104 protein-coding genes, 3 tRNA genes and 1 pseudogene (2 of these 108 cut by a window edge) are annotated in these 113,725 nt (G+C 66.2%); 31 read left to right on the top strand and 77 right to left on the bottom strand.

The window, feature by feature from the left end; all coding sequences use genetic code 11:
* The 3 genes from ppk1 to F624_RS0105330 all read right to left on the bottom strand — a co-directional run.
* Positions 1-680, bottom strand: the 5' portion of a protein-coding gene (ppk1, locus tag F624_RS0105340; RefSeq protein ID WP_043425524.1) for a polyphosphate kinase 1. It extends 1,393 nt beyond the left edge of the window; the window shows 680 of its 2,073 coding nt (coding positions 1-680); it begins with the start codon at positions 678-680; the stop codon falls past the left edge of the window.
* Between the two features lie 227 nt (positions 681-907).
* A complete protein-coding gene (locus tag F624_RS0105335; protein WP_019573238.1) occupies positions 908-1,771 on the bottom strand; it encodes a UDP-2,3-diacylglucosamine diphosphatase in 864 nt (287 codons plus the stop codon).
* On the bottom strand, positions 1,771-2,619 hold the full coding sequence (locus tag F624_RS0105330; RefSeq protein ID WP_031254182.1) for a GNAT family N-acetyltransferase: 849 nt from the start codon (positions 2,617-2,619) through the stop codon (positions 1,771-1,773). Before F624_RS0105330 ends, F624_RS0105335 begins: the two co-directional genes overlap by 1 nt.
* 317 nt (positions 2,620-2,936) lie before the next feature.
* On the opposite strand from F624_RS0105330, the gene F624_RS32160 reads away from it, so the two are divergent.
* Complete coding sequence (locus tag F624_RS32160; protein ID WP_019573236.1) at positions 2,937-5,882, top strand: bifunctional diguanylate cyclase/phosphodiesterase; 2,946 nt, start codon at positions 2,937-2,939, stop codon at positions 5,880-5,882.
* 39 nt (positions 5,883-5,921) lie between these two features.
* On the opposite strand, the gene glmM is transcribed toward F624_RS32160, so the two are convergent.
* The 4 genes from glmM to F624_RS0105305 form a co-directional block, all read right to left on the bottom strand.
* A complete protein-coding gene (glmM, locus tag F624_RS0105320) occupies positions 5,922-7,256 on the bottom strand; it encodes a phosphoglucosamine mutase (RefSeq protein ID WP_019573235.1) in 1,335 nt (444 codons plus the stop codon).
* Positions 7,257-7,284: 28 nt separating this feature from the next.
* A complete protein-coding gene (folP, locus tag F624_RS0105315; RefSeq protein ID WP_019573234.1) occupies positions 7,285-8,139 on the bottom strand; it encodes a dihydropteroate synthase in 855 nt (284 codons plus the stop codon).
* Positions 8,140-8,232: 93 nt separating this feature from the next.
* On the bottom strand, positions 8,233-10,158 hold the full coding sequence (gene ftsH, locus F624_RS0105310) for an ATP-dependent zinc metalloprotease FtsH (protein ID WP_031254178.1): 1,926 nt from the start codon (positions 10,156-10,158) through the stop codon (positions 8,233-8,235).
* A gap of 145 nt (positions 10,159-10,303) precedes the next feature.
* Complete coding sequence (locus F624_RS0105305; protein ID WP_019573232.1) at positions 10,304-10,972, bottom strand: RlmE family RNA methyltransferase; 669 nt, start codon at positions 10,970-10,972, stop codon at positions 10,304-10,306.
* Positions 10,973-11,042: 70 nt separating this feature from the next.
* Here F624_RS0105305 and F624_RS0105300 point away from each other — a divergent pair, with 70 nt between their 5' ends.
* Entirely contained in the window at positions 11,043-11,516 is a 474-nt protein-coding gene (locus tag F624_RS0105300; protein WP_031254176.1) for a YhbY family RNA-binding protein, read from the top strand.
* A 4-nt stretch (positions 11,517-11,520) separates the two neighbouring features.
* On the top strand, positions 11,521-12,282 hold the full coding sequence (locus tag F624_RS0105295) for a hypothetical protein (protein WP_031254175.1): 762 nt from the start codon (positions 11,521-11,523) through the stop codon (positions 12,280-12,282).
* Between the two features lie 42 nt (positions 12,283-12,324).
* Here F624_RS0105295 and F624_RS0105290 read toward each other — a convergent pair whose 3' ends face one another.
* From F624_RS0105290 to rpsB, 20 genes are all read right to left on the bottom strand, one after another.
* Positions 12,325-12,789, bottom strand: coding sequence for a DUF4149 domain-containing protein (locus F624_RS0105290; protein WP_043425521.1), 465 nt, complete (start codon positions 12,787-12,789; stop codon positions 12,325-12,327).
* Positions 12,786-13,262 (bottom strand): transcription elongation factor GreA, encoded by a 477-nt coding sequence (greA, locus tag F624_RS0105285; protein ID WP_019573227.1) that lies wholly within the window; start codon positions 13,260-13,262, stop codon positions 12,786-12,788. Before greA ends, F624_RS0105290 begins: the two co-directional genes overlap by 4 nt.
* A 139-nt stretch (positions 13,263-13,401) precedes the next feature.
* On the bottom strand, positions 13,402-16,650 hold the full coding sequence (gene carB / locus F624_RS0105280; protein ID WP_019573226.1) for a carbamoyl-phosphate synthase large subunit: 3,249 nt from the start codon (positions 16,648-16,650) through the stop codon (positions 13,402-13,404).
* Positions 16,643-17,815 (bottom strand): glutamine-hydrolyzing carbamoyl-phosphate synthase small subunit, encoded by a 1,173-nt coding sequence (gene carA / locus F624_RS0105275; RefSeq protein ID WP_019573225.1) that lies wholly within the window; start codon positions 17,813-17,815, stop codon positions 16,643-16,645. The genes carB and carA overlap by 8 nt, the downstream gene beginning before the upstream one ends.
* Positions 17,816-18,049: 234 nt before the next feature.
* Entirely contained in the window at positions 18,050-18,844 is a 795-nt protein-coding gene (locus F624_RS0105270; protein ID WP_019573224.1) for a TrmH family RNA methyltransferase, read from the bottom strand.
* On the bottom strand, positions 18,832-19,476 hold the full coding sequence (gene rnhB / locus F624_RS0105265; RefSeq protein ID WP_031254174.1) for a ribonuclease HII: 645 nt from the start codon (positions 19,474-19,476) through the stop codon (positions 18,832-18,834). Before rnhB ends, F624_RS0105270 begins: the two co-directional genes overlap by 13 nt.
* Complete coding sequence (gene lpxB / locus F624_RS0105260) at positions 19,448-20,578, bottom strand: lipid-A-disaccharide synthase (protein ID WP_019573222.1); 1,131 nt, start codon at positions 20,576-20,578, stop codon at positions 19,448-19,450. The genes rnhB and lpxB overlap by 29 nt, the downstream gene beginning before the upstream one ends.
* Positions 20,579-20,609: 31 nt before the next feature.
* On the bottom strand, positions 20,610-21,404 hold the full coding sequence (gene lpxA, locus F624_RS0105255; RefSeq protein WP_019573221.1) for an acyl-ACP--UDP-N-acetylglucosamine O-acyltransferase: 795 nt from the start codon (positions 21,402-21,404) through the stop codon (positions 20,610-20,612).
* Positions 21,405-21,423: 19 nt separating this feature from the next.
* Positions 21,424-21,864, bottom strand: coding sequence for a 3-hydroxyacyl-ACP dehydratase FabZ (fabZ, locus tag F624_RS0105250; protein WP_019573220.1), 441 nt, complete (start codon positions 21,862-21,864; stop codon positions 21,424-21,426).
* Between the two features lie 8 nt (positions 21,865-21,872).
* Complete coding sequence (gene lpxD, locus F624_RS0105245; protein WP_031254173.1) at positions 21,873-22,856, bottom strand: UDP-3-O-(3-hydroxymyristoyl)glucosamine N-acyltransferase; 984 nt, start codon at positions 22,854-22,856, stop codon at positions 21,873-21,875.
* Positions 22,857-22,870: 14 nt separating this feature from the next.
* On the bottom strand, positions 22,871-23,410 hold the full coding sequence (locus tag F624_RS0105240; protein WP_019573218.1) for an OmpH/Skp family outer membrane protein: 540 nt from the start codon (positions 23,408-23,410) through the stop codon (positions 22,871-22,873).
* Positions 23,410-25,704 (bottom strand): outer membrane protein assembly factor BamA, encoded by a 2,295-nt coding sequence (bamA, locus tag F624_RS0105235; RefSeq protein ID WP_031254172.1) that lies wholly within the window; start codon positions 25,702-25,704, stop codon positions 23,410-23,412. Before bamA ends, F624_RS0105240 begins: the two co-directional genes overlap by 1 nt.
* A 42-nt stretch (positions 25,705-25,746) precedes the next feature.
* Positions 25,747-27,114, bottom strand: a complete 1,368-nt coding sequence (rseP, locus tag F624_RS0105230; RefSeq protein ID WP_031254171.1) for an RIP metalloprotease RseP — start codon at positions 27,112-27,114, stop codon at positions 25,747-25,749.
* Positions 27,115-27,130: 16 nt separating this feature from the next.
* Positions 27,131-28,309 (bottom strand): 1-deoxy-D-xylulose-5-phosphate reductoisomerase, encoded by a 1,179-nt coding sequence (gene ispC, locus F624_RS0105225; RefSeq protein ID WP_019573215.1) that lies wholly within the window; start codon positions 28,307-28,309, stop codon positions 27,131-27,133.
* A 4-nt stretch (positions 28,310-28,313) separates the two neighbouring features.
* Complete coding sequence (locus F624_RS0105220; protein WP_019573214.1) at positions 28,314-29,162, bottom strand: phosphatidate cytidylyltransferase; 849 nt, start codon at positions 29,160-29,162, stop codon at positions 28,314-28,316.
* A 14-nt stretch (positions 29,163-29,176) separates the two neighbouring features.
* Complete coding sequence (gene uppS, locus F624_RS0105215; RefSeq protein WP_031254170.1) at positions 29,177-29,920, bottom strand: polyprenyl diphosphate synthase; 744 nt, start codon at positions 29,918-29,920, stop codon at positions 29,177-29,179.
* A 120-nt stretch (positions 29,921-30,040) separates the two neighbouring features.
* A complete protein-coding gene (frr, locus tag F624_RS0105210; protein WP_019573212.1) occupies positions 30,041-30,601 on the bottom strand; it encodes a ribosome recycling factor in 561 nt (186 codons plus the stop codon).
* A 64-nt stretch (positions 30,602-30,665) separates the two neighbouring features.
* Entirely contained in the window at positions 30,666-31,388 is a 723-nt protein-coding gene (gene pyrH / locus F624_RS0105205; RefSeq protein ID WP_019573211.1) for a UMP kinase, read from the bottom strand.
* Positions 31,389-31,446: 58 nt separating this feature from the next.
* Positions 31,447-32,370: a translation elongation factor Ts gene (tsf, locus tag F624_RS0105200; RefSeq protein ID WP_027478718.1), complete on the bottom strand. Its 924-nt coding sequence runs from the start codon at positions 32,368-32,370 to the stop codon at positions 31,447-31,449.
* Between the two features lie 111 nt (positions 32,371-32,481).
* Positions 32,482-33,234, bottom strand: coding sequence for a 30S ribosomal protein S2 (gene rpsB / locus F624_RS0105195; RefSeq protein WP_019573209.1), 753 nt, complete (start codon positions 33,232-33,234; stop codon positions 32,482-32,484).
* A 277-nt stretch (positions 33,235-33,511) separates the two neighbouring features.
* Between rpsB and F624_RS0105190 the strand changes: the two genes are divergently transcribed.
* A complete protein-coding gene (locus F624_RS0105190; RefSeq protein ID WP_019573208.1) occupies positions 33,512-34,765 on the top strand; it encodes an FAD-dependent oxidoreductase in 1,254 nt (417 codons plus the stop codon).
* A gap of 51 nt (positions 34,766-34,816) precedes the next feature.
* Positions 34,817-36,325 (top strand): bifunctional ADP-dependent NAD(P)H-hydrate dehydratase/NAD(P)H-hydrate epimerase, encoded by a 1,509-nt coding sequence (locus F624_RS0105185; RefSeq protein WP_019573207.1) that lies wholly within the window; start codon positions 34,817-34,819, stop codon positions 36,323-36,325.
* Positions 36,326-36,341: 16 nt separating this feature from the next.
* On the opposite strand, the gene F624_RS0105180 is transcribed toward F624_RS0105185, so the two are convergent.
* On the bottom strand, positions 36,342-37,118 hold the full coding sequence (locus F624_RS0105180; RefSeq protein WP_051107323.1) for an SDR family oxidoreductase: 777 nt from the start codon (positions 37,116-37,118) through the stop codon (positions 36,342-36,344).
* Between the two features lie 54 nt (positions 37,119-37,172).
* A complete protein-coding gene (rnr, locus tag F624_RS0105175) occupies positions 37,173-39,503 on the bottom strand; it encodes a ribonuclease R (protein ID WP_051107322.1) in 2,331 nt (776 codons plus the stop codon).
* A gap of 18 nt (positions 39,504-39,521) precedes the next feature.
* Between rnr and F624_RS0105170 the strand changes: the two genes are divergently transcribed.
* Positions 39,522-39,606, top strand: a tRNA-Leu gene (locus F624_RS0105170).
* 73 nt (positions 39,607-39,679) lie between these two features.
* Positions 39,680-39,764, top strand: a tRNA-Leu gene (locus tag F624_RS0105165).
* A gap of 147 nt (positions 39,765-39,911) precedes the next feature.
* On the opposite strand, the gene rimO is transcribed toward F624_RS0105165, so the two are convergent.
* The 5 genes from rimO to F624_RS0105140 form a co-directional block, all read right to left on the bottom strand.
* The gene (gene rimO / locus F624_RS0105160) at positions 39,912-41,324 is read right to left on the bottom strand and encodes a 30S ribosomal protein S12 methylthiotransferase RimO (RefSeq protein ID WP_031254167.1); all 1,413 of its coding nucleotides are present in this window, start codon (positions 41,322-41,324) and stop codon (positions 39,912-39,914) included.
* Between the two features lie 75 nt (positions 41,325-41,399).
* Entirely contained in the window at positions 41,400-41,930 is a 531-nt protein-coding gene (gene phaR, locus F624_RS0105155; RefSeq protein ID WP_019573202.1) for a polyhydroxyalkanoate synthesis repressor PhaR, read from the bottom strand.
* A gap of 310 nt (positions 41,931-42,240) precedes the next feature.
* Positions 42,241-42,317: transfer RNA gene (locus F624_RS0105150), tRNA-Val, on the bottom strand.
* 84 nt (positions 42,318-42,401) lie between these two features.
* Positions 42,402-44,615, bottom strand: coding sequence for a RelA/SpoT family protein (locus tag F624_RS0105145; protein ID WP_019573201.1), 2,214 nt, complete (start codon positions 44,613-44,615; stop codon positions 42,402-42,404).
* 5 nt (positions 44,616-44,620) lie between these two features.
* Positions 44,621-45,541 (bottom strand): alpha/beta fold hydrolase, encoded by a 921-nt coding sequence (locus tag F624_RS0105140; RefSeq protein WP_031254166.1) that lies wholly within the window; start codon positions 45,539-45,541, stop codon positions 44,621-44,623.
* A gap of 72 nt (positions 45,542-45,613) precedes the next feature.
* Between F624_RS0105140 and F624_RS0105135 the strand changes: the two genes are divergently transcribed.
* A complete protein-coding gene (locus F624_RS0105135) occupies positions 45,614-46,396 on the top strand; it encodes a 3-hydroxybutyrate dehydrogenase (protein ID WP_019573199.1) in 783 nt (260 codons plus the stop codon).
* A 33-nt stretch (positions 46,397-46,429) separates the two neighbouring features.
* On the opposite strand, the gene F624_RS0105130 is transcribed toward F624_RS0105135, so the two are convergent.
* Positions 46,430-47,104: an SIMPL domain-containing protein gene (locus tag F624_RS0105130; protein ID WP_420536254.1), complete on the bottom strand. Its 675-nt coding sequence runs from the start codon at positions 47,102-47,104 to the stop codon at positions 46,430-46,432.
* A gap of 304 nt (positions 47,105-47,408) precedes the next feature.
* Between F624_RS0105130 and ompR the strand changes: the two genes are divergently transcribed.
* Complete coding sequence (gene ompR, locus F624_RS0105125; protein ID WP_019573197.1) at positions 47,409-48,140, top strand: osmolarity response regulator transcription factor OmpR; 732 nt, start codon at positions 47,409-47,411, stop codon at positions 48,138-48,140.
* Between the two features lie 113 nt (positions 48,141-48,253).
* The gene (locus F624_RS0105120) at positions 48,254-49,642 is read left to right on the top strand and encodes an ATP-binding protein (RefSeq protein ID WP_051107321.1); all 1,389 of its coding nucleotides are present in this window, start codon (positions 48,254-48,256) and stop codon (positions 49,640-49,642) included.
* A 25-nt stretch (positions 49,643-49,667) separates the two neighbouring features.
* Here the strand turns inward: F624_RS0105120 and ispF are convergent, their stop codons facing one another.
* Entirely contained in the window at positions 49,668-50,144 is a 477-nt protein-coding gene (ispF, locus tag F624_RS0105115; RefSeq protein ID WP_019573195.1) for a 2-C-methyl-D-erythritol 2,4-cyclodiphosphate synthase, read from the bottom strand.
* The gene (ispD, locus tag F624_RS0105110) at positions 50,141-50,827 is read right to left on the bottom strand and encodes a 2-C-methyl-D-erythritol 4-phosphate cytidylyltransferase (protein WP_019573194.1); all 687 of its coding nucleotides are present in this window, start codon (positions 50,825-50,827) and stop codon (positions 50,141-50,143) included. Before ispD ends, ispF begins: the two co-directional genes overlap by 4 nt.
* 161 nt (positions 50,828-50,988) lie before the next feature.
* Here ispD and mfd point away from each other — a divergent pair, with 161 nt between their 5' ends.
* The 4 genes from mfd to F624_RS0105090 all read left to right on the top strand — a co-directional run bounded on the left by mfd (position 50,989) and on the right by F624_RS0105090 (position 57,314).
* Positions 50,989-54,498: a transcription-repair coupling factor gene (gene mfd / locus F624_RS0105105; protein WP_031254159.1), complete on the top strand. Its 3,510-nt coding sequence runs from the start codon at positions 50,989-50,991 to the stop codon at positions 54,496-54,498.
* Between the two features lie 15 nt (positions 54,499-54,513).
* Positions 54,514-55,155: a hypothetical protein gene (locus F624_RS0105100; protein ID WP_019573192.1), complete on the top strand. Its 642-nt coding sequence runs from the start codon at positions 54,514-54,516 to the stop codon at positions 55,153-55,155.
* Positions 55,156-55,233: 78 nt separating this feature from the next.
* On the top strand, positions 55,234-55,950 hold the full coding sequence (gene serB, locus F624_RS0105095; protein ID WP_019573191.1) for a phosphoserine phosphatase SerB: 717 nt from the start codon (positions 55,234-55,236) through the stop codon (positions 55,948-55,950).
* 77 nt (positions 55,951-56,027) lie between these two features.
* Entirely contained in the window at positions 56,028-57,314 is a 1,287-nt protein-coding gene (locus F624_RS0105090; protein ID WP_337955948.1) for an MFS transporter, read from the top strand.
* A 19-nt stretch (positions 57,315-57,333) separates the two neighbouring features.
* On the opposite strand, the gene trxC is transcribed toward F624_RS0105090, so the two are convergent.
* Positions 57,334-57,795: a thioredoxin TrxC gene (trxC, locus tag F624_RS0105085; RefSeq protein ID WP_031254153.1), complete on the bottom strand. Its 462-nt coding sequence runs from the start codon at positions 57,793-57,795 to the stop codon at positions 57,334-57,336.
* Positions 57,792-58,142: a hypothetical protein gene (locus F624_RS0105080; RefSeq protein WP_019573188.1), complete on the bottom strand. Its 351-nt coding sequence runs from the start codon at positions 58,140-58,142 to the stop codon at positions 57,792-57,794. Before F624_RS0105080 ends, trxC begins: the two co-directional genes overlap by 4 nt.
* 134 nt (positions 58,143-58,276) lie before the next feature.
* Here F624_RS0105080 and F624_RS0105075 point away from each other — a divergent pair, with 134 nt between their 5' ends.
* Positions 58,277-58,930, top strand: a complete 654-nt coding sequence (locus F624_RS0105075; protein ID WP_019573187.1) for a hypothetical protein — start codon at positions 58,277-58,279, stop codon at positions 58,928-58,930.
* On the opposite strand, the gene F624_RS32155 is transcribed toward F624_RS0105075, so the two are convergent.
* Complete coding sequence (locus tag F624_RS32155) at positions 58,914-59,774, bottom strand: helix-turn-helix transcriptional regulator (RefSeq protein ID WP_019573186.1); 861 nt, start codon at positions 59,772-59,774, stop codon at positions 58,914-58,916. The two genes, F624_RS0105075 and F624_RS32155, sit on opposite strands and share 17 nt — an antisense overlap.
* A 168-nt stretch (positions 59,775-59,942) precedes the next feature.
* Here F624_RS32155 and F624_RS0105065 point away from each other — a divergent pair, with 168 nt between their 5' ends.
* Complete coding sequence (locus F624_RS0105065) at positions 59,943-61,373, top strand: aldehyde dehydrogenase family protein (RefSeq protein ID WP_019573185.1); 1,431 nt, start codon at positions 59,943-59,945, stop codon at positions 61,371-61,373.
* A gap of 6 nt (positions 61,374-61,379) precedes the next feature.
* On the opposite strand, the gene F624_RS0105060 is transcribed toward F624_RS0105065, so the two are convergent.
* Positions 61,380-62,381: an aldo/keto reductase gene (locus F624_RS0105060; RefSeq protein WP_019573184.1), complete on the bottom strand. Its 1,002-nt coding sequence runs from the start codon at positions 62,379-62,381 to the stop codon at positions 61,380-61,382.
* 175 nt (positions 62,382-62,556) lie between these two features.
* Between F624_RS0105060 and F624_RS0105055 the strand changes: the two genes are divergently transcribed.
* Positions 62,557-63,834 (top strand): DEAD/DEAH box helicase, encoded by a 1,278-nt coding sequence (locus F624_RS0105055; protein WP_019573183.1) that lies wholly within the window; start codon positions 62,557-62,559, stop codon positions 63,832-63,834.
* Here the strand turns inward: F624_RS0105055 and F624_RS0105050 are convergent, their stop codons facing one another.
* Entirely contained in the window at positions 63,835-65,025 is a 1,191-nt protein-coding gene (locus F624_RS0105050; protein ID WP_031254145.1) for an aminotransferase-like domain-containing protein, read from the bottom strand.
* A gap of 198 nt (positions 65,026-65,223) precedes the next feature.
* On the opposite strand from F624_RS0105050, the gene F624_RS0105045 reads away from it, so the two are divergent.
* From F624_RS0105045 to F624_RS0105035, 3 genes are all read left to right on the top strand, one after another.
* Positions 65,224-66,051, top strand: a complete 828-nt coding sequence (locus F624_RS0105045) for an HDOD domain-containing protein (RefSeq protein ID WP_043425586.1) — start codon at positions 65,224-65,226, stop codon at positions 66,049-66,051.
* Positions 66,052-66,152: 101 nt separating this feature from the next.
* Positions 66,153-66,791 carry an endonuclease III gene (gene nth, locus F624_RS0105040; RefSeq protein WP_019573180.1) on the top strand — a complete coding sequence of 213 codons (639 nt, stop codon included), beginning with the start codon at positions 66,153-66,155 and terminating at the stop codon, positions 66,789-66,791.
* Between the two features lies 1 nt (position 66,792).
* Entirely contained in the window at positions 66,793-67,257 is a 465-nt protein-coding gene (locus F624_RS0105035; RefSeq protein WP_245573560.1) for a DUF1294 domain-containing protein, read from the top strand.
* Here the strand turns inward: F624_RS0105035 and F624_RS0105030 are convergent.
* The 9 genes from F624_RS0105030 to F624_RS0104990 form a co-directional block, all read right to left on the bottom strand.
* Positions 67,239-68,129, bottom strand: coding sequence for a transglutaminase-like domain-containing protein (locus F624_RS0105030; protein WP_019573178.1), 891 nt, complete (start codon positions 68,127-68,129; stop codon positions 67,239-67,241). The two genes, F624_RS0105035 and F624_RS0105030, sit on opposite strands and share 19 nt — an antisense overlap.
* A 279-nt stretch (positions 68,130-68,408) precedes the next feature.
* On the bottom strand, positions 68,409-69,371 hold the full coding sequence (locus F624_RS0105025) for a cation diffusion facilitator family transporter (protein WP_019573177.1): 963 nt from the start codon (positions 69,369-69,371) through the stop codon (positions 68,409-68,411).
* Between the two features lie 38 nt (positions 69,372-69,409).
* Positions 69,410-70,093: a class I SAM-dependent methyltransferase gene (locus tag F624_RS32150; RefSeq protein ID WP_019573176.1), complete on the bottom strand. Its 684-nt coding sequence runs from the start codon at positions 70,091-70,093 to the stop codon at positions 69,410-69,412.
* Between the two features lie 94 nt (positions 70,094-70,187).
* Complete coding sequence (locus F624_RS0105015; RefSeq protein ID WP_019573175.1) at positions 70,188-71,192, bottom strand: tripartite tricarboxylate transporter substrate binding protein BugD; 1,005 nt, start codon at positions 71,190-71,192, stop codon at positions 70,188-70,190.
* 193 nt (positions 71,193-71,385) lie between these two features.
* The gene (locus tag F624_RS0105010; protein ID WP_019573174.1) at positions 71,386-72,261 is read right to left on the bottom strand and encodes an HpcH/HpaI aldolase/citrate lyase family protein; all 876 of its coding nucleotides are present in this window, start codon (positions 72,259-72,261) and stop codon (positions 71,386-71,388) included.
* Positions 72,258-73,652: an MmgE/PrpD family protein gene (locus tag F624_RS0105005; RefSeq protein WP_019573173.1), complete on the bottom strand. Its 1,395-nt coding sequence runs from the start codon at positions 73,650-73,652 to the stop codon at positions 72,258-72,260. The genes F624_RS0105010 and F624_RS0105005 overlap by 4 nt, the downstream gene beginning before the upstream one ends.
* Positions 73,653-73,705: 53 nt before the next feature.
* The gene (locus tag F624_RS0105000; RefSeq protein WP_019573172.1) at positions 73,706-74,890 is read right to left on the bottom strand and encodes a CaiB/BaiF CoA transferase family protein; all 1,185 of its coding nucleotides are present in this window, start codon (positions 74,888-74,890) and stop codon (positions 73,706-73,708) included.
* 917 nt (positions 74,891-75,807) lie between these two features.
* Entirely contained in the window at positions 75,808-76,971 is a 1,164-nt protein-coding gene (locus F624_RS0104995) for an acyl-CoA dehydrogenase family protein (RefSeq protein WP_019573171.1), read from the bottom strand.
* 50 nt (positions 76,972-77,021) lie between these two features.
* On the bottom strand, positions 77,022-77,909 hold the full coding sequence (locus F624_RS0104990; protein ID WP_019573170.1) for an HTD2 family dehydratase: 888 nt from the start codon (positions 77,907-77,909) through the stop codon (positions 77,022-77,024).
* A gap of 172 nt (positions 77,910-78,081) precedes the next feature.
* Here F624_RS0104990 and F624_RS0104985 point away from each other — a divergent pair, with 172 nt between their 5' ends.
* From F624_RS0104985 to F624_RS32145, 6 genes are all read left to right on the top strand, one after another.
* Entirely contained in the window at positions 78,082-78,975 is an 894-nt protein-coding gene (locus F624_RS0104985) for a LysR family transcriptional regulator (RefSeq protein ID WP_019573169.1), read from the top strand.
* 139 nt (positions 78,976-79,114) lie between these two features.
* Positions 79,115-80,317: a multidrug effflux MFS transporter gene (locus tag F624_RS0104980; protein WP_019573168.1), complete on the top strand. Its 1,203-nt coding sequence runs from the start codon at positions 79,115-79,117 to the stop codon at positions 80,315-80,317.
* Between the two features lie 111 nt (positions 80,318-80,428).
* Complete coding sequence (locus tag F624_RS0104975; RefSeq protein WP_019573167.1) at positions 80,429-80,929, top strand: Spy/CpxP family protein refolding chaperone; 501 nt, start codon at positions 80,429-80,431, stop codon at positions 80,927-80,929.
* A 39-nt stretch (positions 80,930-80,968) separates the two neighbouring features.
* Positions 80,969-81,709, top strand: coding sequence for a response regulator transcription factor (locus F624_RS0104970; protein WP_019573166.1), 741 nt, complete (start codon positions 80,969-80,971; stop codon positions 81,707-81,709).
* Positions 81,702-83,051: a sensor histidine kinase gene (locus F624_RS0104965; RefSeq protein ID WP_019573165.1), complete on the top strand. Its 1,350-nt coding sequence runs from the start codon at positions 81,702-81,704 to the stop codon at positions 83,049-83,051. Before F624_RS0104970 ends, F624_RS0104965 begins: the two co-directional genes overlap by 8 nt.
* A 234-nt stretch (positions 83,052-83,285) precedes the next feature.
* Positions 83,286-83,855, top strand: coding sequence for an SOS response-associated peptidase (locus F624_RS32145; RefSeq protein ID WP_019573164.1), 570 nt, complete (start codon positions 83,286-83,288; stop codon positions 83,853-83,855).
* Between the two features lie 6 nt (positions 83,856-83,861).
* On the opposite strand, the gene F624_RS0104955 is transcribed toward F624_RS32145, so the two are convergent.
* The 4 genes from F624_RS0104955 to F624_RS0104940 all read right to left on the bottom strand — a co-directional run bounded on the left by F624_RS0104955 (position 83,862) and on the right by F624_RS0104940 (position 87,631).
* On the bottom strand, positions 83,862-84,890 hold the full coding sequence (locus tag F624_RS0104955) for a tRNA dihydrouridine synthase (RefSeq protein WP_084679414.1): 1,029 nt from the start codon (positions 84,888-84,890) through the stop codon (positions 83,862-83,864).
* Positions 84,891-85,048: 158 nt separating this feature from the next.
* On the bottom strand, positions 85,049-86,473 hold the full coding sequence (locus tag F624_RS0104950; RefSeq protein WP_051107320.1) for a Fic family protein: 1,425 nt from the start codon (positions 86,471-86,473) through the stop codon (positions 85,049-85,051).
* Between the two features lie 571 nt (positions 86,474-87,044).
* Positions 87,045-87,344: a type II toxin-antitoxin system RelE/ParE family toxin gene (locus tag F624_RS0104945; protein WP_019573161.1), complete on the bottom strand. Its 300-nt coding sequence runs from the start codon at positions 87,342-87,344 to the stop codon at positions 87,045-87,047.
* Between the two features lie 14 nt (positions 87,345-87,358).
* Positions 87,359-87,631, bottom strand: coding sequence for a hypothetical protein (locus F624_RS0104940; protein ID WP_019573160.1), 273 nt, complete (start codon positions 87,629-87,631; stop codon positions 87,359-87,361).
* Between the two features lie 138 nt (positions 87,632-87,769).
* Between F624_RS0104940 and F624_RS0104935 the strand changes: the two genes are divergently transcribed.
* On the top strand, positions 87,770-88,018 hold the full coding sequence (locus tag F624_RS0104935; protein ID WP_157443325.1) for a hypothetical protein: 249 nt from the start codon (positions 87,770-87,772) through the stop codon (positions 88,016-88,018).
* A 20-nt stretch (positions 88,019-88,038) separates the two neighbouring features.
* On the opposite strand, the gene F624_RS0104930 is transcribed toward F624_RS0104935, so the two are convergent.
* From F624_RS0104930 to F624_RS0104875, 13 genes and pseudogenes are all read right to left on the bottom strand, one after another.
* Positions 88,039-89,169: a zinc-dependent alcohol dehydrogenase family protein gene (locus F624_RS0104930; RefSeq protein WP_019573158.1), complete on the bottom strand. Its 1,131-nt coding sequence runs from the start codon at positions 89,167-89,169 to the stop codon at positions 88,039-88,041.
* Positions 89,166-89,387: a branched-chain amino acid ABC transporter substrate-binding protein gene (locus tag F624_RS36460; protein WP_420536255.1), complete on the bottom strand. Its 222-nt coding sequence runs from the start codon at positions 89,385-89,387 to the stop codon at positions 89,166-89,168. Before F624_RS36460 ends, F624_RS0104930 begins: the two co-directional genes overlap by 4 nt.
* 73 nt (positions 89,388-89,460) lie before the next feature.
* Positions 89,461-90,468, bottom strand: a complete 1,008-nt coding sequence (locus F624_RS0104920) for a tripartite tricarboxylate transporter substrate binding protein (protein ID WP_019573156.1) — start codon at positions 90,466-90,468, stop codon at positions 89,461-89,463.
* Positions 90,469-90,484: 16 nt separating this feature from the next.
* Positions 90,485-92,008: a class I adenylate-forming enzyme family protein gene (locus F624_RS0104915; RefSeq protein WP_019573155.1), complete on the bottom strand. Its 1,524-nt coding sequence runs from the start codon at positions 92,006-92,008 to the stop codon at positions 90,485-90,487.
* Positions 92,009-92,014: 6 nt separating this feature from the next.
* Entirely contained in the window at positions 92,015-92,995 is a 981-nt protein-coding gene (locus tag F624_RS0104910) for a Bug family tripartite tricarboxylate transporter substrate binding protein (protein WP_019573154.1), read from the bottom strand.
* A gap of 31 nt (positions 92,996-93,026) precedes the next feature.
* Complete coding sequence (locus F624_RS0104905) at positions 93,027-93,449, bottom strand: PaaI family thioesterase (RefSeq protein ID WP_019573153.1); 423 nt, start codon at positions 93,447-93,449, stop codon at positions 93,027-93,029.
* Positions 93,446-94,612, bottom strand: coding sequence for an acyl-CoA dehydrogenase family protein (locus F624_RS0104900; RefSeq protein WP_019573152.1), 1,167 nt, complete (start codon positions 94,610-94,612; stop codon positions 93,446-93,448). The genes F624_RS0104905 and F624_RS0104900 overlap by 4 nt, the downstream gene beginning before the upstream one ends.
* A gap of 22 nt (positions 94,613-94,634) precedes the next feature.
* Positions 94,635-95,819 (bottom strand): thiolase, encoded by a 1,185-nt coding sequence (locus tag F624_RS0104895; RefSeq protein ID WP_031254135.1) that lies wholly within the window; start codon positions 95,817-95,819, stop codon positions 94,635-94,637.
* 126 nt (positions 95,820-95,945) lie between these two features.
* A pseudogene (locus F624_RS36215) lies at positions 95,946-96,260 on the bottom strand (Zn-ribbon domain-containing OB-fold protein); the annotation flags it as partial.
* Between the two features lie 22 nt (positions 96,261-96,282).
* Entirely contained in the window at positions 96,283-97,188 is a 906-nt protein-coding gene (locus tag F624_RS0104890; RefSeq protein ID WP_031254132.1) for an SDR family NAD(P)-dependent oxidoreductase, read from the bottom strand.
* Positions 97,189-97,253: 65 nt separating this feature from the next.
* A complete protein-coding gene (locus tag F624_RS0104885) occupies positions 97,254-98,051 on the bottom strand; it encodes an enoyl-CoA hydratase/isomerase family protein (protein WP_019573149.1) in 798 nt (265 codons plus the stop codon).
* Positions 98,048-99,793: a long-chain-fatty-acid--CoA ligase gene (locus F624_RS0104880; protein WP_019573148.1), complete on the bottom strand. Its 1,746-nt coding sequence runs from the start codon at positions 99,791-99,793 to the stop codon at positions 98,048-98,050. Before F624_RS0104880 ends, F624_RS0104885 begins: the two co-directional genes overlap by 4 nt.
* A gap of 36 nt (positions 99,794-99,829) precedes the next feature.
* On the bottom strand, positions 99,830-101,371 hold the full coding sequence (locus F624_RS0104875) for an AMP-binding protein (protein ID WP_019573147.1): 1,542 nt from the start codon (positions 101,369-101,371) through the stop codon (positions 99,830-99,832).
* Between the two features lie 197 nt (positions 101,372-101,568).
* Here F624_RS0104875 and F624_RS0104870 point away from each other — a divergent pair, with 197 nt between their 5' ends.
* Positions 101,569-101,982: a DUF2306 domain-containing protein gene (locus F624_RS0104870; RefSeq protein ID WP_019573146.1), complete on the top strand. Its 414-nt coding sequence runs from the start codon at positions 101,569-101,571 to the stop codon at positions 101,980-101,982.
* A gap of 39 nt (positions 101,983-102,021) precedes the next feature.
* Here the strand turns inward: F624_RS0104870 and F624_RS0104865 are convergent, their stop codons facing one another.
* From F624_RS0104865 to F624_RS0104840, 6 genes are all read right to left on the bottom strand, one after another.
* Entirely contained in the window at positions 102,022-103,179 is a 1,158-nt protein-coding gene (locus F624_RS0104865) for an acyl-CoA dehydrogenase family protein (protein ID WP_031254130.1), read from the bottom strand.
* A 10-nt stretch (positions 103,180-103,189) separates the two neighbouring features.
* Positions 103,190-104,026, bottom strand: a complete 837-nt coding sequence (locus F624_RS0104860; protein ID WP_019573144.1) for an SDR family NAD(P)-dependent oxidoreductase — start codon at positions 104,024-104,026, stop codon at positions 103,190-103,192.
* Positions 104,027-104,052: 26 nt separating this feature from the next.
* Positions 104,053-104,475 (bottom strand): MaoC family dehydratase, encoded by a 423-nt coding sequence (locus F624_RS0104855; protein ID WP_019573143.1) that lies wholly within the window; start codon positions 104,473-104,475, stop codon positions 104,053-104,055.
* Position 104,476: 1 nt separating this feature from the next.
* A complete protein-coding gene (locus tag F624_RS0104850; protein ID WP_019573142.1) occupies positions 104,477-104,929 on the bottom strand; it encodes a MaoC family dehydratase N-terminal domain-containing protein in 453 nt (150 codons plus the stop codon).
* 13 nt (positions 104,930-104,942) lie between these two features.
* Complete coding sequence (locus F624_RS0104845; RefSeq protein ID WP_031254128.1) at positions 104,943-106,145, bottom strand: lipid-transfer protein; 1,203 nt, start codon at positions 106,143-106,145, stop codon at positions 104,943-104,945.
* A gap of 91 nt (positions 106,146-106,236) precedes the next feature.
* Positions 106,237-107,214: a tripartite tricarboxylate transporter substrate binding protein gene (locus F624_RS0104840; RefSeq protein ID WP_031254126.1), complete on the bottom strand. Its 978-nt coding sequence runs from the start codon at positions 107,212-107,214 to the stop codon at positions 106,237-106,239.
* A gap of 315 nt (positions 107,215-107,529) precedes the next feature.
* Between F624_RS0104840 and F624_RS0104835 the strand changes: the two genes are divergently transcribed.
* Both F624_RS0104835 and F624_RS0104830 read left to right on the top strand, forming a co-directional pair.
* Entirely contained in the window at positions 107,530-108,165 is a 636-nt protein-coding gene (locus F624_RS0104835; protein WP_019573139.1) for an NAD(P)H-dependent oxidoreductase, read from the top strand.
* Positions 108,166-108,425: 260 nt separating this feature from the next.
* A complete protein-coding gene (locus F624_RS0104830; protein ID WP_019573138.1) occupies positions 108,426-109,688 on the top strand; it encodes a serine hydrolase domain-containing protein in 1,263 nt (420 codons plus the stop codon).
* 25 nt (positions 109,689-109,713) lie between these two features.
* Here F624_RS0104830 and F624_RS0104825 read toward each other — a convergent pair whose 3' ends face one another.
* The 3 genes from F624_RS0104825 to F624_RS0104815 form a co-directional block, all read right to left on the bottom strand.
* Entirely contained in the window at positions 109,714-110,787 is a 1,074-nt protein-coding gene (locus F624_RS0104825; RefSeq protein WP_019573137.1) for an AraC family transcriptional regulator, read from the bottom strand.
* A complete protein-coding gene (locus tag F624_RS0104820) occupies positions 110,787-111,791 on the bottom strand; it encodes a tripartite tricarboxylate transporter substrate binding protein (RefSeq protein WP_019573136.1) in 1,005 nt (334 codons plus the stop codon). The genes F624_RS0104825 and F624_RS0104820 overlap by 1 nt, the downstream gene beginning before the upstream one ends.
* A gap of 69 nt (positions 111,792-111,860) precedes the next feature.
* Positions 111,861-113,051 carry a CaiB/BaiF CoA transferase family protein gene (locus tag F624_RS0104815; protein ID WP_051107317.1) on the bottom strand — a complete coding sequence of 397 codons (1,191 nt, stop codon included), beginning with the start codon at positions 113,049-113,051 and terminating at the stop codon, positions 111,861-111,863.
* A 241-nt stretch (positions 113,052-113,292) separates the two neighbouring features.
* Between F624_RS0104815 and F624_RS0104810 the strand changes: the two genes are divergently transcribed.
* Positions 113,293-113,725: the 5' end (the start) of a GGDEF domain-containing protein gene (locus F624_RS0104810; RefSeq protein WP_245573559.1), read on the top strand. 701 nt of this gene lie beyond the right edge of the window; the window shows 433 of its 1,134 coding nt (coding positions 1-433); it begins with the start codon at positions 113,293-113,295; its stop codon lies off the right edge, out of view.

The raw sequence follows: 113,725 nt of genomic DNA, 5'->3' as shown, positions 1-113,725 counted from the left end.
CGGAACTGCGAAAACTCGGTGACTTCGCGCCCGGCGAACAGGTCGTGCAGATGCGCCCGGATGACGCTGGACAGACTGACGAAGCTGACCCCCTTGCCCGACACCCGGGCCGGCATGCGGATGACGCGGGGCAACACCCGGGGCACCTTGACGATGGCCACCTCGTTCTCGCGACCAAAGGCATCCTGACCGCGCAGGCGCACGATGAAATTGAGCGACTTGTTGGCCACCTGGGGAAAGGGGTGGGCCGGGTCCAGCCCGACCGGCACCAGCAGGGGACGCACCTCGCGCTCGAAATAGTCGCGCACCCAGCGACGCTGCTCGGCATTGCGGTCGCCATGCGAGACGATGCGGATGCCCAGACGCGCCAGGGCGGGGATCAACTGGTCGTTGTAGAGCTTGTACTGCCGCTCGACCAGATCATGGGCGCGCACGGCCAAGGCTTCGAACGAGTTGCTGCTGTAGGTGCCACGGGGGTCACGCAATTGCAGGGCAATCAGGTGCGGGGCCACACGCACCTCGAAGAATTCGTCGAGGTTGGAGGAGACGATGCACAGAAAACGAAGCCGCTCCAGCAGCGGAACATCGCTGCGGCGGGCCCAGTCCATGACACGGTCATTGAAGGCCAGGATGCTGTGATCGCGATCCAGCAATGGGAAGGGCTGCGCCGAATCAGGCACGGCAGGTTCGGACGGGAGTGACGTAGCGGAGATGGACAAGCAAAAACCTCAGACAGGCATGCCGGCAGGCGCCGGGGGGCGGCACTCAGCCGGAAGGCAACCCGCCGACCCGGCAGGGCAGGAACAGGTCGCCAACATTATTCATACCGAAGCCAGCCTTTTGATGACAAATGCATGACAAGTCCATTTTCGACCGATGGGTTCCACTTTATCAATGGTTGATGAACTCAAGCGCTGAGCGCCTTGATCGCCGTACCGTGTGGCTGGCCCAGGCTGGGGTTCCAGTGCACCAACTCCAGTCGTCCGTCAAAGTGCTCAACCAGCGCGGTATGGCTTTCAACCCAGTCGCCATCGTTGCAATACAGCGTGCCCTGGATGGTGCGCATTTCGGCCCGATGGATATGCCCGCACACGACGCCATCCAGCCCGCGGCGGCGTGCCTCGGTGGCCACCGCCACCTCAAAGTCCATCACGTAGTTCAGCGCCTTCTTGACCTTGCCTTTGAGGTAGGCCGACAGCGACCAGTAAGGCAGGCCCAGGCGGCCCCGCAGGTTGTTGAGGTGCCGGTTCAGGCGCAGCAGCAACTCATAGAGGTTGTCGCCCAGGTAGGCGAGCCACTTGGCACACTGGATCACGCCATCGAAATGATCGCCATGGATGACCCAGAGGCGCCGCCCGTCCAGCGTGGTATGGATGGCCTGCTCAACCACCTCGATGCCACCGAAGGAATGCCCCACAAAGCCACGGGCAAACTCGTCGTGGTTGCCGGGAATGAAGATGATCTGACAGCCCTTGCGAGCGCGCCGCAGCAGTTTCTGCACCACATCATTGTGGGCCTGGGGCCAGAACCAGCGGCGCCGCAACTGCCAGCCATCGATGATGTCACCCACCAGGTACAGGGTGTCGCTCGGGTGGTGCTTGAGGAAGTCGAGCAGGGCCTCGGCCTGGCAGCCCGGGGTGCCCAGATGCAGGTCGGAGATGAACACGGCGCGCACCCGGTTGCGGCCCTCTTCCCCCCCCGGGTCGGCCTCGGCCTCCACGGGCGGGCCCTGGGTGGCCCACTGGTTCAGCGCCTCGAAGCTGGTTCTCATCAGACACCCAGGAAGTGCTTGCGGTAGCGGGAGGGCAGATCGGCGATGCGCATGAGCATGGGCAGATCGGCCGTGTTGAAGTCGGGGTCCCAGGCCGGCGCACCCAGCACCTTGGCGCCCAGGCGCAGGTAGCCCTTGATCAGCGCCGGCGGCTCGATCTGCAGGCTGTCATCGAGCTGTTCGACCGGCAGGGCCAGGCGGGGCAGCACGTGGTACTCGATGGGGGCCAGGTGCGTCTCGCGCAGCTGGCGCCAGATGCTGGCTGCCGCGTCGCCGCTGACCACGCCGTTGTGCAGCATCGGGATGCTGGCGCAGCCGATCATGGTGTCGAGTTGGTTGCGCACCATGAACTCGGCCAAGGCGCCCCACAAGGCCATGATCACCCCACCCTGGCGGTGCTCGGCGTGCACGCAGCTTCGGCCCAGCTCGACCATGCGCGAGCGCAGCATGCGCAGGCGGGTCAGGTCGAACTCCATGTCGCTGTAGGTGCTGCCGATGCGCTTGGCCTGCACCGGGGTCAGCACGCGGTAGGTGCCGATCACCTTGCCGCTGTGCTGCTCGCGCACCAGCAGGTGCTCGCAGTAGTCATCGAACAGGTCCACATCGTGCCCCGGCACCGAGGTGGCCAGGCGGGCCCCCATCTCACCGGCGAAGATATCGAACCTCAGGCGCTGGGCTTCGCGCACTTCGTCAAGGTGTCGCGCCCACGAAACCTGAATACCCCCGCGCCCAGTTGCCGCATCCGCAGCGCTGTGCGGGCGCTCAGCTGAGTGGTCGCCTCGATGAAGCGACCCCCGAGGCAAGGCAATCGGCGACAGCGGGAAGGTCGGGTTGGGCAACTCTTTCATCGTGGGCTCCTGGGCGACTGACAGGCGGGGCTGCATCTGGTCAGCCGCACGCCGAATGCTGAAAGGGGCCGCCAAGCTGGCCCGCCCCACCGCTGCAAGCTCGGCGCCGATCCGGGTCACACCAGGGATCGGGCAGCCAGCTGCTCTGTGAAGGAGTCTCTTCAGCCGGCGTGACCGGGTCATGTCATGGGGATGGCAAAACCGTGACATCCGTCTGGCGCCGTGCATCCATGCAGCCAGGGGGCACAAGGCTCAGCGGTCAGCTGCTCAGGGCGAACGGCATAATCGACCCAGATCACCGACACAACTTCACTGCCATGCCCTCCGTGAAACCCTGGACTGCAGCCCTGCTGGCCTTCCTGGTTTCCATGGCCGCCTCCCTGACCCTGGTCGAGGTCTTGCAGAGCCACCAGAGAAGCGAAGCGGTCGCACGGGTGTCCGACTTGGCCAATGACCATGCCCAGGCCTTGCAACACGCCCTGGAGCAGGCGCTGGCAGCCAACTACGCATTGGCCGCGCTGGTACAGCAAAGCCACGGCAATGTGACCCAATTCGAAGCGGCAGGGGCGATGCTGCTCCAGTTCCATCCCGGCGTCACCATGCTGGGATTGGGGCCAGGGGGACGGATCAGCCAGGTGGTCCCGGTTGCGGGCAATGAACGTGCCATTGGCTTCAACCCGCTGGAGGATCCGCTGCAACGGCCGGAAGCCCAACGAGCCAGGCAGGCCAACCAGCTCAGCATGGCCGGGCCCTTGAACCTGGTCCAGGGGGGCGTAGGTGTGGTGGGTCGCCTGCCAGTCTTCCTGCCGGATGAGCTGGGGCATGACAGCTTCTGGGGCTTCACCAATGTGACCATCCGACTCGACCCGGTGTTGAACCTGGCCCAATTGCCCCGCCTGAGTGAACGCGGCTTTGTGTACCAGCTGTGGCGAACCGTGCCAGACACCGGTGCCAGGCAGGTGATCTCAGAAGGGGGCCAGGGCTTGCTCGATCAGCCTGTCGAGCGGGTGATTACCTTGCCCAATGCGCAGTGGCATCTCAGTGTCGGCCCGTCCGAAGGCTGGACCTCGCCCCTGAATCAGCTCATCCACGGGCTGGGCGCCACCCTCGTGTCCATGCTGCTGAGCTACCTGGTGTATTTGCTGGCCCGCCAGAGGCTGCAGGAGCGCTGGCTGGAGACCCAGGTGGCCGCCCGCACGGCCGAGATCGAAGCGGCACAACAGCATCTGCAGGCCACGCTTCAGGCCGTGCCGGACCCGATGTTCGAGTTCGACCTGGAAGGCCTCTGTCTCAGTGCCCAGGTGCCTGTCCAGGGTGGCAGTATTCTTCACGCCAAACTGGTGGTGGGCCGCCATCTGCAAGAGACCTTGAATGCGGAAGCCAGCCAGGAGGTGATGCGCGCACTGGAGGAAGCCCATCGCCTGGGATGGTCGGGCGGTCATCCATTCGTGCTGTACCACGCGGACATCCCCCATGAATTCGAACTCTCCGTGGCGAGATTGTCCGTGTCGACGGGGGCCACGCCGAGGTTCGTGGCGATGGTACGTGACGTCACGCGCCGGCAGATTGACCAGGAGATGCTGCGCCTGACGGCCAAGGTGTTTGAGCTCAGCAGCGATGCCTTCGTCGTGACCGATGCGACGGAACGCATCATGATGGTCAATCAGGCCTTCTGCAGGCTGACCGGATTCGCGCGCAACGAGGTATTGGGCCGACCGGCCAAGTTGCTGGCCGCCCACCGCGAGGACGACAGCTTCGTTCACCTGGTGCGCACCGCCATTCACCAGCAAGGCCATTGGGAAGGTGAGGCCTGGAACCAGCGCAAAGACCGCAGCCGCTATCTGCAGTGGCTGTCTGTGAGCAGTCTGGTGGCACCCCAAGGGCAGACCAGCCACTATATTGCGGCCTTTCGCGACATCACTCAGCAAAAGCAGTCTGAGGAACGCATCCGAAGCCTGGCGTATTTCGATCCCCTCACCGGATTGCCAAATCGAACTCTGCTGCAGGAGCGAAGCCAGGCGGCCTTGAACACCGCCCGGCGCACCGGGCAGGGCTTTGCCGTTTTCTTCCTGGACATTGATCACTTCAAGAACGTGAACGACTCTCTGGGCCACGGTATCGGAGACCAACTGCTGCTTGAATTTGCCCACCGCCTGCGCGGCCTGATCCCTGAGCCCGATACCGTGGCCCGCCTGGGTGGCGATGAGTTCGTGCTGCTGATTGGTCAGGCCCAGGCCACCGAGGCCCAGCAACTCGCTCAGGCGGTGCTGAACCTGGCGACCGAGGCTTTCATCGCGGGGGGGCATGAGCTCAACGTGACCTTGTCGATCGGCGTGGCCCTGTTCCCTCAACATGGCACCGACTTCCAGGCCCTGCAGCAACGCGCCGATGCCGCCATGTACCGAGCCAAGCGCAGCGGGCGAAATCAATACTGCCTGTTCACCGATGCGATCCAGGCCGATGCCAATCGGGTCCTGATGCTGGAGAACGCCTTGCGCCGGGCTCAGGAGCGCGGACAGTTGAGCGTTCATTACCAAGCCCAACTCGACTTGAAGAGCGGTGCGGTGGTCGGCGTAGAGGCCTTGATGCGCTGGAATCACCCTGAACTGGGCAGCGTCTCGCCCGCCGAATTCATTCCGATAGCGGAAGACACAGGGTTGATTCTGGGCTTGGGGGAATGGGTCTTGCGCACGGCACTGGGCCAATTACGGCAATGGATGGATCAGGGCTTGCCACCCCTGACGATGGCCGTGAACGTGTCAGCGGTCCAGTTCCGCCAGGCCCAATTGCCAGATCTGGTCAGGCGGGTGGTCGAAGAGGCTGGGGTCGCCCCCCATCTGGTGGGGCTGGAGCTGACCGAGGGCGTGGCACTCGACGACCCTACGGGGGCCAGCCAGATCATGGACCGGCTGCATGCCCAAGGCATCCGGCTGCTGATCGATGACTTCGGCACAGGCTATTCATCGCTCAGCCAGCTCAGGCGCTTCCAGGTCAGCAAGCTGAAGATCGACCGATCATTCATCAACGACTTGCAGAACAACCCCGAAGACCGGGCCATCGTGCGCGCCATCATCAGCATGGCCCGGGCCCTGGACATGCTGACCCTGGCAGAAGGGGTGGAAAGCGCCTGGCAGATGGACTTTCTGCGCGAGGAAGGGTGCGAGGAAATCCAGGGCTTCTACTTCAGCCGCCCCTTGCCGGCCGACGACTTCGAAACATTTGTCAGGCGACACCACCAGACGCTGGCGGCCACCGCCGCCTGAACACAGGCCAGGATGGGGAAGAGGGGCCGGCCCCTTGACTCAGCCAGCCCGCGCCGCGTCGGCCATCTGATGGGCCAAGGAACTGGCCAGGCCGGCATCACGGGCCTCCACCATCACGCGCAACAGCGGTTCTGTGCCACTGGGGCGGATCAGCACCCGCCCTTGCCCGGCCAAGGTGGCCTCAGCCTGGGCGATGGCCTGCTTGAGCAGCTCGTTGTCCTGCCAGGTCTGATCGGGCCGCAGGCGGACGTTGACCAGGGTCTGAGGGAACAAGGTGACGGGTGCCAACCACTGCGCCAGAGTTCGGCCGCCGCGCACACAAGCCTGCAGCACCTGCAAGGCGCTGATCAGGCCATCGCCCGTGGTGTGGCGGTCCAGGGCCAGCAGGTGCCCAGAGCCTTCGCCGCCCAGCGTCCAGCCTTTTTGTTCCAGCTGTTCAAGCACATAGCGGTCGCCCACCTTGGCGCGCACAAAATCAACGCCACGCTCGCGCAGCGCCAACTCGACCGCCATGTTGGTCATCAAGGTCCCGACCACACCCGGCACCGGCAGGCCGCGTTCAAGCCGGTCCATGGCGAACAGGTACAGCAGCTCATCGCCGTTGTAGAGGCGGCCGGTCGCGTCCACCATCTGCAGGCGGTCGGCATCCCCATCCAGGGCCACGCCCAGGTCGGCCTGGTTGGCCCGAACAGATCGCACCAGGGCGTCCGGGTGGGTGGCACCCACTTCATGGTTGATGTTCAGACCATCGGGTGTGCACCCCAGCGCAATCACCTCGGCGCCCAACTCGTGGAACACCTTGGGGGCAATGTGATAGGCCGCGCCATGGGCGGCATCCACCACGATGCGCAGGCCCTTGAGCGTGAGTTCGTTGGGAAACGTGCTTTTGCAGAACTCGATGTAACGGCCGGCCGCATCCTCCAGGCGCCGGGTCTTGCCCAGCGAGGCCGAGTCCACCCAGACGGGGGCCTCTTGCAAGGCGGCTTCCACGTCCAGCTCCCAGGCATCGGGCAGCTTGGCGCCCTGGGCACTGAAGAACTTGATGCCGTTGTCCTGAAAGGGGTTGTGGCTGGCGCTGATGACCACGCCCAGGCTGGCGCGCTGGGCGCGGGTCAGGTACGCCACGCCGGGCGTGGGCAAGGGGCCCAGCAACACCACGTCGACGCCAGCCGAATTGAAGCCCGACTCGAGTGCGCTTTCAAGCATGTAGCCCGAGATGCGGGTGTCCTTGCCGATCAGCACGGTCGGGCGGCTCTCGGTCTGGCGCAACACCCGGCCCACGGCATGGGCCAGGCGCAGCACAAAATCAGGGGTGATGGGGGCCTGCCCCACCGTGCCCCGGATGCCATCGGTGCCGAAATACTGTCGTGTCATGTCAATCCCTTGTCTCGCCTGATGAATTTCAGGCCTTTTGTTGAATGCGGGGTTTTTCGGCGTCGCGCACCGCTTGCCACACCTGCAAGGCAGCCCGGGTCTCCTGCACATCGTGCACCCGCACCACCCGGGCGCCCCGGTCCACGGCCAGCACGGCCGCGGTGGTGCTGGGCACCAGGCGCTGCTCCACCGGCAATTGCGTCACAGCCCCCAGCGACGACTTGCGCGACCAGCCGGCCAGCCAGGGCAGACCCAGCAAGGCCAGCTCGCTTTGCCGCGCCAGCAAGGCAAAATTCTGCTCCACGGTCTTGCCAAAGCCGACCCCGGCATCGAGCACCACCCGTTCTGGGGCCACGCCCAGGGCGAGCAGGCGATCCAGCTCCTGCCGCAAAAAAGCGTTCACCGCGGGGATCACATCGCCTTCCAGGGGTTGCACCTGCATGGTCTGGGGGTCGCGGTGCATGTGCATCAGGCAGACGCCACAGCTGGGATGGCGGGCCACGACCTCACGCGCACCGGGCTGGCGCAAGGACCAGATGTCGTTGATGACATCGGCCCCCAGGTCCAGCACGGCCTGCATCACTTCGGGCTTGTAGGTATCCACCGAAACCGGCACCCCCAGGTGCACGGCCTCGCGCACCACCGGCAGCACACGGGCCAACTCATCCTCCAGCAACACCGCGGGGCTGCCTGGGCGCGTGGACTCGCCACCGATGTCCAACAGGTCAGCCCCTTGGGCCAGCAGTTGCTCGGCGTGGCGCAAGGCCTGAACCGCGGTGGCGTGATGCCCGCCGTCGGAGAAGGAGTCAGGGGTAACGTTGACGATGCCCATCACCTGGGGACGACTCAGGTCGATCCGAAAACGCGAAGTCTGCCAAAACATCCAGAAAAGCCGATCCGAAATAGGCAACGGGGCCGGTCAAGGCCCCGTTGGGAAGAAACGCTCAGGGCGTCAAGGAAAGTCAGCGCCCGAGATTCAGGCCGCAGTGGGGGCAGCCGGGGCCGCCTCGGTGTTCACAGCGGGGGTGCCACCGCCACCGCCGTCACCACCCGAAGGGGTGCGGGGCGTCCAGTCCTTGGGAGGACGGGGGGCCTTGCCGGCCATGATGTCATCGAGTTGCTCACCGTCGATGGTTTCCCACTCGAGCAAGGCCTTGGCCATGGCGTGCATCTTGTCGCTGTGCTCTTCGATCAGGCTGCGCGCCAGGGCGTACTGCTGGTCGATGATGCGACGCACCTCGGAGTCGACCTTCTGCATGGTCTGCTCGCTCATGTTGGTGGTCTTGGTCACCGAGCGGCCCAGGAACACTTCGCCTTCGTTCTCGGCATAGACCATGGGGCCCAGCGATTCGGTCATGCCGTAGCGCATCACCATGTCGCGGGCGATCTGCGTGGCACGCTCGAAGTCGTTCGAAGCGCCGGTGGTCATCTGGTTCATGAACACCTCTTCCGCAATGCGGCCACCGAACAGCATGCTGATCTGGTTCAGCATGTAGTCACGGTCGTAGCTGTAGCGATCTTGCGCCGGCAGGCTCATGGTCACACCGAGGGCACGGCCACGCGGGATGATGGTGACCTTGTGCACCGGATCGCACTTGGGCAGCAGCTTGCCGATCAGGGCGTGGCCCGACTCGTGGTAAGCCGTGTTGCGGCGCTCTTCCTCGGGCATGACCATGCTCTTGCGCTCGGGGCCCATGAGGATCTTGTCCTTGGCCTTTTCAAAGTCCTGCATCTCGACGGTGCGGGCATTGCGGCGGGCAGCCATCAGGGCGGCTTCGTTGCACAGGTTGGCCAGGTCGGCACCGCTCATGCCGGGGGTGCCACGGGCGATGATGCCCGGGTTCACGTCCTGGCCGATGGGCACCTTGCGCATGTGCACGTTGAGGATCTGTTCACGGCCACGGATGTCGGGCAGGGTGACGTAGACCTGACGGTCGAAACGCCCCGGGCGCAGCAAGGCGGCGTCCAGGATGTCCGGGCGGTTGGTGGCCGCGACCACGATCACGCCGAGGTTGGTCTCAAAGCCATCCATCTCGACCAGCATCTGGTTCAGGGTCTGTTCGCGCTCGTCGTTGCCACCGCCCAGGCCGGCGCCACGCTGGCGGCCGACGGCGTCGATTTCATCGATGAAGATGATGCAGGGGGCATTCTTCTTGGCGTTCTCGAACATGTCGCGCACGCGGGCCGCACCCACGCCGACGAACATTTCCACGAAGTCAGAACCCGAAATGCTGAAGAAAGGCACCTTGGCCTCGCCGGCAATCGACTTGGCCAGCAAGGTCTTGCCGGTACCCGGAGGGCCCACCAGCAGCAGACCGCGCGGGATGCGACCGCCCAGCTTCTGGAACTTCTGCGGGTCTTTCAGGAAGTCGACGACTTCCTTGACTTCTTCCTTGGCTTCGTCGCAACCAGCCACATCGGCGAAGGTGACCTGGTTGTTGTTCTCGTCGAGCATGCGCGCCTTGCTCTTGCCGAAGCTGAAAGCGCCGCCCTTGCCGCCGCCCTGCATCTGGCGCATGAAGTACACCCACACGCCGATCAGCAGCAGCATCGGGCCCCAGCTGACCAGCAAGGTCATGAGCAAGGAGCCTTCTTCGCGCGGCTTGACATCGAACTTGACGTTGTTGTTGATGAGGTCACCCACCAGCCCACGGTCGAGGTAGGTGGCGGTGGTGCGCAATTTGCGGTCATCGGTGGTGACGGCCACGATCTCGGTACCGCCCTGGCCTTCCTGGATGGTGGCGCTCTTGATGCGGTTGCCACGCACTTCTTCGAGGAAATCGGAGTACCCGACGTAGCCCGCACCCGAACCACCACGCGAGTCGAACTGCTTGAAAACAGTGAACAGCACCATGGCAATCACGAGCCAGACGGCAATTTTCGAAAACCACTGATTATTCAAGCGGGGCTCCAGAAGCGTAAGTCAACGAGGGAAACGTGGGGCCCATTTTAGGCCTTTCAAGTCCGCAGGGGATCTGATTTCTCGATTGCAGCCATAGGGCAAACAAGGGTTTTGACGCAAGAAGACCTGATTTTCTTGATCTGACTCACGCTTTGACCGGTTTCTTGAGCCCCATGCCGATCAGGAAGGTCTCGGACGATTTGTCGCGCGAGGACTTGGGTTTGAGCGGCTTGACCACCTTGAAGGTGTCCTTGAACAACTGCACCAGCTGCGTGTAGCCACTGCCGTGGAACACCTTGGTGACCAGGGCGCCTTCAGGCTTGAGGTGATTCTGCGCGAAATCAATCGCCAGCTCGACCAAGTGGGCAATGCGGGCGGCGTCGACGTTCTCGACCCCCGACAGGTTGGGCGCCATGTCGGACACCACCACATCAATGGGCCGGCCCTGCACCACAGATTCGAGCTGAGCCAGCACCTCGGCCTCGCGGAAGTCGCCCTGGATGAAGATCACCCCTTCGATCGGCTCCATGGGCAGCAGATCGAGCGCAATGATGGCGCCATTGAGCTCGCCCACCGCGGCCCCGGCCGGTGACAGCTTGCGCCGCACGTACTGGCTCCAGGCCCCCGGGGTGGAGCCGAGGTCCACCACCAGGTGTCCGGGCTTGATCAAGCCCAGTGTTTCATCGATTTCCTTGAGCTTGTAGGCCGCGCGGGCCCGGTAGCCGTCACGTGCGGCCTGCTTCACATAGGGGTCGTTGACGTGGTCGTTCAACCATGCCTTGTTGACCTTTTTGCTCTTCGTTTTGATCTTCATGTTTCCTTGCCGGCGGCATGGCCGCCAGGTCACCCTGGTTCTAGGGGCGGCCAAGCCCGATAATACGGCCATGCCCCAAATTCAACTTACACCCGCCGAGCGCCGGGAACAACGGGCCAACGCCCACCACCTCGATCCCGTCGTGCTCATCGGGAGCGATGGTCTCACCCCTGCCGTCCAAAAAGAAGTGGACGCCGCCCTGAATGCCCATGGCCTGATCAAGGTCCGGGTGTTCTCGGACGACCGAGCCAACCGCGAACAGATCTACCAGACCCTGGCCACTGACCTCGGTGCTGCACCGGTGCAACACATCGGCAAGCTGCTGGTGCTGTGGCGCCCGCAAGCCGAAAAGCAACGCCCCGAAGACGAGGACCGCATGCCCGGCCCACGCGACGTCAAGGTGCTGAAATACAGCAAGCGCGCCGGCCACAAGCCTGAGGTCAAGACGCTTCGCGTGCTCGGCAACCAGCGTCTGACAGCGGGGGGCATCGTCAAGCGCGCCAAGCCCAAGCAGACGTCGGTCAAGAAACGCCAGTCCGACTGAGCGCATGAGCCCGGTATCCGACACGGTGGTCACCCCAAAAGGTGACCGCCACGTCATCTGCATGAAATGGGGCACGAAATACGGCCCCGAATACGTCAACAGGCTTTACGCCATGGTGCGCCGCCATCTGAGCGGCCCCTTCAAATTTGTCTGCCTGACCGACAACGCGGCCGGCATTCGACCTGAGGTCCAGTGCCTGCCCATCCCTGCGCTTGACCTGCCTGCCGGCATTCCGGAGCGCGGCTGGACCAAGTTGGCCACCTTCAGCGCCGACCTGCATGGCCTGCGGGGCACCGCCCTCTTCCTCGATGTGGACGTGGTCGTCACGGGCTCGCTGGATGCGTTTTTCACCCAGCCTGGCGAGTTCCTGATCATCCACGACTACAAGCGCCCGTGGCGCATCACCGGAAACTCCTCGGTCTACCGCTTCGAGCTGGGCGCGCACCCGGACGTGTTGGCGTACTTCAGAGGCCATTTCGACCAGATCCGCCAGCAATTCCGCAACGAACAGGCCTATCTGTCCGACTTTCTGCATCGCCAGGGCAAGCTGGCCTACTGGCCGGCCGATTGGTGCCCCAGCTTCAAATACCACTGCATTCCCGCGTGGCCCAGCAATTACTGGAAGGCGCCCTTTGTTCCCCCCGGGGCACGCGTGGTGATCTTTCACGGCGAATGCAACCCGCCTGACGCCTTGGCGGGCCGGCGCAACCGACGCTTTCGCCACATCCAGCCCGCCACCTGGGTGGCCGATCACTGGCACGAGTGAACGCAGTGCGTGCTCGCGGTGCGTGCTCGGCAAACCACCCATTCAGGTGGTTTGCCCACGTGCCTCGCCCGGCCCCCCGCTGAGGCGCCAGAACAGCACCCCAACCAGCACCCACTGCAGCAGGTACAGGCCACTGCCCATTGAGTGCCACAGCTTGAGATTGTCTCGGGCCACGATGCGGGGTGCCACGCCGAACTCGGAGATCAAGGCACACAGCATGGCGGCCAACACCAGGCCCAGCAAGGCCGTCGGCCACGCCGGCGCCTCAGCGCCCCCATCATCCGACGGGCGCAACAGCATCAGCAGCAGCAGACCGCTGAGCGTTCCCACCCAGGTCTGGGCAGAGAACAGGTGCGCCGCCATGCCGCCGGCCACCGCAGGGGTGCCCAATTTTGCAAACAGCAAGGGCACGACCATGAAGCCGACCGCACTCAGGCTGCCCCACCACAGGCCCGCCACCAGAAGCGGCAGACGTGCCCGGAGTCGCTGAGGCCAGGTGCTCGTCACAGGTAGTGCACCGCCACCACTTCGTAGCGCTTGATGCCGCCTGGTGCCTGCACCTCGGCCACATCGCCCTCTTCCTTGCCGATCAGGGCGCGCGCGATCGGGCTGGAGACGTTGATCAGGCCCTGCTTGAGATCGGCCTCGTCCTCACCGACGATCTGGTACTTCACGGCGTCGCCGGTGGCCTCGTCTTCGAGCTCCACCGTGGAGCCGAACACCACACGGCCGCCGGCATCCAGGGCCGACGGATCGATGATCTGGGCAGCCGACAGCTTGCCTTCGATTTCCTGAATCCGGCCTTCGATGAAGCCCTGACGGTCTTTGGCAGCTTCGTACTCGGCGTTTTCGCTCAAGTCACCTTGGGCACGCGCCTCGGCGATGGCGTTGATGACCCAGGGACGGTCGACAGTCTTGAGGCGGTGCAGCTCTTCCTTGAGCTTTTCAGCGCCACGCTTGGTGATGGGGATGGTAGCCATAGGGTTACTCCGTCATTTTTTCTTCGAAGTCTGCCTCACTGACACGGCAGGCTGGCAGGGCACAAAAGCAAACCGCCGCACGTTGCCGCGCGGCGGTTTCATTTCAGCGGTGGATTATGCCGCGATTAAAGCCGGCGACTCAGGCCGCCGTCAATTGCGCATGCAGCTCTTGCACCGAATACACGTCCAGGTTGTCCATGTACTTCATGCCTTCGACAGCCGCCTCGGCGCCTGCGATGGTGGTGAAGGTGGTGACACGGGCCAGCAAGGAGCTGGTGCGGATCTGACGCGAATCAGCGATGGCATTGCGGCGCTCTTCCACCGTATTGATGACCAGAGCAATCTCGTTGTTCTTGATCATGTCGACGATGTGCGGACGACCTTCGGTGACCTTGTTCACGGTCACACAGGCCACGCCTGCGGCGGTGATGGCCGCTGCCGTGCCCTTGGTGGCCACCAGTTCGAAGCCTTGGGCCACCAGTTGGCGAGCCACTTCGACCGCGCGCGCCTTGTCGTTGTTCTTCACGGTCAGGAAGGCCTTGCCCGAACGCGGCAGCTTGGTGCCGGCACCCAGTTGGCTCTTGACGAAAGCCTCGCCAAAGGTCTTGCCCACGCCCATGACCTCGCCGGTGGACTTCATCTCGGGCCCGAGGATGGTGTCCACACCCGGGAACTTGACGAAGGGGAACACGGCCTCCTTGACGCTGAAGTAAGGCGGGGTCACCTCTTCGGTGATGCCTTGCGAGGCCAGGGTCTGGCCCGCCATGCAACGTGCAGCCACCTTGGCCAGCTGGATGCCGGTGGCCTTGGAGACGAAGGGCACGGTGCGCGAGGCACGCGGGTTCACTTCGAGCACGTAGATCACGTCTTGGCCGTCGATGTGCTGGATGGCGAACTGAACGTTCATCAAGCCCACCACATTCAGCGAAGCAGCCATGGCCCGGGTCTGACGCTTGATCTCGGCCACGGTCTCGGCGCTGAGGCTGTAGGGCGGCAGCGAGCAGGCGGAGTCACCGCTGTGCACGCCGGCCTGTTCGATGTGTTCCATCACGCCACCAATGAAGGTCTTGCCTTCAGGGTCGCGCAGGCAGTCGACATCGCACTCGATGGCATCGTTCAGGAAGCGGTCCAGCAGCACCGGCGAATCGTTGCTCACCTTGACGGCTTCGCGCATGTAGCGCTCCAGGTCGCGCTGCTCGTGCACGATTTCCATCGCACGGCCACCCAGCACGTAGCTGGGGCGCACCACCAGGGGGTAACCCAGGGCGGCCGCCTTCTCGAGGGCTTCGGGTTCGGTACGAGCCGTGGCGTTGGGCGGCTGACGCAGACCCAGGTCTTGCAGCAGCTTCTGGAAACGCTCGCGGTCTTCGGCGGCGTCGATCATGTCGGGGCTGGTGCCGATGATGGGCACGCCCTCGGCCTCCAGGCCCAAAGCCAGCTTCAGCGGGGTCTGGCCACCGTACTGCACGATCACACCGGCCGGCTTTTCCTTGTCGACGATCTCAAGCACGTCTTCGAGTGTCAGGGGCTCGAAGTACAGGCGATCGGAGGTGTCGTAGTCGGTCGAGACGGTTTCGGGGTTGCAGTTGACCATGATGGTTTCATAGCCGTCCTCGCGCATGGCGAGGGCCGCATGAACGCAGCAGTAGTCGAACTCGATGCCCTGGCCGATGCGGTTCGGACCACCGCCCAGCACCATGATCTTCTTCTTGTTGGTGGGCTCGGCTTCGCACTCGTCCTCATAGGAGGAATACAGGTAGGCCGTGTCGGTGGCGAACTCGGCAGCGCAGGTGTCCACGCGCTTGTAGACCGGGCGCACGTTCAGGGCCTTGCGGGTATCGCGGATGGCCTTCTCAGACACCTTGAGCAGCTTGGCCAGGCGGCGGTCCGAGAAGCCCTTTTTCTTCAGGCTGCGCAGGGTGCCGGCGTCGATCGAGGCCAGGGCGGCATCACCCTTTTCGGCGGCGAGCTTGTCCAGTTCGAGTTCGATCTTGACGATCTCTTCGATCTGCACCAGGAACCAGCGGTCAATCTTGGTGAGGTCGAACACCTCGTCCACGCTCAAACCCATGGCGAAGGCGTCGCCCACGTACCAGATGCGCTCGGGGCCGGGCTCGCCCAGCTCTTTTTCGAGCACTTCGCGGTCCTGGGTCTTTTCGTTCATGCCGTCCACGCCGACCTCGAGGCCGCGCAGGGCTTTCTGGAACGACTCCTGGAAGGTACGGCCCATGGCCATCACCTCGCCCACCGACTTCATCTGGGTGGTCAGGCGGCTGTCAGCGGTGGGGAACTTCTCGAAGGCAAAACGCGGGATCTTGGTGACCACGTAGTCGATGCTGGGCTCGAAGCTGGCCGGGGTGGCACCACCGGTGATTTCGTTGCGCAGTTCATCGAGCGTGTAGCCGACGGCCAGCTTGGCCGCCACCTTGGCGATCGGGAAGCCAGTGGCCTTGGAAGCCAGCGCCGAGGAACGAGACACCCGCGGGTTCATCTCGATCACGATCATGCGGCCATCCTTGGGGTTGACCGAGAACTGAACGTTGGAGCCGCCCGTGTCCACACCGATCTCACGCAGCACCGCCAGCGAGGCGTTGCGCATGATCTGGTATTCCTTGTCGGTCAGGGTCTGGGCCGGGGCCACGGTGATCGAGTCGCCGGTGTGCACGCCCATGGGGTCCAGGTTCTCGATCGAGCAGACGATGATGCAGTTGTCCGCCTTGTCGCGAACCACTTCCATCTCGTACTCTTTCCAGCCCAGCAGAGATTCTTCAATCAGCAGTTCATTGGTCGGAGAGGCCTCCAGACCGCGCTTGCAGATGATCTCGAATTCTTCGGCGTTGTAGGCGATGCCGCCACCGGTGCCACCCAGCGTGAAGCTGGGGCGGATCACGGTGGGAAAGCCCACGGACTTCTGCACGGCCCAGGCTTCGTCCATGCTGTGCGCAATGCCCGAACGGGCCGAACCCAGACCGATCTTGGTCATGGCGTCCTTGAACTTCAGGCGGTCTTCGGCCTTGTCGATGGCCTCGGGCGTGGCGCCGATGAGCTCCACCTTGTACTTGTCGAGCACGCCGTTGTGCCACAGGTCCAGGGCGCAGTTCAGCGCGGTCTGGCCACCCATGGTGGGCAGGATCGCGTCGGGACGCTCCTTGGCGATGATCTTCTCGACCGTCTGCCAGGTGATGGGCTCGATGTAGGTGACGTCGGCGGTGGCCGGGTCGGTCATGATCGTGGCAGGGTTGCTGTTGATCAGGATGACCTTGTAACCTTCTTCGCGCAGGGCCTTGCAGGCCTGCACGCCGGAGTAGTCGAACTCACAGGCCTGACCGATGATGATCGGGCCGGCGCCAATGATCAGGATGCTTTTGAGGTCTGAACGCTTAGGCATTTTTGTGTTGCTCCATCAGTGCCGTGAAGCGGTCAAAGAGGTACGAGATGTCGTGCGGACCGGGCGACGCTTCGGGGTGACCCTGGAAGCAGAAGGCCGGCTTGTCGGTGCGGGTCAAACCTTGCAGCGTGTTGTCGAACAGGCTGATGTGCGTAGCGCGCAGGTTGGCCGGCAATGTCTTTTCGTCGACGGCAAAACCGTGGTTCTGGCTGGTGATGCTGACGCGGCCGGTGTCCAGGTCTTTCACCGGGTGGTTGGCACCGTGGTGGCCGAACTTCATCTTGAAGGTCTTGGCACCCGAGGCCAGGGCCATGATCTGATGCCCCAGGCAGATGCCGAAGGTCGGAATACCGGTTTCGATCAACTCACGGGCTGCAGCAATCGCGTAGTCGCAAGGCTCCGGGTCGCCAGGGCCGTTGGAGAGAAAGATGCCATCAGGCTGGTGCTTGAGGACTTCGGCCGCAGGCGTCTGTGCCGGCACCACCGTGACCTTGCAGCCGCGTTCGGCCAACATGCGCAGGATGTTCTTCTTGACGCCGAAGTCATAAGCCACGACATGGAACTTCGGCTCGGCTTGCACGCCGTAGCCGCTGCCCAGCTTCCACTCGGTCTGGGTCCAGTCGTAGGCTGCCGCAACCGTGACCACCCGAGCCAGATCCAGGCCCGCCATGCTCGGCGCCCCTTGAGCCGCAGCTACCGCTTGATCGATCAGCGCCTGGGTCACTTCCTGACCGGCTGCCAGACCCACGATCGCACCATTCTGAGCCCCCTTGCTGCGCAGCAGACGCGTCAGCTTGCGGGTGTCGATGTTGGCGATTGCCACCGTGCCTTCACGCTGCAGATAGGCCGACAGCGTCATGGACATGCGGAAATTGGATGCCAGCAAAGGCAGGTCTTTGATGATCAGGCCAGCGGCGTGGACTTTCTCAGCTTCGACGTCTTCCTCATTGACGCCATAGTTGCCGATGTGCGGATACGTGAGCGTCACGATCTGCTGGCAATAGCTGGGGTCGGTGAGGATTTCCTGGTAGCCGGTGATGGCGGTGTTGAACACCACTTCGCCGACCGTGGAGCCGGGGGCTCCGATCGAGTTGCCAATAAAGACCGTGCCGTCTGCGAGCGCCAGGATGGCGGGCGGGAAGTTTCCCTGTTGAGACAAAAGCACTGGGTTCTCCGGGTTGGTTACGGGTACGCCCAAGCGGATTCCGACGAGTTGCCTCTGTGGATGTGCTTTTGGAGGGAATGGCTGGAATGCGCTAGGCGTGGGGTGTTGCGTGAAAGCCTCTCATTATAGCTGATCGGCGGCGCAACTGACGCGAAGTTGACAACCCAGGCCCTTTTTGAGGTAGGTATTTTTTCAGTACCGCATCTCAAACCAGCCGGCGAAGCTGGCCGCCGGTCAGCTTTTCACGGCCGACAAGGCGCTGGCGTGCAGGCAGATGGCTGCTGCAGCCGCCACGTTCAAGGACTCCTCGCCACCTGGCTGGCCGATGCGCACCGCCAGTTCGGCACGCGCCATCAGCGCCTCGCACACGCCCTGCCCCTCGTGCCCCATGGCCCAGGCGCATGGCCAGGGCAATGGCTGGTGCTGGATCAAGGCCCCCTGGTGAGAGCTGGTGACAATCAAGGGCACCTTGAGCTCGACCACTTGCTCGATGGACAGGCCCTCGATCAGATCCAAGGCGAAGTGCGCTCCCATGCCCGCACGCAGGACTTTGGGCGACCACAAGGCCGCCGTTCCTTTGAGGGCCAGCACCTGTTTGAAACCGAAGGCCGCCGCGCTGCGCAGGATGGAGCCGACGTTGCCAGCATCCTGCACCCGGTCCAGCACCACGGTGGACACGGTCGCATGGACGGCAGACTGCGCCGGCAACTCCATCACAAAGGCCATCGGCGCAGGAGACTCCAGGCCGCTGAGGTCTTTGAACAAGCTATCGGGCAGCACCAGATTGCGCTGGGCGTGGGCGGCCCAGGCCGCACCATCACGATCCCAGAACGATTCAGCATAAACGCCCAGCGCCGGACGCAGGCCACGCTGCAAGGCCGCACGGGCCAGGTGATCGCCCTCCAGCCAGACCCGCCCTTGCTTGCGGTAGGCGGTGCTGTCCTGGGTGAGGCGGCGCAACTCCTTGAGTTGCGGATTGTCACGTGAAGTGATGGGGGTGAAATTGGCGTTCTGAGTCACAGGCTGCATTGTCGCGCACCCGCCAGGGCCTGCGCCTCGCGCACCGGGGCGAATGAGTGCCTGTGCTGCGGGCAGGGGCCCTGCTCACGCAGCGCCGCCAGGTGCGCTGCAGTGCCATAGCCCTTGTGCGAGTCAAAGCCGTAAGCCGGAAACTGCTGGTGGTATTGCTGACACCAGCGGTCACGGTGCACCTTGGCCAGGATGGAGGCCGCCGAAATGGCTGGGATCAAGGAATCTCCCTTGACCACGGCCTCGGCCAGCACATCGAGCCGGGGCAGTTGATTGCCATCCACCATCACCTTGACCGGCTTGAGCCGCAAACCCTCCACCGCTCGGCGCATGGCCAGCAGGGTCGCCTGCAGGATGTTGAGCCGGTCGATCTCCTCCACCGAAGCCTCTGCAATCGAACAGCACAAGGCCTTGGCCCGGATCTCGTCAAACAGCTTTTCGCGCCGCGCCGCCGTGAGCTTCTTGGAATCAGCCAGGCCCTGGATGGGCCGCAATTCGTCCAGGATGACCGCCGCAGCCACCACAGGGCCCGCCAACGGGCCACGCCCCGCCTCATCGACACCCGCCTGCAAGCCGGGGGGATCCCAGAGCAGCGTGGATTGTTCAGCGTGCAAGAAGCTTCTCGATCGCATCGGTGGCCAGGCGAGCGGTGTCGCGTTGAAGGGTTTGGTGCAGTTGAAGGAAATGGGCCTGCAGATCGACGACCTTGGCCGGGTTGTCCAGCCAATCGCCCACCGCGGCCGCGAGCGCCGGAGGCGTTGCCGCCTCCTGCAGCAACTCGGGCACCACAAAGTCGCGGGCCAGGATATTGGGCAGACCCACCCAGGGCTGCAGCTTTTTGCCCTTCATGATCTGCCAACTCAACCAAGGCATGTTGTAGGCAATCACCATCGGGCGCTTGAACAAGGCGGCTTCCAGCGTCGCTGTGCCACTGGCAATCAGCGTCACATCGCAAGCTGCCAGCGCAGCGTGCGATTGCCCCTCCAGCACGGTCAGTACTCCGCCGGCCTCCGTGGTCAGACCAGCGCGACGGGCCGCCGCCTCCACCTCGGCGCGCAGCGCGGGCAAGGTGGGCAGAACAAAGTGAAGGCCTGGGTAACGCGCCCGCAACAAGCCAGCTGCAGCCATGAAGCGATCGGCGAGGTAGCGCACCTCGGAGCGCCGACTGCCCGGCAGCAAGGCCACGATGCGGCGATCCTGCGGCAGGCCCAATTGGCGCCGAGCAGCCGCACGATCAGGCTCCAGCGGAATCATGTTGGCGATCGGATGGCCGACATAGGTGGCCGCCACGCCATGCGCCGCCAGAAGTTCGGGCTCGAAAGGGAAGATGCACAGCACGTGGTCAGCCGCGCGGCGCAGCTTCTCCACCTTCTTGGCCCGCCAGGCCCAGAAAGACGGACTGACAAAATGCACCGTGGGGATCCCGGCTTCGCGCAGGCGGATTTCCAGGTCGAAATTGAAGTCAGGGGCATCCACCCCCACAAACACATCGGGCCGATCGGCCAGCAGGCGGTCACCCAAGGCCCGGCGCATGGCCAGCAGCTCACGCAGATGAGGCAGCACCTCCACATAGCCGCGAACGGCCAGACGCGCCTGCGGCCACCAAGCCTCAAAGCCTCGCTGAGCCATCGCGGGCCCACCGATGCCCTGCGCCGTCAACGCCGGCCAACGGGCCTTCAGGCCATCGAGCAGCAAGGCAGCCAACAAGTCACCGGACGCCTCGCCGGTCACCATGGCGAAACGCGGATCCATGGTCACTTCGGGGTCAGCGCACGATGCCGCGGTTGGGCGGCGTCTGCTCAAGGAATTCGAGCATCATCTGCACGTCGGCCGCCGCTTCGGGGTGGCTTTCGGTGAGGCGCGATATTTCGGTGCAGGCCACATCCAGTGCCAGATTGCTCCGGTACAGCAATTTGTGAATGGTGCGCACGGCGGCAATGCGCTCCGCCGAAAAGCCTCGTCGACGCAGGCCTTCAAAATTCATCGAACGGGCCTGGGCCGGCTGCCCCTGGGCCATGACAAACGGAGGCAGGTCGGCAAACAGCAGCGAGCACATGGCTGTCATGCAATGCGCGCCAATGCGCACAAACTGGTGGGCCACCGTGAACCCACCCAAAATGGCCCAATCGCCCACCTCGACATGCCCCGCCAGCTGCGAGTTGTTGGCAAAAATGGTGTTGTTGCCCACCAGGCAATCGTGGGCCAGGTGGACATAGGCCATGATCCAGTTGTCATTGCCCACGCGTGTCACCCCGCCCCCACCGGGCGAGCCGATGTTGAAGGTGCAGAACTCGCGAATGGTGTTGCGGTCGCCAATGAACAACTCGCAGGGCTCGTTGTCGTATTTCTTGTCCTGAGGGATCGCCCCCAGCGAGTTGAACTGGAAGATGCGGTTGTCGCAACCGATCGTGGTGTTGCCCTCGATCACGCAATGCGCACCGATCGTGGTGCCCGCACCAATGATCACGTCCGGCCCGATGATGGTGTAAGGCCCCACCGTGACCGAGCTGTCCAACTCGGCTGCGGGGTCTACGATGGCGGTGGGATGGATTTGGGCCATGGCGTGCTCCGGGGCTTGATCAGGCAATGGTGCGCATCGTGCACATGAGTTCGGCTTCGCAGGCCACTTCTTCACCCACGCGGGTGACGCCCTTGAACTTGAAGATACCGGCCTTCATGCGCTCCAGCGACACATCCATGATCAGTTGATCACCCGGCTCGACGGGGCGCTTGAAACGTGCACCATCAATGCCAGCGAAGTAGTACACCGTCTTGTCATCGGGCGTGACGCCCAGGGTGTCAAACGCCAGCAAGGCGGCGGCCTGGGCCATGGCTTCAAGCATCAGCACGCCCGGCATCACCGGACGGTGCGGGAAGTGACCCATGAAATACGGCTCGTTGATCGACACGTTCTTCAAGGCCTTGATGGTCTTGCCCTTTTCAACCGACAGCACCCGATCCACCAGCAAGATGGGGTAACGGTGGGGCAGTTGCTTGAGGATTTGATGAATGTCCAACATGGGGTACTTTACGAATTTGATTCTTGTTTTAAAGCCTCAAGCGCCTTGATGCGCTCGCGAAGGCCGTGAAGTTGCTTGAGGGTGGCCGCATTTTTCTCCCACTGGCGGTTGTCGTCCAGAGGGAACACGCCAGTGTACTGGCCCGGCTTGAGCAAGGAACGGGTCACCACCGAGGCCGCCGAAATGTGAACATGGTCTGCCAGCGTGAGGTGCCCCAGCACCACGGCACCCCCCCCCACCGTGCAATGCGCCCCGATGGTGGCACTGCCCGCCACGCCCACGCAACCCGCCAGCGCCGAATGCGCCCCGATGCGGACGTTGTGGCCGATCTGGATCAGGTTGTCCAGCTTCACGCCGTCCGCCAACACCGTGTCGTCCAGCGCGCCGCGGTCAATGCAGGTGTTGGCGCCGATCTCGACATCGTTGCCGATGCGCACCGCCCCCAGTTGCTCGATCTTTTCCCAGACCCCATCCACCGGCGCAAAGCCGAAGCCATCGGCACCGATGACCACGCCCGGGTGAAGAATGCAGCGCTCGCCGACCGAACACCCCTCTCCCACCGTGACGCGGGAGTAGAGCAAGGTGTCCGCACCGATGCGAGCCCCTCGCTCGATCACGCACAGGGCGCCAATGCGGGCGCTGGGGTGCACCTCTGCCTCGGGATCGATCACGGCACTGGGATGGACACGGGTGGTGCCTGCGGGGCGCGTGGCCTGCTTCCAGAAGCGGGTCAGCCGGGCGAAGTACAGATAGGGCTGATCGGTGACGATGCAGGCCCCCCGCTCACTGGCCGCCGCACGGAAAGCGGGCGCCACGATCACGCAGCCAGCCTTTGTCAGAGACAACTGCTGCTGGTATTTGGGATGGCTCAGAAAACTGATGGCGTCGGCCGCAGCCGACTCCAGTGGGGAGATGCGGGCCATGCCCAGCGACGGGTCTCCGATGAGTTCGCCGCCGAGTGCCTCAACAATCTGCCCCAGATGCAGGACCATGCCTGTCACCCGGCTCACTTGCCCGTGCTGCCCGAGGCTGCGCTGGCAGCATTCAAAGCCTTGATCACCTTGTCAGTGATGTCGTGCTTGGGGTTGATGTAGATGGCTTCTTGCAGGATGACGTCGTACTTTTCAGTCTCGGCAACTTGCTTGACCACCTTGTTGGCGCGATCGATGACCTGCTGCAGCTCTTCGTTCTTGCGGGTGTTCAGGTCTTCCTGGAACTCACGGCTCTTGCGTTGGAAGTCACGGTCTTGATCGACCAGTTGCTTCTGACGGGTCGTGCGCTGCGTCTCAGACAGGGTGGGCGCCTCGCGCTCGAATTTGTCGGAGGCAGTTTTCAGCGTATTGCGCTGATCGACCAATTCTTTTTCACGCTTGGCAAATTCAGCTTCGAGCTTGGCCTGCGCCGACTTGGCCATGTTTGCTTCGCGGAAGATGCGGTCGGTATTGACGAAACCGGCACGGAAGTCTTCGGCCATGACCGGAGCAGCAGCGAACGCGGAGGCACCCAGCACTGCGGCCAGGGCCCATTGACGAGAAATGGATTTCATTAGAAAGACGTTCCGATCTGGAATTGCAATCTCTGGATTCTATCGCCAGGGAACTTGCGTACCGGGTTGGCAATGGCAAAACGCAGAGGCCCCATGGGAGATACCCAGCTCAGACCCACACCCACCGAGGTGCGGAGCTGGCTGGAGGTGATCTTTTCATTTTCACCAAAAATGTTACCAACATCGGTGAAGCCAAACACTCGGAGGGTCCGGTCATTGCCGGCACCCGGGAACGGTGCGGTGATTTCTGCATTGAGAACCACCTTCTTCGCGCCACCCACGATGGCGCCTGTGACGTCGTGCGGGCCCAGGGTACCCTGGTCAAAGCCCCGGACCGAGCCCAGACCACCGCCATAGAAGTTCTTGAACACCGGGAAGGGCCGCCCGCCCAGCCCCTTGCCCAGACCGATCTCACCATTGAATGCAAAGGTGAACTTCTTGGTGATGGGCACGTACTGCTGGTATTGGTAGTTGTTGCGGGTGTATCGCGCGTCACCGATCATGCCCAGCTCGGAATTGAAGCGCTGGTAGCGACCGCTGTTGGGCGCCAGGGCGCTGTCCCGATCGTCTCGCGACCAGCCCAACGTCAGAGGTGCAGCCCAGCTGGTGTAGCCATAGGTTTCCGCGTAGGTCAGATAGGCCGCCGGAATGTTGGTACCGGCTTGAATCGTGGTCTGCTCGGCATTCATGCCGACAAACACGCGATCCGTCTCACTGAACGGGATACCGAAGCGCAAACCCGCCCCGGTGGTCAACAAGCGGTAGTTGCCGCCCTGGTCTGCATAGGGGCGCAGTGCGCGGTGGTAGAGATCGATGGTGCGAGAAATGCCATCGACCGTGAAATATGGGTCGGTCGCATTCACCGAGATGACGCGGTTGTACTTGCTGGTGTTGATCTCGAAGCCCAGGTAGTTGCCCGAGCCGAACACGTTTTCATTGCGGATGCTGAAAGACAGCGACACCCGCTCTGCGCTCGAAAAACCAGCGCCCAACTGAATGCTGCCCGCTGGCTTCTCGGTCACACTGATGACCAGATCGACCTGGTCAGGAGAGCCGGGCACCTCTTGGGTTTCGATGTTGACGTCTTTGAAGAAGCCCAGGCGGTCCACCCGGTCACGCGACAGCTTGATGCGGTCCCCGTCGTACCAGGAGGCCTCAAACTGCCGGAACTCGCGACGCACCACCTCGTCACGCGTGCGGCCATTGCCCGTCACATGGATGCGACGGACGTAAGCCCGGCGCGCGGGCTCTGCAGCCAGGACAAAGGACACACGGTTGGTGCTGCGATCGATTTCAGGCCGCACTTCAACCCGCGCGAAGGCGAAACCAAAATTACCGAAGTAATCGGAAAACGCCTTGCTGGTGTGAGCCACATCATCGGCGTTGTAGGGCTCGCCCACCTTGATCGAGACCAAGGACTTGAATTCGTCTTCCTTGCCCAGGAAATCGCCTTCCAACTTGACGCCAGACACCACAAAGCGCTCGCCCTCGGTCACATTGATGGTGATGGAGATGTCTTTCTTGTCGGGCGAAATGGCCACCTGGGTCGAGTCGATGCGGAACTCGAGATAGCCCCTGGCCAGGTAGTACGAGCGCAGGGTTTCCAGATCGGCATTGAGCTTGGCCCGGGCATAGCGATCCGACTTGGTGTACCAGCTCAGCCACCCCCCGGTGTCCAGGTCGAAGAGACCGCGCAGGGTGGATTCGCTGAAGGCCTTGTTACCCACCACCTGGATGTCCTTGATCTTGGCGGGCTCGCCTTCCACCACCGAGAAGGTCAGATTGACACGGTTGCGCTCAATCGGCGTGACGGTGGTCACCACTTCAGCACCGTACAGACTGCGGCTGATGTACTGGCGCTTGAGCTCTTGCTCGGCCCGATCGGCCAGCGCCTTGTCAAAGGGGCGCCCCTCGGCCAGACCCACATCGCGCATGGCCTTTTTCAGGGTGTCCTTGTCGAACTCCTTGGTGCCGACAAAGTCGACCTCGGCCACCGTGGGCCGCTCTTCAACGACCACGACCAGCACATCGCCATTGGCTTCGAGTCGCACGTCCTTGAAAAGGCCCAGCGCGAACAGCGCACGGATGGCTGCCGAGCCCTTGTCATCGTTGTAGGTCTCACCCACCCGGAAGGGCAGTGACGCAAAGATGGTTCCGGGCTCAACCCGCTGGAGGCCTTCGACGCGGATATCGCGCACCGTGAAGGGATCGACGGCCCAGGCGTGCGAGGCTACCAGGAGGGTCGTCACTGCAGCCACAGTGCGCAGGCAAAAACGGGAGAGATGTTTGTTCATGAATGAGCGCGTGCCGCAGCGCCAAGCGCTGCGACCACAAGGTTAACCAAAGAGCCGGGTGACGTCGTTGAAGAACGCGACGGACATCATGGCCATCAGCAGGGCGATCCCCCCCCGCTGCAGCCGCTCCATCCAGGCATCGGACACGGCCTTGCCGGTCACTGCCTCCCAAAGATAATACATCAGGTGCCCACCGTCCAAGACCGGCAGGGGAAGCAGGTTCAGCACGCCCAGGCTCACACTGATCAATGCCAAAAACACAAGGTACTGGCTCAAGCCCAGGCTGGCCGACTTGCCGGCGTAGTCTGCGATGGTGAGCGGGCCACTGATGTTGCGGATCGAGGCCTCGCCGATCACCATGCGCCCCATCATGCGCAAGGTCAGTGATGACACCTCCCAAGTCTTGACGGCACCGCGCCAAAGCCCGTCAAGCGGCCCCATGCGCACGGTCACGAATTCAGGCGGCGCACCGATCATGGCGCCCACGCGGGCCACCCGACCATCGCGACCGTCCGATTGCATCTCGGGCTTCATCTCCAGGGTGCGCATCACCCCGCCCTGCTCCACGCGCCAGGTCTGGGCCATGGGCACACCCTGCACCACAGAGGATCGGATCAATTCCCGCAACTGCTGCCCATCGACGATGGGGGTGTTGCCAATCTGGTGAACCAGATCACCCCGACGCAAACCACCCCGTTCCGCAGGGCTGCCCGGCATCACATCACCCACCTCAGGGCGGGTCCAAGGCCCCATCAGGCCGATGCGACGGAAGAGCTGGGCATCCGCCTCCTTGACCTGAACCTGAGACAGAGGCAGCAGGTAGTCACGGGTGCCGGCATGCTCGCCCAACGCCACTTCGAGCTGCACATCACGGCCATTGAGGGCCGCCTGCGTCAGCAGCCAGCGCAGGTCCTCGAAGGAGGTCACCGCTTCCAGATCCTCTCCAACCAGCGCCGCACGTCGAACGGTCTCGCCGCCTTGCAAGCCAGCCTGGGCCGCAATCGACCCATGCACAGGGCTGGCCAGGATCGCGGCAGGCTCCTCGACACCCGTCCAATTCACCACCGTGTACAAAAAGACGGCAAGCAGCAGGTTGGCCACCGGGCCCGCCGCCACCACCGCGGCACGCTTGAACAAGGGCTGGGCGTTGAATGCCAGGTGCCGCTCTGCCGCGTCCACGGGTGCCTCACGCTCGTCCAACATTCGCACATAGCCCCCCAAGGGGAAAGCGCTCAGCACAAATTCAGTCGGCGAACCCTTGGGCTGCCATCGCCAAAGGACTTTGCCAAACCCGATCGAAAAGCGGAGCACCTTGATGCCGCAGGCCACGGCGACACGGTAGTGGCCGTACTCGTGCACCGCAATCAGCACACCCAGGGCCAGAAGAAAAGCCAACACGGTCATCAACATCAGGACTCCTTGGCCTTCACGCCTGCAGGCGCTGCGCCGCCCGCTCAGCGACTTCACGCGCGCGGGCATCGAGCAACAGCAGTTCATCAAGTGTGGCCGGCTGCTGGGGCAACACGGCCGCCAGGGTTTCGAGGTTCAGGTGGTGGATCTGGTCAAACCGGATGCGCCGGTCCAGAAAAGCCTGAACCGCCACCTCGTTGGCTGCATTGAGCACAGCCGCGGTCCCAGCGGGGCCCTCCAAGGCGTCCCAGGCCAGCTGCAGGCCAGGGAAACGGGCTGGATCAGGCGGCTCGAAAGTCATGGCCGGCAGGGACGTGAAGTCGAGATGGGCGGCGCCACTGTCGATGCGCTCGGGCCAGGCCAATCCGTATGCGATCGGGGCGCGCATATCAGGCACGCCGAGCTGGGCCACCACCGAGGTATCGTGGTACTGGACCATCGAATGCACGATGCTCTGCGGATGGATCACCACTTCGATGCGGCGGGGCGCCAAACCGAACAGGTAGCGGGCCTCGATCACCTCGAGGGCCTTGTTCATCATGGTGGCGGAGTCGACCGAAATCTTGCGTCCCATCGACCAGTTGGGATGGGCGCAGGCCTGCTCGGGCGTCACCTCACGCAGGGTCTGGGGATCACGTGTCCGGAAGGGGCCGCCGGAAGCCGTCAAGATGATCTTGCGCACTCTGCGATCCCAGGTGGAGGCGTCATCCGGCAAGGATTGGAAGATGGCCGAGTGTTCGCTGTCGATCGGCAGCAGCACCGCCCCACCCTCGCGCACGGCCTGCAAAAAGACCTCGGCACCCACCACCAGGGCCTCCTTGTTGGCCAACATGAGGCGCTTGCCGGCGCGGGCAGCCGCCAGGCAGGGCGCGAGGCCTGCGGCGCCCACGATGGCGGCCATCACGGCATCCACCTCGGGATGGGCCGACACGGCCTCGATGGCCTGAGCGCCCCACAAGACCTCCACCGCCAGGCCCTCGGCCTGCACCCGCTCGGCCAACTGTCGACCATGGGCTTCGCTGGCCATCACGGCGAACCGAGGCCGGAAGCTGGCGCATTGCTTGAGCATCAGTTCGACCTGCGTCGCAGCCGTGAGGGCGAACACCTCATAGCGCTCGGGGTGGCGCGCCATCACGTCCAATGTGCTTTGACCGATCGAACCGGTCGATCCCAGAATGGTGATGCGTTGTGTCATGTCTTCAAATCAGAGTGCTCAGCATCATGGCGAGCGGCAAAGTAGGCAACAGGGCGTCGACGCGGTCAAGCACCCCGCCATGGCCTGGCAACAAACCACTGCTGTCCTTGGCGCCCACGCTGCGCTTGATGAGTGACTCCACCAGATCACCCACCACGCTCATCGCCCCCATGAACAGCACGGCCAGCATGGCAAAAGGCCAGCCCGGCCCCATCAAGCGGCTGTAAAAGCTCGGAACGGCCGCCCCCAGCGACGCATCGGCCATGGGCCAGACCCAAGCCAGGACCACGACCCCAGCCAGACCACCCCAGACGCCCTCCCAGCTTTTGCCCGGGCTGATGCTCGGAGCGAGCTTGTTGCGTGTGAAACGCAAGCCAAAAGCACGCCCGGCAAAATAGGCAAAGATGTCGGCCACCCAGACCAACACCAGGACCGAAAGCAGAAAGTTGACCCCGATGACCTTGGCCTGGGCGACCGCCAGCCAGGCTGTGACCAAGGCCAGCAGGCCAGCCAGCCATCGCAGCAGCAGGGGCACACGGGGCCACCCCGCCACGCCCCCCCGCAGCAAGGCAGCACTGCCCAGCACCCAGGCCGGACCAGCCACCACCCAAAGGCTGCGCAGCGACACCTCCAGCGCACCCGCCCACCAGGCCAGTGCGCACACCATCAAGCAAGCCCCCGCCGTGGCCCAGGAAAGGGGCTGGGACAGCCCATTCAGACGCCCCCACTCCCAACCACCCGCAGCAATGAACAACAGCATCAGCGCACAAAAAGGCTGCGGCTCCGAGTAGAACAAGGCAGGCAGCAGAACAGCCAGCAGGATCAGTGCAGTGATGACACGCTGCTTGAGCATGGGAGTAGCCTTTCTCAGACCTTGGGGGATGCAGAAGTGGCGGCCTGAGCCATCTGCTCGGACGTCTTGCCAAAGCGCCGCTCGCGGGAGGCATAAGCGGCAAATGCCTCGTCCAGGGCCGCCTCATCAAAATCAGGCCAGAGGCGATCGCTGAAGAAAAGCTCGGAGTAGGCACACTGCCACAGCAGGAAGTTGCTGATGCGTTGCTCACCCCCGGTGCGGATCATCAAATCAGGGTCTGGCACGTGCGCAAGCGCCATGGCCCGGTCCAGCGCCAGCTCGGTGATCGGCTCACCCCGGGCTGCCAAGGCCGCAGCGGCCTGCGCGATATCCCAGCGGCCACCATAGTTGAAACAGACGTTGAGGATCAGCCGCTCGTTCTGCGCCGTGGCAGCCTCGGCCTGGGCCAGCCCGGCAGCCACTTTCTCGGACAGGCCTCGACGCTCGCCGACAAAATGCAGACGCACGCCATCAGCCTTCAGTTGAGGCACTTCACGGCCCAGAGCCATCGCCAGCAGGTCCATCAAACCGGAAACCTCATCGGCAGGCCGATTCCAGTTTTCGGAAGAAAATGCAAATACCGTCAGCACCTTCACGCCGCGGGCCGCGCAAGCCTTGACGCAGCGACGCAGGGAATCCACGCCTTGCTTGTGGCCGGCCACCCGGGGAAGGAATCGGCGCGTGGCCCAACGGCCATTGCCATCCATGACGATGGCGACGTGATGAGGAACAGCCTGTTGCGCGGGAGTCTGGGTCATGGACAGCTAGGTAACTTCAAAGACAGGGCACGATACCCCAGAAAACGAATGGGGCAGCCCTGCTGGAGAGCCGCCCCTGAAATGGCCTTCAGGCCCGGATAGCACGACAACCGGCAGCCATCAAACCGCCATGATGTCCTGTTCCTTGGAAGCCACCAGCTTGTCGATCTCGGCGATGTGCTTGTCAGTCACCTTCTGGGTGTCGGCCTCGGCACGCTTTTGATCGTCTTCGGAGGCCAGCTTGTCCTTGACCAGCTTCTTCACCGATTCGTTGGCATCACGGCGCAGGTTGCGAATGGCCACCTTGGCAGCCTCGCCTTCGTTGCGAACCACCTTGGTCAGCTCCTTGCGACGCTCTTCACTCATCGGAGGCATCGGCACACGGATCAGCTCGCCCATGCTGGAAGGATTCAAGCCCAGATCGCTGTCGCGAATCGCTTTCTCGATCTTGGCGCCCATGCCCTTTTCCCAAGGCTGGACGCTGATGGTGCGCGAATCCAGCAGCGACACATTGGCCACCTGGCTGATCGGCACCGGCGATCCGTAGTAATCCACCTGCACAGCATCCAGCAAAGCCGGGTTGGCGCGACCCGTGCGGATCTTGGTCAGGTTGTTCTTGAAGGCCGCGATGGACTGGTCCATCTTGGTTTCGGTCGTCTTCTTGATGTCGGCAATGCTCATGTCAATCTCCTGGGACGAGCCCCGGCAACGGCTGCCGGAGTTCTTCGGGCTGTTGGATCAAGGCTCAGGCGTAAACCAGAGTCCCCTCGTCCTCACCCATCACGACGCGCTTGAGCGCGCCGGGCTTGAAGATGGAAAACACCTTCACAGGCAACTTCTGGTCGCGGCACAGGGCAAACGCCGTGGCATCCATGATGCCCAGGTTCTGCGCCATCGCATCATCGAACGAAATTTTCGAGTAACGGGTTGCATTGGGATCCTTCTTGGGATCAGCCGAATACACACCATCCACCTTAGTGGCCTTGAGCACCAGCTCGGCGCCGATCTCGGCACCCCGCAAGGCTGCAGCAGTGTCCGTGGTGAAGAAAGGGTTGCCCGTGCCAGCGGCAAAGATCACCACCTTGCCTTCTTCCAGATACTGCAAGGCCTTGGGACGCACATAGGGCTCCACCACCTGCTCGATGGCAATTGCCGACATGACACGGGCCGTCAGGCCCGCTTTTTCCATGGTGTCCGCCAAGGCCAGTGCATTCATCACCGTGGCCAGCATGCCCATGTAGTCGGCCGTGGCGCGATCCATGCCCACCGAACCCCCAGCAACACCCCGGAAGATGTTGCCGCCCCCGATCACCACCGCCACCTCGACACCCAGGCGGGTGACCTCGGCCACCTCTTCCACCATCCGGACGATGGTGGCGCGGTTGATACCGAAGGCATCGTCCCCCATCAGGGCCTCGCCTGACAGCTTCAGCAGGATCCGCTTGTTGGCTGGTTTGGCGTTGGTCATGAAAGGGTTCTCCTAAGGGCGATGGGGTGACGTTGGGGGTTGTTGCAAGTTGACGGAATCAGGCTGCAGCCTTGGCAGCAGCGACTTGAGCAGCCACTTCGGCTGCGAAGTCGTCAACCTTCTTCTCGATGCCTTCGCCGACGATGAACAGCGTGAAGCCCTTCACCTCGGTGCTGGCAGCCTTGAGCATCTGCTCGACGGTCTGCTTGTCGTTCTTCACGAAGGCCTGGTTGAACAGGGACACTTCCTTCAGGAACTTCTGCACGCCGCCTTCAATGCGCTTGGCCACGATTTCCGGCGATTGCACCGGCTTGCCTTCGGCCTGAGCCTTGGCGGCATCTTCAGCAGCCTTGCCAGCGGCCACAGCGCGCTCTTTTTCGATCAGATCGCTCGGCACGTCGGCGCTGGTCAGGGCCACGGGCTTCATGGCGGCCACGTGCATGGCGACGTCCTTGGCGGCAGCTTCGTCGCCATTGAACTCGACCACCACACCGATGCGGGTGCCGTGCAGGTAAGCAGCCAGCTTGGCGCCGTTGTCAAAACGCTTGAAACGACGGAAAGACATGTTTTCGCCGATCTTGCCGATCAGGCCCTTGCGCACGTCTTCCAGGGTCGGGCCAAAGGTGTCTTGCTCGTAGGCCAGGGCACCCAGGGCTTCGATGTCAGCGGGGTTGTGCTTGGCAACCAGCTCAGCGGCAGCCTTGGCCAGGGCCAGGAAGCTGTCGTTCTTGGTCACGAAGTCGGTTTCGCAGTTCACTTCGATCAAGGCACCGGTGTTGCCTTCGATGAAGCTGGCAACCACGCCTTCGGCGGTCACGCGCGAGGCAGCCTTGCCGGCCTTGGTGCCCAGCTTCACACGCAGCAGCTCTTCTGCCTTGACCAGGTCACCACCGGCTTCGGTCAGTGCCTTCTTGCACTCCATCATGGGGGCGTCGGTCTTGCCACGCAGTTCAGCGACCATGCTTGCGGTAATTGCAGCCATTTTTGTTACTCCGTATTCAGTTCAAGTCAAAACGTTGTTGATGGGCTAAAAAAAAGGGGGCAACTAAGCCCCACTTTTCTCGCGATCCTTCGGAATTCGCGCGGGGCAAACTCAGGCAGCCGATTCTTCGACTTCCACGAATTCGTCGCCGCCTTCAGCAGCCACAGCCTTGACCACTTCGTTGCCGGCTTCAGCGCGGCCAGCGATGATGGCGTCAGCGATGCCACGGGCATACAGCGCCACAGCCTTGGCCGAGTCGTCGTTGCCGGGGATCACGTAGTCGATGCCTTCGGGCGAGTGGTTAGAGTCCACCACGCCGATCAGGGGAATGCCCAGCTTCTTGGCTTCAGCGATGGCAATCTTGTGGAAGCCGACGTCGATCACAAAGATGGCGTCCGGCAGAGCCGTCACGTCCTGGATACCGCCGATGTCTTTTTCGAGCTTGTCGATTTCACGGCTGAAGGTCAGCTGTTCCTTCTTGGACAGGCTGCCCAGGCCAGCTTCTTGCTGGGCCTTCAGGTCCTTCAGACGCTTGATCGAGGTCTTCACGGTCTTGAAGTTGGTCAGCGTGCCGCCCAGCCAACGCTGGTTCACGAAAGGCACGCCAGCGCGCTCGGCTTCAGCAGCCACGATGTCGCGCGCTTGACGCTTGGTGCCCACAAACAGGATGGTGCCGCGATTAGCAGCCAGTTGCTTCACGAACTTGGAAGCTTCCTGGAACATCGGCAGCGACTTTTCCAGGTTGATGATGTGGATCTTGTTGCGATGGCCGAAGATGAAGGGGGCCATCTTGGGGTTCCAGAAGCGGGTTTGGTGACCGAAGTGGACACCGGCTTCCAGCATTTCGCGCATGGTAACGGACATGAAAATTCTCCGAAGGTTGGGTCTAAAATCCAGCCCGACTTTGGCTTTTTCTACAGGAAAAACCCTTGAAAAAACCAACACCTTGATGGGTCTGGTTTGCGATTTGTCTTGCCGTGACACCAGCAAAAACCCCAAAATTATAGCATGGCCAACCGCCTGTCCCGACCGATGGCCTACGCACCGACTGCCAGGCTCGCATCGCGACAGCACCCAGCCCCTACGAAAGACTGGCACCCCAGGTCGACACAGAATTCGCCGGGTGCCCCAAACACAGCGCATGAACATTGCCATCATTGGCGCCGGCATCGTCGGCGTCACGACTGCCTACGAACTGGCCACCGACCGCCACCAGGTCACCGTTTTCGAGCGCCACGGCGCAGTTGCCGAGGAATGCAGCTTCGCGAGTGCTGGACTCATTTCGCCCGCCCAATTGCTGCTTTGGGCCGCCCCCGGCATGCCGCGCAAGTGGCTGCGCCAGTGGGGCGACGCCCACGCTGCCATGCGCCTGGGACCCCGACTGGGCTGGCACGAACTGAGCTGGATCGGACAATGGATGCGTTCCAGCCGAGGCAGCCGCTGCACGGAGAGCCGCCTGCACCTGCAACAACTGATCACTTACAGCACGAGCCGCCTCCATCAACTGCGCCAGCGGCATGCGCTTGAGTTCGACGCCAGCACCGGGCACCTGCTGCTGCTGCGCAACGCCCAGGAACACAAAGGTCTGCAAGCCCGATTGAACAACTTGCGCGAGGCAGGTCTGGCCTTTCGTGAACTCAACGCTGACGAAGCCCGCAAGCTGGAGCCCGCACTCAACCCCGACAGCGCCATCGAAGCCGCAATCCACCTGCCCCAGGATGAAGTGGGCAACGCTCGTCAGTTTGCACTGATGATCAAGAGCGAGGCCATGCGACTGGGGGTGAAGTTTGAATTCAACAGCCCCGTCAGCCACCTCAGCCTGGGGTCCCGCCCTGCGCTGAGCACCCGCAATGAGTCCACGCCACGCACTTTCGATGCCATCGTGCTGTGCACCGGAGCCGATGCCTCCACCCTGATCAAGCCGCTGGGCCTGAAGATTCCGCTGGTGGGCATTCACGGCTACTCAGTCAGTGCCAACGTGCGCGAGCCGCTGAATGCCCCCCGCAGCGTCGTCAGCGACGAGCGCCATCGGGTCAGCATCGCCCGACTGGGTCAGCGCGTGAGGGTGGCCGGCGGGGCCGAACTGGGCCACCGCCAGGATGACAAGCGAGTCTCCGGGCTGCGCACTCTCTATAAAGTGTTGCAGGACTGGTTCCCTGGCGCCGCCTCGATGACCGCAGGCGTGCAGGAGTGGAAAGGCAGCCGGCCCATGATGCCCGACTGCCTTCCAGTGCTGGGCGCCAGCGGCATCCCCGGCATCTGGCTGAACCTTGGGCACGGCGACAATGGTTGGGCCCTGAGCTGCGGCAGCGCCAGGCTCCTGGCCGACGCGGTGGCCGGCCATGCCCCCGAGCTGGATCTGACCGCCTGCTCTATCGCGCGCCTTCACCGCTGATGGGATTGATGGCGCACTATCGGTGACTTACGTAACACGGGCAAACGCCTCATGGACCGCATCCACCCCGACCGAGCCCACCCTCTGCACATGCTGACCAGCACGCGCGCGCTGGAAGCCGCATGGTTGCAGCAACTTCCCGCACACACCCTGATGCAGCGCGCTGGCCAAGCACTGGCCCGATTGGCCCAGGCATTGGCCCCTCATGCCCAAACCATCTGGGTGGCCTGCGGCAGCGGCAACAACGGCGGCGATGGCTGGGAGGCCGCATATCACCTCCAATTGCAGGGATTCAAGCCCGTGGTGACCTGGCTGGGCCAGCCCGGTCGCTGCAGCGCCGACACCCTGACCAGCCGCCAGGCCGCCCTTCGGGCTGGCGTGATCTGCCAGGATCAGCCACCAGAACTGGGGCAGGACGACCTGTGCATCGACGCCCTGCTCGGCATTGGACTGACGCAGCAGGCAGAGCGCCCTGCCCCCCCATTGGCCGACACCCGACTGACCGATTGGATTGAGCGCATCAACTGCAGCAGGGCCCAGGTGCTTGCTGCCGACATCCCTTCGGGCCTGAGCGCCGACCAAGGCACGCCCGCACTGACCGCTGGCGCAGTCCGCGCTGATCACACCCTGAGCCTGCTGACACTGAAACCAGGGCTCTTCACAGCCCAGGGTCGCGACCATGCCGGCACGGTTTGGCTGGATACATTGGGTGTGCCGCTGCAAGCGACACCAGCCGATGCCTGGCTCAGCCCGCCCCCGACACCTCGCATCCAGGCATTTGGCAGTCATAAAGGCAGCTACGGCGATGTGCAGGTGCTGGGCGGAGAAGGTCTGAACCAGCGCGGACTGGGCATGACCGGCGCCGCCCTGCTGGCGGGCCGGGCCGCTCTGCACGCCGGAGCAGGGCGCGTTCTGGTCGGCCTGCTGGACACGGACGAAGCACGCCTGTCCGTCGACATGGCTCAGCCCGAATTGATGCTGCGCACCCCGGAAGCCTTGAGCCTGAAGAACGGTGTTCTGGTCTGTGGCTGCGGCGGTGGCGACGCGATTGAGCGCTGGGTTCCCAAAGCCCTGGCAGAGGCACCTTGCCTGCTGCTGGATGCCGATGCCTTGAACGCCCTGGCGCGACATCCGGACTGGATGTCGCAGCTGGCAACGCGTCGGCAACGCGGTTGGGACACCGTACTGACACCCCACCCCCTTGAGGCAGCACGGCTTCTGGACACCACGGCAGCCGCCGTCCAGAGCGACCGCCTGGCCGCCGCTCAGGCCCTGGCCGCCCGAACCGACGCCGTCGTGGTACTAAAGGGGTCGGGCACCGTGATCTCCCAGACCGATCAGACACCCCACATCAACCCCACTGGCAACGCCCACCTGGCCACAGCAGGCACTGGCGACGTGCTGGCCGGCCTGATCGGAGCCCTCTGGGCACGGCCCGGGATGCAGGCCTTCGACGCCGCCCGCGAGGGCGTCTTCGTGCACGGCTCGGTGGCAGACCAATGGCCTGCCCATCAGGCCTTCACCGCCGGCACGCTGGCCAGCGCCTTGCGCCGGCAGTGACTCGACAAGTCGGGCCTCAGCCCCGTCCCGCGAAAGGCATCTTGGTCGCCATCACGGTGTGGAACATGACATTGGCCTCCAGCGGCAAGCTGGCCATGTAAAGCACCGACTGGGCCACGATGTTCACATCCATCAAGGGCTCAATCGCCAGCTCGCCATTGGCCTGCGGCACACCCTTGGCCATGCGCGCAGCCAAATCGGTGGCGGCATTGCCCACATCGATCTGACCGACGGCGATGTCGTACTTGCGGCCATCGAGGGAGGCCGTCTTGGTCAACCCCATCACCGCATGTTTGGTGCTGGTGTAGGCCACCGAATTGGGGCGCGGCGTGTGCGCCGAGATCGAGCCATTGTTGATGATGCGCCCACCCTGGGGCTGCTGCGCCTTCATGACGCGGAACGCTTCGCGCACGCACAGGAACATGCCCGTCAGATTGGTGTCCACCACGCGACGCCAATCTGCCAAGGTCAAGTCCTCCAAGAGCACGCCCGGGGCATTGATGCCGGCATTGTTGAACAGCAGGTCAACCCGACCCCAGGCTTTCACCGTGGCCGAAAAAAGCGCGGCCACTGCCTGCTCGTCGCCCACATCGCAAGGCACCACCAGGGCCCGCTCGGCAGCCCCCGAACCGTCTGCCACCTGCTGCAACAGTTCAACACGCCGCCCCGCCAGGGCAACGGCGTAGCCGGCACCCAGCAAGGACAGCGCCACGGCGCGCCCGATGCCCGAGCCCGCCCCAGTGACGATCGCGACACGAAGCGCCGAAGCGCCCGATGTTGTGGATGAAGTCAAAAAAAGCTCCTGTATAGGCCGTGGCCCGGGGCCACGGCAGGGTCGGCAACGAGGTCAACGGTGGGATTTGCCACGGCCGCCCTTTGCACTCTTCTTCTTGGCCGCTGCGGCCGCCTTCTTCACCGAGGCCTTCAAGGCCTGGATGGGCGAGCGGGGAATCAGATCAGCGCTCGAACCGGACCGGGACGACGTGCGTGCCGGGGCTTCCAGCTTCTCGTCCTGCCTGGAAGCGCTGCGGGCCTTTTTGCTCGCACTGCGCGAACTTCCTGACGTAGACGCCACACCGGCCTTGTCTCGTTGCGGCCTGCCCGTCAGAGCCTCCCCCTCATGAACCAGGCGGAAGTCGATCTTGCGGCCATCCAGGTCCACGCGGCTGACCTGCACCCGCACACGACTGCCGATGGCGTAGCGGATGCCCGTGCGCTCGCCACGCAACTCCTGGCGCGCCTCGTCGAACTTGAAGTACTCGCCCCCCAGTTCGGTGATGTGCACCAGGCCCTCGACATACATGGCGTCCAAGGTCACGAAGATGCCAAAGCTGGTGGCAGCCGAGACCACGCCACCAAACTCCTCACCCAGGTGCTCGCGCATGTATTTGCACTTGAGCCAGGCTTCCACATCACGGCTGGCCTCATCCGCACGGCGTTCATTGGCGCTGCAATGCAGGCCGGCCGCTTCCCAGGCCTGGGTCTCGGCCGTGGCCTTGCGCGGCTTGACAGAAGGCTCTTTCACCCGCGACGCGAGGCGGCGCGCCAGCTTGGTGTGGGCTTCGCCAGGCGTGGGCAAGGCTGGCAACTGGTAGCGCGACTTGCCCAGGATGGCCTTGATCACGCGATGCACCAGCAGATCCGGATAACGACGGATCGGGCTGGTGAAATGGGTGTACGCCTCAAAGGCCAAACCGAAGTGGCCGCTGTTGATCGGCGTGTAGATGGCCTGCTGCATGGAGCGCAGCAGCATGGTGTGGATCTGCTGGGAATCAGGTCGGTCCTTGGTGGCTTCTGCAATCGCCTGGAACTCGCCCGGCAGGGGCTCATCACTGACCGACAAGCCGACGCCCATGGCCTTGAGGTAATTGGCCAGCAGTTCACGCTTCTCGGGCGTGGGGCCCTCGTGGACACGGAACAGCCCGGGGTGCTTGCCCTGGCCGATGAAGTCAGCACTGCAGACATTGGCCGCCAGCATCGCTTCCTCGATCAGCCGATGCGCATCGTTGCGGGTGCGCGGCACGATCTTCTCGATGCGACCACTGTCATCGCACACGATCTGGGTTTCGGTGGTGTCGAAATCCACCGCGCCGCGGGTACGGCGAGCGCCCAACAGGGCCCGGTAGACATCGTGCAGGTCCAGCAGGTGGGGCACAAGTGCCTTGCGGCGCGCAGCCTCAGGGCCTTTGGTATTGGCCAGAATGGCTGCCACCTCGGTGTACGTGAAACGCGCATGGCTCCACATCACTGCCGGGTAGAACTGGTAGGCATGGATCTCGCCCTTGGCGTTGATCAACATGTCGCACACCATGCAAAGCCGATCCACCTCGGGGTTGAGCGAACACAGGCCGTTGGAGAGCTTCTCGGGCAGCATCGGGATCACCCGGCGCGGGAAATACACGCTGGTGGCACGTTCGTAAGCGTCAATGTCGATGCCCGAACCCGTGTGAACATACTGACTCACGTCGGCGATCGCCACCAACAGACGCCAACCCTTGCCACGCCCGACGCGGGCCGGTTCGCAATAGACGGCATCGTCAAAGTCACGCGCATCTTCACCATCAATGGTCACCAGTGGAACGTCCGTCAGGTCGATGCGATCACGCTTGTCAGAGGGCCGCACCTTGTCCGGCAGGGCTTTAGCCTCGTCAAGACAGGCTTGCGAAAACTCGTGCGGCACACCGTACTTGCGCACCGCAATCTCGATTTCCATGCCTGGGTCATCCACCTCACCCAGCACCTCGGTGATGCGACCCACCGGCTGACCAAACAAGGCCGGGGGCTCGGTGAGGTCAACCACCACCACCTGACCGGGCTTGGCGGTCCCCGTAGCCCCTTTGGGAATCAACACATCCTGACCATAGCGCTTGTCTTCAGGCGCCACGAGCCAGACACCGCTCTCTTGAAGCAAACGGCCAATGATGGGTTGCGCGGGTCGCTCGATGATTTCCACCACACGCCCCTCAGGACGACCGCGGCGATCGGAGCGCACGATGCGGGCCTTGACCCGATCCTTGTGCAACACCGCCCTCATTTCATTGGGTGGCAAGTAGACGTCCGGCTCGCCGTTGTCACGGACCACGAACCCGTGTCCATCACGGTGTCCTTGGACGACACCTTCAAATTCATCTGGAAAATTGTTCACTGACTTGCTTTGGCCTAAATTTTTGATATACAATCGAATTCTTCCTGAGATGCCCAGGTGGCGGAATTGGTAGACGCACTAGTTTCAGGTACTAGCGAGTAACATCGTGGAGGTTCGAGTCCTCTCCTGGGCACCAAGTTTAATGAAAACGAACTCAATATTCGGTTTCAAATGCACTAAAATCAGGAAATATTATTTGTCGAATGACTGCCCAGGTGGCGGAATTGGTAGACGCACTAGTTTCAGGTACTAGCGAGTAACATCGTGGAGGTTCGAGTCCTCTCCTGGGCACCAGTCTTCGATAAACATATGCAAAAAGCCGCTGTTTCAGCGGCTTTTTTGTTTTTCACTTCAATCCCCGAAAATCACCGCCCCACAAAAAAGCCCCGAACACCTCACGGCGCCGGGGCTTTTGAAGCAAACAGAAAAAAGCCAGGGGCTTCAGATGGGCAAAGCCACCAGGTCATGCCCCTCTGCGGCCACGATGCGGGCGCGGGTGAACTCACCCACCTTCAGGGTCTTGCTGATCTTTTCGGGCGGCAACAAACGCACCACACCGTCAATCTCAGGGGCATCAGCGTAACTGCGCCCCACCCCGCCACGGCGACCCATGGCCGGAGCCGAGTCCACCAGCACCTGCATGGTGGCCCCTACGCGGCGTTGCAGACGCTCGATGGACACCTCTTCAGCCACTGCCATGAACCGAGCGCGACGCTCCTCCCGAACCTCGGGCGGCAACATGCCCGGAATCTCATTGGCAGCTGCGCCCTCCACCGGACTGTAGGCAAAGCATCCCGCGCGATCGATCTGCGCCTCGCGAACAAAGTCAAGCAGATGCTGAAACTCTTCCTCCGTCTCACCCGGAAAGCCCGCAATGAAGGTGCTGCGGATCACCAACTCCGGACAGATCTCGCGCCAACGCTGGATGCGCTCCAGGTTCTTTTCACCACTGGCCGGGCGCTTCATGCGCCGCAACACCTCAGGATGGCTGTGCTGGAACGGCACATCCAAGTAGGGCAAGACCCGACCGGAGGCCATCAGAGGCAGGATCTCATCCACGCTGGGGTAGGGGTACACATAGTGCAGGCGCACCCAGGCACCATGCGGCTCAGCCAACTCACTCAGGGCCTGCACCAACTCGAGCATGCGGGTCTTGACCGGCTTGCCATCCCAGAAACCCGTGCGATATTTGACATCCACACCGTAGGCCGAGGTGTCCTGACTGATCACCAGCAATTCCTTGACCCCGCCTTCGAACAAGGCGCGCGCCTCCTTCAGCACATCACCAACCGGGCGTGACACCAGATCACCGCGCATGGAAGGGATGATGCAGAAGGTGCAACGGTGATTACAGCCCTCGCTGATCTTCAGGTAGGCGTAGTGCCGTGGCGTCAGCTTGATGCCCGCATCCCCGAATGCATTGGGAACGAGATCGATGAAGGGATCATGCGGCTTGGGCAGATGCTGGTGCACCGCATCCATCACCTCCTGGGTGGCGTGAGGCCCCGTCACTGCGAGCACGCTGGGGTGCATCTGACGCACCAGGTTCTCACCGCCTTGCGCCTGCTTGGCCCCCAGGCAACCCGTGACAATCACCTTGCCGTTTTCAGCCAAGGCCTCGCCAATCGTGTCGAGGCTCTCCTTGACCGCATCATCAATGAAGCCACAGGTGTTGACTATGACGAGATCGGCACCCTCGAAAGTTTTGGAGGTCTGATAGCCCTCAGCACTGAGCTGGGTCAGGATCAATTCGGAGTCGGTAAGCGCCTTGGGACACCCAAGGCTCACAAATCCAACACGGGGAACCGGCTGGCCAGCGGCCACGGAAGAAGGGGGAACAAGAACTTCACTCATCGGCGTATTGTCCCAGTTCTGACCGACAACGGGCCAGGGCGGGCGCAATACCCGCCGCCTGACCGCCGAAAAAGCTCAGCGCTTCAGGCCAAAAGCACCCAGCATCTGCTCGGTCTGCTTCTGCATTTGCTCCTGCATCTGGCTCAGCAGCGATTTGGACTGCTCGGTGTACCCACCCATCATGCTTTGTAGAACCGGTGACTGCATGCTCATGAATTGAGCCCACATCTCTGGCGAAACACTCTTGGATTGCGCCTGCAACTGAGTCTGCATCTCGGAAAAGGCCTGGATGTTCTTTTCGATGTACGAACCCATGAAGCCCTGCATGGCATGCCCATAGAAACGGATGATGCTGGACAACACCGCCTCCGTGAACATGGGCGCCCCGCCCGCCTCTTCTTCGAGAATGATCTGCAACAGAATGCTGCGGGTCAGATCGTCATTGGTCTTGGCATCGCGAACCACAAAGGATTCGCTGTCCATCACCAGTTGACGCACCTCAGCCAGGGTGATGTAGGTGGAGGTGTCGGTATCGTACAGGCGCCGATTCGGGTACTTCTTGATGATCCGCTGAGACGGTTTGGCGGCTGCTTTCTTGCTTTGCACGTATGAGGCTCCTCGATCCTGGACAGACCGAAATATCGATGGGATCGTCACATTCTAGGGAGCACACCCGAGCCAACAGCCAAGGTTTACCCTGACCGGCTATTGTCAACCCGAACGCGACGGACGAAGACAATCTTTCCGGATCCCCGTCACGACATCGCAGCATCTCAAATGAGAGAGGGAGCAGATGAAATCGGACGCGGAAAAAGAAAAAGCCACCCATGGGGTGGCTTTTCAAGTTTGGAAGCTCTTGGGCTTCCGGGTCAGTTTACCGATGTTGCGAAGTCTGGTTATCTTCGCTCGGATAAACTGGTAGGCGCGATTGGACTCGAACCAACGACCCCCACCATGTCAAGGTGGTGCTCTAACCAGCTGAGCTACGCGCCTGTCTGTATTCGAGAATGTAGAGTATACAGCGGAATTTTTGTGTTTTTGGAAAAATCACAAAAAAGTTGAAATTTCCACTTCAACTCAGCGGCGCTTGGCCCACCTCACTCCCGACACCGAGGCCACCAACGACAGCACCTTGCTCAGTCGCGCTGAGTCTGAAACCTCCACGGTGAACGTCATCCAGGCCGTGCCCTTGACGGACTGGGTCTGCACACCGATCACATTGGTCTTCTCGCGGGCAAACACCTCCGAGATGTCGCGCAACAAACCTTGCCGGTCGGCGGCTTCGATCGCCACATCCACCGGGTACCGGGCCAGGTCTTCACCTTTGGCCCGCCCCCATTCCACCTCGATGACGCGCTCGGCACTGCGGGCGGCCATCTCGCGGAAGTTGCTGCAATCGAGCCTGTGCACGCTGACGCCCTTGCCCCGGGTCACAAAGCCCCCGATGGCATCCGGCGGCGCGGGCTTGCAGCATTTCGCCAGTTGGGTCATCAACGAATCGATGCCCACCACCAGCACCCCACCCTTGGGGGCCTTTTCAACGTTGCGCGACTTCTTCAGCAGCAGGTAGTCATCGGGCTCCAGCACCGGCTCCGGCGGGCGCAGCAGGTTCTCGATGTTGCGCAGCGAGAACTCATCCTTGCCCACCACCTCGAACAGGGCATCGGCCGACTTGAAGCCCAGCTGCGACGCCAGGTCGACCAGCTTGACCGCCGTCTTGCCTTCGCGCTGAAGCAACTTCTCGACCGCTTCACGCCCACGGGCGATGGTTTCGTGCGTGATCTGGGCATTGAACCAGGCCCGCACCTTGGCGCGAGCTCGGTTGCTGTTCAAGAACCCCAGCTCGGCATTCAGCCAATCCCGCGAAGGCCCGCCCTCTTTGGCCGCCACGATCTCCACCGTCTGGCCGTTTTGCAGCGGCGTGTTCAAAGGCACCATGGCGCCATCGATGCGGGCGCCCCGGCAGCGGTGCCCCACGTCGGTGTGCACCGCATAGGCGAAATCGACCGGCGTGCCGCCCTGGGGCAACTCCACAATCGCAGCGTTCGGCGTCAGCACATAGATGCGATCTTCAAACAACCCACCGCTGGGCTGGGTGCCCGACAGGTCACGCTCCCAGGCCAGCAACTGGCGCAGCACCGCAATCTTGGCGTCGTAATCACTGCTGGCCGACACCCCGGCATACCCTTTGGTGCCAGCCTCCTTGTAGGCCCAGTGCGCGGCCACGCCATGCTCGGCGTGGTCGTGCATGGCCTGGGTGCGGATCTGGATCTCGATCGCCTTGCCCGCCTCGTCGCGCACCACCGTGTGCAAAGACTGGTACCCATTGGGCTTGGGCTTGGCGATGTAGTCATCAAACTCGGCATCGATGGGCGTGAAGCGGTCATGCACCCAGCCCAGCACGGTGTAGCAATCCTTGATCGAGGACACGATCACCCGCAGCGCGCGCAGATCGAACACCTGCTCGAACCCCAAACCCTTGCCGCGCATCTTCTTGACGATGCTGTAAATGTGCTTGGGACGCCCCTGCACGCTGGCACGGATGCCCTGGGTCTGCAGTTCCGACTCCAGGCGCAGGCGCAAAGCGGCCATCGAGGCCTCGCGCTCGGCGCGCTTTTCATCGAGCAGACGAGCCACCTCCCGGTAGGTATCAGGCTCGATGAACCGAAAGGCCAGGTCTTCCAGTTCCCACTTGATCTGCCAGATGCCAAGTCGGTTGGCCAGCGGCGCAAACACGTGCAGTGACTCGCGGGCCAGGCTGGGCGGAATCGGCTGCTTCGAGGCCGCGTAATAACGCAAGGTCTGCAGCCGCGAGGCCAAACGCAGCAACACCACGCGAAGATCGCGCGAGAAGGCGAGCAGCATCTTGCGCACGTTCTCATGCTGCACCGCCGGGTCGTCCAGCAGTTGCTGTGCTGTACGGGCCTGCTGCTGGATGCGGATCAGTTGGGTGGTCTCGACCGCCAGCGTGGCGAACTGGTCACCAAACACCTTGCTCAGCACCTCCTGGGGCTTGTTCAGGTGCTCGCAGGCGTAGACGAGGTAGGTGGCGGCCTGCATCGCCTCCGAGCCGCCGATCATGCGCAGGATGGCGGCCTCGGCGTCGGCATGGGCCAGCGTGCTCTCGCCGGAGACCAGCAACTGATCCACCAGGAAGGGCTCGGCAAAGGCGCGAGCCCGGGCCAGGATGTCGGCCTGCCCCTGCAACTCTCTGGCGGTCGCTGCGATCAGCGGCGCCACCGGCTCGGAACGGAAAGGCGAGCCCTCAGGCTCCACCAGAGGAGGGGTCATCAGAATCAGGAAAGCGGTGCTTCAGCAGCAAAAATGAAGTTGACGAGGGTATCACGCTGATCCTGGGCGATCAGCGTCGGCGCATGGCCTACGCCCGCTAGCTCCACCACCCGGGCATGGGGTCCGCGCTCGGCCATGGCCTGTGCCGTCGACGGCGACAGCAGATCGGATTGCGCCCCACGCAGCAACAGCGTCCGGGCCTGGATCTGGTCATAGAGCTGCCAAAGCGCCGCTTCGCCGCGCAGCGCGTCTTCCTCCTGCAAGGCACGAAACGGCAGGGCAATCGCCGGGTCGTAGTGCAAACCCAGGCCACCGCCAGGCAACTCGCGCAGCATGGGTCGGGTCAGTGCCAGCCATTGTTCGCGGGTGTGGGGCCCAAAGCCGGTGGAGATCAGCCACAACGCAGCAGCGGCCTGTTTCTCATCGGCAAACTGCACCGGCTGCCCCAGGTAGGTGCCAATGCGCTGCAAGGCGCTCCACTGGATCACCGGCCCCACATCATTGAGCACCAGACGGTGCACAGGCTGAGGCAGGGGAATGCCGGGCTGGCCCGCCAGCACCATGCCGATCAAGCCGCCCATGCTGGTGCCGATCCAGTCCAGGCAGGTGACAGGCGACTGCTGCTGCAACTGCGCCAGCAAGGCCACCATGTCAGCAGCGTACTGAGGGATCTGGTAATGCGCCGCGTTGACCAGCCGGTCGCTCTGGCCGCGCCCGACCACGTCAGGGCAGATCACGCGCACAGGGTGCCCGGCACGGGCCACCAGATCCTGGGCCAGCACATCGAAATCGCGCCCCTGCCTAGAAAGACCATGCACGCAAACGATCACATGCCCGGCCTGGGCATCCCCCCAGGCCCAATAGGCCATGCGGTGCCCGCCATCGGCGTCCGGACAGCTTACGTAGTTCAGCGTAGGATCATTCATGGTGCCTTCCAGGGCCAACTCTCGGCTCGATAATCTTTGTTCACTGCATCCTAATTGATCTGGAGATTCCTCATGTTGAATGGCAAGACAGCTCTTGTGACCGGCTCCACCAGCGGCATCGGTCTGGGCATCGCGAAGGCGCTGGCCCGCCAGGGCGCCAACCTGATCCTGAATGGTTTTGGCGACGCCTCGGCGCCCCAGGCCGAAGTGGCAGAGGCCGGCAAAGCCCATGGCGTGCAGGTGGCCTTCCACGGCGCCGACATGAGCAAGCCGGCCGAGATCGCCGACATGATCGAGTTCGCCAACACCCGCTTCGGGGGGGTGGACATCCTGGTCAACAACGCGGGCATCCAGCACGTGGCGCGCGTGGAAGACTTTCCGATCGAGAAATGGGACGCCATCCTGGCCATCAACCTGTCCAGCGCATTCCACGCCACCCGCCTGGCCCTGCCCGGCATGAAGACCAAGAACTGGGGGCGCATCATCAATGTGGCGTCGGTGCACGGCCTGGTCGGTTCGGCTGAAAAGTCCGCCTATGTGGCGGCCAAGCATGGCGTCGTCGGGCTGACCAAGGTCACCGCCCTCGAAAACGCCACCAGCGGCATCACTTGCAACGCCATCTGCCCGGGCTGGGTGTTGACCCCTCTGGTGCAAAAACAGGTCGATGCCAAGGCCGCCGCCCACCAATGGACCAACGAACAGGCTACCCGTGAGCTGCTGGGCGAAAAAGAACCCTCGATGCAGTTCACCACCCCCGAAGAATTGGGCGAGCTGGCCGTGTTCTTCTGCTCCCCCGCCGGCAACAACGTGCGCGGCGTCGCGTGGAACATGGACGGCGGCTGGACGGCGCAATAAGCCGCCCCTCCCAAGCGCCCCCTGCCGGGCCGCTCAGTTCATCTGGATCGAGCCCGACACGGTGACCGTCACCGTGCTGCGGCCAGCCTCCACCGGCAGATCGGCAGCCGCCATCGGCGAGGCCATCTTGGCCTCCGCGGCCATCAGCCGGGGGCGAGGCGAATACCCGCCATCGGACGAACTCACATTCACCTCGCGCAGCGAGTAGCCGGCAAAGCCGAACTGCCGGGTCAGATCAGCGGCACGCGCCTTGAAGCTCTGAATCGCACGGCTCTGCGCCTCGGCCTCCAGCTGCTGGCGCTGCTCGCGGCTGAGCGAAAAATTCAATTGAGTGACGTTCAGGCCCGAAATCCGCGAGGCCGCCGCCGTCAAGGCCGGAATGTCCCGCCCTTCCAGAACCACCTCGGCCGAGCCTTGCCAGCCATTGATCTTTCCCTCGCGCCCGTAGCGAGGAAAGACCGAAAAGCTGCCGCTGCGCACCTCGACCTGCCCGGGTTTGGCCTGCTTTCTGGCCTCGTTCATGGCCGGCTCCAGCACAGCACGCAGCTGCGCCTGCACCTGGGCTGCATCAGAGCCCTCCCGGACCACCCCCAGCGTCAGGCTCAGCCAATCCTGCACCACCTCCACCGAGCCCGAACTCTGCAACTGCAGCACGTTATGCGGTACTGGCACGGGCACGCTCTGCGCCTGCGCACACCAGGGCACCATCGCCCACACCCCGCCGGCCAAGACCAGCCCTCGCAGCAAAGAAGATCGAGACACGTGAAAACTCCTGATCATTGACACACCAGGAAACCAGGGTAAACACCTCTGGTATCGGGCGAATCACGGCCAAAACGGCCTGAATAAACCAATTACCGACAAGACGAACGTCAAGCACTGAACATCATGTAGGACACCGGCGGCTAGTTAAGGAAAGCGCTGTAACAGTATGTGATATCGATCCCAAAACGCTGGCCTTTTGGTTGTTACAAGTCTCAAAATCGCACTTGTTACAAATCAGGTCAATGCCATGAACACTTCCAATACCCGCACAGACAAGATTCTGGTCGTCGATGACGATGCCCGCATCCGCGACCTGCTCAGACGCTACCTGAGCCAAGAAGGCTTTGAAGTCATGGTGGCCGAAGATGGCAAGGCGCTCAACCGCATCCTGCTGCGCGAATCGGTCGACCTCATCGTGCTGGACTTGATGATGCCCGGTGAAGACGGCCTGTCCATCTGCCGCCGCCTGCGTGCCGCCAATGACCGCACCCCCATCATCATGCTCACCGCCAAGGGTGAAGACGTGGACCGCATCGTGGGCCTGGAGGTGGGTGCCGACGACTACCTGGGCAAGCCTTTCAACCCGCGCGAACTGCTGGCCCGCATCCACGCCGTGCTGCGCCGTCGCCCCCCCCAAGAGGCCCCGGGTGCCCCCTCGGGTGACAACGAGCAGGTCACCTTCGGACCTTTCACCTTCGATCTGGGCACCCGTGCCCTGCACCGCAACGGCGAAGAGCTGCCACTGACCACCGGCGAATTCGCCATGCTCAAGGCACTGGTGCGCCACCCGCGCCAACCCCTGTCGCGCGAAAAGCTGGCCCTGCTGGCCCGAGGCCGCGAATTCGAGCCTTTTGATCGCAGCCTGGATGTGCAAGTGTCACGTCTTCGCAAGTTGATTGAAATTGATGCTGCCGCTCCGCGGTATATTCAAACCGTGTGGGGAGTCGGTTACGTGTTTGTGCCGGACGGCGGTAATTGAGCTGCCCCAGGCAAATCGACGGCGCCCTGGGCGCCGTTTTTCATGGCGCCTCCAAGCAGAACGACCGAGTCCAAGAAGACCACGACGTGAGAAAAAAGAATACCCATGCGCCGATGAATCAGGTTGATGCCACCAGTCCGGCCCCTCTGGAGATGACCCAGCAGGCGCGTGGAGCGCGTGCGCGGGTCAGCCTGAACCTGTTCTGGCGCACCTTTTTCCTGCTGGCCATCCTGCTGATCGGTAGCATCCTGGCCTGGTTGCAAACCCTGCGCGCGCTGGAGCTGGAGCCGCGGGCGCTGCACACAGCCCAGCAGATCGCCTCGCTGGTCAATCTCAGCCGCGCCGCCCTGCTGCACGCCGATGGTATTGCCAGACTGTCCCTGATCAAGACCATGGCTGACCAGGAGGGCCTGCGCATCCTGCCGCGCGAGCCCAACGACCAGTTTGAAATGTTCGAAGCCGACAACGCCCTGGGCCAGCGCGTGACGGCCGAGGTGATCGAACGCCTGGGCCCCGGCACCGTGGTGGCGCAACGCGTCAACCACGAGCCCGGCCTGTGGGTGGGCTTCGAGATCAATGGAGACTCCAACTGGCTGTTGATGGACCGGGCCCGCTTCAGCCCGGCCAGCGGTCGCACCTGGCTGATCTGGATGATCACGGCCGCGGTGCTGTCGCTGGCGGGTGCCGCGGCCATTGCCCGGCTGATCAACAAACCCCTGCAGCAACTGTCATTTGCGGCCAACCGGGTGCGCGACGGCGACTTTGACGCCAGCCATCTGGACGAGCAGGTCGCCACCAGCGAGATCCGCGAGGTCAACATCGGCTTCAACCGCATGGCCGAAAAGCTGGCCAAGGTGGAGCAGGACCGGGCCATCATGCTGGCCGGCATCTCCCACGACCTGCGCACCCCCCTGGCCCGTCTGCGGCTGGAAACCGAGATGAGCGTGGCCGACACCGATGCACGCAACCACATGGTGGCCGATATCGTGCAGCTCGACGCCATCATCGACAAGTTTCTGGATTACGCCCGCCCCGATCACGTGGAGCTCAAGACAGTGCGGCTGGCCGATGTGGTCGACTCCTGTCTGTACGGGGTGCAAGACGACCCCGAACTGAAGATCCATGTCTCGTTGCAGGACGACCCCCATGTGCTGGCCGATGAGGTCGAACTGGCCCGGGTGTTGTCCAACCTGATCGAGAACGCCCGCCGTTACGGCAAGACGCCCGGCACCCCCGTGTCGGTGATCGAAATCGCCGCCCGCGCCCGCGAGGAATGGGTGCTGCTCAAAGTCAGGGACCACGGACCCGGCGTGCCCCCCGACATCCTGGCCGATCTGGTCAAACCCTTCTTCCGAGGCGATGCCGCCCGCACCCACGCCACTGGCGCGGGCCTGGGCCTGTCCATCGTCAACAAGACCATCCAGCGCATGGGCGGCATGTTTGTGCTGGCCAACAGCAGCAGCGGGGGCCTGGCGGCCCATATCAAGCTGCAGCGGGCCTGAGCAAAGGCCTGTTGTAGCGGTCTGCTCAGCCCAGCAACAGCACCACGGCCCGGGCTTCCATGCTCAGGCCCTGGCCCACCGGGCCCAGTTTCTCGGCCGTCTTGGCCTTCACGTTCACCTGCGACACCTCCAGGCCCAGCACCGCAGCAATGCGCTCGCACATGGCCGGGATGTGGGGCATCAGCTTGGGCGCCTGTGCAATCACGGTGCTGTCGATGTTGTTGATGCGCCAGCCCTGGGCCTGCACACGGCGTGCCGCCTCGGCCAGCAGCACCGTCGAATCAGCGCCCTTGAAACGTGCATCCGTGTCCGGAAAATGCCGGCCAATGTCGCCCAGCCCGGCGGCGCCCAGCAAGGCATCGGTGATGGCATGCAGGAGCACATCGGCGTCGGAGTGGCCCAGCAGACCCAATGTGTGGGGCACCTCCACCCCGCCCAGAATCAGCTTGCGCCCGGGCACCAGCGCATGCACATCCCAGCCCTCGCCCACACGCAGCTTCATGGCTTGGCCTCCAGCACGGCCTGGCGGGCCTGCAACACGGCCGCCGCCAAGGTGAAGTCATCGGGGTAGGTCACCTTGAAATTGACCCCGGCCGCCGGCACCAGCAAGGGCGAAAAGCCCAGCGCCTCGACCGCTGCGGCCTCATCCGTCACGGCCAGTCCGCTGGCGTTCAGCGCCTGCTGCAACAGGCCCAGGCGGAACATCTGCGGCGTCTGCGCCAGCCATTTGTCCTGCCGGTCCAGCGTGGCGGCCACCCGGCCCGCAGCACCGCTTTTGAGCGTGTCTGCCAGCGGCTGGGCCAGCAGACCACCCACAGGGTCGTTCCAGCAGGCCTCGATCAAGGCCCGTACCTGGGTCGGGGTGATCAGGCAACGCGCAGCGTCATGCACCAGCACCCAGTCGTCGGCCACCGCGCCCAGGGTGCTGAGCACCCCCAGGCCGTTCAGCACGCTCTCGGCGCGTGAAGCGCCCCCGCAATCGGCCACATGGCAGCCCTCGGCCAGGCCGGCCTGCTCCAGGGTGTTGTCGCCCGAGGCCACCACCACCAGCACGCCGGCCAGCCCAGGCGTGGCCGCAAACGCCGCCAGGGTGTGGGCCACCAGGGGCTGCCCGGCCAGTGGCTGGTATTGCTTGGGGCCGGCCGAACCGGCCCGCGAGCCCGAGCCCGCGCAGGGGATGAGCACCCAGCATCGAGGTGACGTCGGGGGCGAGGCTGGGGATGAGGCCAGTGGCGAAGGGGGGTTTTGAGGTGTGAGATCGGTCATATCAGGTCGCCCATTCTAAAATCCCTGCATGCACACCCCCCGTCATTTGCCACGGGGGGTGTTTGCCATTGCTGGACGCCATGGAACTGCCCAAACTCTCGCCCGGAAAACGTTTCACCCTGCCCCGCCCCGTGGGCTCCGCCGATGCCTTGTTGCTGGCCCGCCTGGGCTTGCGCGAAAAAGCCGCCGGCCGCCCCACCGCCATCGTCACCGCCGACGCCAGCGATGCCCAGCGCCTGATCGACGAGATCGCCTTCTTTGCCCCTGGTCTGCGCTGCGCGCTGTTTCCCGACTGGGAAACCCTGCCCTACGACACCTTCTCGCCCCACCAGGACCTGATCTCCGAGCGCCTGGCCACGCTGTGGCGCATCCAGCAGCGCGACAAGGACACCGGGGCCGACGTGGTCATCGTGCCGGCCACCACCGCGCTGTACCGGGTGGCACCGCCCTCGTTCCTGGCGGGCTACACCTTCCACTTCAAGGTCAAGCAAAAGCTCGACGAGGCCAAGCTCAAGAGCCAGCTCACCCTGGCCGGCTACAGCCACGTCACGCAGGTGGTCAGCCCGGGTGAATACGCCGTGCGCGGTGGCCTGATCGATCTGTTCCCGATGGGCTCGGCCATGCCCTTCCGGGTGGACCTGTTCGATGACGAGATCGACTCCATCCGCACCTTCGACCCCGACAGCCAGCGCAGCCTCTATCCCGTGCCCGAGGTGCGCCTGCTGCCCGGGCGCGAGTTCCCCATGGACGACGCGGCCCGCGCCAAATTCCGCAGCCGTTGGCGCGAGCTGCTGGAGGGCGACCCCACCAAGAGCCGCGTCTACAAGGACATGGGCAACGGCGTGGCCACGGCAGGTATCGAGTACTACCTGCCGCTGTTCTTCGACGACACGGCCACCGTGTTCGACTACTTGGGCACCGACGCCACCGTGGTGCTGCATGGCGACCTGGAGCCCGCCTTCCAGCGCTTCTGGCAAGACACCCGAGACCGCTTCCGCCTGATCCAGGGCGACCCCGACCGGCCCGCCCTGCCCCCCGAGGCCCTGTTCCTGAGCATGGAGCAGTTCTACGGCCGGGCCAACGAGCACGCCCAACTCTCCATCCGCCCTGAAAGCCCCCAAAGCCCTGAAAAGGCCAACAGTGACGACAGCGACGACAGCGCCAGCGTGCAAAAGCTGGGCGACCTGTCGGTGCTGCGCGGCACCGAAGACCCGCTGGCACGCCTCAAGGCCCACCTGAGCAGCCCGGGCACGCAGCGCGTGCTGCTGCTGGCCGAAAGCGATGGCCGGCGTGAAAGCCTGCTCGACTTCCTGCGCGCCGGGGGTGTCAACCCACCGGCCTTCGATTCGCTGGCCGAGTTCGAGGCCGAGACCACCGAGCCCCTGGGCATTGCCACCGCGGCCCTCACCGTGGGCTTTCGCTGGCTCGCCCCGGGCATCGACTTCGTCACCGAGACCGAGCTCTTCGCCGCCGGCGCCACCACCCGCCGGCGCAAGAAGCAGGAGCAGGTCAGCGACGTCGAAGCCCTGATCAAGGACCTGGCCGAGCTCAACGTGGGCGACCCCGTGGTGCACGCCCAGCACGGCATCGGGCGCTACCGTGGCCTGGTCAACATGGACCTGGGCCAGGGCAAGAACACCGACGGCACGCCCGCCATGCAAGAATTTTTGCACCTGGAGTACGCCGACAAGGCCGTGCTCTACGTGCCCGTCAGCCAGCTGCAGCAGATCAGCCGCTACACCGGCGTGAGCGCCGACGAGGCCCCGCTGCACAAGTTGGGCAGCGGCCAATGGGACAAGGCCAAACGCCGCGCCGCCGAACAGGTGCGCGATGCCGCGGCCGAGCTGCTCAACATCTACGCCCGCCGCGCCGCCCGCGAAGGCCATGCCTTCCGCTACTCGCCGCAAGACTACGAGGTGTTCGCCAACGACTTCGGCTTTGAAGAGACCGCCGACCAGCGCGCCGCCATCCATGCCGTGGTCCAGGACATGATCAGCCCCCGCCCCATGGACCGCCTGGTCTGCGGCGACGTGGGCTTCGGCAAGACCGAGGTGGCCCTGCGCGCCGCCTTCGTGGCCGTCACCGGCGGGCGCCAGGTGGCCTTTCTGGCCCCCACCACCCTGCTGGCCGAACAGCACTACCAGACCCTGGTCGACCGCTTTGCCAAATGGCCCGTGAAGATCGCCGAGATGAGCCGCTTCCGCTCGGCCAAGGAGATCAGCGCCGCCGCCAAGGGCATCGCCGAAGGCACGGTCGACATTGTGGTGGGCACCCACAAGCTGCTCAGCGAAAGCGTCAAGTTCAAGAACCTGGGCTTGCTGATCATCGACGAGGAGCACCGCTTTGGCGTACGCCACAAAGAGGCCATGAAGGCCCTGCGCGCCGAGGTCGACGTGCTCACCCTCACCGCCACCCCCATCCCCCGCACCCTGGGCATGGCCCTGGAAGGCCTGCGCGACCTCAGCGTGATCGCCACCGCGCCGCAACGCCGTCTGGCCATCAAGACCTTTGTGCGCAACGAAGGCACCGGCGTGATCCGCGAAGCCGTGCTGCGCGAGCTCAAGCGCGGCGGCCAGGTCTACTTTCTGCACAACGAGGTCGAGACCATCGAGAACCGGCGCCAGAAGCTTGAAGAAATCCTGCCCGAGGCCCGCATCGCCATCGCCCACGGCCAGATGCCCGAGCGCGAGCTGGAGCGCGTGATGCGCGACTTCGTGGCCCAGCGCTTCAACCTGCTGCTGTGCTCCACCATCATCGAGACCGGCATCGACGTGCCCAGCGCCAACACCATCGTGATGAGCCGCGCCGACAAGTTCGGCCTGGCCCAGCTGCACCAGCTGCGCGGCCGCGTGGGCCGCAGCCACCACCAGGCCTATGCCTACCTGATGGTGCCCGACATCGAAGGCCTGACCAAGCACGCCGCCCAGCGCCTGGAGGCCATCCAGGCCATGGAAGAACTGGGCAGCGGCTTTTACCTGGCCATGCACGACCTGGAGATCCGCGGCGCCGGCGAGGTGCTGGGCGAAAACCAGAGCGGCAACATGCTTGAGGTGGGTTTCCAGCTCTACAACGAGATGCTGTCCGAGGCCGTGCGCAGCCTGAAGGCCGGCAAGGAGCCCGACCTGCTGGCCCCGCTGTCGGTCACCACCGACATCAACCTGCACGCCCCGGCCCTGCTGCCCGACGACTACTGCGGCGACGTGCACCTGCGCCTGTCGTTCTACAAGAAGCTGGCAACGGCCCGCACCCCCGACCAGATCGACACCCTGCTCGAAGAGATCGTCGACCGCTTCGGCAAGCTGCCCGCCCAGGCCCAGACCCTGATCGACGTGCACCGCCTGCGCGTGCTGAGTGCGCCCTACGGCGTGGTCAAGGTCGATGCCGCCCCGGGCGTCATCACCATCACCTTCAAGCCCAGCCCGCCGATCGACCCGATGCGCATCATCGAGCTGATCCAGAAGCACCGCCACATCAAGCTCGCGGGCAACGAGAAGCTGCGCATCGAACGCGAGGTGAAAGACCCCAAGGACCGCGCTCAGGCCGTGCGCGACATCCTGCGCCAGCTGGGCCAACCCCTGGCCGTGGCCTGATCCACGGGGCCTGCCATGGAAACTGCCCTGCCCTGGCTGCTGGACCTGGAAGCCGGCCTGCTCGCCGCCGCCCTGCTGCTGGCCCTGTGGCTGCGGCCCTGGCGGCTGATGGCCGGCAGCGCCCTGCTGTCGCCGGTGCTGGGCTGCCTGGTGCTGCTGCCGGGCCTGTGGGCCCTGCCCTCGCTGCACGCCATGCCGCTGCAACTGCAGTGGTCGGGCGCTTGCCTGGCCCTGCTGATGCTGGGTTGGCCGCTGGCGGTGCCGGTGCTCACCGGGGTGGCCATCCTGGCCGGCCTGCTGGCCAAACTGCCCCCGGCTGCGGTGATCGACATGGCCTTCTGGCAAGGCGTTCTGCCCGCCACCCTGGCCCTGTTGCTGGGCGCGGCGATCCGGCGCTGGATCGGGCCCCACCTCTTCGTCTACACCCTGGGCCGGGCCTTTCTGGGCACGGTGCTGTGCAACTTCGCCGCCACCTTGCTGGGCCAGTGGCTGGGCCACGAGCTGCCCGGCGTCGGCAGCGACCTCTCGGTCATTGCCCACTGGCTCATGGCCTGGGCCGACGGCTTCATGACCGGCATGCTGACCGCCATCTTCGTGGCCTTCCGCCCGCAATGGCTGGCCACCTGGTCGGATGGGCTGTACCTCAAGCGCCCCTGAAGGGACAGCTGAGCCGCTGACCTGAGCAGGCAAAATCACACTCTATTTCGCAGAACACACCCAATCCGCATGGCACCCATGAGCACCCAAGAATTCGCCCCCGGCCTCGTGATCCAGGGCTTCACGCCCCCGTTCGACCTCAGCGCCTACAAGCTGATCGCCTTCGACATGGATTCCACCCTGATCAACATCGAGTGCGTGGACGAGATCGCCGACGCCGCCGGCCGCAAGGCCGAGGTGGCCGCCATCACCGAAGCCGCCATGCGCGGCGAGATCACCGACTACAAAGAAAGCCTGCGCCAGCGCGTGGCCCTGCTCAAGGGCGTGACCGAGGCCCACATGCTGCAGGTGTACGAGCAGCGCCTGCAGCTCAACCCCGGGGCCGCCGAGCTGGTCGCGGCCTGCAAGGCCGCCGGCCTCAGGGTGCTGCTGGTCAGCGGCGGCTTCACCTTCTTCACCGACCGCATCCGGGCACGCCTGGGCATCGACTTTGCGCGCTCCAACGTGCTCGAAGTGCAGGACGGCGTGCTGACGGGCCGCATGGTCGACCAGCCCTGGGGCGACATCTGCGACGGCGCCGAAAAACGCCGCACCCTGCTCGAGGTGAGCACCCTGATGGGCATCCCCGCCAGCCAGACCATCGCCATGGGCGACGGCGCCAACGACCTGCCCATGATGGGCGTGGCCGGCCTGTCGGTGGCCTACCACGCCAAGCCGCGCGTGCGCGCCGAGGCCATGGTGGCCATCAACCAGGGCGGCCTGGACCGCCTGCTCGAACTCAGCCGCCAGGGTTGAACCGGGCGCTCAGTCGCCCGGGCCCGCGTTGAACCCGGGTGACAGTGGGGCTGTCGCTCTGCCGCCAGAATGGCGCGATGCCCGCGCCATCCCCACCCACCCCACAGCCCACCCACGCGCATCCCAACCCCGCGGCCCTGGCGGGCCAGCAGCGCCAGCTCTGGGTGATGCTGCTCACCCTGTGCCTGGGCTTCACGCTCAGCCAGGCTTACCGCACGGTGGCCGCGATGATGGCCGCGCCGCTGCAGGCCGAGTTCGACCTGTCGACCGGTCAGCTGGGGCTGTTTGCGGGCATTTTCCATTTCGCCTTCGGGGCCTTGCAGATCTTCATGGGCATCAGCATCGATCTGTACGGCATCCGCCGCACCCTCCTGCTGGCCATGCCGCTCACCGTGCTCGGCTCCATCGTGTCGGCACTGGCCCCAGGCCTGGGCACCCTGTTGCTGGGCCAGGCCCTGATCGGGGCCGGTTGTGCGCCGGCGTTTCTGGTCTGCACGGTGTACATCGCGCGCCGCTTTCCGGTGGAGCGTTTTGCGGCGGTGTCGGGCCTGGTCATGGGCCTGGGGGGCCTGGGCCTGCTGATCACGGGCACACCACTGGCCTGGCTGATCGAGCTGAGCTCGTGGCGCGCAGGCTTTGCGGTGCTGGGCGGGGGCTCGGCCCTGGCTTGGTGTTGCGCCTGGGTGGGGGTGCGCGAGCCCGAAGCGCCGAAAGTCGCTGAATCCACTGAAGCCCACCCGACCGAGTCGGTCCCCCAGGCCCTGCGCAGTGCGGCACGCCTGCTGGCCCTGCCCCACACCTGGGGCATCCTGGCGCTGGCCTCGGTCACCTACGCCTCGTTCATCAGCTTGCGCGGGCTGTGGCTGGGCCCGATGCTGCTGCAACGCCACGGCTTCAGCCTGGTGCAATGCGGCAACGTGGCGCTGGCCGTGTCGGTGGTGGGCTTGTTCGGGCCGCCGCTGTTCGGACGACTGCAGCTGGAGGGGGCCCGGCGACGGCGCTGGATCATCGGCTTCAGCACCATGCTGGCGCTGTTGTTCGGCCTGCTGGCCTGGTCGCCCCTGGCCTGGCTGAGCGTGCTGGCCAGCCTGGTGATCGGCTTTGGCTGCGGCTTCATCATCTTGCAGTACGCCGATGTACGCGCCTCGTACCCGCCCGAACTCACGGGGCGGGCCCTGGCGGTCTACACCATGGCCATGTTCCTGGGCATTGCCCTCATGCAGTGGGTGACCGGCGCGGTGGCGGCCTGGGCCCAACTGCACCAGGTTGAGACCTTTGTGGCCGTCAACAGCACGATCATGGCCATGCTGCTGCTGGGCACGGCGGCCTTCAGGGGGCTGCCGGCGGCCCCGGCGGTGCGCTGAACCCGGTCAGCCGGGGCGATCAGACGGTGTGATGCTGGCGCGCCCAGCGCACGATGTCGGCGGCCCCCAGGGCACCGGGCTGGCGGGACACCTCGCGGCCGCCCACGAACAGGGCCAGGGTCGGGATGCTGCGGATCTGAAAGCGCTGGCCCAGGGCCGGCACCGCCTCGGTGTTGACCTTGGCCAGGCGGAAATGCGGCTCCAGCTGCTGTGCCGCCTGCTCGAAGGCGGGCGCCATCATGCGGCAGGGGCCACACCAAGGGGCCCAGAAGTCGACCAGCACCGGCACCTGGCTGCGGCCGATGTGGCGCTCGAACAAGGCCACATCGTCCAGCGCCAGCGAGTGGCCACTGAACAAGGGCTGCTTGCACTGGCCGCAGTCGGGGGCCTGCCCCATTTGGGCCTGTTGCACCCGGTTGGTGGTGTGGCAATGCGGGCAGACCACGTGCAGCGCCGTGGCCACTGTCGCGCTGGAGTTCATGCCGGGGCCCCGGGCTCGCGGCTGGCCGCTGGCTTGCCCAGACGGCCCAGCAATTGACGTGTGGCCACCTCGGCCTCGACCGCCTGTGCCAGCGGGGCACGGCACAGGCCGGCTTCGCCGTAGTGCAGGTTTTCGTACAGCAGCGTCAGGGCCGGGCTCTTGCGCAGCAGGGCCTGCAGGCCCTCCTGGGTTTCGGCGCGGTCGCTGAGGTCGTGCAGCATCTGCGTGGCGCGCTGGGCCAGCAGCCTGTACTGCAGCGGGTCAGCAGCCTTGGGGGACGTGTCGAGCCGGTCCAGCATTTGTGCCAGGACGGCCAGCGGAGTGAAGTCGGTTCGCAGGGTGTTCATGGTCCTGCAATTGGGGATGGGCCGGCGCTTTGCAAGAGGGCCAAGGCAGCACGCGCGCGCCGCAGCAAAACCCTGCTTCTGACCCGGCTGGCGCGCGCCCCTAAACTGCGTTGACCACCGTCGCCAGGAAAGCCATGCACAAGCCCACGCCCTCGCCACTCGCACACCCTGCCTCCGTACAACGGCGGCAGCTTCTTTGGGGGCTGGCCGCCTGGCCACTCCTGGCACAGCATGCGCTGGCCCAGACGCCCCCTGCCGAAGTTCGGCGTCTGCGCGGCACCTTGCAAAAGGTGACGCCAGACCACATCACCCTGCTGACCCGCGAGGGCGACACCGTGACGCTGGCGCTGGGCGCCCAGCTCACCGTGGCCGAGGTCTACCCCATCACCTTGGCCGAGGTGCAGGCCGGCAGCTTCATCGGCACCGCGGCCCTGCCCCAGGCCGACGGCAGCCTGCAGGCGATTGCCCTCACCGTGTTCCCCGAATCCGCCCGCGGGCTGGGGGAAGGCCACCGCCCCTTCGACCTTCAGGCTGACAGCACCATGACCAATGCCACCGTGGCCGATGTGGTGAGCGCGCCCGCCGGGCGCACCCTGCAACTGCGCTATGCGGGCGGGCAGAAAACCCTGCAGGTGCCTGACGGCACACCGGTGGTCACCTTCCGACCGGCCGACCGCAGCCTGCTGGTGCCCGGGGCCAGCGTCTCCTTGAGTGCCCAGGTGGTGGCGGGTGAGCCCACCGCCACCCGCATCAACGCCGGGCGCAACGGGTTCAAGCTGCCCTATTGATCAAGCCCGCCGGGGTGTTGAGCAGGCGCACCAGGCGTGCCGTCGAGGCGACCCCGGTCTTGCCGCGGATGCTGCGCAGCTGGTGATCGATGGTAGACAGCGAGCGCCCCAGGCGCCGCGCCACCTCCTTGTAGCTCAGGCCCATGGCCACCAGCTCGGCCACCCGGCGCTCCGCTGGCGTCAGCAAGGCCAGGACGGGGTGAGGGGTGGCAGACGCAGACCCGGATGGCGCCTCGGCGGCCTCAGTGGCCTCAGTGGCCAGCGCCAGCAAGGGCCCGATCACGTTGCCCGCCAGGTCAGGCAGCTCGTTGCAAACCTCGCCCGGCCACGGCGGCGACTCGTGCTGCCAGTCGGCACAGATCAGGCCCACCGGCCCGGCAGCGCGCAAGGGCAGCGCCATCTTGGCCGCGGCGCCCGAGCGCAGCAGGCGCTCGCGCAAGGGCTCGGCCATGCTGCGCTCATGGGCCACACTGGGCACGGCCAGCCCGATGCGGCGCTGCCACACCTCGCGCACCCCTTGCTCGCCAGCGCCAAAGCGCTGGCCCAGCATCGAGGCCATGTCGCGGCCGGGGCGCCGGGTCTCGGCCAGCACCACGTAGTCGCGCGGGCCCGGGCCCGGTGCCCCGGCCAGCGCATAGCCGCCCAGGCCGGCATCCACCCGGTCGGCACCCAGGGTGTTGAGCATCCACTCGGTGGTGAGGCGCCAACAGGCCGCCGGGTCATCGAGGTAAAGCAGCAATTGGGCCGCCAGCTCACGCGCCGGGCGCCAGCGCAGGGCCTGCGGGCCTTCCAACAACTTCAGGCGCCAGTGGCGTTGCTCGTTCAAGAGCAGCAAATCGGTCATGGCCGCCAATCTAAAGGGGCTCATCGGCTTGGCAATTGGGGTCATCCCGCAGGCCGAACGGCGGCCACCCTCCAGGGGTTAACCCTGGTGCGAACCTTCGCGATGCCAAAGCGAACCCCTTTGCCGATACTGAGGACCGCTCTTCCCCTTCACGACGCAGCCCTCCTCATGACCACCTACCCCAACATCGTCGCCGGCCAGCCTGTGCTGTCGGCCACCACTTTCGAATCGCGCAACCCGGCCACCGGCGAGCTGCTGGGTCGGGTGCCGCAGAGCAGCCCCGAGCAGGTGGCCCAGGCCGTGGCCGCGGCGCAAGCGGCCCAAGTCGCCTGGGCGGCCCTGCCCGATGCCGAGCGCCAGGCCGCCCTGAACCGCGTGGCCGACATCCTGCACGCCGAGCAGGAGCACCTGGCCGAGTGGATCACCCGCGAGCAAGGTAAGCCGCTGGGCGGCGTGGGCCCCGACCAGGTGCCCGGCGCCCGCTTCGAGGCCTATGCCTGCGAGGTCTGGACCCGTGTGCCCGCCAGCCTGGCGCTGCCGGTCGAGGTGGCCTTTGAAGACGACACCCGCCGCGACGAGGTGCACCGCCAGCCCTACGGCGTGGTGGCGGCCATCGCGCCCTGGAACTGGCCGCTGATGATCGCCATCTGGCAGATCATCCCGGCGCTGCGCGCCGGCAACACGGTGGTGATCAAGCCCTCCGAGCACACCTCCATCGGCACCCTGGAGATGGTGCGCCTGATCAGCGCCGCCCTGCCCCCGGGCGTGCTCAACACGGTCACCGGCGCGGGCGAAGTGGGCGCGACCCTGATCGCCCAGCCTGCGGTGCGCAAGATTTTGTTCACCGGCTCCACCGCCACGGGTCGGCGCATCGCCGCCCTGGCCGGCGAGCGCCTGAGCGCCTGCACCCTGGAGCTGGGTGGCAACGACGCCGCCATCGTGCTGCCCGATGCCGACCCGGCCGAGATCGCCATGGGCCTGTTCTGGGGCGCCTTCCTCAACATGGGCCAGACCTGTGCCGCCATCAAGCGCCTGTATGTGCCCGACGCCCTGCACGATGCGGTGGTCGGTGCCCTGCAGGGCCTGGCCCAGGCCATGCCCATGGGCGACGGCCTGCAGCCCGGCATCGCCATGGGACCGATCCAGAACCTCATGCAGTTTGACAAGGTGGTGTCGCTGGTGGAAAGCGCCAAGGCCGGCGGCGCCCGCATCGTGTGTGGTGGCGAGGCCCCGGTCGGGCCGGGGTATTTCTACCCCATCACCCTGGTCACCGACATCGACGACGGCGCCCCGCTGGTGGACCAGGAGCAGTTCGGCCCGGTGCTGCCCATCGTGCGCTACCGTGACCTGGACGACGCCGTGGCGCGCGCCAACCGGCTCGACGTGGGCCTGGGGGCCTCGGTCTGGGGCCGCGATGCCGATCAGGCCCGGGCCGTGGCCCTGCGCCTGCAGGCCGGCACGGTGTGGATCAACCAGCACGGCGCCGTCCACCCCATGGTGCCGTTCGGCGGCCTCAAGGGCTCAGGCCTGGGGGTGGAATTCGGCCTGGAAGGCCTCAAGAGCGTGACCCAGACCCGGGTCATCAGCCTGAAGAAGTGAAAAAACTCAGCTCACCCGCCCCGTGAGCGGGTAAGCCGGGTCGGTGTAGCCCGGGGTGGAGGGGTGGCCGGGCGCCACCAAGCCATCGACCAGGGCCTCGTCCTCGGGGGTGATCACCACGTCGAGCGCGGGGCGGTAGTCCTGCCACTGCTGCAGGGTGCGCGGGCCCGCGATCACCGAGCTGATGCTGCGGTTGGCCAGCACCCAGGCGGTGGCGAACTGCGCCAGGGTGCAGCCCTTGGCCTCGGCATGGGCCTTGAGCCGCTGGGCAATCACCAGCGACTCTTCCCGGAACTCGGTCTCGGCGATGCGCTTGTCGCCCCGGGCCACGCGGCTGCCTTCGGCCGGCGGCTGGCCCGGCAGGTATTTGCCGGTCAGCACCCCGCGGGCAATCGGGCTGTAGGGCGTGACGCCGATGCCGTAATGCGCACAGGCCGGCAGGATCTCGACCTCGGGCATGCGGTTGAGCAGGTTGTAATAAGGCTGGCACACCACCGGGCCCGGCATGCCCACCTGCTGGGCCAGGCGCACCAGCTCGGCAATGCGCCAGCCACGAAAGTTCGACACCCCCCAGTAGCGGATCTTGCCCTGGCGCAGCAACTGGTCCAGGGCACGCACGGCCTCTTCCAGATCCGCGTCCGGAAAATCACGGTGCAGGTACAGGATGTCCACATGGTCGGTCTGCAGGCGCTGCAGGCTGGCCTCGGTCTCGCGCAACATCCAGCTGCGCGAGTAGTGGCTCTCGTTCACGCGGCCCGACATCTTGTTGCCGAGCTTGGTGGCCAGCACCCAATCGTGGCGCTGGCCCTTGAGCAGCTGGCCCACCAGGGTTTCCGAAGCCCCCTGGGTGTACACGTCGGCGGTGTCGATGTAGTTCACGCCCTGCTCGCGGGCATCGGCCACGATGGCAGCGGCCTCGGCCGCATCGGTCTGGTCGCCGAACATCATGGTGCCCAGGCACAGGGCGGAAACTTGCAGATTGCTCTTGCCGAGCGCGCGGTATTGCATGGCAGACTCCTGTGAATGAAAGCGGCCCGGCACACCCTCTTCGATGGGCAGCGCCGCCGACAGCGGCCATACTATGCCCCCAAGGCCACACCGGGCCTGATCGGGCCAGGACAAAACCCTGGTTTCCCATGACTTATTCCAGGTGCCCCCCAGCAGGGGCGGACGCCCCCATGACATGCCCTTTTCCTCTCTAGGCCTTACCCCCGAACTGGTCCACGCCGCCAGCACCCAAGGCTTCAGCGCGCCCACGCCCATCCAGGCCGAAGCCATTCCGGCCATCCTGCGCGGCGCCGACCTGCAAGGCCAGGCCCAGACCGGCTCGGGCAAGACAGCGGCCTACGCCCTGCCCCTGCTGCAGCGCCTGCACGGCCACAGCCCCAGCCGGGGCCGGCGCGTGCGCGCCCTGGTGCTGGTGCCCACGCGCGAGCTGGCGGCCCAGGTGGGCGAGGTGCTGCGCAGCCTGGGCAGTGCCCTGCAAGACCCGCCCAAGGTGGCGGTGGTGTTCGGCGGGGTCTCGATCAACCCACAGATGATGCGGCTGCGCGGCGGCGCCGATGTGCTGGTGGCCACGCCGGGCCGGCTGCTCGATCTGGTGGCGCACAACGCCATCCAGCTCGGCCAGATCGAGGTGCTGGTGCTGGACGAGGCCGACCGCCTGCTCGACCTGGGCTTTGCCGAAGAGCTGCAGCGCGTGCTGGCCGAGCTGCCGGCCCAGCGGCAGAACCTGTTCTTCTCGGCCACCTTTGCGCCGGCGGTGCAGCAATTGGCCGACGGCCTGCTGAAAGAACCCGTACGCATCGCAGTGGCCGCCACCGAGGCCAATGAGCCCGCCATCACCCAGCGGGTGATCCAGGTCGATGCCAGCCGCCGCACCGAGCTGCTGCGCCACCTCATCAAAACCCAGGGCTGGGACCGGGTGCTGGTGTTTGTCGCCACCCAGTACGCCTGCCAGCTGGTGGCCGGCAAGCTCTACAAGAACGGCATTTACGCCACGGTGTTCCATGGCGGCCTGAGCCAGGGCGCCCGCACCCAGGTGCTGCAAGAGTTCAAGGACGAGCGCTGGGACGTGGTGGTCACCACCGACCTGGCGGCCCGCGGCATCGACATCATGCAGCTGCCGGTGGTGGTCAACTACGACCTGCCGCGCTCGGCCACCGACTACGTGCACCGCATCGGCCGCACCGCCCGCGCCGGCGAGGCTGGCACCGCGGTGAGCTTTGTCAGCGCCGACACCGAGGCCCACTTTGCCCTGATCGAAAAGCGCCAGCGCCTGAGCCTGCCGCGCGAACAGATCGAAGGCTTTGAGCCCCAGGATGTGGCCGCTCCGCCGCCACCCGACCTGGCGCCGGTGCCCGGCACCGGCGGCGTCAAGGGCAAGCGCCCCAGCAAGAAAGACAAGCTGCGCGCGGCCGCAGCCGCCGCCCAGGGCCAGGGCGGCGACCCAAAAGCCTGATCAGAGCGCCTGGGCCAGGCGCGCCACGCCCTCTTCGATCTTGGCCACATCGGCGGTGGCAAAGCTCAGGCGCAGCGTGGCAAGGTCGGGGTTGGCGCAGAAGAACGGCGCCCCCGGCACAAAAGCCACCCCTTTCTCGATGGCGCGCTTGGCCAGCTCATTGCCATCGCCCACCTTGCCGCCAGCCCCCGTCAGGCGGGCCCAGATGAACAGGCCGCCCTGCGGCTGGGTGAACTCGATGGCATCGCCCAGCTCGCGGCGCAGCGCCTGGCCCATGGCCTGGGCGCGTTCGGCATACACCGCGCGCACCTTGGCCAGCGTGGCCGGCATGCGGCCGGCCTTCAGGTACTGGGCGGCCGTGGCCTGGGCAAAGGTGCTGGTGTGCGCGTCGCTGAACTGCTTGCACATGGTGGCCTTGGCCAGCAGCTCGGCCGGCGCGATCATCCAGCCCACGCGCAGGCCGGGCGACAGCACCTTGCTCAGCGAGCCGCAGTGCACCAGCAGCTCGCGGCTGCCCGGCACGCTGGCGCTCAGGTTCAGCAGGCTGGGGGGCGGCGCGGCGCCGAAATACAGGTCGCCGTACGGGTCGTCTTCGATCACCAGGGTCTGGTACTTGACGGCCAGCTCCAGCACCTTCTTGCGCCGCTCCAGGTTCAGCGTGGCGCCGCTGGGGTTGCCAAAGGTGGGGATCAGGTAGATGAACTTGGGGCGGTGCTCGGCGATCAGGGCTTCGAGCTCGTCCACCTTCACGCCCTCGCCATCAATCGGGGCGCTGACCAGCTCGGCGCCATACAGGCGAAAGCACTGGATGGTGGCCAGAAAGGTCGGGCCTTCGACAAACACCTTGTCGCCAGGGCTGATCAAGGCCTTGCCCAGCAGGTCCAGCGCCTGCTGGCTACCGGTGGTGACGATCAGGTTCTCTGGGGCCACATCGCTGGCACCTTTGTCGGTCATGAAGCGGGCCAGTTGCTCACGCAAGGGGTTGTAGCCTTCAGTGGCACCGTACTGCAGAGCGCCGCCGGCCTCTTCGGTCAGTGCGGTGTTGACGGCTTCACGGATGCCGTCGACATCGAACATGGCGCTGTCGGGAAAGCCCCCGGCAAAGCTGATGATGCCGGGCTTGCCCAGCAGCTTGAACAGTTCACGGATGGCAGAGGTTTCGACGTTGTCGAGGCGGTCGGCAAATTGCAATGGCATGGTGCATCTCACTTTCGGATTCGCATTGTCGCCAATTCGCAGCCGCTCGCCGGACAAGTGGGGACGCTGCTACGCACACGGCCCCTGCATGAGGCTGATGAATGGTGCTCAGGCCCGTGAAACATCCATATACAAATCGCCCAAGGCAAGGCATAAATGAGGAACCTGCACAACTCTGATGAGGATCTGCCCATGCCCCAGCTCGAGACATTTTTCCAGAACGTCCAGTTGCCCACCATGCCCGAAGTGGCGCACACGCTGATCCGCACCCTGCACGATGACGACAGCTCGCCCCGCTCGGTGCGAGACATCCTGGCACGCGACCCGGCCCTCACGGTGAAGCTGATCCGCCTGGCCAACTGTGCCCGCTTCGGCCTGCCGCGCACGGTGGCCAGCCTGGACGATGCCATCCTCATGACCGGCATGGAGCAGGTGCGCACCCTGGCCCTGTCGGCCTGCCTGAACGGGGCCTTCCCGATGATCACGGGCTTGAACCGCCAAGAATTCTGGGAGCAGAGCATGGCCTGCGCCGGCTACGCCAGTTGGCTGGCCCAGCGCCTTGAAGTCGATCCCCAGGCCGCCTGGCTGGCGGGCATGATGCTGCGCCTGGGCGAACTGGTGATCGGCCAACGCCTGCCCCAGGCCCTGTCCGAGATCGAACGCCAGCCGCACCTGCCCGGCGGACGCTGGCAGCGCGAAACCCAGTTGCTGGGCTTCACCGAAAGTCAGGTCAGCGCCGAGATGGCACGGCGCTGGAACTTCCCCGAAGGGATCGTGCGTGGGCTGGAGCATGCTTCAGAGCCCATGGCCACGCGCCCCTTCTGCCGCATGGCCGGCCTGCTGCACCTGGCCGAACTGCTGGCCGAGACCGCCCCCCATGCTGCGGATCCGGCCGAAATCAAGCAAGCGGTGGCCAGCCTGCCGCAGGACGTGATGCAGGCCCTGCAGCTCGATGCCGACTGGATGGCCACCCACCTGCCCTCGGTGGACGGTTTCATCGACATGAGCTTGCTGCACTGAGAAGGCGTTGATGTTCTGAGCACCGATCCCGGGCCAGCAGGGCTTTGCTGCAAGCCCGCCCGGGACGCGACACAATGCGGTTCAGCCTACGTTGAACCCGCATGAAGAAATCCGACATCGAACCCTTTTTTGCCACCCTCAAGGCGGCCAACCCCCAGCCCAACACCGAGCTCGAATACACCACCGTGTTCGAGCTGCTGGCCGCCGTGCTGCTGTCAGCCCAGGCCACCGATGTGGGCGTGAACAAGGCCACGCGCAGGCTGTTCCCGGTGGCGGGCACGCCCGAGAAGATCCTGGCCCTGGGGCTGGAGGGGCTGGAGGACTCCATCAAGACCATCGGCCTGTACCACAGCAAGGCGCGCCATCTGCTGGAGACCTGCCGCATGCTGGTCGAGCAGCATGGCGGCCAGGTGCCCCGCACGCGTGAAGCACTGGAAGCCCTGCCCGGCGTGGGCCGCAAGACCGCCAACGTGGTGCTGAACGTGGCCTTTGGCGAGCCCACCATGGCGGTGGACACGCACATCTTCCGGGTCAGCAACCGCACCGGACTGGCCCCGGGCAAGAACCCGCTCGAAGTGGAAAAGCAGTTGCTCAAACGGGTGCCCCCCGCCTACGCGGTGGACTCGCACCACTGGCTGATCCTGCATGGGCGCTATGTGTGCCAGGCGCGCAAGCCCCAGTGCTGGCATTGCAGCGTGGCCGCCTGGTGCGATTTCAAGCCCAAGACCCCCAAGCCCTGACGTGCCAGCGCCAAGACCCACCCGACGCCCGGCCGCCCGCCCTGCCCCACGCCAGCGCACCCCGGTGCGCTGGCGCAGCAGCAGCGTGCTGGCGCTGTCGGCCGGCGTCGCCCTGTATGTGGCCGCCAGCCTGCGCTGGGAGGTGCCCTGGGCGGCGGGGCTGGTCTATGCCGTGATGAGCCTGGTCTGCTACCTGAGCTATGCCGCCGACAAATCGGCGGCCCGCAGCGGCCAGTGGCGCACCAGCGAACGCACGCTGCTGTACCTGGGCCTGGCCTGCGGCTGGCCCGGCGCCATCCTGGCGCAAGAGCGCCTGCGCCACAAATCGGCCAAGCTGCGCTTTCGCGGCTGGTTCTGGCTGACGGTGGTGCTGAACCTGCTCGGCTTTGCCCTGCTGTTCACCCCGCTGGTGCCCGATTGGACACCGATCTACCCAGCCGCCCTGACTCAACGCACCCAGTACTGAGGCAGGGTCTGCCCGTCGGTGGACACCCCTTCGGCACGCCGATACGGCAGCATCGAGCCGGGCTGGGTGGTCAGTTGGGCCGCGATCTCGATGTGGGGTGCTTCCGAGCTGACCGCCCCGAAGATGGTTGCAAACGAGGCATCGGCCGCGTCATGCCCGGTGCCGATGCGCACAAAGCCCATCGGGATCGCCGTGCCGGAGGGGTCGAACAGGTACCAGTTGTGGCCCAGGTAGGCCTCGACATAGGCATGGAAGTCAGTCGGCCCCAAGGTCGGGTCGGCCCCGAAGTCGATGCCGGTGGTGAAGCGCGCAGGGATGTTGACGGCCCGGCACAGCGCGATCATCAGGTGGGCAAAGTCGCGGCACACGCCCACGCCGTCGCGCAGGGTGTCGATGGCCGAGGTCATCGAGTTGCTGCTGCTCGACTTGAACAGCACCCGCTGCTGCACCCATTGCTGGATCGCCTGCACCCGGGCATAGCCATGGGGCAAGGTGCCGAACTCGGTCATGGCCAGGGCGTTGAGCAGGTCCGACTGGCAGTAGCGGCTGGGGTACAGGTAGGTCAGCACATCGGGCGGCAATTGGGCCACCGGCACCTCGGGGATGGCCGCCGCCGGCAGCACCAGGTGGTCCAGGTCCACCGTGGCGCGGTAGCTCACCTCCAGCGGGCCGGGGGCAGCGCTCAGGCGCAGGCTGCGCGCCTGGGTGGCCGGGTCGGTGTGCATCAACAGCGGCACCGGCTGGCTGACGTTCAATTGCTCGTGCAGCACCCATTGGCGCCGGGTGTGGGCCAATTGGATGTTGAAGATGAAGTCGGCCCCCGGCGCGGCCACCACGTAACGCAGGGCAATCAGAAGTTCAAGGCGGACCATGGCTCAACCCGCCCCAAGAAGAAGGCCGAGGCGGCCAGGGCGTAGAAACGTAGAGGGCATGGAGATCCAGACAATAAAAAGAAGAACGCACCGGGGACGGTGGGCGTCACCCGGGCTGGCCTGAAGATGCAGGCAAGAAGCAGGCCCGGTCACGGCGGCCGGGCGCTTGGGTCAGGGGGTTGGGCGGGTTTTGTGAGGGCCAAGGCGCCACCAACCCACCCCATGGTACGCCCTGGCGGTCCCAGCCCAAGGCGCATGCCCATCCACGCAGGGCGGGGATCAGCTGACAGACCCGGTCTGCGCCGGCAACTGGTGGTCCAGATCGGGGCGCTTCCAGGGGTCGACGTGGGTCATCAGGTTGAGCACGCGGTGGCGCGCCATCACGCGGTGCTGGGCTGCCACGGCGATGTCGTGCCCGGCCTCGACGGTCAGCCGGGCATCGACCTCGATGTGGGCATCGACCACGATCATGTCGCCCATGCGCCGGGTGCGCACGTCGTGCACACCGATGACGCCCGGGGTCTCGACCAGGGTCTGGCGGATGGCGGCAACCTCTTCCTCATCCACCGCGCGGTCCATCAGATCATGCAGCGCGTCCCAGGCGAACTGCCAGCCCATGCGGCCCACCATCAGGCCCACGATCAGGGCGGCAATCGGGTCGAGCAACGGAAAGCCGGCCAGATTGCCCGCAATGCCCGCCCCCACCACCAGGGACGAAGCCGCATCCGAGCGCGCATGCCAGGCATTGGCCACCAACAGGCTTGACTTGACGCGCTTGGCGATCATCAGCATGTAGCGGAACAGCAGTTCCTTGGACACCAGGGCGGCCCCGGCCACCCACAGGGCCACGCCGTGCACCTGGGGCACCGAGTCGGGGCTTTGCAGCTTGAGCACCGCCGCCCACAGCATGCCGGCGCCCACGGCCAGCAGAATCAGGCCCAGCACCAGCGAAGCGGCGGTCTCGAAGCGCTGGTGGCCGTAGGGGTGGTCTTCGTCGGCTTCCTTCTGGCTGTGGTGGTTGGCAAACAGCACCACGGCGTCCGACACCAGGTCCGACAGCGAGTGGATGCCGTCTGCCACCAGGCCCTGGGAATGGGTCAAGGCCCCCACCACGATCTGGGTGGCACTGAGCGCCGTGTTCACCACCACGCTGACCCAGGTGCTGCGTGACGCCGCCGCCGAACGCTCGGCGCTGCTGTACTGGGTGTCTTCGTGGTCGGGTGGGGCGTCTTTGAATTGCATGCGGAAAAGGCGTCGGGCAGGAGCGCCGGAAAGCTCGGTCAGCCCCGATTGTGCCTGCCCGGCCGGCCGGCCGCTGAGGCGGGCAGGCATCCACCGGCCACATACACGGTGTTACCGAGATGCGTCTGCAGCGACAACTCGATGCCGTGATCGGCCAGCGCCCGCCAGGGTTGCCCCATGCCCTGCAGCGTGGTCACCGAATGCATCGCAGCCAGCCACACCAGGCCATTGAAGACGCCCCAGCCCGCCGGCGCCCACTGCAGGCCGCTGGCCGCCACCCGGGCCCCGGGGCGCAGGTGGGCCAGCACATGATCGACCGCGGCGGGCGTCTGCAGGATGTCGTGGGTGAAATGGAACAGGGCGGCATCGGCCCCTTCGGGCAGGACGGCCTGGTCGATGGGGGCGCAGGCCAGGCTGATGTTGCGCCAGCCGTGGCGCTGCACCCGGCGACGCGCCTCGTCCACCATCTCGGGGCACTGGTCCACCGCCACCACCCGGCCTTGCGGGCCCACCGCGGCCTGCAGCAGCTCCAGGCTCATGCCGGTGCCGCAGCCCAGGTCCAGCACCGTCTGGCCGGGCTGCAGCTGCAGCGTGGCAATGGCCTCGGCGCGGATCGCGTCATAAGGGGCCAGTTGCAGGTCATAAATACCCGCGCGCCAGCGGTACAGGCCCTGCGAGGCCGCAGTATCAGGGGCTGGGTGGCGTTCGGTTGCGCGGGACATGGCGGGCCTCCGTCAAGTGGACGGCCCACTCTAACCCGGCACCGCGTCTGCGTCCATGCGCAGACGCAAATGCGGGGCCTGCCGACCTGCCGGCTCAATCCGCGTAGATGCCGGCCTTGCGGATCACCGGGCCCCAGCGGTTGATCTCGGCCTCAAGATGGGTCTTGAGCCCGTTGGGGGTGATCTTGTCCAGCGGCGGCACATCCGAGCTCAGATCGGCCAGGCGCTTGGTGACCACCGGGTCTTGCAAGGCGGTGCGCAAAGCCGCGTTGAGCTTGTTGATGACCTCGGGCGGCGTGCCCTTGGGGGCGTACATGCCGTGCCAGACCTTGACGTCAAAGCCCTTCAGACCCTGCTCGTCGAGCGTGGGCACATTGGGCAGGGCCGAGAGCCGGTTCAACGTGGTCACGCCGAACACCTTGATGCGCCCTTCCTTGATCATGGGCACGGTCTGGGTGGTCTGGTCGCACAGCAGATCGACCTGCCCGCCCAGCAGGTCGTTCATGGCCGGCCCGGTGCCCTTGTAGGGGATGGTGTTCAGGTCGACACCGATGGTGCTCATGAAGATCAGACCACACAGGTGGGACACCGCGCCCAGGCCGGCATTGGCCAGCGTCACCTTCTCCTTGTTGGCCTTGATGTAGGCCAGGGCCTCCTGCAGGTTGTTGGCCGGAAAGTCCTTGCGGGCCAGCAGGGTCATGGGCACATCGACCACCTGGCCGATGTAGTCGAAATCCTTGAGCGGGTCGAAGCTGAGCTTCTTGTACAGCGCCGGTGCCGTCGACATGCCCATGTGGTGCAGGAAGATGGTGTAGCCGTTGGGTGCGGCGCGGGCCGTCTTGGTGGCGGCGATGGTGCCGCCCGCGCCCACGGCGTTTTCGATCAGCACGGTCTGCCCCAGGGCCTTGCCCATGGGGATGGCGATCAGGCGTGCCACCACGTCGGTGGGGCCACCGGCTGCAAACGGCACCAGCATGGTGATGGGCCGGTCGGGGAACACCTCGGCACGGGCCGGGCCGGCCGCCACCAGCGTGGCGGCAGCGAGCGCCGCCAGGCCGGTGCGGCACAGGGATTGGAAGGGGCTGAAGCGATTTGTCATGGGTCTTGTCTCTCTGTTTCTAAGGGGTTCTCGGGGGGGTACGGTGCGCACCCGCCCTTGGCTTCACTGCTCTCACACCGCAGTGCCAGGCGCACTCCCTGCTTTGTCGTTCTTGTTCTGCAGCCATGTTGCGCCGCCTCGGGGCCCGCCGGCACTAGGCCTAACCCCGGGGCGCGCCCATCATCAAGGGCATTCAGGGGATGCCGGGGCGGTGCTCCAGGGCCAGCCAGCGCCGTGCCAGCGCCAGCACCGGGGCGTCGACCATGCGGCCATCCACCCGCAGGGCCCCGGCTCCCAAGGCATCGCCTGCGGCCTCGGCCGCGGCCAGCACGCGGCGCGCCCAGTCGCACTCGGCCGCGCTGGGCGCCAGGCCCTGGTGCACGGCCTCGATCTGGCGGGGGTGGATGCACAGCTTCGCGCCAAAGCCCAGGCGGCGGGCGCGCCGGGCGTCGCTCAAGGCCTGCTCGGGCTCATCCAGCGCCACGGTCACGCCATCGACCGGCGGCGCCAGGCCGGCGCCACGCGAGGCCAGCACCAGTTGCCAGCGCGCGGGCAGCAGCTCGGCCTCGTCCGGCCCGCAGGCCATGCCCAGGTCCGCCTGCAGGTCGATGTGGCCCAGCACCAGGCGCAGCACCTGGGGCGCACCCGCGATGGCCTGCAGCTGCAGCAGGCCCTGGGCACTCTCGATCAGGGGCAGCAGCGGCAGGCCCGGCAGGCGCTGGGCCAAGGCCTGCATCTGCGCTGCACTCTCGGCCTTGGCCAGCATCACGCCGGCCAGGCCGGGCAGGGCTTCGAGCAGGGCCAGATCGTCGCCATGCCCGGGCGCGGGCACCGCGTTCACCCGCACCAGCAGGCGCTGGCGCTCGGCCGCGCTCAGACTCGGCCAGCCCTGGGCCAGGGCGGCGCGGGCGGCGGGCTTGGCGGCGGGGGCCACGGCGTCTTCCAGGTCCAGGATCACCGCGTCGGCGGCACTGGCCAGGGCCTTGGCCAGGCGCTCGGGGCGGTCACCGGGCACAAACAGCAGGCTGCGCGCCTCGCCCAGCGGGCGCGGCAAGGGGGCCGTGTTCATGCGGCCCCCGGCAACAGGTGGCCCACCACCGGCCATTGGCTCACCTGCCACAGGTGTTCGACCGCCTGGGCCATCTCACCGGCCTGGGCCCCGCCGCTGAAGGCCGCCAGGCGCAAGGCCTTGGCCGTGATCTCGTCGCGGCTCAGGGTGTTGCCGGGGTCGCCCTTGGGCTCATCCACCCGGCCCTGGAACACGCGCCCGTCGGTGGTGTGCACCGTCACCTTGCCGATCCAGCGGCGCGGGTAGGCGCCATCGACCTCGGCGTCCAGGCTCATGCTCACGCGGTCGCGCAGCTGACGCGTGGTCTCGCTGAGAAAGTGCTGATCAAACTCGGCCAGGCCCGCGTGCCCGAACTGGGCCACCAGGGCCAGCACCGTGCCCATCGAGAACTTGCTCTGGTGCACCGTGCTGGGCGACACCACCGGGCCCAGCACGTCGATCGCGCCCTGGTGCACATGGGTCTGCACGGCGGCCAGATCTTCGGGCTTCAAGCCGTGCTCGCGCATCACCAGCAGCAGCGCGTCGGCGGCCGGGTGGGTGTGGCGGCAGCTGGCGTGGTACTTGAACGAGGTCTCGGCCGTGACCCAGCGCGCGCCCAGACCGTCGACCAGGCGGGCCGGGTCCGCGTCGCTCGACATGCCGGCGGCCATGCCCTGGGGGCCGTCCAAGATGTCGGCGGCGCCGGTGAAGCCGTCCTTGGCCAGGTAGGCCGACATCAGGCCGGCGGCGGCCGCGTGCGCGGTGTGCAACTGCTTGGAATCGGCCGCGGTGCGCAAAAACTCCCACAGCCCGGCCGACTGGGTGCCCGCCGAGCCGAAGGCGTGCTGCATCTGGCGCGCGTCCAGCTCCAACAGGTGGCCCACGGCGGCAGCCGCGGCCAGGGTGCCGGCCGTGCCGGTGGTGTGAAACACCCGGTAATGCGAGCGCCCCAGAAACTCACCCACACGGATGCCCACCTCGTAGCCCACCACCGAGGCCGCCAGCAGGTCGCGCCCGCTGCGCCCCAGCGCCTGGGCCACCGCCACCGCGGGCGGGAACACCACCGTGGCCGGGTGGAACACCGAGCCGTTGTGCACATCGTCCTGCTCGGCCACATGCGAGGCCGCGGCATTGGCCATCGCCGCCAGGTAGGGGCTGTTGAGCTGGCGCTTGATCAGCACCTCGGCCCCGCCCTGCCCCAACTGGGGTGCGCCAGCACCACCCGCGCTGCCCATGTGCCCGGCAAAGCGGGTGATGCTCTCCACCGGGCGCGAACCATGGCCGGCCACGGCCGAGCCGAACCAGTCGACCAGCAGGTCTTCGGTCTTGCGCACCACGGTGTCGGGGATGTCGTCATAGCGCAGGCCAGCCGCAAAGTGGGCCAGGGCGGCGGTGGGGGTGAGGGATGTCATGGCTTGTCGTCTCCGGAATGTTCTGGTTGGGTGCCGTTGCGTGGCGTGGCCGTTCAGATCGCGCCGCGCTCGCGCAGGGCCGCGATGTCGGCCTGGCTGCGGCCCAGGCGGTGCAGGATCGCCTCGGTGTGCTGGCCCACGGCGGGCACGGCCTCCATGCGGTAGTCAAAACTGCTGTGGCGCCCCGGCGGCAACAGGGCCGGGATGGTGCCCGCGGGCGAGCCGACCTCGCGCCAGCGCTCGCGTGCCTGCAGTTGCGGGTGGGCCCACAGGCCGGCCATGTCGTTCATGCGGGCGTTGGCGATCTGGGCCTCGTCGAGCCGGGCCAGCACCTCGGCGCTGCTGAGGGCCCCGAAGGCCGTCAGGATGAGGGCCTTGAGTGCCTCGCGGTGTTCGTTGCGGCGGGCGTTGCTGTCAAAGCGCGGGTCGGTGGCCAGGGCGGCATCGCGCAGCACCACGGCACAGAACACCTTCCACTCGCGCTCGTTCTGCAGGCCCAGCATCACGGTGCCTCCGTCGCCGGCCTTGAAAGGCCCATAGGGGTAGATGGTGGCGTGGGCGGCCGCGCTGCGCGGCGGCGGCGTGGCGCCCTGGTAGGCGTAGTACATGGGGTAGCCCATCCACTCGCCCAGGGCTTCGAGCATGGACACGTCGATGTGCCCACCCTGCCCCGTGCGCCCCCGCTGCAGCAGGGCCGCCAGCACGCTGCTGTAGGCATACATGCCGGCCGCGATGTCGGCCACCGAGTTGCCGGCCTTGCAGGGCTCATCTGGCGTGCCGGTGACCGACAGAAAGCCGGCCTCGCTCTGGATCAGCAGGTCGTAGGCCTTCTTGTCGCGGTAAGGGCCGTCTTCGCCGTAGCCCGAGATGTCGCACACGATCAGGCGCGGGTGACTGTCTTTCAGGCTGTCGTAGCCCAGCCCCATGCGGGCAGCGGCCCCTGGGGCCAGGTTCTGCACCAGCACGTCGGCGTCTTTCAGCAGCTCTTGCAGCACCTGCAGGGCCTCGGGCTGCTTGAGGTCGAGGGTGAGGCTTTCCTTGGAGCGGTTGACCCACACGAAGTGCGAGGCCTCGCCGTTGACCCGCTGGTCATAGGCCCGGGCAAAGTCGCCCGCACCGGGGCGCTCGATCTTGATGACGCGGGCGCCCAGGTCGGCGAGTTGGCGGGTGCAGAAGGGGGCTGCGATGGCGTGTTCGAGGGAGATGACGGTGATGCCGTCCAGGGGGCGTTGGGTCATGATGGTGACTCACTGTCTGTGGGATGGGGCCAGGGGGGTGGCTGCTTGTTGGGGGCACGGGTGGGGGGTGTGCCTTGTCCACTTGCTTGTGGCTTTGTTGTGCCGCTGCGCTCTGAGGCTTCTGCTCTTTGGTTGAGGGCGGAGGCCGGGGGTTCGTCCCGGCGGCCGAGCCACTTTCTTTTGCTTCGCCAAAAGAAAGTAGCCAAAGAAAAGGCGACCCGAAGTCAGGGCCACTTCGTGGTTCCCTGCGCTGCTCGCGCCAGGGGGGTCCCCGCTAAACTCGCTGCGCTCAAACAGACGCGGTGCCTGATCCCCCTGGCGCTGCGCTGCTCGGCCCTGCCCCACGGGGAAGGCGGGTGCGGGCGAGCTTGCGAGCGCACTGACGAAATCAGTCGAGCCTGTGCATCCAGCGGCGCTGGTGTCTATCTGTTTGATGTACTGGGCAGAGCACTGACGCCCCACCGCGCGGCTACGCAGCCGCGCCCTCCGATTGAAACAAAGGGGCGTCGCTGCGCAGCAGCAGCCGTCGGTTCCCGCTCCCCACCTCCCGTCGGGCACGGCGAGCAGCGCAGACTTGGGCGGATAAAGGGCTCGCGTCTGTTTGAGCGCAGCGAGTTTAGCGAGACCCCGCCCAAGTTGAGCAGCGCAGCGGACCCTGCGCAGCAGGGCGTGCACGTCGGGTCGCCTTTCTTTGGGGTACTTTTCTTTGGCGAGACAAAGAAAAGTGCCTCGGCCGCCGGGACGAACCCCCGGCCTCCGCCCTTCAAAGAAGAACAGAAGGAACAGAGCGCAGCGACGAAACAAAGCCTTGATCGAATGGACAAAGCAGACCGCCAACGCCCGGCACCCACCGGACCGCAATCCCGGCCTCCGACCTGAAACGAAGAGCAGAAGCATGAGCAGCACGCACAAACGAATCAAAACGACCGGGGCAAACCCAGCAAATGCTCCGCCACATACGAATAAATCAAATTCGTCGAAATAGGCGCCACCTGATACAGCCGCGTCTCCCGGAACTTGCGCTCCACGTCGTACTCGTGGGCAAAGCCAAACCCACCATGGAACTGGATGCAGGCATTGGCCGCCTCCCAACTGGCCTTGGCCGCCAGGTACTTGGCCATGTTGGCCTGGGCGCCACAGGGCTGGTTGGCGTCGAACAGTTCGCAGGCCTTGTAGCGCATCAGGTTGGCCGCTTCCACCTCGATGTAGGCATCGGCAATCGGAAACTGCACCCCCTGGTTCTGGCCGATCGGGCGGCCGAACACCACGCGCTCGCTGACGTACTTCGTCACCCGGTCCAGGAACCAGTAACCATCGCCGATGCACTCGGCCGCAATCAGCGTGCGCTCGGCGTTCAGGCCGTCGAGGATGTACTTGAAACCCTTGCCCTCTTCGCCGATCAGGTTCTCGGCCGGGATCTCCAGGTTGTCAAAGAACAGCTCATTGGTCTCGTGGTTGACCATGTTCTGGATCGGGCGCACCGTCATGCCCTTCTTCTCGGCCTCGCGCAGGTCGACCATGAAGATCGACATGCCCTCGCTCTTCTTGCTGACCTCGGCCAGCGGCGTGGTGCGCGCCAGCAGAATCATCCACTCGCTGTGCTGCACCCGGCTGATCCAGACCTTCTGGCCATTGACCACATAGCGGTCGCCCTTCCTGACGGCCGAGGTCTTGATCTTGGTGGTGTCGGTGCCGGTGGTGGGCTCGGTCACGCCCATGGACTGCAGGCGCCACTCGCCGCTGGCGATCTTGGGCAGGTACAGCTCTTTCTGCGCCTTGGAGCCGTGGCGCAGCAAGGTGCCCATGTTGTACATCTGGCCATGGCAGGCGCCCGAGTTGCCGCCGCTGCGGTTGATCTCTTCCATGATCACCGAGGCCTCGGCCAGGCCCAGGCCCGAGCCGCCGTACTCGGCCGGGATCAGCGCGGCCAGCCAGCCGGCCTTGGTCAGGGCATCCACAAAGGCTTCGGGGTAGGCGCGCTCATGGTCGATCTGGCGGTGGTACTCGTCGGGAAACTCGGCGCACAGGGCGCGCACCGCATCGCGGATCTCCTGGTACTGGTCGGGGGCTTGCTTGATCATGAAGGGTGTCTCTGTTGTTGGATCGGTTTCGGATGAGGGAGGGGAGCAGCTCAGAACAGCTCGGCCGTGGCCTGCATGGTCAACCAGCCCTCGTGGTCGTTGGCCCACAGGCGCACCGTCTTGCCATCGGCCTCGGGGCGGCCGTTGACGGCAAAGGGGTGCAGGTCGAAGGTGGGGCGCACGGCCTTGAAGTCGAAGCGCTTGAAGCGGGCCCCGGGCTGCTGGCGCCGCACCAGGTCCACCAGCAAGGTGGCGATCAGGGGGCCGTGCACGATCAGGCCCGGGTAGCCCTCCACCCCGGTCACATAGCGGCGGTCGTAGTGGATGCGGTGGCCATTGAAGGTGAGCGCCGAGTAACGGAACAGCAGCACATCGTCGGGCACGATCTCGCGCTGCCAGAGGGCCCCGGTGTCGGCCGCCACGGGGGGCGGCACGGGGTCGCCGGGCTGGGCCGCGGCGCGGTAGACGATGTCGTGCTCTTCGGTCAGGGCCAGGCCGGCCTCGTTGTGCACCTCGTGCTTGACCAGCACGAACACCAGGTCGCCTGTGCGGCCCGCCTTGTGCGTGACCGACTCGATGCGCGACACGCGCTGCACCGCCTGGCCCACCTGCAGGGGGTTGGCCTCTTCCCAGCGCAGGCGCCCGCCCGCCCACATGCGGCGCGGCAGCGGCACCGGGGGCAGAAAACCGCCACGCTGGGGGTGGCCATCCGGCCCCAGGCCGCTTTGCCGCACCTGGGGCAGAAAGTACAGCCAGTGCCACAGCGGCGGCAGGGCCGTGCCGGGCTGCGGGGCCGGGTCGTCGCGGTCCAGCGTGGCCGACAGGCCGCTGACGGGGGCGGATGTCAGGGTGTCGTGCAGGGTTTCGCTGCGGCCCTGCCAGGTCTGCAGGTGGGCCAGCAAGGGGGCGTCGACGTTGCGGGGAGAGGTGTCGCTCATGAATCAGAGGCCTGTGAAAAAAGTCGAAACGATCTGGGTCGGAACGATCTGAAAAGACAGCCCGCATCGTCGGCCCCCTGGCGCGTGGGCGCAATCATTGATTTCAAGACCAAGCCTTCGGTTTTGCCTGAGGCTAAGGGCCGGCAGCGCGGCTTTGGGCTAGCATGGCGCCATGCAGTTCGACCTGACCGACCTGCGCCTGTACGTGCAGACGGCCGAGGCGCTCAACCTGACCCGCGCCGCTGCCGCGCAGCACCTGTCGCTGGCGGCCGCCAGTGCGCGCATCAAGGCCTTGGAGGCGCATGCCGGCCTGCCCCTGTTCTACCGCGAGGCCCGCGGCGTGCGACTGACGCCGGCCGGCGAGGCCTTTTTGCACCATGCCCGCGGCGTGCTGCGCCAGACCGAGCAGCTGCGCCTGGACCTGCAGGAGTACACGGGCGGCCTGCGCGGCCACCTGCGGGTGTTTGCCAACACCACGGCAGTGACCGATTTCATGCCCGAGATCCTGCCGCCGTTTCTGGCCACCAACCCGCGCATCAATGTCGACCTTCAAGAAAAACCGAATGCTGAGATCGCCCGCGGCGTGCTGGACGGGCGGGCCGACCTGGGCATCGTGGCCGGCCAGATCGACACCCTGGGCCTGCAGGCCATCCACTTCAGCACCGACCGGCTGGTGCTGGTGACGGCGCGCGGGCACCGCTTTGCGCGGCGCAAAAGCATTGCCTTTGCCGAGACCCTGGACGAAGACGCCGTGGGCATGCAGCACGGCAGCACCATCCAGGCCTTTCTGGCCCAGGTGACCGAGCGCCTGGGCAAGCCGCTGCGCCTGCGCATCCAGCTGGCCAGCTTTGACGCCATGTGCCGCATGATCGGCGCGGGGGTGGGCATCGGCGTGGTGCCGGTCAGCGCGGCGCGGCGCAACCAGCAGGCCATGAAGCTGGCCCTGATCGAGCTGACCGATGCCTGGGCCGTGCGCGAGCGCTACGTGCTGGTGCGCGACCAGGCCGCCCTGCCCCCCTACGCCCAGGCCCTGGTGGACACACTGGTGGCGCATTACAAGGGATAAGCGGTCGATTTCCGGCCACACCAAGGGTTAACCCGCCATATTTCGGCGACCAGCGGCCGCATTGGCTATGCTGTCGCTCCTTTCCCCCCGCACAAGCAGACAGGGCCTCGACACGCTGCCCTGGGCTGCAGGCTTCTCCATGAAATCCAATTTCTTCAAGACCGCGCTGGTGCTCGGTCTGCTCTCGGCCATCGGGCCGTTCGCCATCGACATGTACCTGCCGGCCCTGCCCTCGATCGGCCAGAGCCTGGGCGCCTCGATGGGCGCGGTGCAGGCCAGCCTGATGGCGTTTTTCATCTCGCTGGGCATCGGCCAGATCATCTACGGCCCGGTGTCCGACATGGTGGGGCGCAAGCCGCCGCTGTACTTCGGCCTGGCCCTGTTTGCGCTGGGCAGCGTGGGCTGCGCGCTGGCCCCCGACATCCACAGCCTGATCGCGCTGCGCTTTGTGCAGGGCCTGGGTGCCTGCGCCGGCATGGTGGTGCCGCGCGCCGTGGTGCGCGACCTGCACACCGGCCACGATGCGGCCCGGCTGATGTCGCTCTTGATGCTGGTGTTCAGCGTGTCGCCCATCCTGGCGCCCTTGAGCGGCAGCCTGATCATCGAATGGGCCGGCTGGCGCGGCGTGTTCTGGGCCGTGACGGTGGCCGCCCTGGCAGGCCTGGGCCTGCTGGCCAGCAGCCTGCCCGAAACCCGCCTGCCCGAGCAGCGCGCCGACAGCAGCGTGGGCGGCGCCCTGCGCGCCTATGGCCTGCTGCTGCGCGACCGGCATTTCATGGGCCTGGTGATGATCGGGGCCTTTGGCATCTCGAGCTTTTTTGCCTACCTGGCCAACTCGTCATTTGTACTGATCGACCACTACGGCCTGAGCCCGCGACAGTACAGCATCGCCTTTGCGGTGAACGCAGCCTCGTTCATCGGCATCTCGCAGTTCACCGGCCAGCTCACGCGGCGCTTCGGGCTGGTGCCGCTGGTGCGCGTGGCCGTGCTGGGTTATGCCCTGACCATGGCCGCCCTGCTGGGCCTGAACCTGCTGGGTTTTGACAGCCTGGCCCTGATGATTGCCATGCTGCTGCTGGGCTACGGCTTTCTGGGCCTGGTGGTGCCCACCACCGCCGTGCTGGCCCTGGAAGAGCACGGCGCCCTGGCCGGCACCGCCTCGGCCCTGATGGGCACGCTGCAGTTCGTGGTGGGGGCCATCGTGATGGCCGTGGTGGGCCTGTTTGTCGACGGCACGGCCCGCCCCATGGTGGCCGGCATCGCGGGTTCGGCCCTGATGGCCCTGGCGTTTTCGCTGGTCACGCTGCGTGGGCAAAAAGACAGGACGACGGCTCTGAGCTGAACCGTCGACATAAAACGAAACAAACCGAAACCGCAGCGACAGGACGCGGCCGGCCCCCGGCGGCACCATGCAGGACATGTTCTTCCACCACTGTCCTTGAAAGTGCCTGCCATGCGATTCATCCGCTTCAGCTTCCTCAACAAACGTGTTCTGTTCGGCGCCCTGGGCGCCACCCTGCTGGCCGGCAGCCTGAGTGCCTGCGGCCACATGGGCGATGGCCCCCGCATGGGTATGGGCTCAGGGCCCATGAGCGAGACCGACGCCGCCCAGTTCCGCGGCAAGATGGTCGATCGCGTCGCCAGCAAGCTCGATCTGGATGCCCCCCAGAAACAGCTGCTGAGCGCCCTGGGCGACAAGCTGCACGCCCAGCGCAAGGCCTTGATGGGCAACAGCACCGACCCACGTGCCGAACTACAGGCTCTGGTGGCCGGCAACAAGTTTGACCGCAGCCGCGCCCAGACCCTGGTCAACGACAAGACCGACATCGTGCGCAACCAGAGCCCCGAGGTGATTGCCGCCTTTGGCGACTTCTACGACAGCCTGCGGCCCGAGCAGCAGCAGAAGGTGCGCGACTTCATGCAGAAGCGCCACGGCCACCGCTGGGGTGGCTAAGAGCCTGTTCACGATCTCGCATCGGCCACAATCCGCACCATGCCACGCATCCTGCTGATCGACGACGACACCGGCCTGGGGCCGCCCCTGGCGGCGTATTTCGCCCGCTTCGAGTTGCAACTGGAACAGGCCTTGCGCCCCAGCGAGGGGCTGGCCCGGTTGGCGCAGCCGCCGGTGGGCGGCTTTGACGCCGCCATCCTGGACGTGATGCTGCCCGAGATGGACGGCTTTGCCCTGTGCCGCGAGATCCGCAAGACCAGCGACCTGCCCATCCTGATGCTGACCGCCCGCGGCGATGTGATGGACCGCGTGGTGGGGCTGGAGCTGGGCGCCGACGACTACCTGCCCAAACCCTTCGAGCCACGCGAGCTGGTGGCCCGGGTGCAGACCGTGTTGCGCCGGCGCCAGCCGGCCCGCCCGGCCCATCCTGCACCCGGCGGCCCCCTGCACTTTGACGGCCTGCAGATCGACCCCGTGACCCGCCAGGCGCAACGCGCCGGGCAGGCCCTGGAGCTGACCAGCACCGAGTTCGACCTGCTGCACCTGCTGGCGCGCGAGCCCGGCAAGGTATTCAGCCGCGACGACATCCTCAACCAGCTGCGCGGCCACGAGGCCGAGCTGTACACCCGCGCGGTCGACATCGTGGTGAGCCGGCTGCGCAAGAAGCTGGAGCCGCTGGACTGCATCAAGACCGTGCGCAACGCGGGCTATTCGCTGGGGCTGGCGCCCTTGGCGCCCAACCTGGGCGACACCCGGGGCCAGGCAGCGCCCCATGCTTGACCCATCCCCCCGCAAACTGCGCCGGCTGCATCGCCTGCACCGGGCGCACCACGCGCTGCGGCACTCGTGGCGGCACTCGCTGCGCCTGCGCCTGATCGTGCTGTTCCTGGTGCTGGCGGTGGCCCTGACGCTGACCTTCATCGGCGGCATGCAGCGCGCCATGAGCCTGGGCTGGCGCGACGCCGCCCGCCCCCTGGTGGTCGACTACGTGGACCACCTGGTGGCCGACCTGGGCAGCCCGCCCCAGGTGGACAAGGCCCAGGCCCTGGTGCAGCGCCTGCCCATCACGCTGCGCATCAGCGGGCCCCAGGTGAACTGGGTGTCTGACCCCGCGCCCCATGCCGAGCGCGGGTGGCGCCGCCATGCCAGCGAGGGCGAAGGCGACTCGCCTCTGCTGCAGCGCGACACCGCCGACGGCCACCACATCGAGCTGGGCCTGAACCTGAACCGCGGCCAGTACCAGCCCCGGCGCATCGGCTGGTTCACCCTCGCGGCGCTGCTGCTGTTGACGGCCGGTACCTACCTGTATCTGCGCCGCCTGCTGCGCCCGCTGGACGACATCCGCGCCGGGGCCCGGCGCTTTGGCCAGGGCAAGTTTGCCCAGCCCATCCCGCTGCGCGGCCACAATGAACTGGCCGCCCTGGCCGCCGACGTGAACACCATGGCCCAAGGCCTGCACGGCATGCTGGAGGCCAAGCGCGGCTTGCTGCTGGCCATCAGCCACGAACTGCGCAGCCCCCTGACCCGGGCCCGCCTGAACACCGAGCTGCTGCCCGACAGCGGCGAGGCCCAGCCCCTGCGCGAGGCCCTGACCCGCGACCTGGCCCTGATGCGCGACCTGATCAGCGACCTGCTGGAAAGCGAGCGCCTGGGTCAAGGCCATTCGGCCCTGCACCTGGAACCCACCGCCCTGCCCGCCCTGGTGGACGAGGTGCTGGCCCAGCTCGAGGGCGCCAGCGCCATCGAACGGCAAATGCCGGCCAGCATGCCCCTGCTGAAGCTGGACCCGAGCCGCCTGCGCCTGCTGGTGCGCAACCTGCTGGACAACGCCCTGCGCCACAGCGCCCAGGCCGCGCGGCCCCCGGTGATCAGCCTGCAGGCCGAGGGCCTGCAATGGGTGCTGAGCGTGCGCGACTTCGGCCCCGGCGTGCCCGACGAGGTGCTGCCCCACCTGGCCGAGCCCTTTTACCGCCCCGACGCCGCCCGCGAGCGCAGCAGCGGCGGCGTGGGCCTGGGCCTGTACCTGTGCCGCCTGGTGGCCCAGGCGCATGGCGGCCAATGGCAGGTGCGCAACGCCCAGCCCGGGCTGGAGGTGCGGGTCACACTGCCGCCCGGTGTTTGAGAAGGCTGCTTCGCGCAGGCCCAACAGGGGCCCAAGGCGCTCCAGGCGGTTAGCATCCCCCCATGCCCAGCCATTACCAGAGCCTGACCCAGGACACCCTGTTCAGCGACGCCTTCCGCGTGAGCGCCCCCAACCCACTGCCCGGCCGCGACATCGTGCCGCGCCGCCCGGCGGCCTTCATCCGCAAGGGGCCTGCCAGCGCCCCCCCTCGATGCCACCGCCCCCGAACTGGCCGTGCCAGACGCCAAAGCCATCGCAGACGCCACCGCCGACGCCCCAGCCCCCGAGCTGCCAGGGCGTGAACTCGTCATCGGCCAGTTCGGCCTGGTGCCGGCCTGGGTCAAATCAGCCTCGGACGCCAAGCTGCGCTCGGTCAAGCTGGTCAACGCGCGCTCGGAAACCCTCACCACCTCCACCCCGTTTCGCGATGCCTGGCTGGCCTCGCAACGCTGCATCGTGCCGATGATGGCCTTCTTTGAAGACGATCTGCGCACCGGCAAGGCCGTGCCCACCCGCATCGCCCGGGTCGATGGCAAGCCCCTGGGGGTGGCCGGCCTGTGGGAGCGCTGGACCGGCGCCGAGGGCGAAGAGATCATCAGCTTCACCCTGCTCACCGTGAACGCCAACAGCCACGCGCTGATGCGGCGCTACCAGCACGACGGCAACGAAAAGCGCATGCCCGTCATCCTCAACGAAGGCTCTTACGACGCCTGGCTCAACACCACGCCCGAAAAAGCGCGCGACTTCATGCGCGCCTACCCGGCGCAATCGCTGCTGGCCAACCCGGTCGAAGGCAAAAAATAAGGCGGATCAGCCCGCGCAGGCCTCGGCCAGCGCTTCGGGCTCGGCCGTCGCTTCGGCCGCAGCCGGCGCCAGTTCAGGCGGCGCGGCAAGGTGCTCGGCCATCCAGGCCTCCACCAGGCGCGCATCATTGATCAGCCGCAGCCCCTGGTAGGCCTGCTCGGCCTCGGGGTAGCGGCGCCGCAGGTAGTTGAGCCACTGCTTGAGGCGCCCGGCCCGGCTGCGCGGCTCCACCCGCAACTTGACCCGCGCCCAGAACAGGTGGAACAGGGGTTGCAGATCGGCCCACTGCGGGGCCTGGCCAGGTTCAGCCGCCCCATCGGCGGCCAGGATGTCCCAGGCCAGCCCGGGGTCGGACACCATGCCGCGGCCCAGCATCAAATCGTGGCAGCCCGACTCGGCGCGGCAGCGCTGCGCGTCGGCCACCGTCCAGATCTCGCCATTGGCCACCACCGGGATGTTGACCACGCTGCGCACATCCGCAATGCGCGCCCAGTAAGCCGGCGGCTTGTAGCCCTGGGCACGGGTGCGGCCATGCACCACCAGCTGGTTGGCGCCCCCGGCCGCAATCGCCCGGGCGCAGTCCTCGGCACTCTGGTCGTCGTCAAAACCCAGGCGCATCTTGGCCGACACCGGCACCTCGGCCGGCACCGCCCGCCGCACCGCCGACACGATGCGGTGCAGCAGCTCAGGGTCTTGCAGCAAGGCGGCGCCGCCGCCATGCCGGTTCACCACCTTGGCCGGGCAGCCAAAATTCAGATCGATCCCCGCCGGCCCCAGGCCCGCCAGCCGCGCCGCGTTCTCGGCCAGGCACTGCGGGTCAGAGCCCATCAGCTGCGCCCGCACCGCCACCCCGGCCGCCGTGCGCCCACCGTTGTCCAGCTCGGGCACGATGCGCCGAAACGCCCGCTCGGGCAGCAGCGTGCCCGTCACCCGGATGAACTCCGATACACACAGATCCACCCCACCCACACGGGTCAGCACATCGCGCAACACGCAATCGAGCAGGCCCTCCATGGGCGCCAACAAAATAGCCATGGCAAAAACGAGAAGAGAGAAAAGTCAGAGAGACAAAAGGGAAGGTGCCGCTGGGGGAGCGGCGCTTCAGCAGGCTGGCCGGTCAGGGGCCGGGGCTGGCAGGTAGGGATTTTCGCCGACTTCGGATCCAGGCCCAGCCGCCTGCACAAAGCCCCGCTTCAGTCAGGGTGGGCGGCCCGCCACATGCTGAATTCGGAAGGGCGCAGGCCGTAACGAGCGAGCACGCCCACGTGCAGGCGTCTCAGCTCTTCAATCAGCAAGGCCTGCACGTTGTCACGCTCATGCTCGGGAACAGACTGAGCAGTCGCTTTTCGGATGCGATGGAGGGGGTCTTCGTCTGGGTTCTGCACCACCTCACGGATGACTTGCCTGATGAAATCCCGCCAGGACAAGCGCAGAGGGTCAGGCTCGGCCAGTTCCTGCCTGAGTGCCAGGTATTCGTGGCAGGAACGCTCGTACGCCCACACATACAGATCCCGCAGCAATTCGATCCGGGTCATTTCGTACACGCCCAGCATCGCGCAACTGTAGGCCTGTTCAGGCACATCAAGAAAGGTCAAAGGACAAAGATTGGCGCGAAACAAAGGCAGGTTGGCAGCCAGGCGCGAAGTGCGCTTGTTGATGTCGGCGAAGGGCTGAAGGTAAGGCAAATGCACCATCAGAAAAAACGACTGCTCGAACGAGTCACCAATCAGATTCACCTTGTGCAGCAGGGCGTCGAGCATTTCGTCAATGAGTTGTGGCGTCGACAGGGGGCGGTACACGCTCTGACTGATATCCACTGCATGACAGCGCAGACGCCCTTCATCCGCGGGGTTCGGCAACAGGTTTTCGGCCAGCGCACTGTGCAAGTTCATCAAGGTGTAGCGATCCAAAGCCGCTCGGTCAGCGTTGTCCACCAGCATCTCGATCGCCGTTTTGTGATTCAGGATCATCTGCGTCTCGATCGCAGCCTTGCCTTGCGCCACCTTGCCACGCTCGATCAAGTCCCGGGTATCCAACCTGGAATAGGTGTTGCCCTCGAGGTGGCTGGAGGCCCAGGACAGATCAATCAACAAGCGATTCAAAATGGCGCGGCTGTAGGTGCCAGCGGGGGCTGCGATGGCCGAGGTGCGCCCCATCTGATGCAACTGACGGCGCAACGAATCCGACAGGTACCAACTCTTGTTGGGCTGATACGACTCCAGGAAATCTCGTTGGTAGCCCACTGGCCGGCGTAATTCAAGCGGCTGGTCGACATAGGCCAGTACATCGCGGCTATCTGCCGACAGTGCCAGGCCGCGCAAAAAGCGCTCGCCAACCACCCCGTCAGGGCCCGCCAACCCCATCACCGCCCCCTGGCCTTCAGGAGACCCCGCCCTGTAGCGGCGGGCTCGCCCCTGGCCCTGGGCGGCAATGCGACCCTGAGCCAGCCAGCTGTTCAGAACGCGCTGCGCCGAGCGCCGAGCCCATTCCGGATGCAGCGCCAGCAAATCGGCCAGACCCAGGCCATGCGGCGCTGCCTGAATGCTTTGCAGCAAGGCATCTGCCTTGGCATGGCGAGACGCGGCTGGGGTTAGCGGATTTGGAGAGGCCTTGGACATGGCGCGATTTTGGCGCAGTCCAAGAAACTGCGCCAAAAATTTGGCGCAGTTTCGGCACCCAAGGACTCGCCCCTCCGAAAAGCCCAAGGGGAAAGCTCGCAGCCCGCCAAAGTCCAGAACGCAAAAATCAAGGCGGCAACCCTTGCGCAGTCGCGCTCGACCTGCTGGCGCGGCGGCAGGGCCCAGTGCTCCGAGATGGATGCCGTTGCATCAACGCCCCCTTGCAATGATGCCGCCAGCGAGCCCCCGGAGTGGGTGCACCACTACCTCAGGCGGTCACCGAGTCTGGGCCGAGGCCAGCCCCAGGGTCTTGGCCACCAATGCAGCAGGCCGTCCTGCCTTGGCGGCTTATTGCTTGAACGCCAAGGTGTACCTGGCTCTGCTCATGCCTCCAACGTACATCTCTTCTCTCCTTCCCGGCATCCTCCGGGCTGAGCGATGAACTCCGCAATTCGAGGGCCAGCTCAGTACGACAGCAGGTGTCGCAGCAATGCTCAAAGCCTGCTTTTTTGCTCCAGAGCCCGGACTGTGGTGACAAGTGTGTCGGGGCCTGCCGGCGCTCCCCCACGGCTCAGTGGCAATCGCTTTCGTTCTGATGGCGAATGGCCCCGATGACGACTTCCTGGGCGTTGCGGATTTCAAAGAGCGCGACGTAGCCTGAGCGGCCAAACGGAATGATCAACTCGCGCAGAAACGGGCCTTGTCCAGCCTTTCGGCAACTGAAGGGACTGTGGGCCAGAAACAGACATCCCTGCCGAATCGACTCGATGGCCCTCGCTGCAAGATCCAGCTTGCCGGTGACACTTGCCAACTCTCGTTCGAGCAAAAGGTCGAACAACCTTTCCAGATCATCAACGGCTTCGGGCTTCAATCTCGCCCGGCAACTCAGGACGGCCTGGCCTTTCGGGCCTCAGCCAGTTTGGCCTCCAGCCTGGCGATGACGGAGGAAGGGGCGATGCCATCGCCCGCAGCGGCAGTCCGGTCGATGGCAGCGATACCGCGACGGAGGAACTCGGACTGAGGTTCGCAGCGTGTGATTTCCTGCCGAACAGCCGTTTCGGCGATGCACGCCAAGCTGTCGCCTTCATCAAGGGCTTGTTCGATTTCCTCACGAGATGCGGGATCGATGCAGACAGGCGGGGTCGCGACGATTTTCATGAAATGAACATAGCCCAGATGGGATCCATCAACAACACCCACAAAACGCCCGCTAGCCACTCTACCCTCAGCGACACACCCTGACGCAGCCCCGCGGATCATCCGTTGCACAACCACAAACAACGGACTGTCTCTGCAATGACCGATCTGAATCCAATGCGCTCAGGGAACCAACACACCGCGGCAAGCGGCGCATCCACCACCTCCAAGGCCACGTCCACCAACGAGCCCCCTGAGTGGGTGCACCGCTACCTCAGGCTGTCGCCGCGGCTGCGCCGGGGTTACCGGCGCTTTGTGGGCACGCTGCCTGATGGGCCGAAGCGGCTGCAGGATCTGGACGAGGAAATCAGCCAGTGGCCTGCCGACATCGAGGATGCCGACGGCTGAGGCACCAGACAGCCCTCCCCTCACCCCTCCATCATGATCACCTGCCGGATCGCCGCGCCCCGAGCCAGGCGGTCGAAGCCCAGGTTGATCTGGTCCAGGCTGAGGCGGCCGGTGAGCAACTGGTCGACCGGCAATTTGCCCTGGCGGTACAGGGCCACAAAGCGGCCGATGTCGCGCCGGGGCACGCAGCTGCCCAGGTAGCTGCCTTTGAGGGTGCGCTCTTCGGCCACCAGGTGCCACACGGGGGTGCTGAGGTTCTGGCTGGACGCGGGCAGGCCCACGGTCACGGTGGTGCCGCCGCGGCGGGTCACGCGGTAGGCAAACTCCAGGGCGCGGGCCGAGCCGACCATCTCCAGTGCGTGGTCCACACCGCCGCCGGTCAGTTCGCGCAGCTGCTCCACCGCGTTGTCGGCCCCGGCGTTGACGACGTCGGTGGCGCCCAGGCGGCGCGCAAAGGCCAGCTTGTCGTCGGCCAGGTCCACCGCCACCACACGGCCGGCGCCGGCGGCCAGGGCGCCCATCACGGCCGACAGGCCCACACCGCCCAGGCCCACCACGGCCACGCTCTGGCCAGGGCGCACCTGCGAGGTATTGACCACCGCGCCCACGCCGGTCATGACGGCGCAGCCGAACAGGGCCGCGATCTCCAGCGGCAGCTCGCGGTCGATCTTCTGCACGCCGCGCCGTGACAGCACGGCGTGCTGGGCAAAGGCCGACACGCCCACAAAGTGGTCCATGGGCTGGCCTTGCCAGGACAGGCGGCGCCCGCCGCCCAGCAAGGTGCCGGCCACATTGGCCGCGCCGGCCGGCTCGCACAGCACGGGGCGGCCTTCCGAGCAGGGGGCGCAGTGGCCGCAGCTGGGCACAAAGACCAGGATCACGTGGTCACCGGGCACCAGGTCGGTCACGCCCTCGCCCAGGGCTTCCACCACACCGGCGGCCTCGTGCCCCAGCACGATGGGGGTGCGGCGCGGGCGGTCGCCGTTGATGATGGACAGGTCGGAGTGGCACAGGCCGGCGGCCACCACCCGCACCAGCACCTCGCCCGGGCCAGGTGGGGCCAGATCGACCTCGGTGACTTCCAGGGGACGGCTTTCGGCATAGGGGGCCGGCGCGCCAATGCGCGTGAGGACAGCAGCACGGGTTTTCATGGGTTCTTCACCAGAGAGCACTTGGACTTGGACAGCGGCTGGAAGGCCTGCTCGCCCGGGATGGTGGCCAGCACCTTGTAGTCATCCCAGGGCATCTGGGATTCGGCCGGCTTCTTGACCTGCAAGCCATTCATGCGCGGCAGCTTGAAGCTCTGGACCAACGCCGGCCTGTGCGGTGGCCCATACCGTGGAGTGCGATTTGTCATCCATGGGTTCATGGGGGTTCTCCTTCGTGGTGAAGGCAGTGCACGACAAATAGCCACTCTGCGGGGCCCTGGGTAGGTCCAAAGGTCAATCCATCCGGATGTTCGCCGCCTTCACCACCTGCGCCCACTTCAGCCGCTCGGCGTGCAGCAGTTGGGCAAAGGCTTCGGGGCTGCCCGGGGCGGGCTCGGCGCCGGCGTCCTGCAGGCGCTGGCGCACCTCGGGCTGGGCCAGGGCGCGGCCGATGTCGGCGCTCAGGCGGGCGACCAGCTCGCGCGGGGTGGCCGCCGGGGTCAGCACGCCGGCCCAGGAATAGGCCTCGTAGCCCGGCAGGCCGGTTTCGGCCACCGTGGGCAGATCCGGCAACAGGCTGGAGCGCTGCACGCTGGCCACGGCCAGCGCACGCACCTTGCCGGCGCGGATCTGGGGCAGCGCGGTGGGGGCATCGCTGAACATGATGGGCACCTGGTTGCCCAGCAGGTCGGTCATGGCCGGGGCGCTGCCTTTGTAGGGGACATGCTGCAGCCGGGTGCCAGCCAGCATGTTGAACAGCTCGCCCGCCAGGTGCGTGCCGCCGCCATTGCCGGCCGAGGCGAAGGCCAGGGTGCCGGGGCGCGCCTTGTCGAGGGCGATCAGCTCGGCCACGCTCTTCACGGGCAGGCTGGGGTGCACCACCAGCACCACCGGAAAGCGCGCCGCAAAGCTGACGGCGGCAAAGTCACGCTCGATGTCGTAGCTCATGCGCGGGTTCAGCGCGGGCAGCACGGTGTGGTGGATGCTGCACACGAACAGGTTGTGCCCGTCGGCCGGGGCGCGGGCCGCCAGCTCGGCGCCCACCATGCCGCCGGCACCAGCGCGGTTGTCCACCAGGGCCGGCTGGCCCCACAGCTCGGCCAGCTTCTGGGCCAGGGCGCGGCCCGTGATGTCCACCGGCCCGCCGGCCGGAAAGGGCACGATGAACTTCACCGGGCGCGTCGGGTAGGCCGGTGTTTGCGCTTGAGCCCAGGCCGGTAGCGTCAGCCCCGCCAGGGCCGTGGTCAGCCATTGGCGGCGGTCGATGCGGGCCGCGGCGCTTTCATGAAGGGTCTTCAACATGGCGTTCTCCTGGGGGTCAGACGGGGGTGGGCAAGTCCAGCAAGGCACGCTTGAGCACCTTGCCGCTGTGTGTCATGGGCAGGGCCTCCAGGGCCGTGATGCTGGCCGGGCGCTTGTAGGGCGCCAGTTGGTCGTGCAACAGGGCCTGCAGGCTGGCCTGATCGGCCTCGCCCAGGGGCTGGCCGCCCACGGTCTCGACAAAGGCCAGCACGGTCTCGTTGCCGTCGGCCTCTTTGCGGCCCACCACGGCCGAGCGCTGCACGCGCGGGTGCTGGTTGAGCACGTTCTCGACCTCGCCCGGGTACACATTGAAGCCCGAGCGGATGATCATCTCCTTGAGCCGGCCCACCACGTGCAGCGCGCCATCGGGCCCGATGCGGCCCAGGTCGCCGGTGGCATACCAGCCGCCCTCGCGCATCACCTGGGCGGTGGCCACCGGGTCGCGGAAGTAGCCCGGCATCAGGCCCACGCCGCGCAGCCAGATCTCGCCGCGCTCGCCCTGGGGCAATTCGCGCCCGGTGTCGTCCACGATGCGGCACTGGGCCCCTTCCACCGGCACACCGGCAGCGGTGTCTTCGCGCCACTGGCCACGGCGCACCAGGCAGGCCGCGCCCGCGTATTCCGACAAACCATAGCCGTGGTGCAGCGGCTGGCCAAAGCGGTCCTGCACCGCGTTCTTCAGGGGCAGGTCCAGCGGTGCGGCGCCGGTATACACATAGCGCAGCGCGGGCGCCGGGGGCTGGCCCACCACGCCCTGCTCGTCCAGCCAGGCCAGCAAGCGCGTGAACAGGGCCGGCGGCCCCTGCAGGTTGGACACCTGGTGCATCGCCAGGGCCTGCAGCGCATCCGCCGGCTCGAAGCGGCTGCGCATCACCAGCGCCGCGCCCGCGTGCAGCGAGGCCGCCAGCACCGTGCCCAGGCCAAAGATGTGGGTCATGGGCACGCAGGCATACGAGCGGTCGGCCGGCGTCAAGGCACGCGACTCGGCCGACACCCGGGCAAACTGCAGCAGGCCGGCATGGGACACCAGCACGCCCTTGGGCGCGCCCGTGGTGCCCGAGGTGAAGATGATGGCCACCACCTGCTGGGCCAGCGGCGCGGGCTCGGGCGTGGCCTGCTCGCGCCGGGCCGTGCGGCTCAGGCCGGCCAGGGCCGAGGGCTGGGCCCCCAGGTGCTCGCCATGCTCGCGGGCCGCGCTGCCCACGTCGCAGGTGAAGTACACGAGACGCGGGTCGGCCTTGGCCACAAAGGCCTCGATCTCGCCGCGCGCCATGCGGGCGTTCACCCCGCAAGACCAGGCACCGACGCGGCTGCAGGCCAGCACCAGGGCCACGTGCTCGGGGCAGTTCTCGGCCACCGCCAGCACGCGGTCACCGGGCAGCACGCCCTGGGCCAACAGCTCGGCCTGCAGGGTGTCGATCAGGGTGCCCAGTTGGGCGTAGCTCAGAGTCTGCGTGGTCAGGTGCAAAAACACAGCGTCGGGCGTGGCCGCCAGACGCTGGTCAAACAGGTGGTGAAGTCGGGTGGGGGGGTGGGTCATGCCGGTTCACTCCACCTGGATGCCCTTGGCCACCGTGCCCCACAGCGCCAGTTCACGCGCCGCGCGCTCGGTCAGCAACTGCGGGCTGCCGGTCCACAGGTCGTAGCCCTGCTCGATCAGCTTGGCTTTCAGCTCATCCTGGGCCAGGGCCCGGCGCGTGGCCTCGTTGAGGCGGCCCACCAGCTCAGGCGCCAGGCGGGCCGGGCCATACAGGCCGTACCAACCGCCCACGTCGTAGTCGGCAATGCCCGACTCGACCATGGTGGGCACCTCGGGCAGCGAGGCATTGCGCTCGCGCGAGGTGACGGCCAGGGGCCGCACGCGCTGGGTGCTGATGTAGTTGCGGGCGCTGCCGATGATGTCGAACATCATGCTGAGCTGGCCCCCGATCACATCGGTCATGGCCGGCGCATTGCCCTTGTAGGGCACGTGGGTCAGCTTGATGCCGGCGCGCAGCGCAAACAGCTCGCCGCTCAGGTGGTTGGAGGCCCCCATGCCGGCCGAGCCATAGGCCAGCTTGCCGGGGTTGGCCCGGGCATAGGCCACCAGCTCGGGCAGGGTCTTGAAGGGCTGGTCCTTGTTGATCACCAGCACATTGGTGTAGCTCACCAGCGGGGCGATGGCGGTCAGGTCCTTGCTCACATCAAAGGGCATGGACTTGAGGATGTGCGGGCTGATGGTCAGCGTGGGGCTGGCGCCAAAGTACAGCAGCAGGCCGTTGGGCGTCGCCTTGGCCACGGCGTCGCCCCCCATGCTGCCGGCGGCGCCGGGGCGGTTCTCGACCACCACGGGCTGGCCCAGCTCCTTGGACAGGGCCGGGGCGAACAAACGCGCCGTGGCGTCCACCGGGCCACCCGCCGCATAGCCCACCACCAGGCGAATGAGCTGCCCGCCGCCCTGGGCCTGGGCCGGTGCGCCCCACAGCAGGGGGCCCAGGCTGGCCAGCGCGAGCAGTACGCGTCGTGGCCTTGAAAAATAGCTTGGCATGTCTTGTCTCCGTTGTATTTCTTGAATCTGGTCACACCCGCACGTAGCGGAAGGTGCCCATGGCGCGGGCCACCACCTGGCCGCAGGCGTCTTCCACCCGGGCCTCGCAAAAGCACACCGAGCGGCCACCACCTTGGCAAGTCGCGTGGGCCAGCAGGCGGCCCCGGCCAGGGCGGTGAAAACTGGTGCTCATGTCGATGGTCACCACCGCCTTCTGGAACCCCGTGGCCGACAGCGCCGCGCTGGACATGGCGCTGTCCATCAGCGACATCAGCACGCCGCCGTGCACCACGCCGAAGTTGTTGGTCAGCTCAGGCCGCAGGTCCAGCGAGAGCCGGGCCACGCCGCCTTCGGCAAACTCGCGCTGCAGGCCCAGCAGGTGGTTGAAGGCCACCTGGGCAAACAGGGCGCGGGTGTCGGTGGCGGCTTCGGCAGGGGCCACCGCCGTGCTCATGCGCGGGCCTCGCGCACCATGTTGCGGGCGATCACGATCTGCTGGATCTGGCTGGTGCCCTCGTACAGGCGGAACAGGCGCACATCGCGGTAGAAGCGCTCGATGCCGTACTCGGCCAGGTAACCGGCCCCGCCCAGGATCTGCACCGCACGGTCGGCCACACGGCCGCACATCTCGCTGGCAAACAGCTTGCAGCAGGCCGCCTCGGTGGACACGTTGCGGCCCTCGTCGCGCCGGCGTGCCGCGTCGATCACCATGCACTCGGCCGCATACAGCTCGGTCTGGCTGTCGGCCAGCATGGCCTGCACCAGCTGGAACTCGGCAATCGGCTGGCCGAACTGCTGGCGTTCGACGGCGTAGCGCAGGGCATCGGCCAGGATGCGCCGGGCCACGCCCACGCACACCGCCGCCAGGTGGATGCGGCCCTTGTCGAGCACCTTCATGGCGGTCTTGAAGCCGCGCCCCTCCACCCCGCCGATCAGTTGGCGGGCCGGCACGCGCACGTTGTCGAAGATCACGTCGCAGGTGTGGGCGCCCTTCTGGCCCATCTTGCGGTCGATCTTGCCCAGGCTGATGCCCGGCGAGTGGGCATCGACGATGAAGGCCGACACCCCGCCCGCGCCCTTGTCGGCCGGGTTGGTGCGCGCCATCAGCGTGAAGATGCCGGCCTGCGGGGCGTTGGTGATGTAGCGCTTGCTGCCGTTGACGAGGTAGTGCTCGCCCTCGCTGTCCACGCCCTTGATCGCGGTGGTGCGCAGCGAGGCGGCATCGCTGCCGGCATCGGGTTCGGTGAGGGCGAACGAGGCCATCAGTTCGCCGGTGGCCAGGCGCGGCAGGTACTCGGCCTGCTGCTCGGGCGTGCCATCCATCAGGATGCCCTGCGAGCCGATGCCCACGGTGGTACCGATCACCGAGCGGAAGGCGGGCGAGGTCTGGCACAGCTCGAAGAGCACGCGCACCTCTTCCTCCATGGTCAGCTCCAGGCCGCCATAGGCTTCGGGGATGGTCAGGCCGAACAGGCCCATGTCGCGCATCTCCTGCACGATGGCGGGGGGGATGGCATCGGTCTCGGCCACTTCGTTCTCGGCCGGCACCAGGCGCTCGCGGGTGAAGCGGGTGACGGAATCCAGCAGGGCCTGAAAGGTTTGGGGGTCTCGGATCATGGGTGGGTTCTTTCGGTTGCGGTCACAGCGCGTCGGCCGTGCCCAGGATGGCGGTGGCCTGGCTCGACAAGGTGCCGCCGTTGCCATGAGCCAGGGCCGTCACGGCACCGGCCACCTGGCGGGCCCCGGCATCGCCGCGCAGCTGCCGCACGGCCTCGATCAGGGTGAAGATGCCGTACATGCCCGGGTGCACGCACGACAGCCCGCCCCCGTTGGTGTTGACCGGCAGGCGCCCGCCCGGGGCGATGGCGCCGCCCTGCACAAAGCGCCCGCCCTCGCCCTTGGGGCAGAAGCCCAGGTCTTCGAGGAACAGCAGGGTGTTGATGGTGAAAGCGTCGTACAGCTCCAGCAGGCCGATGTCGCGCGGGGCCAGGCCGGCCATGGCAAAGGCCTCGCGGCCCGACTGGCTGGCCGCGGTCACAGTCAGGTCGTGCATGGACGAGATCTGGCGGTTCCAATTGGCGGTGGCATTGCCCAGCACGTACACCGGTTTGCGCGGCAGGCTGGCGGCCCGGTCGGCGCGGGTCAGCACCAAGGCCCCGCCCCCGTCGGTGACCAGGCAGCAGTCGCGCACCGAGAGCGGGTCGGACACCATGCGCGCCTTCAGCACATCGTCGATGCTCAGCGGGTCGCGCATGAAGGCCTCGGGGTTGAGCTGCGCCCAGGCGCGCGCGGCCACCGCCACCTCGGCCAGGTCGCGCCGCGTGGTGCCGTACTGGTGCATGTGGCGCCGGGCGGCCAGCGCATAGGCCGACAGCGGCTGCATGGGCTCGTAAGGCGTTTCGTAGGGCTGCGGGTCCATCACGCGGCGTGCCTTGGCGATCTCGCTACGGCCGAAGGTGGATGTGCGCTGCGTGCTGCCATAGCAGACCAGCACCGCGTTGCACTGACCCGCCTGCAAGGCCATCATGGCCGGCAGCAGGTGGGCCACGAAGCTGGAGCCGCCCACCATGGTGCCGTTGATGTAGCGCGGGTTCAGCCCCAGGTACTCGGTCACCGGCATGGGCCACATGGTGGACAGCACGCTGGCGGTGCACAGGCCGTCGATGTCGCGCATCGTCAGGCCCGCATCGGCCACGGCGGCGCGGGCGGCGTGGGCCAGCACCTCCATCTCGGTGTAGCCCGTGGCCTCACCACAGCCGAAGGTGGCCACACCGGCGATGACGGCGCTGCCGCGCAAGGCGCGCAGGGCAGGCGGGGTGTGCACCGCCGGGGCGGCCGGGGCGGCAGGCCCACGCGGCACCGGGGTCGGTGCGGTCGTGGCCGGCTCAGCCAGCGGGTCGAACACCACGATGCCGCCCTGCCCCTCGGCCTGCAGCACGCGGGCCTTCACGCGCTGCCCCACCTGCACCGCATCGGCGGGCTGCTGCTCGACGCGGCTCATCAGGCGCACGCCTTCATCGAGGTCGATCAGGCAGACGTTGTAGTCGCCGCCCGCCTCGGGCTTGCGCCGCACCACGGTGACGGAGTACACCGTGCCCGCGCCGCTGGGTTCCACCCAGCCGGGGTCGGCGGCGCCGCAGTGCGGGCAGACCGCGCGCGGAAAGTACACATGCTGGCCGCAGGCGGCGCAGCGCTGGATCATGAAACGGCCCTGGTCCAGCCAGGCCTGATGCCGGGCCTGAACGCCCTGGGGTTGCTCACTCATGTCGGGCTCCTTGCGGGGGGCTTCAGATCGGGTCCCAGGTGAAGACATCACCCGAGCGGTCCAGGGGGTAGAACATGGCCTTCAGGGCCGGCAGCGCGTGGCTGGCCACGCTCTCGGGCGTCCAGCCCTCGCTGCGGTGCACCGAGCGCACGGGGCGGGGCTGGCTGATCAGAAAGATCTCGTTGTTGCGCACGGCAAAGATCTGGCCATTGGCGTAAGACGACTCATCGCTGGCCAGGCACACGGCCAGGGGCGCGATCTTGGCCGGGGTCATCTGCTTGATGCGCTCGACCCGGGCCTTTTCGGCATCGGTCTCGGTGGGGATGCTGCCGATCATGCGGCTCCAGGCGAAGGGGGCGATGCAGTTGCTGCGCACATTGAACTTCTGCATGTCGAGCGCAATGGACTTGGACAGCGCCGCGATGCCCAGCTTGGCCGCCGAGTAGTTGGCCTGGCCGAAGTTGCCGATCAGGCCCGAGGTGGAGGTCATGTGGATGTAGTTGCCCGAGCCCTGCTCCTTGAAGTGGGTCGAGGCCGCGCGGCTCACGTAGTAGGCGCCGTACAGGTGCACCTTGATGACGGCGTCCCACTCGTCCAGGCTCATCTTGTGGAAGAAGCGGTCGCGCAGGATGCCCGCGTTGTTGACCACCACATCGATGCGGCCGAAGGTGTCGAGCGCGGTCTGCACGATGCGCCCGGCGCTGAGGGCCTCGCTCACGCTGTCGGTGCTGGCCACGGCCTCGCCGCCCAGGGCGCGGATCTCGTCCACCACCTTCTGCGCCGGGCCGGCATCGTTGCCTTCGCCGGCCACCGAGGCACCGATGTCGTTGACCACCAGACGGGCCCCTTCACGGGCCATGGCCAGGGCGATGTCGCGGCCGATGCCGCCGCCTGCGCCGGTGACCACCACCACTTTGCCTTCGACCATGCGGGACGGGCTGGATTGACTCATGTTGTTCTCCTTGGGTTGCTGAGGTGTCATCAAAAAGGGGATCAGGCGGCCGGCCACTGGAACAGCGCGGGCTGCTTGTCGAGAAAGCGCTGCACCGCCACGCGGTGCGCCTCGGTGCCCATGGCCAGGGCCTGGGCGTTGGCCTCCATCTCGAGCAGCGTGGGCAGGTCGTGCCCGGGCGCTGCCAGGGTGCGCTTGACGAGCGCCACCGCCATCGGCGAGGCCGGCACAAAGCTGGCCGCCAGGGCCTGGGCCCGCGCCTGCAACTGCTCGGGCGGCTGCAGCTCCATGGCGATGCCCAGGCGCAGGGCCTCGGCGGCATCGACCTCGCGGGCCGACAGCATCAGCTCGCGGGCGCGCTGCACGCCCACGATGCGGGGCAAGGTGTAGAAGGCGGCGCAGTCGGGCACCAGGCCCACGCGCATGAAAGACATGCAAAAGCGCGCCCGCGGCGTGGCGATCACAAAGTCGGCCAACAGGGCCAGGCTGAAGCCTGCCCCATAGGCCGCACCGTCCACCGCGGCAATCACCGGGCGGTCGAGGGTGATCAGCTCCTTGAGCCAGTCGTGCAGGCTTTGCAGGCGCGCGCGCCAGCCCGCGTTGTCCAGGCCCACGGTGGCGATGTTGCGCAGATCGCCACCGGCACAGAAATGCTCGCCCGTCCCCGTCAGCACCAGGGCGCGGATGCCGGGGTCAGCGCGCAGCCGGGCCACCACCTGGCGCATCTCTTCGCGCATGGCGGGGTCGAAGGCATTGCGCCGCTCGGGGTTGTGCAGCGTGAGCGTGGCCACCTGATCGCGCACGGTGAAGCGGATGCGCTCGAAGTTATCGGGGTTCATGGGGTCTCCTGAAGTTCGGCGTGGGCTGGGGCGGGCTCACTGCCGGGGCTGCGCCGGTGCGCCTCCTGCAGCTCGCGCCACAAAATCTTGCCGGTGCCCGACTTGGGCAGGGCCGGCACAAACTCGACCCGACGCGGCACCTTGTAGGCCGACATGCGCTCGCGCGCCCAGGCCATGAGCTTCTCGGCGCTCAGCGTTCCTTCATGGCCGGGGCGCAGCACCACCAGGGCCTTGACGGTCTCGCCGCGCTTGGTGTCGTCCACCGCGATCACGCAGGCCTCGAAGATGGCCGGGTGCTCGTACAGCGCGCTTTCCACCTCGGCCGGCCAGACCTTGAAGCCCGAGGCATTGATCATGCGTTTGAGGCGGTCGCGCATGAAGTAGTAGCCGTCCTCGTCCACGCTGGCCAGGTCGCCGGTGCGGAAGAAGCGCAGGCCGTCGCGCTCGAAGAAGGCCGCCTCGGTGGCCGCGGGGTTGCGCCAGTAGCCCAGCATGAGCTGCGGGCCGCTGGTGACCAGCTCGCCCACCTCGCCCGCGGGCAGCTCCTCGCCCGTGGCGGGGTCGACGATGCGCGACACCACACCCTGCGTGGGCATGCCCAGGCACTGGCGCTTGCCGCGGTGCAGCGGGTTGGCGTGCAGAAAGGCGGCCGTCTCGGACAGGCCGTAGGCCTCGTTGTAGGCCAGGCCGAAGCGATCGGCCAGCAGGGTGGCCACGGCCTCGGGCATGGCGGCGCCTCCGCCCGAGAGCAGGCTCAGGCTGCTGAGGTCGCGCGCCATCACATCGGGCTGGGCAAAGAACTCGATCACCATGCTGGGCGGCGCGGTCCACACCGAGACGCGGTGCTGCTCGATCAGGCGCGCCGCCGTGGGCGCATGCCAGCGCGGCATCATGACCAGGGTGGCGCCCAGGGTGAGCGGCATGTTCATGCCGTTTTGCATGCCCAGCATGTGGAACAGCGGCGCCACGCTCAAGAACACCGAATCGGCATGCAGGCGCCGCCACACCTGCGAGGCCAGGTTGGACGCCAGCACCGTGCCATGGGTGTGCATGCAGCCCTTGGGGTGGCCGGTGGTGCCCGAGGTGTAGGGCAGCACGGCCAGGGCCTCGGGGCCAGGGTGCAGCCAGTCGGGCTGCCAGCCCTTTTCGGTGGCCTCGGCCAGGGCCTCTTCGAGCCCATGCAGGCCCGGGCCGGGCAAGGCCTGGCGCGCTTGGTGAAAAGGCTCAGGCCAGGGCGAGCCGGGGGCGCCCACCTCGTCGGGGTGCATGGCATCGGCATAGGCATGGACCACCGCGGCTTCGATGGCGCCGGACTGCAGCAGGGGCTGCAGGCGGGGCAGCAGCTCTTGCGCCAGCAGGGCCACGCGGGCCCCGGTGTCCTGCTGGAACCACTGCAGCTCGGGTGTGGTGCTCATGGGGTTGACCGGCACCACCACCGCGCCCAGGCGCAGCACGGCGTGGTAGGCCAGCACGTACTGGGGGCAGTTCTGGCTCATCAGCAGCACGCGGTCGCCGGGCTGCACGCCCAGGCGCCGGTTCAGCCAGGCGGCCAGGGCCTGCACGCGCCGGTGCAGCTCGGCATAGCTCAGGCTCAGGCCGCAGAACAGCAGGGCCGGCTTGGCCGGGTAGCGCTGGGCAGCGACCTCCAGGTAGTGGCTCAGGCCCACGGCGCTGGGATGGAATTCATGCGGCACGCCGGGCGGCCAGTGGCTGTGGTGGCGCGGGGAAACAGGGGCGGTCAAGTTGGGGGTCTCCTACAGATTCATGAAGGCGGGTATTCAGACCAAACGGCTGGCGTGGCCGGCCCAGTAGCGATCGCGCAGCAGGCGCTTGTAGAGCTTGCCGGTGGGGTGGCGCGGCAGCTCGGCCTCGAAGTCGACCGAGCGCGGACACTTGATGTGCGACAAGTGCTGCTGGCAAAAGGCGATCAGCTCGGCCGCCAGGGCCGGGCCGGCCTGGGCCATGTCACGGGGCTGCACCACGGCCTTGACCTCTTCGCCGAACTCTTCGTTGGGCACACCGAGCACGGCGGCGTCCATCACCAGGGGGTGGGTGATCAGCAGGTTCTCCACCTCTTGCGGGTAGATGTTGACCCCGCCCGAGATGATCATGTAGGCCTTGCGGTCGGTCAGGTACAGGTAGCCCTCGGCATCCACATGGCCCACATCGCCCAGCGTGGTCCAGCCCTGGGCGTTGGTCGATTCGGCGGTCTTGGCCGGGTCGTTGTGGTAAGCGAAGGGCTTGCCCTCGGCAAAGTACACGGTGCCGGTCTCGCCCGCAGGCACGGGCTCGCCGAACTCGTTGCAGATGCGCAGCTGGCCGATCACGGCACGGCCCACGGTGCCGGGGTGGCTCAGCCAGTCGGCCGAACCGACCAGGGTCATGCCATTGCCCTCGGTGCCGGCGTAATACTCCCACAGCACCGGGCCCCACCAGGCGATCATCTGCTGCTTGACCGGGATGGGGCAAGGTGCTGCGGCGTGGATGGCCACCCGCAGCGACGACACATCAAAGGCCTGGCGCTGCGCCTCGCTGAGCTTGAGCAGGCGTACGAACATGGTGGGCACCACCTGGGTGTGGGTGATGCGGTGCTGCTGCACCGCGGCCAGGTAGCGCTCGGGGTCGAAGTGCTCCATCACCACCACGGTGCCGCCCAGGCGCATCACGCTCATGCAAAAGCGCATGGGGGCCGCGTGGTACAGCGGCGCGGGCGACAGGTAGACCGTGGAGGCGTCCATGCCGAACACGCGCTGGCAGATGCCGGTGAGGGCCGGCACGGCCTCGACCTCGGGCGAATCGGGCGGCACGAACACACCCTTGGGGTAGCCGGTGGTGCCCGAGGAGTACAGCATGTCGCCGCCGGCGCTCTCGTCGGCGATCGGCGTGGCCGGCTGGGCCGCCAGCGCCGCTTCATACGACTCAAAGCCCGGCACCGTGCCGTCCAGCATCAGGCAGGTGTGCACGCTGGGCATCTGGCCCAGCAGCTCGCTGGCCTGGGCGGCCAGGGCCTGCGAGCTGACCAGCAGGCGCGCCTGGCAGTTGTCGAGGATGTAGGCCGCCTCGGCCACCTTGAGCCGCGTGCTCATCGCGGTATAGATGATGCCGGCGCGCTGGGCGCCCCAGCACAGCTCGAAAAAGCGCAGCTGGTTCTCCAGCAGCAGCGCGATGTGGTCGCCGGCCTTCAGGCCGCGTGCGCGCAGCAGCTGGGCCACCTGGTTGGCGCGGGCGTCGAGCTCGGCATAGCTCAGGCGCTGGCCGCTGTCGGCCATCACCAGGGCGGCTTTGTCGGGCTGGGTGCGGGCATGGACTCGGGGATGCATCAGAGGGCCTCCTGAAAGTTGAAAAGCGCTTCAGGCGTGCTGCCAAGGCGCTCGGTCACCGGCTTGAAAAACAGACAACCGGCACTTTGAAATTGACGTTTGGCGAAGCACAGAGGCAGTCGGTCGAAAAGCAGATGTGATCGGCGCTGAGCCCGCGCACACTTCGCCCCATCTGCTGTTGAAACCCCTGATCTGCCATGCAACTCACACCCACCATCGCCATCCACCTGAGTGCTGCCCTGGGCGCCCTGGCCCTGGGCCCGGTCGCGCTGTGGGCCCGTCAGGGCCGCACGCAACGCCCCTGGCTGCACCGCGCCGCGGGCTACGCCTGGGTCACGCTGATGCTGATCACGGCCACCTCGGCCCTGTTCATTCGGGATTTCAGCCTGCCCAACTGGGCGGGTTACACCCCGATCCATCTGCTGGTGCCGGTGTGTTTCTCGGGTCTGTTCGGGGCCTTCTGGTTTCTGGCCCGGCGCAACATCAGCGGCCACCGGCGCTGCATGCAGTCGCTGTACTGGATGGCCTGCGTGGGCGCCGGCGTGTTCACGCTGCTGCCCCAGCGCTACCTGGGCCAGCTGGTGTGGGGCCAGTGGCTGGGCCTGCTGTGAGCGACGGAGCCGAAGGGTGGACATGGCGGGCCAGGCAGCTCAGAGCGTGCGCGAGATCAGCTCTTTCATGACCTCGCTGGTGCCACCGTAGATGCGGTTGACGCGCGAGTCCACGTAGGCGCGGCAGATGGGGTACTCCATCATGTAGCCGTAGCCGCCGTAGAGCTGCAGCAGCTCATCGAGGCAGCGGCCCAACTCCTCGGTGCTGAAGAGTTTGGCGATGGCGGCCTCCTGCAGGCTGAGCTTGCGCCGCAGGTGCTCGGCCAGGTACTGGTCCACCATCATGCGCACCGCGGTGGCGCGGGCCTTGATCTCGGCCAGCTTGAAGCGGGTGTTCTGGAAGTCGAACAGGGGCTTGCCGAACACCATGCGCTCCTTGGTGTAGCGGATGGTCTCGGCCAGCATGGCCTCGAGCTTGGCGGCGGCACCGATGGCGATGATCAGGCGCTCCTGGGCCAGCTCGGTCATCAGGTAGCTGAAGCCCTTGCCCTCTTCGCCCAGCAGGTTGCTCACCGGCACGCGCACCTCGTCAAAGAACAGCTCGGCGGTGTCGGCGGCCTTCAGGCCCATCTTGTCGAGCTTGCGGCCCTTGCGAAAGCCCGGCCGGTCGGCCTCGACCAGGATCAGCGAGGTGCCCTTGGCGCCCAGCTCGGGCTGGGTCTTGGCCACCAACACCACCAGGTCGCAATTGAGGCCATTGCTGATGAAGGTCTTGGCGCCGCTGATCACATACTCGTCGCCCTCGCGGCGGGCCGTGGTGCGGATGGCCTTGAGGTCGCTGCCGGCGCCGGGCTCGCTCATGGCGATGGCCAGGATGGTCTCGCCGCTGGCGCAGCGTGGCAGCCACTGCAGCTTCTGCGCCTCGGTGCCCAGGCGCTCGATGTAGGGCGCGATGATGTCGGAGTGCAGGTGAAAGCCCGGGCCGCTGGCACCCGCACGGGCCACCTCTTCGACCAGCACGGCGCAGTGGCCGAAGTCGCCCCCGGCGCCGCCGTAGTCGGGGCTGATGGCCGTGCACAGCAGGCCTTCGCGGCCGGCCTTGAGCCAGGTCTCGCGGTCGACCCGGCCGGCCTCGTCCCACTCGGCCTGGCGCGGCAGGCATTCGCGGGCCACGAAGCGGCGCACCGTCTCGCGGTAGGCCTCGTGGTCGTCGCGGAACAGGGTGCGCGGAAAACTCAAGACGCTTTGCTCATCCATGAAAAGCTCCTCAGGGGCGACCGCCGCCGCACACCAGCACCTGGCCGCTGACGTAGTTCGACTCGGGAATGCAGAACAGGTACACCGCACCGGCCGCCTCTTCGGGCGTGCCGCCACGGCCCAGGGGGATCAGGGCTTCGGCGTTCTTCAGGATCTGCGGGTTCACGCCCACCTTGATCTGCTGGCCGGCAATGTCGATGCTGGCGCCGGCGGTGGCGTCGGCCTCGGTCAGCCGGGTCTTGATCAGGCCGAAGGCCACGCTGTTGACGTTGACCTTGTAGCGCCCCCACTCCTTGGCCATGGCCTTGGTGAGGCCATTGATGCCGGCCTTGGCGGCCGCGTAGTTGGCCTGGCCCGCGTTGCCGTACACGCCCGAGGTGGACGAGATGTTGACCACCTTGCGGAACACATCGCGCCCCTCTTCGCTCTCGCGCCGGTTGGCCTCGCGGATGAAGCCCGAGGCGGCGCGCAGGATGCGAAAGGGCGCGGTCAGGTGCACGGCCAGCATGGCGTCCCACTGCTCGTCGCTCATCTTCTGCACCACGCTGTCCCAGGTGTAGCCGGCGTTGTTGACGATGATGTCCAGCCCGCCATAGGTGCTGACCGCGGCCTCGACAAAGCGCTCGGCAAAGCCGGCCTCGGTGACGCTGCCCACGCAGGCCAGGGCGCGCCCGCCGGCGGCCTCGATCTCGGCCACGGTCTGGCGGGCCGGGGCCTCGTCCAGGTCGTTGATGACCACGGCCGCACCCTCGCGGGCCAGCTTGAGGGCGATCTCGCGCCCGATGCCCCGGCCCGAGCCGGAGACCAGGGCCACCTTGCCCGCCAGTTTGTTCGATGCGTTGCTCATGTGCGCTTTCTTCAGAGGTTCCAGGGTCAGGGCAAGGCGATCACGGCCTCACCGGCCAGCTTGATCACGCCCTCGGCGTTGGTGGTGCTCAGGGCCAGGCGCACGCAGCGCTCGCCCTGGCGTTCAAACTTCTCGGTGATGTGACCCGCGCAGCGGATGCGCTCGCCCACCTGGGTCATGGCGGCAAAGCGCACGCTGTACTCGCGCAGCGCGCTTTGCGGCACCCAGTTCGTGAGCAAGCGGGCCAGCCAGGCCATGGACAACATGCCGTGGGCGATCACGTCGGGCAGGCCGGCGGCCTTGGCAAAGTCGATGTCGACGTGAATGGGGTTGTGGTCGCCCGAGGCGCCGCAGTACAGGGCCAGGGTGTGGCGCGTCAGCGGCGGGGTTTCGAAGGCCGGCAGGGCATCGCCCACGTGCACCTGGTCGAAAGAGGGAAGCGTGCTCATCTCAGGCTCCTGGCTGGTTGCGGATCACGGTCACGGCGCGCAGTTCGGCCACCAGTTCATCGCGCTGGTTGCGCACGCGGGTGCCGCGCACCACGAACTCCAGCGCCCCGCCCTTCTTGTCGTAGATGTCGTCGATGCGCTGCTCAAAGCTCAGCGTGTCGCCCGCATAGGCCATGCGGTGGTAGGTGAAGCCCTGCTCGCCGTGCAGCAGGGTGCGGTAGTCCATGCCCAGCAGGTCGCGGATGGCGGCCGGGTCGGGCGACTCCATCTCCAGGCAGAACAGAAAGGTGGGTGGCACCGGCAGGCCGGGGTGGCCGGCGGCGCGGGCAGCAGCCTCGTCGCTGTAGACCGGGTCGGTCTGGCCCGTGGCCTTGGCGAAGTAGCGCAGGCGACCGGCCTCGACCACGGCGCTGAAGCGGGGCATCACATGCCCGATGAACTTCTTGTCGATCATGGTGCGTGCCCCTTCAAACGGCTTGGTACAGGGTGACCACGCAGGCCCCGCCCAGGCCCAGGTTGTGCTGCAGGGCCAGGCGGGCGCCCTCGACCTGGCGCTGCTCGGCCTGGCCGCGCAACTGCCACACCAGCTCGGTGCACTGGGCCAGGCCCGTGGCACCCAGCGGGTGGCCCTTGGACAACAAGCCGCCCGAGGGGTTGGTGACGATGCGCCCGCCATAGGTGTTGTCGCCGTCGAGGATGAACTTCTCGGCCGTGCCCTCGGGGGTCAGGCCCAGGGCCTCGTAGGTGATGAGTTCGTTGGCGGTGAAGCAGTCGTGCAGCTCCACCACGTCCAGGTCTTCGGGGCCGATGCCGGCCGCCTCGTACACCTGGCGTGCGGCTGCCGCGCTCATGTCGTAGCCCACCACCTTGCGCATGTCGTCGCTCTCGAAGGTGCTGGGGGTGTCGGTGGTCATGGCCTGGGCGGCGATCACCACGCGCTGGTCGAGCTTGTGGCGCTTGGCAAAGTCGGCCGAGCACACCACCGCTGCAGCGGCCCCGCAGGTGGGCGGGCAGCACTGGAAGCGCGTGAGCGGGTCGAACACGGTGGCCGAGGCCATCACCTCGTCCAGCGTCAGGGGCTGGCGGAACAGGGCCAGCGGGTTGCGTGCGGCGTGCTGGCGCGCCTTGACCGAGATGCGGCCAAAGGTGTCGGCCCGGGCGCCGTACTGGCGCATGTAGTCGCGCCCGGCGCCACCGAAGAACTGCGCGGCGCGCGGGGTCTGGGGCTCGTAGCCCTGGTGCGCATCCATGGCCTCGGCAAAGCGGGCCATGGGCGAGGGGCGGTCGTCCCAGGCGCCCTTGAGCGCGCCGGGCTGCATCTGCTCGAAACCCAGCGCAATGGCGCACTCGACCATGCCGCTGGCCACCGCCTGGCGCGCCAGGAACAGCGCGCTCGACCCGGTGGAGCAGTTGTTGTTCAGGTTGAAAACCGGGATGCCGCTCAGGCCCACGCCGTAGATCGCGGCCTGGCCGGCGGTCGAATCACCGTACACATAGCCCACATAGGCCTGCTGCACCAGGGCGTAGTCGACCTTGGCATCGTCCAGGGCCAGGCGGGCGGCGCGGGCGCCCATCACGGTGTAGGGCTCGCTGGCCCCGGGTTTGGTGAAGGGGATCATGCCCACGCCCACCACATGGACGGCACGTTGCGACGCTTGAACAGCACTCATGGAGGTCTCCTGCGGGCCCAACTCGGGCCCAGGGTTCGGGAAAGCGGAAAGCGGAAAGCGGAAAGCGGAAATCGAAGGCCGATGCCGGCGGCTACTCGATGGCAATGCGGGCCTCGCGCACGATGCGCTCCCACTTGGGCAGGTCGTTGCTCAGCACGGCCTGCAACTGCTCGGGCGTGCCGCCCACCGGCGTCAGGCCCATGGCCTTGAGGCGGCCGCTGAGTTCGGCCCCCGCCACGATGCGCTGCACCTCGGCCGCCAGCTTGTCGACGATGGGGCGCGGTGTGCCGCCGGGCAGAAACACGCCAAACCAGCCGTTGGATTCAAAGCCCTTGAGCCCCTGCTCGCCCAGGGTGGGCACCTCGGGCAGCGACGGGTGCCGCTGGGTGCCGGTGATGGCCAGCACGCGGATGCGGTCCGAGCGCAGGTGCGGGGTGATGGAGGTGGCGTCGACAAAGGCCGAGTCGAGCTGGCCGCCCAGCAGGTCGTTCACCTCGGGGCCGGCACCCTTGTAGGGCACCGAGATCAGCTGGATGCCCGCGGCCATCTTGAGCAGCTCGCCATGCATGTGCGAGGAGGTGCCGTTGCCATAGGTGCCGTAGTTGAGCTTGCCCGGCCGCGCCTTGGCCAGGGCAATGAACTCGGCCAGGGTCTTGGCCGGCGAACTGAACGGCACGATGAACAGATCGGACGAGGTGGCCAGTTGCGACACGGGGGCGAAGTCGCGCAGCACGTCGTAGGGCACCTTGGCATAAAGGGCTGGCGACTGGATCATGGCCGTGATGCTGACGAGCACGGTGTAGCCGTCGGGCGCGGCCTTGGCCACGATGTCGTTGCCCAGCATGCCGCTGGCCCCGGGCTTGTTGTCGACCAGCACCGGCTGACCCCAGCTTTGCGCCAGCTGGGTGGCCAGGATGCGGGCCAGGATGTCGGTGCCCCCACCCGCCGGGTAAGGCACCACCAGACGGATGGGCTTGGCCGGATAGGCCTGGGCAAAGGCGGAGCCCCCGCCTGCAGCCAGCCCCATGGCCGCGAGGGCCTGCAAGGCTGATCGACGTGAAACGCGCATGTCTTGTCTCCTGGTTTTGAGGACCCGACCCGCTTCTTCGAGCGGATTCAGGCCTTCAGTTTGCGCATTTCAGGAGAGCAGGCCAATCGCGGATTGAGCCAATCTGATTGGCAGAAAATACCAAGGGCCGCGTTCAGGGCACCGTGCACCAACAGGCTGGTGCAACGCGCTTTACGCAACAAGCACTGTCTCCAATTTGGAAATATTGCGTTGCCGGCAAGAAAACAAGGTCGGTGGCAGAATGCAACGCACACCTGGCCCAGCGATGGCACACCGGGTCAAAAATCCATCCAATCCCATTGCCGAGTCCGCAGCATGAACCTGAACGATTTGCTCAAGTGGCGCTATGCCACCAAGAAGATGAACCCGCAAAAGGCCGTCCCCCAGGACAAGGTCGACAGCATCATCGAAGCGGTGCGCCTGACCGCCACCTCCAGCGGCCTGCAGCCCTACGAGCTGATCGTGGTGACCAACCCCGAAGTGCGCGAGAAGATCAAGGCCATCGCCTGGAACCAGGGCCAGGTCACCGACGGCTCGCACCTGATCGTGTTTGCCGCCTGGGACAACTACACCGCCGATCGCATCAACCACATGTTCGACCTGACCAATGACGAACGTGGTTTCAAGAACGAAGGCTGGGAAGCCTACCGCGCCAAGCTGCTGGCGCTTTACCCCGGCCGTGACGCCGAAGCCAACTACCAGCACGCCGCCCGCCAGGCCTACATCGGCCTGGGCACCGCCCTGATCGCCGCTGCCGCCGAAGGTGTGGACGCCACCCCCATGGAAGGCTTCGACCCCGCCGCCCTCGACGAGATCCTGGGCCTGCGCGCCAAGGGCCTGCGCAGCGTGATCATTCTGCCGCTGGGCTACCGCGAAGAAGACAAGGACTGGCTGGTCAACCTGAAGAAGGTGCGCCGCCCGAACACCCAGTTCGTGAGCGAAGTGAAGTAAGCACAGCGCTCCGCTGATGCCCTGACGGCCCGTGCCCGCCCCTGTGGTGGTCACGGGCCGTTTGTTTTGGGGCTTGGCTTTTAATCAAAAAATGGGCATCGGTGCCAGAAATCATCGAATTTCTTGAAACCTAAGCGTTTTTTTGATGAGCGACCGTTTTTTAATCGTTTCTCAAAATGCCCGACTGTCGCGTCAGCGAAATCGACTGGCCACCAAAGGTCGCCACAATGACGATCCACTTGGTCCCCAGGAATGCACCCATGTCAGACACCCTCACGCCCCCCACCTGGCCCGACGCCCACGCCAGCGACCCACGGGCCCTGGGCTGGATGCAGGGCTCGCCGCCGCCGGCCGACAAGACCATCCGGTTTGACGACGGCAGCTTTCTGCGCTTTCCGCAGCTGCGCTGGAGCCTGAGCCACCTGCGCGAGTTTGTGCCGACCACGGCGATCGAGCGCGCACCTGGCGCCCCCAGTGCGTTGCCGCTGGCCCTGCGCGATGACCTGGATGCCCTGCGCTTCACGTCCATGCCCGGTGAAGCGATGAGCTGGCGCGAGGCGCTGCTGCGCACCTACTACGACGGCATCCTGGTGCTGCACCGGGGCCGTGTGGTGCAGGAGGACTACTTTGGCGAAGGCGCTGCTGATCGGGGCCATGCGCTGTTCTCGGTCACCAAATCCTTTGTCGGCACACTGGCCGCCATGGACGTGCACCAGGGCCGGCTCGACCCCCAGCAGCCCGTGGCCGAGCTGCTGCCCGAACTGCGCCACAGCGCCTATGGCACGGCCAGCGTGCGGCAGGTGATGGACATGCTGATCGGGCTGGATTATTCGGAAGACTATGCCGACCCGCAGGCCGGCATCTGGGATTTCTCGCGCGCCGGCGGCCTGCTGCCCCGCCCCGAGGGCTATGCCGGCCCGCTCAGCTATGGCGAGTTCCTGGCCACGCTGCGCCAGCAGGGCGAGCATGGCACCGCCTTTGCCTACAAGACCGTCAACACCCAGGTGCTGGGCTGGCTGCTGGAGCGCCTGCATGGCCAGCGCCTGGCCACGCAGATCTCGCAGCGGCTGTGGCAGCCCCTGGGCACGGCGCACGACGCGGCGATTTCACAGGACGCCACGGGCGCGGCCTTCGGCGGCGGCGGCATGAGCGCCACCGTGCGCGATCTGGCCCGTTTTGGCGAGATGATGCGCCTGCGCGGCCGCTTCAACGGCCGTCAGGTGGTGCCCGAGGCGGTGGTGGCCGACATCGAGGCCGGCGGCCAGCGCAGCCACTTTGCCCAGGCCGAGGGCTACCGCGCCACCTTGCCGGGCTGGTCGTACCGCAGCATGTGGTGGGTCAGCCACAACGCCCATGGCGCCTACATGGCGCGCGGCGTGCACGGCCAGTGCATCTACATCGACCCCGCCGCCGAGATGGTGATCGTGCGCACCGGCTCGCACCCGGTGGCCAGCGGCGTGGGCAACGACCCGATCACGCTGCCGGCCTTCGCGGCGGTGGCCGAGGCGCTGATGCGGGGCTGATCCGGAACGGGCATCCGCCGAGGCCTCAGTGCGGCAAGGCCCGGGTCGCCAGGTCCGACACCCCGGCCTCGGCGTGCGGCCGCAACAGGGTCTGCCGGTACACCCCCGGGGCCAGGCCGGTCCAGCCCTTGAAGGCGCGGTGAAAAGTGCTGGCCTCGGAGAAGCCCAGGCGGTTGGCGATGTCCAGCAGCGTCAGCTCGGGCTGGCCCAGGTACTCGATGGCGGCATCGCGGCGCAGGTCGTCCTTGATGGCCTGGTAGCCCAGGCCCTCGTCGCGCAGGCGCCGGCGCAGGGTCTGCGGGGTCATGGCCAGGTAGTCGGAGACGAATTCGAGCGAGGGCATCTCGCCCGCCAGGTGGCGCCTCAGCAAGCGGCGGATGCGCTCGCTCAGGCTGGTCTGGTCGCGGTAGCGGATCAGCAGGCTGGCCGGCGCCTGGCGCAGAAACTCCTGCAGGCTTTGCGGCGTCTGCACCACCGGCAGATCCAGCCAGCGGGCCTCGAAGCGAAAGCCCACCCAGGGGTGGTCGTACACCACGGGTGCCTGGAACAGGCGCCCCGCATCGCTGCTGTAGCCCTGGTCGATGGGCCGGTACATCACCTCCAGCACCGGGATGCGGCGCGCCACCAGCCACGAGGCCAGCCCGTAGGTGAAAAAGCAGAAGGTGCGGTCGGCGTAGCCTCGCTCCAGGGCCCGCTCGCCCTGCCCCACCAGGCGCACGGCGGCCTGCCCCTCGTGCACCACCAGGCGGGGCACGAAGTCGGGCAGCACGCGGTGGTAGTAGGCCAGGCCGGTGCGCAAGGCCTCGCCCAGGGTGCGGCATTGCACCAGCAGGCGGCACATCTGGGCAAAGTGGCCCAGCGGCACAGGCTGGCTGCACAGGCCCCACAACTCATCGCGGGTGCTGCGGCTCAGCAGCTTGATCAGCGCCGCATACTGGGCCTGCGTGACGCGCGACAGCGGCGAATCCAGCAGCGCCGGCACGATGCCGGCGCGGCGCAGCAAGGCCTGCACATCGACGCCACGGCCACGCACGCCCTGCAGGATCTGGCTGACCTGCAGGATGGCAATGGTGTGTCGGGTCACCTCGGTCGATGGCATCAGTCGAGTTTAAGGCCCAGTTCCTGCACGAACACCTTCTCACGCGCGGTCTGTTCCGCGGCGTAGCGGGTGTAGTCCTCGGCACTCAGGTACAGGGGCACCTGGTCGTTCTGCTCCAGCGCGCGGTTGAAGCCGGGGTCGGCCATGGCCTTGCGGAAGGCGTCGTGCAGCACCTTGACCACTTTCGGGTCCATGCCCCTGGGGCCGGCCAGGCCGATGGGCGAATTGACCACCAGGTCAAAGCCCAGTTCGCGCAGGGTGGGCACCTCGGGCCAGCGCTTGAGGCGGCTCTCGCCCAGGGTGGCCAGCACCCGGGCCTTGCCCGACTCGGCCAGCGCGCCCCAGCCCGGGTCGGAGATGACCATCAGGTGCCCACCCAGCAGGGCCGCCGTCTCTTCGGCCATGCCCTTGTAGGGGATGAAATTGAACTGCACCCCGGCCGCCCGCGCCAGGCGCTCCATCGCGATGTGGCCGCTGCTGCCGCGCCCCGTGCTGCCGAAGCTGATGGCGCCGGGCTGCTTGCGTGCATCGGCCAGCAGGTCTTGCACGGTCTTCCAGGGGGCGTCCTGGCGCACCACCAGGCCGTTGGTGTAGCCGGTCAGGCAGATCAGGTAGCTGAAATCGGCCACCGGGTCATAGCTCACCTTCATGAGGTGGGGCAGGCGGAACAGCGTGGCCGCGATCAACGCGATGGTGTAGCCGTCGGGCGCGGCGCTCTGGGCCATGGCGGCCGGCCCCAGGGTGCCGCCCACGCCGGGACGGTTGACGATGACGATGGGCTGACCCAGCTCACGCTGGGCCGCCAGCGCCAGGGCGCGCAGCTGCACATCCGTGGCCCCGCCGGGCGGGAACGGCAGGATCAGGGTGATGGGTTTGCTGGGGTAGGCCTCGGCGGCCTGCAGCGCAGGGGCCATGGTGAGGCAGCCCAGTGCGGCCAGCAGGGCCCCCATCACGGCGCGGCGGGCCAGCGGGCGCGCACGCCCTGTCCAGAATCCGGTCTTCATAGGCTTGTCTCCTTGGTTTTTATCCTGGGCGGGCCGAGGGCCCTGCCCGCTGATTCAGACGGGCCCCGCTCAGGCCACGGCCCCTTGGGCGCGCAGGGCCTCGATCTCACCGGCGCTGTAGCCGGCCTGGACCAGCACGGGGTCGGTGTGCTCGCCGGGCCGGGGCGCCGGTTGCCGCAGGGCAAATTCATAGCCGCTCATGCGCACCGGGCAGGCCAGCTGGCGCTGCCCTTCAGGCTGCTGCAGCACCATGCCCCGGGCCTGGAACTGCGGATGCTCCAACGCCTCTTCGAGTTTCAGGATCGGGGTGACACAGCAGTCCACGCCCGCCAGGTGCTCGGCCCACCAGGCCAAGGGCTGGCTGCCGATCAGGGCTTGCAGCTCGGCACGCATCTGCTCGCAGCCGGCCGGCGTGGCGGGCTGGTGACGGGCCTGCCACTCGGGCCGGCCGACGTGCTGGCAGAACAGGTCCCAGAACTTCTTCTCGAGGGCTGCCACGGCCAGGTGCCCGCCGCAGGCGGCCGTGTACACCGCATAACAGGGCAAGGCCCCGGTCAGCTTGCCCTGGCCCACCGGGCTGGTGTGGCCCTGGGTGTTGACCGCCGCCAGCGGCAGCACGGCATGGGCCAGCACCCCGTCGGCCACGGCGATGTCGACATGGCGCCCCAGCCCCGTGCGCTGGGCATCGAACAAGGCGGCCAGGATGCCCATCACCGCGGTCATGCTGCCCCCCAGCAGATCGGCCACCGGCACGTTGGACAAGGCGGGCGGCTGGCCGGGTTGCCCGATCTGCTCGGCCACGCCGGCCAGGCCGGCGTAATTGAGGTCGTGGCCCGCCGCGTCACGCAGCGGGCCGGTCTGGCCGTAGCCGGTGAGGCTGCAATAGACCAGGCGCGGGTTGATGGCGGCCAGCGCCGGGTAGCCGGCGCCCAGGCGCGCCATCACGCCCGGGCGAAAGCCCTCGACCAGCACATCGGCCTCACGCGCCAGGCGCTGCAGCACGGCCAGGCCCGCCGGCTGTTTCAGATCCAGGCGCAGGCCCAGCTTGTTGCGGTTGACCAGTTCGCGCACGGCAGGGGCCGCATAGTCACCGGCTCCGGTGTCCTCGATCTTGATCACCTCGGCCCCCAGATCGGCCAGGTGCAAGGTGCACATCGGCCCAGGCAGCAGGCGCGTCAGGTCGAGCACGCGCACGCCCGCCAAGGGGGCCGCCTGGGCCGGGCTGGCAGAGGTCACGGGTGGAGCAAGGGTCGGAGTCATGGCGTCGCGTGGGTGAATAACCAGCCCAGTCTAGGCAGCCCTGCCCGCCCCCTGCAATGGCCGAGCCGATCAAAGCCATTGGCCGGAACGTTCAGTTCGACAACGAACAAAAAAGGCCGGGAAAACCAGCAGATGTGAAACTCTCGGGCTCTGTAAAGGCTTCGTATACTGTTGTGCGAACCGCCTGTCGCCCAAGGGCTTGACCAGGCGACACACCATTGATCTGCCAGAAAGCCACCCTTTGTCTGCACTCGACGCCCGGTCGATCATGATGCTGTCGGGCCTGCTGGCCCTGCTGATGTCACTGGTGCTGATCTTCATGCGCCGCAGCTACCCACGCCATCTGCGTCAAGGCCTGGGTTTGTTGACCTGCGCGCCGCTGTTGTGGTGCGCCAGCACGGTGCTGTTCGGCCTGCGCGGGCACCTGCCGGATCTCTTCTCGGTGGTGCTGGCCAATGAAGTCCTGATGGGTGGCGTGCTGGCCTACCACGTCGGCAATCAATACTTTTTCACGGGCCAAGCGCGCTGGAAGGGCTGGACCCTGGTGGTGCTCGGCTGCCTGCCTGTGATGGCCTGGTTCACCTGGGTGTCGCCCTCGTACGACGTGCGACTGATCCTGTTCACCAGCCTGATGGGTGCGCTGTTTCTGACCCAGATGCGCTTCATGATGCGTC

It is taken from the genome of Curvibacter lanceolatus ATCC 14669 (assembly GCF_000381265.1).
GTDB classification, from domain to species: Bacteria; Pseudomonadota; Gammaproteobacteria; order Burkholderiales; family Burkholderiaceae_C; genus Curvibacter; species Curvibacter lanceolatus.
Note: the sequence above shows the minus strand (reverse complement) of the source record. Positions and strands in the feature narration are given on the sequence as shown.

Excerpts from the sequence above, each read along its gene's own strand:
- F624_RS0104860 (WP_019573144.1), bottom strand. The coding sequence starts at position 104,026 with ATGAGCAACGCATCGAACAAACTGGCGGGCAAGGTGGCCCTGGTCTCC.
- F624_RS0104995 (WP_019573171.1), bottom strand. The coding sequence starts at position 76,971 with ATGATCAAGCAAGCCCCCGACCAGTACCAGGAGATCCGCGATGCGGTG.
- F624_RS0105330 (WP_031254182.1), bottom strand. The coding sequence starts at position 2,619 with ATGAAAGAGTTGCCCAACCCGACCTTCCCGCTGTCGCCGATTGCCTTG.
- ompR (WP_019573197.1), top strand. The coding sequence starts at position 47,409 with ATGAACACTTCCAATACCCGCACAGACAAGATTCTGGTCGTCGATGAC.
- F624_RS0104985 (WP_019573169.1), top strand. The coding sequence starts at position 78,082 with ATGCAGTTCGACCTGACCGACCTGCGCCTGTACGTGCAGACGGCCGAG.
- F624_RS0105140 (WP_031254166.1), bottom strand. The coding sequence starts at position 45,541 with ATGAATGATCCTACGCTGAACTACGTAAGCTGTCCGGACGCCGATGGC.
- F624_RS0104935 (WP_157443325.1), top strand. The coding sequence starts at position 87,770 with ATGACCGATCTGAATCCAATGCGCTCAGGGAACCAACACACCGCGGCA.
- F624_RS0105060 (WP_019573184.1), bottom strand. The coding sequence starts at position 62,381 with ATGCAATACCGCGCGCTCGGCAAGAGCAATCTGCAAGTTTCCGCCCTG.
- F624_RS0105300 (WP_031254176.1), top strand. The coding sequence starts at position 11,043 with ATGCCCCAAATTCAACTTACACCCGCCGAGCGCCGGGAACAACGGGCC.
- F624_RS0104920 (WP_019573156.1), bottom strand. The coding sequence starts at position 90,468 with ATGTTGAAGACCCTTCATGAAAGCGCCGCGGCCCGCATCGACCGCCGC.
- F624_RS0104885 (WP_019573149.1), bottom strand. The coding sequence starts at position 98,051 with ATGAACCCCGATAACTTCGAGCGCATCCGCTTCACCGTGCGCGATCAG.
- F624_RS0105305 (WP_019573232.1), bottom strand. The coding sequence starts at position 10,972 with ATGAAGATCAAAACGAAGAGCAAAAAGGTCAACAAGGCATGGTTGAAC.
- F624_RS0104835 (WP_019573139.1), top strand. The coding sequence starts at position 107,530 with ATGAACCTGAACGATTTGCTCAAGTGGCGCTATGCCACCAAGAAGATG.
- rimO (WP_031254167.1), bottom strand. The coding sequence starts at position 41,324 with ATGAGTGAAGTTCTTGTTCCCCCTTCTTCCGTGGCCGCTGGCCAGCCG.
- F624_RS0105120 (WP_051107321.1), top strand. The coding sequence starts at position 48,254 with ATGAATCAGGTTGATGCCACCAGTCCGGCCCCTCTGGAGATGACCCAG.
- rnhB (WP_031254174.1), bottom strand. The coding sequence starts at position 19,476 with ATGCGATCGAGAAGCTTCTTGCACGCTGAACAATCCACGCTGCTCTGG.
- F624_RS0105090 (WP_337955948.1), top strand. The coding sequence starts at position 56,028 with ATGCCCGCGCCATCCCCACCCACCCCACAGCCCACCCACGCGCATCCC.
- F624_RS0105015 (WP_019573175.1), bottom strand. The coding sequence starts at position 71,192 with ATGACAAATCGCTTCAGCCCCTTCCAATCCCTGTGCCGCACCGGCCTG.
- F624_RS0105130 (WP_420536254.1), bottom strand. The coding sequence starts at position 47,104 with ATGGTGCCCTGGTGTGCGCAGGCGCAGAGCGTGCCCGTGCCAGTACCG.
- F624_RS36460 (WP_420536255.1), bottom strand. The coding sequence starts at position 89,387 with ATGAACCCATGGATGACAAATCGCACTCCACGGTATGGGCCACCGCAC.
- lpxD (WP_031254173.1), bottom strand. The coding sequence starts at position 22,856 with ATGGTCCTGCATCTGGGGCAGATTGTTGAGGCACTCGGCGGCGAACTC.
- ispC (WP_019573215.1), bottom strand. The coding sequence starts at position 28,309 with ATGACACAACGCATCACCATTCTGGGATCGACCGGTTCGATCGGTCAA.
- carB (WP_019573226.1), bottom strand. The coding sequence starts at position 16,650 with ATGCCTAAGCGTTCAGACCTCAAAAGCATCCTGATCATTGGCGCCGGC.
- F624_RS0104890 (WP_031254132.1), bottom strand. The coding sequence starts at position 97,188 with ATGGTCGAAGGCAAAGTGGTGGTGGTCACCGGCGCAGGCGGCGGCATC.
- F624_RS0105220 (WP_019573214.1), bottom strand. The coding sequence starts at position 29,162 with ATGCTCAAGCAGCGTGTCATCACTGCACTGATCCTGCTGGCTGTTCTG.
- F624_RS0105240 (WP_019573218.1), bottom strand. The coding sequence starts at position 23,410 with ATGAAATCCATTTCTCGTCAATGGGCCCTGGCCGCAGTGCTGGGTGCC.
- greA (WP_019573227.1), bottom strand. The coding sequence starts at position 13,262 with ATGGCTACCATCCCCATCACCAAGCGTGGCGCTGAAAAGCTCAAGGAA.
- pyrH (WP_019573211.1), bottom strand. The coding sequence starts at position 31,388 with ATGACCAACGCCAAACCAGCCAACAAGCGGATCCTGCTGAAGCTGTCA.
- mfd (WP_031254159.1), top strand. The coding sequence starts at position 50,989 with ATGGAACTGCCCAAACTCTCGCCCGGAAAACGTTTCACCCTGCCCCGC.
- F624_RS0104965 (WP_019573165.1), top strand. The coding sequence starts at position 81,702 with ATGCTTGACCCATCCCCCCGCAAACTGCGCCGGCTGCATCGCCTGCAC.
- F624_RS0105270 (WP_019573224.1), bottom strand. The coding sequence starts at position 18,844 with ATGCAGCCTGTGACTCAGAACGCCAATTTCACCCCCATCACTTCACGT.
- rpsB (WP_019573209.1), bottom strand. The coding sequence starts at position 33,234 with ATGTCCGTTACCATGCGCGAAATGCTGGAAGCCGGTGTCCACTTCGGT.
- F624_RS0104845 (WP_031254128.1), bottom strand. The coding sequence starts at position 106,145 with ATGAGTGCTGTTCAAGCGTCGCAACGTGCCGTCCATGTGGTGGGCGTG.
- F624_RS0104900 (WP_019573152.1), bottom strand. The coding sequence starts at position 94,612 with ATGATCCGAGACCCCCAAACCTTTCAGGCCCTGCTGGATTCCGTCACC.
- F624_RS0104940 (WP_019573160.1), bottom strand. The coding sequence starts at position 87,631 with ATGAAAATCGTCGCGACCCCGCCTGTCTGCATCGATCCCGCATCTCGT.
- F624_RS0105335 (WP_019573238.1), bottom strand. The coding sequence starts at position 1,771 with ATGAGAACCAGCTTCGAGGCGCTGAACCAGTGGGCCACCCAGGGCCCG.
- F624_RS0105080 (WP_019573188.1), bottom strand. The coding sequence starts at position 58,142 with ATGAACACCCTGCGAACCGACTTCACTCCGCTGGCCGTCCTGGCACAA.
- F624_RS0105065 (WP_019573185.1), top strand. The coding sequence starts at position 59,943 with ATGACCACCTACCCCAACATCGTCGCCGGCCAGCCTGTGCTGTCGGCC.
- glmM (WP_019573235.1), bottom strand. The coding sequence starts at position 7,256 with ATGACACGACAGTATTTCGGCACCGATGGCATCCGGGGCACGGTGGGG.
- F624_RS0104975 (WP_019573167.1), top strand. The coding sequence starts at position 80,429 with ATGCGATTCATCCGCTTCAGCTTCCTCAACAAACGTGTTCTGTTCGGC.
- F624_RS0104840 (WP_031254126.1), bottom strand. The coding sequence starts at position 107,214 with ATGCGCGTTTCACGTCGATCAGCCTTGCAGGCCCTCGCGGCCATGGGG.
- lpxA (WP_019573221.1), bottom strand. The coding sequence starts at position 21,404 with ATGGCCCAAATCCATCCCACCGCCATCGTAGACCCCGCAGCCGAGTTG.
- F624_RS0104970 (WP_019573166.1), top strand. The coding sequence starts at position 80,969 with ATGCCACGCATCCTGCTGATCGACGACGACACCGGCCTGGGGCCGCCC.
- frr (WP_019573212.1), bottom strand. The coding sequence starts at position 30,601 with ATGAGCATTGCCGACATCAAGAAGACGACCGAAACCAAGATGGACCAG.
- F624_RS0105075 (WP_019573187.1), top strand. The coding sequence starts at position 58,277 with ATGCACAAGCCCACGCCCTCGCCACTCGCACACCCTGCCTCCGTACAA.
- ispF (WP_019573195.1), bottom strand. The coding sequence starts at position 50,144 with ATGAAGCTGCGTGTGGGCGAGGGCTGGGATGTGCATGCGCTGGTGCCC.
- F624_RS0104875 (WP_019573147.1), bottom strand. The coding sequence starts at position 101,371 with ATGCATCCCCGAGTCCATGCCCGCACCCAGCCCGACAAAGCCGCCCTG.
- F624_RS0104910 (WP_019573154.1), bottom strand. The coding sequence starts at position 92,995 with ATGCCAAGCTATTTTTCAAGGCCACGACGCGTACTGCTCGCGCTGGCC.
- F624_RS0104850 (WP_019573142.1), bottom strand. The coding sequence starts at position 104,929 with ATGATCGACAAGAAGTTCATCGGGCATGTGATGCCCCGCTTCAGCGCC.
- bamA (WP_031254172.1), bottom strand. The coding sequence starts at position 25,704 with ATGAACAAACATCTCTCCCGTTTTTGCCTGCGCACTGTGGCTGCAGTG.
- F624_RS0104830 (WP_019573138.1), top strand. The coding sequence starts at position 108,426 with ATGTCAGACACCCTCACGCCCCCCACCTGGCCCGACGCCCACGCCAGC.
- F624_RS0104950 (WP_051107320.1), bottom strand. The coding sequence starts at position 86,473 with ATGTCCAAGGCCTCTCCAAATCCGCTAACCCCAGCCGCGTCTCGCCAT.
- F624_RS0104870 (WP_019573146.1), top strand. The coding sequence starts at position 101,569 with ATGCAACTCACACCCACCATCGCCATCCACCTGAGTGCTGCCCTGGGC.
- serB (WP_019573191.1), top strand. The coding sequence starts at position 55,234 with ATGAGCACCCAAGAATTCGCCCCCGGCCTCGTGATCCAGGGCTTCACG.
- F624_RS0104865 (WP_031254130.1), bottom strand. The coding sequence starts at position 103,179 with ATGGATGAGCAAAGCGTCTTGAGTTTTCCGCGCACCCTGTTCCGCGAC.
- folP (WP_019573234.1), bottom strand. The coding sequence starts at position 8,139 with ATGTTTTGGCAGACTTCGCGTTTTCGGATCGACCTGAGTCGTCCCCAG.
- F624_RS0104990 (WP_019573170.1), bottom strand. The coding sequence starts at position 77,909 with ATGAGCGACACCTCTCCCCGCAACGTCGACGCCCCCTTGCTGGCCCAC.
- rseP (WP_031254171.1), bottom strand. The coding sequence starts at position 27,114 with ATGTTGATGACCGTGTTGGCTTTTCTTCTGGCCCTGGGTGTGCTGATT.
- F624_RS0105145 (WP_019573201.1), bottom strand. The coding sequence starts at position 44,615 with ATGACCCCTCCTCTGGTGGAGCCTGAGGGCTCGCCTTTCCGTTCCGAG.
- F624_RS0105135 (WP_019573199.1), top strand. The coding sequence starts at position 45,614 with ATGTTGAATGGCAAGACAGCTCTTGTGACCGGCTCCACCAGCGGCATC.
- F624_RS0104820 (WP_019573136.1), bottom strand. The coding sequence starts at position 111,791 with ATGAAGACCGGATTCTGGACAGGGCGTGCGCGCCCGCTGGCCCGCCGC.
- F624_RS0105005 (WP_019573173.1), bottom strand. The coding sequence starts at position 73,652 with ATGACATCCCTCACCCCCACCGCCGCCCTGGCCCACTTTGCGGCTGGC.
- F624_RS0105010 (WP_019573174.1), bottom strand. The coding sequence starts at position 72,261 with ATGAACACGGCCCCCTTGCCGCGCCCGCTGGGCGAGGCGCGCAGCCTG.
- nth (WP_019573180.1), top strand. The coding sequence starts at position 66,153 with ATGAAGAAATCCGACATCGAACCCTTTTTTGCCACCCTCAAGGCGGCC.
- F624_RS0104980 (WP_019573168.1), top strand. The coding sequence starts at position 79,115 with ATGAAATCCAATTTCTTCAAGACCGCGCTGGTGCTCGGTCTGCTCTCG.
- fabZ (WP_019573220.1), bottom strand. The coding sequence starts at position 21,864 with ATGTTGGACATTCATCAAATCCTCAAGCAACTGCCCCACCGTTACCCC.
- F624_RS32155 (WP_019573186.1), bottom strand. The coding sequence starts at position 59,774 with ATGACCGATTTGCTGCTCTTGAACGAGCAACGCCACTGGCGCCTGAAG.
- lpxB (WP_019573222.1), bottom strand. The coding sequence starts at position 20,578 with ATGGTGACCGGCGAGGCGTCCGGTGACTTGTTGGCTGCCTTGCTGCTC.
- F624_RS0105025 (WP_019573177.1), bottom strand. The coding sequence starts at position 69,371 with ATGCAATTCAAAGACGCCCCACCCGACCACGAAGACACCCAGTACAGC.
- F624_RS0104825 (WP_019573137.1), bottom strand. The coding sequence starts at position 110,787 with ATGCCATCGACCGAGGTGACCCGACACACCATTGCCATCCTGCAGGTC.
- trxC (WP_031254153.1), bottom strand. The coding sequence starts at position 57,795 with ATGAACTCCAGCGCGACAGTGGCCACGGCGCTGCACGTGGTCTGCCCG.
- tsf (WP_027478718.1), bottom strand. The coding sequence starts at position 32,370 with ATGGCTGCAATTACCGCAAGCATGGTCGCTGAACTGCGTGGCAAGACC.
- F624_RS0105055 (WP_019573183.1), top strand. The coding sequence starts at position 62,557 with ATGCCCTTTTCCTCTCTAGGCCTTACCCCCGAACTGGTCCACGCCGCC.
- F624_RS0104955 (WP_084679414.1), bottom strand. The coding sequence starts at position 84,890 with ATGGCTATTTTGTTGGCGCCCATGGAGGGCCTGCTCGATTGCGTGTTG.
- F624_RS0105000 (WP_019573172.1), bottom strand. The coding sequence starts at position 74,890 with ATGACCCAACGCCCCCTGGACGGCATCACCGTCATCTCCCTCGAACAC.
- F624_RS0105295 (WP_031254175.1), top strand. The coding sequence starts at position 11,521 with ATGAGCCCGGTATCCGACACGGTGGTCACCCCAAAAGGTGACCGCCAC.
- F624_RS0105190 (WP_019573208.1), top strand. The coding sequence starts at position 33,512 with ATGAACATTGCCATCATTGGCGCCGGCATCGTCGGCGTCACGACTGCC.
- F624_RS0104815 (WP_051107317.1), bottom strand. The coding sequence starts at position 113,051 with ATGACTCCGACCCTTGCTCCACCCGTGACCTCTGCCAGCCCGGCCCAG.
- F624_RS32150 (WP_019573176.1), bottom strand. The coding sequence starts at position 70,093 with ATGTCCCGCGCAACCGAACGCCACCCAGCCCCTGATACTGCGGCCTCG.
- uppS (WP_031254170.1), bottom strand. The coding sequence starts at position 29,920 with ATGACCCAGACTCCCGCGCAACAGGCTGTTCCTCATCACGTCGCCATC.
- F624_RS0105100 (WP_019573192.1), top strand. The coding sequence starts at position 54,514 with ATGGAAACTGCCCTGCCCTGGCTGCTGGACCTGGAAGCCGGCCTGCTC.
- F624_RS32160 (WP_019573236.1), top strand. The coding sequence starts at position 2,937 with ATGCCCTCCGTGAAACCCTGGACTGCAGCCCTGCTGGCCTTCCTGGTT.
- F624_RS0104930 (WP_019573158.1), bottom strand. The coding sequence starts at position 89,169 with ATGAAAACCCGTGCTGCTGTCCTCACGCGCATTGGCGCGCCGGCCCCC.
- F624_RS0105030 (WP_019573178.1), bottom strand. The coding sequence starts at position 68,129 with ATGGTCCGCCTTGAACTTCTGATTGCCCTGCGTTACGTGGTGGCCGCG.
- F624_RS0105185 (WP_019573207.1), top strand. The coding sequence starts at position 34,817 with ATGGACCGCATCCACCCCGACCGAGCCCACCCTCTGCACATGCTGACC.
- F624_RS0105045 (WP_043425586.1), top strand. The coding sequence starts at position 65,224 with ATGCCCCAGCTCGAGACATTTTTCCAGAACGTCCAGTTGCCCACCATG.
- F624_RS0104915 (WP_019573155.1), bottom strand. The coding sequence starts at position 92,008 with ATGACCCACCCCCCCACCCGACTTCACCACCTGTTTGACCAGCGTCTG.
- F624_RS0104905 (WP_019573153.1), bottom strand. The coding sequence starts at position 93,449 with ATGAGCACGGCGGTGGCCCCTGCCGAAGCCGCCACCGACACCCGCGCC.
- F624_RS0104855 (WP_019573143.1), bottom strand. The coding sequence starts at position 104,475 with ATGAGCACGCTTCCCTCTTTCGACCAGGTGCACGTGGGCGATGCCCTG.